Here is a 114,914-nt window from a genome sequence, read left to right on the forward strand (position 1 = left end):
GTGCGCAGCCCGGCAAGGCCATATTCGTCGATCGACGCCTGCCAGGACAGGAATTCCTCGGTGGTGAGCTTGTAGCGCTGGCATGCCTCTTCAAGGCTCAACAGCCCGCCGCGCACCGCCGCAACCACTTCCGCCTTGCGCCGGATAACCCAGCGACGTGTATTTGTCGGCGGCAGATCGGCAATCGTAAGAGGGCTGCCGTCAGGCCCGATAACATACTTGACTCTCGGTCTAACCAGATCGGTCATCGTACTCTCTACAAAAAACTCAAAGACCCAATCCCCGCCACGTTACCGCCACAGCTTTAAAAATTGCCTAAGCAGACCCTAATGACTAGGTAAGGATCATGAACGCCGCGTTAGTCTTTTCGCCGGCATTTGAAACATCGGCCTGGAAGCGCCGGCGACGCGCGGAAAAATCTCTCCATTCGCCGGATCGGTGCCTGCTTGCCGATCGGCCCTGCAAGCTGGCGCAGCCGGAAAGCTTGACCTATATTCCCGTCATTGGCATTCAGGCGCCGCGCAGAACGAAAGAACCATGAACAGCCTCGATCTTCCCGGACGTCCCGAAAACACCCGCATCGTCGTCGCCATGTCGGGCGGCGTCGATTCGTCCGTCGTCGCCGGCCTGTTGAAGCGCGAAGGCTATGATGTCGTCGGCGTCACCTTGCAGCTCTACGACCATGGCGCGGCAACGCACCGGGCCGGCTCATGCTGCGCCGGGCAGGACATCGACGATGCCCGCCGCGTCTCCGAGACGCTTGGCATTCCCCATTATGTGCTCGACTACGAGGAACGCTTCCGCAAGGCGGTCATCGATCCCTTCGCCGAAAGCTACGTTGCCGGCGAGACGCCGATCCCGTGCGTTTCCTGCAATCAGACGGTGAAGTTCGCCGATCTTCTGGCCACCGCCAAGGAGCTTGGCGCCGACGCGCTGGCCACCGGCCACTATATCCGCTCCGGCGCCAATGGCGCCCACCGCGCGCTCTACCGGCCGGTCGACGCCGACCGCGACCAGAGTTATTTCCTGTTCGCCACCACGCAGGCGCAGATCGACTATCTGCGCTTCCCGCTCGGCGGCCTGTCGAAGCCGCAGGTTCGCGGCATCGCCGAGGAGATGGGGCTGACGGTTGCCGCCAAGCAGGACAGTCAGGACATCTGCTTCGTGCCGCAGGGCAAGTATTCCGACATCATCGCCAAACTGAAGCCGACTGCTGCCAATCCGGGCGACATCGTCCACATCGATGGCCGCGTGCTCGGCCGCCACGAAGGCATCCTGCGTTACACGATCGGCCAGCGCCGCGGCATCGGCATCGCTTCCGGCGAACCGCTTTACGTGGTCCATCTCGACGCCGACCGCGCCCGCGTCGTGGTCGGGCCGCGCGAGGCGCTGGAGACGCACAAGATCTATCTGCGCAACATGAACTGGTTGGGTGACGGGCCGCTGGCCGATGTTCCCGCCGGTGGCCTGGAGCTGTTCGCCAAGGTCCGCTCGACGCGCCCGCCGCGTCCGGCCGTGCTGCATCACCGCGATGGCGTGACATGGGTGGAACTGGTCGACGGCGAGTCCGGCATCGCGCCCGGACAGGCCTGCGTCCTCTATTCCGACGACGGCAACGAGGCGCGCGTGTTCGGCGGCGGCTTCATCGAGCGTTCGGAGCGTGGCGCCGAAGCCGAGGCCATGCTGACCCGGCTTGCCGCCAGGCCGGCGCGGATTCCCGCCGAATAAAGGCTATCCTCTCGGAGACGGTTTCGAAATTCGCTCTGGCGGTGGCCGCCGGCGTAGAGTTCCAAACGGTCTTTCAGGAACTGGACGTGGTGTGCGTGACCGTACCGGCGGTCAGGATACGCAGCACCCTGATCGCTTCCTCGCCGCTGGTGCGCGGCTCGGCTCGCGTCTCGATGCTCTGGATGAAATGCTCCAGCTCACGCGTCAGCGGCATGCCTTGGGCAACCGCGACATAGGACGGCTCATTGGTGGTGAAGGCCCATTGGCCGCTGTCCTGCCACACCGCGTGGCGGTATACGGCAAGCTTGCGTTCCCATGGCTCGACATCGTCGAACACCGCCATCGCCTTGGTGCCGACCACGGTCAGCCGCCGCTCGCGATAGGGATTGAGCCGTGAGGTGAAGAGATGGCTGCGCAGGCCGTTGGGAAAGCGCATATGCAGATGCGCGAAGTCGCTGAGATTGTCGAGCAGGGCGGCGCCCTCCCCGCGCACCTCGATCGGCTCGGTGCCGGTGATCGCCAGGATCATCGACAGATCGTGCGGCGCAAGGTCCCACAGCGCGTCGTTCTCGGTGTGGAACTTGCCGAGGCCGAGCCGGTGCGAATGGATGTAGCGGACTTCGCCGAGTTCGCCCTTGTCGATCAACGCTTTCAGCGTCTCGAAGGCGGGATGGAAACGCAAGACATGGCCGACCATGAAGACGCGGCCATTGTCCTTGGCCGCCTTCACAGCGCGCTCGGCATCCTCCACCGTCAGCGCGATCGGCTTTTCCACCAGTATGTCCTTGCCGCCCTCGGCGGCGCGCACGGCAAGATCGGCATGGAATTGCGGCGGCAACGCCATGACGATGGCGTCGATATCGTCACGGACGAACAACTGGTCCGGCTCGATCGCCAGGCAGTCCTGCTCGCTGGCAAAGCCTTCGGCGCGGGCACGGTTGGCGTCGGAGACCGCGTGCAGCGCGCCGAGCGCCTTGAGGGTGCGGATGTGGTTGCTGCCCCAGTATCCGCAACCGAGGACTGCAATGCGCGGTTTCATCTGTTTCAACTCTAAAAACTCGTGGCCGAGACATAGCGACGTGCCCCCACGAACTCAACCCCGCCGGCTGCAACCAAATGTCCGCGCGGCAAAGCTTTTCGACAATGGCAATAAGCCGGCGCGCCGGTTGCTTCGAAGCTTGACAGGCTCACCCTCCCAACCTTATATCCGCGCGACCTTGGCGAACGCCCCGACATGCCTTTCGATTTAAGGCGGATTTCGGGCCTTTCGCCGCCCTGGCGGGGTAGCTCAGTTGGTTAGAGCACGGGAATCATAATCCTGGGGTCGGGGGTTCAAGTCCCTCTCCCGCTACCAAATTTCTCCAAGGATATCATAGGCTTAGGTGTCGATGTGACACCTAAGCCGCCCTCGCTATCGGTGTCTCCTATACATTTATACCGTTTCCATACCGTCGAGGAGTCGATTCAGGTATAGCTACGACGGTCAACAAAGTTGGCGGGAGTGCCACCCCGGAGGCGCGGCATGACCTTCCCCGCAAGCCGGAAAGCACACTAGCCTCGTGCTTCCGACAGGTCGTGCCGCCGTCCCCGTTCGGAGAACCTTCTCGCATATCCACGCGGCTAGGCCTGTGTGGTGCGGCATATCCGATGACAGCATGGACGGATGCAACATTCGATGCCGCACCGCGTGCGGCACACACATCATCTGACGGGACCGGGAGAGCGCCAGCCCTCCCGGCAACCCCTATTCCGGGATCTAGCCGCCTGCGGATTCCAACCGCCACCTCCGACGAAGCGGCGCTCTCTCTCGGCCCTCTCGGGTTGCCCAGGGTGCCATCCCGGTTGAGCTACGCGGCTAGGACTGGAATGCGGCGCCATGATCCGGACGTCAACTGGCCTGCGAAATCATGAACGAGGCAACAGGGCCGCACACTGTTTAAATGCATCTGTCGCGACAGCAGTCATCACTGGATCGTCTTGCATCGGCGTCGGCTCGCGAAACGTAATAAAGGCCGCGGCGACCGTCCGTGCGGTTGGCCATTTCATTTTGTCGGCGAGGCAAGTGCAGAACGACTGCTTGTCCTCAGCCCGCGCGAGCTGCGCGACCCATTGGTTGTTATCGCGAAGGCGGCATAGCGAGTAGCGAAGCTGCGGAGACCGCTGACCCTCCTGACGATGAAGTATCCGACTACGGTCGGCACGGTCACGAGTCCGAAAGCAGAGGCCCAGTCCTCGTGGAAAGCTGCTGTGACGACGTATGCCACAACGACGAGAGCGAAGAAGGCCAGCCAGTGGCCCCGTATCGCGCTGCTCGGCGGCACGACCACTCCGGCTCCATCGTTTCCATGATGACCTCTCCGTTCCCCGCAGGAACGTTACATGCACGCCGTCCCGACGGATAGGCCTTCACGCCCGTTTCCGGTGGAGACCATTGAACGGCATTGACCCGGAAGAGGAATTTGTTCTTATCTCGTTCCTATGGAGATCGAGACCCTCGGAGATGCTTTAACCATAACGTGAGGCTGACGGCGCGGTGCATCTGGGGCAATCGTGAAGGCCTGAAGACGATCCGCGAGTGCGGCAACCGATATCAGCTGGACGTGTCTTCGATGCTCTGGACGCGAGGCCGCGACTTCCCGTTGAGCCGTCTCTCGCAACGTCTTCGGTGCCCGAAGTGCGGCTCGCGTCTGGTCGCCGTAGGGATTAGCATGCCGAGCACCGCAGGAACTGCGGCTGCAAGGATTGCCCGCTGAGCGCGACAAAGCCGTTTCAAGTATAGCGAATGCGCGGTTTTCTTATATGTTCCGCTCGAATTGACAGCCGCAGGCACCCGTTTACGCGCCGACGTCAGCGTTCCAGCAGACCGTGGATTCGATCAGAATGCTCGTCCGCTCGGCCGTGCGTACAAGCCTCCGTCTGGACGCCTCGCACTCCGCCATCGAGGAGAACCTGACGTCTGTGACGACGTACGTCCCGCAGGACTAGCCGACGCAGAATCGGCGGCATGCAAAAACCTAATCCGCCCGGCGGATTCAATTCGATCGGCACCTTTAGATCTTTCCTAGATCCCTATAGCTACCATGCCTTCAACACAGGAGGCAGGCATGGCACGTCAGGGTATGGATATCGGAACATCGGTCGGCCTTCAGGCTACTGCGCTCGGCGCGGGCCTCGGAGCCATCATCTATACCGGGCACGCCCAAGCGATGGAACGCGCCCGTCAGGACCGCGAGGCGCGCGAGCAAGCAGCATACGACGCTGCCGTGTCCGCAGCATTCGGCAACGCCGAGGCACTCGGCCGGATCGCCAGGCAAGCCGTCCGCGATCTCGCCGCGGCGAACGCGGAGATCGCGAAGCTGCGCGCGGCGCTGGCACAGCGGCAGGCATATATCCACCGTCAGCGCCAGCGGGTGGCAGCATGAAGAAGGCGAAAGTCGACGCCCTGTTCGAAGAATTCAGAGACTTGCTGCACGAGTGTCCGGAAGCGGAGCGCGCGCTGCGCGACTATCGCGCGCTCCGCAATGGACAGTCGATGGCCGCAGCCCGCGCTCGGATGCGCGAGCATGAGCTGCGGAAACGGGAAGAAGCCTGGAACGCGCTACGCGAGCAACTGCGTGCGAGCGGCGTGAGCGTCTCGGATTCGAGTCATTAACATGTCGCGCGCCGGGTCCCTGACGGGCATCGGTTCTTCGATCTGAGAAGCCGCCGGCGGGATCGGTAGGCCGACGACGCCGCACTTTCGCCCGGTCACCGCCAGTTCGCACGCTTTCGGTCCTGCGGTGACGAGGCGCTGCAAGTCCTCCTCGTGCAATCCCAGCAGCCAGTCTGTCTGCTCGGCCGTCAGGCCGGAGATGTCGACCGCGCCGCGGATCGCCGGATCGAGGGCTGCCGCATACTGATGAACCGACATCCCGACATCTGATGCGAGCGCGTGATCGTTCGCGACCTCTCGCGTGTACCCGTCCCTGTATTCCTGGCGGACGTCCTCCGGGGTTGTCGACGGCTGGGGCAGCTGCGGCATTGAGGGCGGCCCGACGCCGAGCAATCTGCAGATCGAGGCGACCAGCGCGAGGACCGCGCGCAGGATCGCCCGGACGGCCTCCAGTGCCAGACGGATGACAGATTTCATATGAGGAACTCCTAAAATGATCGGCGTGTGGCAATCCTCCCAGATTTGTCGGCAAGAGACATGCAAATTTTTGAAGCTAAATTTATTTATGAAGGCCAGCAAAAGCCTGAAAGTTGCACTTTGCAACTTGTAAAATAAATTTGAAAACGGGCTTGTTATGAGCCTCATTACACACAATCCTTTTGTTGTTAGGGACGCACTGGGCGGCTCCGACATCGCAGGAAATAAAATGGCAAACTTCACGATGACGGACGTTGGCTTCTACGCCAGCGGGGGCAAGCCCGCGCTGCGGTTCAGGCTCGCGGGCGCCGGCCTTGACGGCGGCTTTCGCCACCTCGAGTTCAGCCCTGAATCCGGCAGGCTCTCCGGAACGGGTGACGGCTTCGCGGACCTAACCTTAGGGGAATCCCTCGACGTCGGGGGCCGCTTGGGAAAGTGGCTCGACGAAAACGACCCCTGGGATTTCATCAATGGCTGCAGGCCCGTGCAGGTGGACGTCGCTAACATCCGCTGGGGGCGCGACGAAGCGGACAACGGCCGCTGGGCGCTCCTGTTCGACCTGCCCGGCCGCCCTGGCGCGTACCTGGAGTGGCTCGACGACGACGGAGACTTGGTCAGCAAGCGCGAGGAGAACGTCCTCGTCACGCGCCTGGGCCTGCCTCTCGACGAAGCCGACGCGATACGCGGCAAGCTCCAGCAGTGGCTCAGGAACAACTGGGTCTGGACGTACATCAACTCGGACGAACGCGAGATGGCGAGAGTGGCCGCGGCCGAGGAATTGGCCGCTAACCAAGAACGGATGCTCTAATGAGAACCGCACACACTACGCCGCTGATATTGCGATGCAGACCCAACGGCAGCTCAACCCCGCGTCCAGCGCATGCGAGATGGCACGCTCCATCCCTCGAAGCACAGTCATCCGGGTGACCGCTCTTCAGGTATGCTGCCCTCGCCTTGTCGGCCTCCCGGACAGAGTTCATGGAAGCTGGGTCCAGCTCGCGGCATGCCGCGTCGATCATCTGCTACACGCGGACGCTGCCTGACTGGGATTGGGCAGCCTTCGCAGGCGGCGGTGCCCAATCGGAAGCGAGGGCATCATGAGAACCGCATCGCATCAGGAAATCCGGGATCACTACGTTGCAGTCCGCGACATCCTGAAACGCGCAGGTTGGGATTCGCATCGCATAGCCTGCGAGATCGGCGTCGCGAGGCAGACGTCTTATCAATACGGCTTCAAACCGGAGACGCGCGGTTCTCGAGTCATCCCGCCCGACAAACTCGACAGGCTGCGGGATTTCGCAACCGATATCGAGGCCGAACTCAGGGAGCTCGGCTTCCCCGCTTTCCTTCCGCGCGCCGAGCACATGTGGGTCGTCTTCGGGGCGGGACTAAAGCTGCTTTTGCAAACGACGTCGCCGTGGCGGGCAGCTTGGCATGCCGCCCGGCATTGCGGGGTCGCGATGCCCGGCAAGAACAACGTCATGCATCGGTCGAGGACGCTCTCGGATAACGACGAGCTGTGCGTCGAATGGTTGGGCTTCCGGCACGGCGGCCTCGTCACGAAAGAGGACGCGATGTTCATTTCTGATGTCGATGAATTCCTCGTCGAACGGGTCGGGCATGAGCACGCGGGTTGGCGCATCCAGCCCTCGGCGGATCAGGTCCAGCGCATGCGAGAGCTGCACGAAAGGAGATTTCTCGATGCTGCGTAAGCCCTCCCGCATGGTGCCTTGGTATGGCACACCGCCGTGCCGCGCCATCGACAGTGTCGGCGACACGGTCGAGTTCTTCTTCAGCGAGAACCGTGACTGTTGGCCGCAAGGCGCTTCATCCGCAAAGCGTTGGCAGCATCACGGCCGACCTGATCGTGTCGTCATAGACGGCAGCCAGACGAACCGGGGCAATCATTGCCTGCGATGGCGAAAGCAGGCTTTGACAATTGGTCCGCCCGCTTTTGGTAATCCAGGTAAGACGAGCTGGCGTTACCTGATAGGCAAGCAGTCCCGGACTGCCAATTATGCGACTTTTTCGGGCACAGACCGGAGCAGTCGTTACTGCGGCAACACCGTCGGTTACCTCTCGCTGTCAATAAGACTTGCAGAGAGAGGTAAGCACTTTGCAATATTGAGAAACATTAAATTTGACCGGCGAAAGTCACGTAATCTATCTTTGGAACAGATATTGTGCAACTTTACTTTACGTTACGTTGAGTCATGGTGCACCATACAAGTTATGATATGGGCTGTGAGGTGACGTCCTGGGCACAACTCACGCAGGGTTCGTTTGACGGAACGTGCCCTTCCACATATATTCTGGCCACATGGTCATTTTGGAGACGCCAATGAAAAACATCACCGTAGTGGAGGCGAAATCGCGCTTCTCGGCTTTGCTGGCGGAAGTCGAAGCTGGCGAAGAAATTGCCGTCACCAGGCATGGCAAGGTGATCGCGCGCCTTGTTCCCGATCATCCCCGCGTTGCAGCCGACGCCTTTCGTGATTTCTGGGCCGATGCCGATGAAATTGATCTGATCGCGCCAGAGGATGAGCCGGCTGAAGATGTAATCGCGTTGGACGATTAGATCGTGCCGTCGCTCTACCTTCTTGACACGAATATTCTGATCGCTGCCCTGAAAGGCCGACCCGAGGTACGAAGACGGCTGGAATCCGAACAACTGAGCGCCATGCGGCTATCGGCTATCGTGCTCGGCGAATTGCAATTCGGGGCGGAGAAAAGCGCTTATGGCGACCGCAACCGCGCTCGCCTGGCCGCTCTGGCTCAACGGCTCCCGTTAGTCGGGGTCGAGCACGACACAACGCGGCATTATGCAAAGATTCGAGCATTTCTGGAGCTTCAAGGAACGCCAATTGGGGCCAACGATACATGGATTGCCGCGCAAGCGTTGGCGATCGACGCCACGCCGGTCGCAGACAATGAGCGCGAGTTTTCCCTCGTGCCTGGACTGGCACTCGAAAACTGGTTGGAACATGGGCAACCGTGACCTTGTCTATCCTAGGAAACCCGACTGCAGTGACGGTTCGGGCCTCACTCACCTGCCAAGCCAATATCCGCCGGGTCGGGAACCGCCGCCTCGAAAATCTCAAGATAGCTCTTACGTCTCTGGGCTCTTGTGGAGGCGCGCTTGCGAACCTTCCCGCCGATAATTTCCTTTAGCTTCTCGGCCGTTGGCTAAGCGCCGTTCATTTTTGGCGAAACGCTTGGCGATGATCCGGGTAACCGTTGAATGGCCGAAACCGCTTCGCAATAGTTTCGCAATAGCGAGGTCGCTCGACCAATTCGGAATGATCCGGCATTGTTGGTGACGTAGCCGGTGAACTCTGAAATAGCCCGTGATGGGAACATGGACCAGCGAGGCGCTTCGAATGGGGCCGGAAACTGCGTACGCCACCGCCGGAAACATCCGTGCTATCGGGGTGGCAAGCTCACCCGCGCAGGGAGTCGAGGGTTTTGAGGCAGACTTGGATGCGTCAGAGACTTAAGCGGCTGCAGGTGAAGCAAACCTTTTGGAAGTGCTTTGCTTTGGCCGGACGCACACATTGTCAACGAGCCGGATGTCCCCCAGCCATGCGGCCACGAGGATGCGTGTCGATCTGTCCGCGGCGTCGAGCGGCGCGAGGTCATCGTCGGCCCGCAGTTCAAGATACTCGACTTCTTTGTAGCCGGCCGCCAGGATTGCCTGCCGCGCCTCAATGAGTACGTCGTCGGCTGTCGCCCCTGTCGCCAGCCGCTCGGCCAACGCGAACAGGATTTCCGCGAGGCTCGGCGCCGCCTGTCGCTGTACGGACGAGAGGCGAAGGTTGCGCGACGACATTGCCAGACCGTCGGCTTCGCGCACCGTCGGGCAAGCGACGATCTCGATCGGAATATCGAGATCGCGCGTCAGCCGGCGCACGACGTGCAACTGCTGGAAGTCCTTCTCTCCGAAGAAGGCCAGATCGGCGCCCGTCTGCAGAAAGAGCTTGGCTACGACAGTTGCCACGCCGTCGAAATGGCCGGGACGGTACGCACCGCACAACCCATCGCTCACCCCGCTCACCGAGACCGCGGTGGCGAAACCTTCCGGATACATTTCAGATGCGTCGGGTGCGTAGAGCATATGGGCACCCAGCGGCGCGAGCTTGGCAGCGTCCTCGTGCTCCGTTCGTGGATAGGCGGCAAGGTCAGCCTCATTGTTGAACTGTCTCGGGTTGATGAAGAGTGTCACGATCACCCGATCCACGCGCTCTAGCGCCGCCCGCACCAGGCTGAGATGGCCTTCATCCAGCGCGCCCATCGTCGGCACGACGGCAACCTTGAGGCCTTCGCGACGCCAGGCTGAAACAATGCTGCGCAATTCCGCAACGGTCCGGACGATCGGTATGCTCACGCTGCCTCTCTTCCTTTGACGGTCTTCGGCGCATCGCCGAAGACATGCTCGGCCGCAGGAAAATGGCGCTCGCGTATATCCTGCGCATAAGCCGCGATCGCCGCTTCGGCAATTTGTCCGAGCTCTGCGTAACGCTTGACGAATTTCGGGCGGAAGTCGCCGAACAGGCCAAGCATGTCGTCGACCACCAGGATCTGCGCGTCGCACGCCGGCGAGGCGCCGATTCCGATCGTCGGGACGGCCACCTCTTCGGTGATCCGCCGGGCGAGCGGCTCAGGCACCTTTTCCAGAACGACCGAAAAAGCACCGGCCTGCGCCACTGCCTTGGCATCGCGCCGGATGCGCTCACCGTCCTCGCCCCAGCCCTGCACAGGATAGCCGCCGAAAGTATTGACCGCCTGCGGGGTTAGGCCGACATGGGCCATGACCGGTACGCCACGCGCGGCGAGAAAATGGATCGTCTGCGCCATTGCCTCGCCACCCTCGATCTTGATGGCCGCACAACCGGTCTCGGCCATCACCCGGGCTGCGTTTCGGAAAGCCTGCCCGGGACCTTCCTCATACGAGCCGAACGGCATGTCGACGACCATGAGCGCACGCTTGAGGCCACGCCGCACCGCCTTGCCGTGTAGGATCATCATGTCGAGCGTCACGCCGAGAGTCGAAGGCAGGCCGTGGAGCACCATGCCGACGCTGTCGCCCACCAGCACAACATCGCAGTGCGGATCGATGAACCGGGCGACCGGGGTCGTGTAGGCTGTCAGGCAGACGAGCGGAGCCTGGCCTTTACAGCAAGCGAATGTCCGGCGGCGTGATCGCCTTGGTCTCAGCAGATGTGCTCAAGCGAAGCCTCCTTCCCTAGGGTTACCCATCGCCGGTGTCGCCTTTGGCATATTTTTGTGCAGCTGCGAAGAGCAAACGGCTACGTCTCGGGATAGGCGCCCACGGACCATCGGTGCAGTTCCAGCCCCCGCTGCACGCTTGCCAGGCGCATTCATTCAGCTCCACCGCAACGATCAAGTTGGATGATAGGCGATCCCGCACTATGGCGGTACTTTCGCCGACAACCGCAGTGCCGTAGAGTGCCGATCAGCTCCCCATCAACGTGATATGGGCGGGAAGCGCTGCTACCAACCGCGGTGCAGGACGAGCATCGCAATAGTCTTGCCTGGGCTTTATTGCTTTCCGCGGCACCCGCCACTATGTAGCGACACTTCGCCGACTGTCTTTCAAGCATCCGGAGTGTTTCATGACAGAAGAAGCCGAAAACAACATCGACGTCCTCATCGAGCTCACCGCCGATGTCGTCTCAGCCTATGTCTCCAACAATCCGGTCCCGGTAGGTGATCTCCCTGCCCTCATCGGCCAGGTGCACGCGGCACTCAAAGGCACTGCCGGCACCAGCGTTTCCGCAGAAGAAGCGGAGGCTCGCAAGCCTGCGGTATCGATCAGGAAGTCAGTAACACCGGACTACATCATCTGCCTTGAGGACGGGAAGAAATTCAAATCGCTGAAGCGCCATCTGTCGACCCATTATGGGCTGACGCCAGACGACTATCGCGCCAAATGGGGTCTGTCGGCGGATTATCCCATGGTCGCGCCGAATTACGCCGCTGCGCGTTCGGCGTTGGCCAAGACGATGGGGCTCGGCCGCAAACCGAAAGAGCCGGAAACGCCGGCGCCAACGAAGCAGACCCGCAAGAAGGTCGCAGCCTGATTTCAGAAATCGTGGTTTTTGTGGAGCGCGCAAGCTGCCATCGGCACCATCTGCATCTGCCCGGAATGTGAAAAGGCGGGGTCCAGCCCCGCCTTCCCTTTCAAACAGCTTTGGCTTCCCAGCCTGGATGCACCTTGTCCATCGGCTGTTGCCAGGACGCTGGAGAAGATTCAGCCAGCTTTGCTGAGGCTGCCAGCAGAGGACTTGCCAGTGCGGCGGTCCTGTTCGATTTCATAGTTGATCTTCTGGCCATCGGCGAGGGTCGAGAGCCCCGCTCGCTCAACGGCGGAAATGTGAACGAAAACATCCTGACCGCCATTGTCAGGCTGGATAAATCCAAATCCCTTACTGCTGTTGAACCACTTCACGGTTCCAGTCGCCATATGCGTGTTCCTTTGTAACAATTGCAACGTGGGCAGGCCGTCCGGCCAGTCCCGATTCATAACCGAACTTTGGAGTTGGGCGCAGCAAAAAACGAAAAATTGCAAGGCCCGGTAGATCGGCGGCCGGCAGCTCGCTCACTGCAATGACCCTATTGTCAGCAAGCACGTCCTGCGCTCTCGCTCTCGCGCATGGCCCAGAACGACCCGCGATCTGAAGCCCGGGCGGTCTCATCGCTCCGAGGAATTGCAAATCCAGGCCTAGCGCTGCCGGGCCGACGTAGCGAATGTGGCACCGACGGCCACCGGTCCACCAAAAAAATCCATCAGCACCACCAGGCCGCGGCGTGTTTTTCCATCGGCCTCTCTCCCAGACGGGGTTGGTTACGGTGTCACGACTCGCAACTTGGCTGCTTCATAATCGAACGAAACGCGGTTCCGCCCACGTTGTTTCGCTTCAAAAAGGCATCGTGCGGCAGTGCGGAGGACATCCTGAGTATCTGCACCATGAGGGATTTCCGCACCACCGATGCTGACGGTCACCTTCACGCCGTCTTGTTGCCCTTTCACGCCAGGAACCCGCTCGATATGACGACGGATCTTCTCCGCAATGGTCTTTGCCTGCTCTTTGCGGATGTGGCGTAGCAACACCCCAAACTCTTCCCCGCCAAGGCGACCGATCCCGTCTCCTGGGCGCGTTGTATAGATGAGCGCCTTCGCAATCCGAACCAGAGCTTCGTCACCCTTGGCATGGCCGTGCTTGTCGTTGATTGACGAGAAGTGATCGGGATCGATGAGGAGAAGGGTGTCGCATTCCCCTTCATCGCGGCTTCTATCCATCCTTGCGATGAATTCACCGCGACTAAGAAGTCCTGTCATCGGGTCATGACTGGTGACGAAGGTGAGCCTGCTATGCGTCTCTTTCAGGGCTGCATGAGACTTCTCCAACTTGTCGCATGTTTCCTGGATCGTTTCCGCCTGGGTGAAAATGTAGGCACTGACCGGCATCCCGATGAGGATGGGAATGAAGGTGCATTCCACCCAGCTCAGCCAGTCGATGGGCATCTGCAGCGCAAGCCGAGCCGTAAAAGACAAACCGAAGGTTGCGACGACTGCAATTATCGTCACGACTATTGATTTGCCCAGAATACGCCTGCGACGCGGTGTCATGCGGTTCCTTTAGATACTGGCGCTGAACAAGCTCTTACGAAGTCCATTAAGATTATTTCGGACGCGAAAGGCAAGGAAGCGCAACTGTCGCCGTTCAAGGTCGCGACAGCGAGCCGGTAGCTGACAGAGCGGCGAATTTTAGCAACGGTTAAAATTCGAGTTTTTCGAATCTGCCGGCGTTAGTTTTCGGATGCTACCCAGCCTGCGCAGATGGTGAGCGTGGAATATGCGTGGTCCAGGTTGGATTAGAGATATACGGCAGGCTGAGGCCCAGCACATGCGAGATCGAATAGCTTGGCTTGAATGCGAACTGATCAATGCGGCCGCGTCCAAAGGCAAATCCAAGTTGCAAAACGTTGGTCACGAGCTTCGTTCGCAGAAGGCTCGACTGGCACGCCTCGAACATTGCATAGCGTGGATGCCGAAGCGGCTCTAATGTCGCGCCCCACATGCGACGGGTAGATCCGAAGATCGCCGGTGTGGCGGGACCTCGGCTCGCGGTCCGATTGTTCACACGCCACAGCTCGCTCAACAGGGGCCAACGCCTATTGGGCTCACTTTACGAAACACTCTACGGCTCCGATGCGATACCCGAAACGGACGGCGCCGAGCAGGGCAAGAGCTATACGACGAATGATCTCCTGGGCGAATGGCTGTGGACCAAGCCCGCTGGCGAACGGTTCGTGAGGCGAAAGGCCGACCGCCGGCCTCCCCCACGGCAGGTCCACGGGTTCCAGCGACGCACGACTTTTCGTGAGTGGTCCTATGCAACAGCCACACGTGCGCAGTAGATGTCCACCCGGCCGGACAGGCCGAAAGCCTTTAAGGAACCGACATTGCCGCTGCTCCCGCCTTTGATCCCCCATCTCAAATCTCCCGACCTGTTTGGCAACCTTGACCGTCTCCCGGCCCTTGGCACGCCAGTTTGTGAGCGCACATTTGTGGTCCTCAACCCATCGACCGGCGAATTGCTGGCAGAGCTTCCCGACATGGGAGTCGAGGAAACACGCGCTGCGATTGACAAAGCGTACATGGCGCAGCCTGGGTGGGCGGCGCTGACCGCTCGAGAGCGCAGCGACATCCTCTGGCGCTGGCATCAACTGATCGTCGACCACACCGACGACCTCGGCGCGATTCTGACCGCCGAGATGGGCAAGCCACTGGCTGAGGCCAAGTCTGAGATATCGCATGCGGCGGCGTACCTGCAATGGTATGCCGAAGAGGCCAATCGCATCTATGGCGAGACGATCTCCGCCCCGTCGACCGACCGCCGCATGCTGGTGATCAAGCAGCCGATCGGCGTCGTCGGCACGATCACACCCTGGAATTTCCCTGCTTCCATGGTGGCGCGCAAGATCTCGCCGGCTCTGGCCGCCGGCTGCACGATCGTGCTCAAGCCGGCCGAACAGACACCGCTCGTGGCGGGCGCAATGTTCGCGCTCGCCCATCAGGCTGGCTTTCCCGAAGGCGTCGTCAATCTGGTCTATGCGTCCGAAGGTGATGCGGTTGGCCGTGAACTCTGCGGCAACCCCAAGGTCCGCAAGATCAGCTTCACCGGTTCAACCGAGGTCGGGCGGCTGCTGATGCGCCAATGCTCGGATCAGATCAAGAAGGTCAGCCTCGAGCTGGGAGGAAACGCGCCTTTCATCGTCTTCGACGATGCCGATGTCGATGCCGCGGTCGACGGTGCGATCCAGGCGAAATTCCGCAATGCCGGCCAGACCTGTGTTTCCGCAAATCGCCTTTATGTCCAATCGGGCGTTCACGATGAATTCGTCGACAAATTCGTGAAGCGGGTTCGCCAACTTCAGGTTGGTGACGGTTTCGATCCCGCGGTTGCCATCGGGCCGCTGATTGATCAGCATGCTCTGGCCAAGATCGAATCCCATATCGCCGACGCCGTCGAAAAAGGCGGTATTGTTCGATGCGGTGGCAAGCGTATCGGCACGAGGGGCACGTTTTTTCAACCAACCGTCCTCACCGGTATTTCCAGCGAGATGACAGTCGCGCAAGAAGAAACATTCGGACCGTTGGCTGCAATCATCAACTTCGACGACGCCGATCAGGTCGTACACGAGGCCAATGACACGATCTACGGCCTCGCCGCCTATTTTTATGCCTCCAACCTGAAGCGTGTCTGGCGCGTGGCCGAGGCCCTGGAATATGGCATGGTGGGTATCAACACCGGGCGCATGTCCTCCGAAGCCGCGCCCTTTGGCGGCGTGAAGCAGTCCGGCATAGGGCGCGAGGGTTCCCGCCATGGGCTCGAGGACTATCTTGAGATGAAGTACCTCTGCATGGGCGGAATCTGAAGCAGGGCACGATTTTGTTCGCGCTTTTCCTCGCTCAAGTTGTGACGAGGGTGCAAGCATCAACGCTGGCGGTATGATGATTGAGGCTCGGACGGCGGTCAGGCATCAGCCCCCCACTTGCCCGTGTGTCGCCTCTAACTCCCCTGCCTGCGAGCTCACTGCGCTTTCGCGTGCGACATAGCCAGCCGTCCAAAAGGGAAACGACGGACACTTCGCTTCAATCTTGCCAGCCGTCCCTCAAGGCCACTTTTCCGACGGGGGACAAGCCGGCCGGCCGGGCAGATAAACGGAACCCCGCTTCCGGCGGTTTGAACAGAGTGCTGCCAATGGATCGGCTGGTTGACTCGCTGCCGAGCAGGTGATCGGCGGCGTATATGCGGTGGCAAACAGCATGGTCCGCGATGGCGGTCTGCTTTTCACTTTCGCTTTCGCGCGATCTCCCCGTCAGCGCCTGAGGGAATTGGTGGATAGCGCTGACGACACGCCGACACGTCTGGCGGGGCCTTTTACGCCGGTCCGGTTCGATGCTCTGGCACATCATCGGACCGGGCGCCTCCGCTATTCGTCGATCTCGACGCACAGGGCCAATACACCTTCTCGATTCTTGACGAGTCGCAGAAGGCTTTGGCCATTCCTGCCCTGGTCTCCCGCGCGTGACTTGGCCCCGATCCACGAGCTTTCCATCCGCGCCCGCCGACTCCAGCGTGTCCGAAGGCGCTTGACAAAGCGGCGCCGTCCCGTTCAATTCGAGGCATTCACCAGGGGAGTCCCGGCAAGGGGCTGAGATACTGCTGGCTTTCGCGGCGCAGTGACCCGTTGAACCTGATCCAGTTCATACTGGCGTAGGGACGGTGCAAGCGCTTTGCGGGAGTTTATGCCCGAAGACCTGTCTCGAGCAGGTTGACCAAAGCGTCTTTTCATCCTTCCGGCACAGAACTGGGTCTCCAATGCAATTGAGCAAAGGAGCCTCAAATGAATGCCTTGACCCCAGCGGTTTCGACGGGACCGCTACCTGCCTCACGAAAAATCCACAAATCCGGCCTCCTCCATCCACAGATCAGGGTGCCGATGCGCGCGATCGACGTCCACCCGACAGCCGGCGAGCCGCCGGTGACGGTTTACGATCCGTCCGGCCCCTATACCGACCCCGCGGTCGAAACGAGCATCGAAAAAGGTCTTGCCCGAAGCAGGCACGCGTGGATCGCAGCGCGGGGCGATGTCGAAGCCTATGACGGTCGCCATGTCAGGCCGGAAGACAACGGATTTGCGGTGGGCGAGCGCCTGACGCCGGAATTCCCCGTTCGCAACCGCCCGCTCAGGGGCAAGGCCGGCAAGGCGGTGACGCAGCTTGCTTATGCCCGCGCCGGTATCATCACGCCCGAAATGGAATTCGTCGCCATCCGCGAAAATCTCGGCCGTGAGATTTTGCGCGACAAGCTGTCGCGAGACGGTGAAAGCTTCGGCGCGGACATTCCCGATTTTGTAACACCGGAATTCGTGCGCGACGAGGTGGCGCGGGGGCGCGCGATCATTCCCGCCAACATCAACCATCCCGAAAGCGAGCCGATGATTATCGGCCGCAATTTCCTGGTCAAGATCAATGCCAATATCGGCAATTCCGCCGTCACCTCCTCAATGGCCGAAGAGGTCGAAAAAATGGTCTGGGCGATCCGCTGGGGCGCCGACACGGTGATGGATCTGTCGACCGGCCGCAACATCCACAATATTCGCGACTGGATCGTGCGTAATTCGCCGGTGCCGATCGGCACGGTGCCGCTCTATCAGGCGCTTGAGAAGGTCGGCGGCATCGCCGAGGACCTGACCTGGGAGGTCTATCGCGACACGCTGATCGAGCAGGCCGAGCAGGGCGTCGACTATTTCACCATCCATGCCGGTGTGCGGCTGCATTACATTCCGCTCACGGTCGAGCGGGTTACCGGTATTGTCAGCCGAGGCGGCTCGATCATGGCGAAATGGTGCCTGCACCATCACCGGGAAAGCTTCCTCTACGAGCATTTCGCGGAAATCTGCGACATCTGCCGGGCCTACGATGTGTCCTTCTCGCTCGGCGACGGCCTTCGTCCGGGATCCATCGCCGACGCCAATGACGCGGCGCAGTTCGCCGAGCTGGAAACACTCGGCGAACTGACGAAGATCGCCTGGGCCAAGGACTGCCAGGTGATGATCGAAGGGCCTGGCCATGTCCCCATGCACAAGATCAAGCAGAACATGGACAAGCAGCTCGCGATCTGCGGCGAAGCGCCATTTTACACACTCGGGCCGCTGACGACTGACATTGCGCCAGGCTACGACCACATAACTTCCGGCATCGGCGCGGCCATGATCGGCTGGTTCGGCACGGCCATGCTCTGTTATGTGACGCCCAAGGAGCATCTCGGGCTGCCTGACCGCAACGACGTCAAGATTGGGGTGATCACCTACAAGATAGCAGCGCACGCCGCTGACCTCGCCAAGGGCCATCCGGCGGCGAAAGTCAGGGATGATGCCCTTTCCCGCGCGCGCTTCGAGTTCCGCTGGGAAGACCAGTTCAATCTGTCGCTCGACCCCGAAACGGCGCGCTCCTTCCACGACCAGACCTTGCCAAAGGAGGCGCACAAGGTGGCGCATTTCTGCTCGATGTGCGGGCCGAAATTCTGCTCGATGCGCATTTCCCACGACATCCGCGCCGAGGCCCAGAAAGAGGGCATGGCGGCGATGGCGGCGAAATACCGCGAAGGTGGGGATCTCTATGTGCCAGCGGACGAGACCGGTGCGCCCCTCATGCCCCAGGTGCCTGCGCGATCATGAAGGTGCTTGTCCAAGGGGCCGGCGTCGCCGGCCTCACCGCCGCCTTCGAGCTCGCCACACGCGGCGCGGCGGTGACCGTTGCCGAGATTGGGCATTGCCTTGGCGGCAATGCGTCGTGGTTCGCCGGCGGTATGCTGGCGCCCTGGTGCGAGCGTGAAAGCGCGGAGCAGCCCGTGTTGGATCTCGGACGCGATGCCGCCGACTGGTGGGATGTGGCAACGCCCGACGAGGTGACACGGGCTGGAACGCTGGTCGTGGCCTCGCCGCGCGATGCGGGCGAGCTCGAGCGGTTCGCCAGCCGCACGTCCGGCCATCGGCGTGTTGACGAAGACGAAATCGCGCAGCTGGAGCCGGACCTCGCCGGCCGCTTCCGCCGCGGACTGCTTTTCCCCGACGAAGCGCATCTCGACCCACGCCAGGCGATGACGGTGCTGCATGAGAGGCTCGCGGCGATGGGCGTCGAATTCCTCTTCGGCACGGACGCCAGGCAGGTTTCCGGGTTCGATCGCCGGATCGACTGCACGGGAATGGCGGCGGCCGACCACCGGTTGCGCGGCGTGCGCGGCGAGATGCTGATCCTGCACACGCCTGACATCTCGCTGTCGCGCCCGGTCCGGCTGCTTCATCCGCGCTTTCCGCTCTACGTGGTGCCGCGCGCCGATCACCATTTCATGATCGGCGCAACGATGATCGAAAGCCAATCCGGGGAACCAGTCACAGTCCGTTCGATGATGGAACTGATGGGCGCTGCCTGCACGCTCCATCCGGCCTTCGGCGAGGCTGGCATCGTTGAGACCGGCGTCGGCATTCGCCCTGCCTTTTCCGACAATCTGCCGCGTGTCGAGGCCCGTGGGAGCACGGTCGCGATCAATGGACTCTATCGCCATGGCTTTCTCCTCGCGCCGGCCATGGCGCGGCAGGCGGCCGAACTCGTCTTCACTCACGAACCCATGGAGCTTGCCTGATGAAACTGACCGTTAACGGCGAAGCGCTTGAGACCGCCGTCACAACGCTGGCGGCGCTGCTTGCCGCGCTCGACTATGAAGGCGATTGGCTGGCGACGGCCGTCAACAGCGACCTCGTGCACAGAGCCAGGCGGGCGGAGTTTCAGTTGAGCGACGGCGACCGGATCGAAATCCTCTCGCCCATGCAAGGAGGCTAGACCATGTTCGATCTTCTTGGAACGAACCTTCCTTCCCGGCTGCTGCTCGGCACGGCTCAATATCCTTCTCCTGCCATCCTTGCCGATGCGGTCAAGGCCTCGGGCACGTCGGTGGTAACCGTCTCTTTGCGCCGTGAGTTGGCGGGCGGCAGGGCCGGCCAGAAATTCTGGTCGCTGATCCGCTCGCTCGGCACAAGAATCCTGCCCAACACTGCCGGCTGCCACTCCGCCAAGGAAGCGGTCACGACCGCGAAAATGGCGCGCGAAGTCTTCGGTACGAGCTGGATCAAACTCGAAGTCATTGGCAACCACGACACGCTGCAACCGGATGTGTTCGGCCTGGTCGAAGCCGCCCGCATCCTGTGCGACGACGGGTTTGCGGTATTCCCCTACACCACCGACGATCTTGTTGTGGCCGAGCGGCTGCTGGAGGCGGGCTGCAACGTCTTGATGCCGTGGTGTGCACCGATCGGATCCGCCCTCGGGCCGATAAACATCACGGCGCTGCGCTCGATGCGCGGACATTTCCCTGGGGTCCCGCTGATCGTGGATGCGGGGCTGGGACGGCCGTCGCACGCGGCAACCGTCATGGAACTCGGCTTCGACGCCGTGCTCCTGAACACGGCGGTTGCCAAGGCAGCCGATCCGGTCGGCATGGCGCATGCGTTCGGCAAGGCGGTCGAAGCCGGCCGTGAAGCCTTTCTTTCCGGAATGCTCGAACCGCGCGAGGTCGCCATGCCGTCGACCCCGACATTCGGCAGGGCGGTTTTCTCATGAAGCTAGATCCCTTCTACCTGATCGTCGACAGCGCCGCCTGGATCGAACGGCTGGTGCCGCTCGGCGTCAGGTTGGTTCAGCTTCGCATCAAGACCATGGATGAGGTCGGGCTGCGCGCGGAGATCCGCAAGGCGAGGGCCTTGTGCACCCACCACCAATGCCAGCTCATCGTCAACGACCATTGGCGCCAGGCAATGGAGGAAGGCTGCGACTTCGTCCATCTCGGCCAGGAGGATCTGCAAACCGCCGACCTCTCGCAAATACGGGCAGCCGGCGTGAGGCTCGGGCTGAGCACCCATGATCACGCCGAACTGGAAACGGCCATGGCCGCCGAGCCCGACTATCTCGCGCTCGGCCCGATCTATCCCACCATCCTGAAGAAGATGAAATGGGCGCCGCAAGGGCTCGAACGGATCGCCGAGTGGAAGCGCCTGGTCGCACCGATTCCACTGGTTGCCATTGGCGGCCTCAACCCTGACCGGCTCGACGGTGTTTTCGAGGCTGGCGCGGACAGCGCGGCGGTGGTCACCGACATCACGCTGCATGCCGACCCCGAAGGGCGGACGCGAGAATGGATCGAAAAGACCAGGCCATGGCGCTGAGACGAGAACCGCATGTGCTTGTCGTCGGTGGTTCTGATTCCAGCGGCGGAGCCGGAATTGCACGCGATATCGAGACGATCTCTGCCGTGGGCGTGCGCACCTGCCTTGCCGTCACGGCGCTGACGGTGCAGACGCACGAGGCCGTCAAGAAGCTCCATCATTCGCCACCAAGCCTGGTGGCGGACCAGATGCGCGCGGCGCTTCAGGCCAATGAGGTGGCGGCCATCAAGATCGGCATGCTCGCAACCGCTGAAATCATCGCTGCCGTAGCCGCAGTGCTCCGCGAAAATCCGCAGGTGCCGGCAGTACTCGACCCGGTTCTCGCCTCCACGTCGGGCCGGGCGCTCCTCGAAGCAGGCGCCATCGCTGCCATGAAGCGTGATCTGGTGCCGCTTTGCTGTCTGGTCACACCCAATCTCATCGAGCTGGCGCTCCTTATCGGCGCGGAGCAAGCGGTCGATGAGGATGAAGCGGTCTGGCAAGGCCAGGAGCTCTTGGCCGCCGGCGCGCAGGCCATTCTGATCAAGGGCGGCCATGCAAAAGGACTTCGATCGACGGATATCCTGCTGCGCTCCGGTCAAGAACCCATTCGCTTCGATGCGCCGCGCCTTGCAGTATCGATGCGCGGGACTGGTTGCATGCTGGCCAGCGCGATTGCGGCACATCTGGCGAATGCGAGCCCGCTCGAAGAAAGCGTGCGCAGAGGCAAGCTGTTTGTTTTCGAGAAGCTGGAGACCGACCGCACCAACTGAAAGAAAAAACGAAGCCAAGCCGTAGCATCCTAGTAAGTCGCGGGAGCCGACTGGGCGCTTCAGGGGCGGCGCGAAACATCTTCGGCGCTTCGCGTTTTGCAAAATCACACGAAGCGGATCGGCAACCAAACCCAAACGCCGACCCCGCCACAGCGCGCCCAGATCACAACACGTAAACGACGGCGGGATGTCGGGCCATAGATCACAATGCCGGCGAGCATCGCAATGGTCCTGCCGCGGCCGTATTCGCTTTCAGCGGCAAGACTATGTTGGGGACACGTCGCTCACCGTCTTTGAATTGTTCGGACACTGTGGTCACGAGTGCCGGCACGGCAATTGCCTGACGTCTTGCGCGCAGCGATCGGACGACACGAAGCCCAGATGGCGGAATCGTTGTCAGATCGGCGGTAGCTGCCTCTGGTTGACAAGGCCCATACGATTTCGCACTGCCCTTGTTCCGCCCCCAGGTTCGACGGTTTGGCCGTCGAGTACCATGCCGACGCGTTCGTTGACGGGCGATCGGATCGCTTTTGTGTCACCGGCCACCTCGATCTTCCTTCCCCTGCGTTACCCCTCGCGGGTGTCGCGGTTGGCGCAAGCCTGTGCAGCTGCGAGAACTAAAATCCACGAGCCGTAATGTTGACGCGCGGACAGATAAGAGTTCATTAAATCGATTGAGATTGCAATACTGTAGCCGTGCCAACAAAATCCGGGAACATGAACGACAAGGCGAAAGATACCAGAAAAGGCCGCGCCGGACGCAAGGCCAGCGAGATCAAGGCGGATCTGATCGCTGTCGTGGTCGCCGTCACTGAAGGGGACCCTTGCGTTCTCACCATCGGGCAGGCCAATGCACTTCCGTCAGGCCCGTTCGAGTTCGATCACCGCTCGCTGCAATCGGGCCTTCGGGCATGGGTCGAACAGCAAACCGGTCAGCCGCTGGGTTACATCGAGCAACTCTACACTTTCGCCGACCGCGACAGAATCGCCGCCGAAGACCAGCAGCGTGTGATTTCGATCAGCTATCTCGCTCTCACCCGGAAAGAATATGCCATCGCCTCGGCCAAGCCGTGCTGGGGGAGCTGGTACGATTACTTCCCCTGGGAGGACCATCGCTCCGGCACGCCGCCGGTGGTGCTGGATGTTCTGCGCCCACGCCTGATCGAATGGGCGCAAGGCGCGCCAGAGGGCGAGGCGCGTCGCGAGCGCCGCCGGCGGGCAGCAGTCGCCTTCGGCTTCGACGATCGGGGCTGGAACGAGGAGCTGGTGCTCCAACGCTATGAGCTGCTCTATGAGTCGGAGCTGGTTGAAGAGGCGGCTCGCGGCGGACATGAGGGCGCCCTCGCCCCAATGCCGGGCAGATCGATGGTCGCCGATCATCGCAGGATCCTTGCAACCGGCATTGCGCGGCTGCGCTCCAAGATCAAATACAGGCCCGTCGTGTTCGAGCTGATGGCGCCGGTTTTCACGCTTCTACAGCTGCAGCGAACCGTGGAGGCGCTCGCCGGCAGGCTCGTTAACAAGCCGAACTTCCGACGCCTGATCGAACAGCAGGAGCTGGTCGAGGAGACCGGCGAGACCACCACCGAAACCGGCGGGAGGCCGGCGAAGCTTTATCGCTTCCGTCATGCCGTTCTCGATGAGACGGTCATAGCTGGGACAAAATTGCCGCAAACACGGGGTTGACATCCTTATAGTCGGCGTAGATATATCCCCCTTATAACCAGACTGACTATAATCGGAGGCGCCGATGACCCGGGCGTTACCTGCGGCCGCCTCCCTGTACGATCGCGTAAGCCGCGTAATTCCGTCGATCGAATGGCCGGCCTTCAGCGACGACATCGATGCCATCCTGGCGCTGAAGCGTGAGCGCAACGCGGTGATCCTGGCGCACAATTACCAGACGCCGGAGATCTTCCATTGCGTTGCCGACATCGTCGGCGACAGCCTGGCTCTCGCCCGCAAGGCAATGACGGTCGAGGCGCAAGTCATCGTGCTCGCAGGCGTGCATTTCATGGCTGAGACGGCCAAGCTGCTCAATCCCGACAAGACAGTACTCATCCCGGATCTCGGCGCCGGCTGCTCGCTGGCCGACTCGATCACGGCATGGGACGTGCGGTTGATGCGAGAGCGTTATCCCGGAGTTCCGGTCGTCACCTATGTCAATACGTCGGCCGCCGTGAAGGCTGAGTCCGACATCTGCTGCACTTCGGGGAATGCGCTGGCAGTGGTGAAGTCGCTCGGCGCGCCTCGCGTGATCATGCTGCCCGACGAATATCTGGCGAGAAACATCGCGGCGCAGACAAAAGTCGAGATCATCGCCTGGACGGGACGTTGCGAGGTGCATGAGCGCTTCACGGCGTCCGACATTCAGGAACTGCGCGAGGCCTATCCAGGCGTGACGGTGCTTGCTCACCCTGAATGTCCACCGGAGGTCGTGGCGGAGGCAGACTTCGCTGGCTCGACGGCGGCGATGTTGGACTACGTCGGCCAGCACAAGCCAGCGCGCGTGGCGCTCATGACGGAATGCTCGATGAGTGACAACATTGCCGTCGAACATCCGGAAATCGAGTTCGTACGCCCCTGCAACCTGTGCCCGCACATGAAGCGTATCACGCTTCGTAACATCCGCAGCGCGCTCGAAGAAAACCGTCACGTCGTCACGATCGATCCATGTGTTGCCGAGCGAGCCCGTTGGGCCGTCGAGCGCATGCTTTTCGTATGACACCGGATATCCATGACATTGGCGGGGCACCGATCATTATCGGCGCTGGCCTCGCCGGGCTCATGACGGCCATTCATATGGCACCACAGCCGGTCGTTCTTCTCTCCAGAGCCCCGCTCGGGACCGAAGCTTCGAGCACCCTGGCCCAAGGCGGCCTCGCAGCCAGCCTCGGCGAGGACGACGCCTCGGAACTCCACCTCGCCGATACGCTCGCTGCCGGCGACGGATATTGCGACGAACTAATGGCCAGGCGGGTGATTGAGGCTGCACCTCGAGCGATCGAGAACCTCATTCGTCTTGGCGTTGCTTTCGACCGCTCGACGGATGGGAAGTTGCGGCTCGGCCTGGAAGCGGCGCATTCGCGCCGCCGCATCGTGCACGCCGCCGGCGACGGCACCGGCCGCGAGTTGTTCCGCACGCTCCTCGCCGCGGTGCGGCGAACCCGTTCGATCACAATCCTGGAAGGGATGACGGCCCTTCGCCTGATCGTTGCAGAAGGCAGCATTGTGGGCCTGTTGGCTATCCTGCCCGGCGGCGCGTTCGCATTGCCTACGCGGCGTGTGGTGCTTGCGACCGGCGGCATCGGTGGCCTCTTTAGCGATACGACGAATCCGCTTGCCTCCTTCGGGCACGGGCTGGCGCTGGCCGCCTGCGCCGGCGCGGAGCTTGCCGATCTCGAATTCGTGCAGTTCCATCCGACCGCCCTCGACAGCCCACGCCGTCCAATGCCACTTGTGAGCGAAGCCGTGCGCGGCGAAGGTGCGGTGCTCGTCGACGAACACGGTCAGCGCTTCCTTGCCGATACGCCCGGCGCCGAGCTCGCATCGCGTGACGTGGTCGCGCGGGCCATCTCCTGTCAGCTCACCGCGGGCCATCGTGTCTATCTCGATGCCCGGCAATGCCTCGGCCCGAAATTCGCAAAACGCTTTCCAACGATCGACGCGGCTTGCCGGCAGGCCGGCATCGATCCGGCCGTCGAGCCGATCCCGGTGCGTCCCGCAGCCCATTACCACATGGGGGGCGTGGCCGTGGATGCCGAGGGCCGCAGTTCCGTTAGCGGCCTGTGGGCGTGCGGCGAGGTTGCATGTACCGGCCTGCACGGCGCCAACCGGCTGGCCAGCAACTCTCTGACCGAAGCCGTTGCGACCGCCGCGTGGGTAGCGGCAAGCGTCGGTGGCACTTGCGCCGGCTGGCAGTGGCCCAGGCTTCCAGCAATCGTTCCAGTGCGACCGGACCCTTCACCTATGCGCCAAATCGTCTCCAATGCGCTTGGCATCATCCGCAACGGCAAGGGGCTGCGCCAGGCCGTGACGGCTCTGCTGCCGATCGCCGTTGGCGAGACAGCGGCGGCCGACCCGGCACTGGTGGCGATGTTGATCGCGATTGCGGCGCTTCGGCGAGAGGAGAGCCGCGGCTCGCATTACCGATCCGATTTCCCCGGGCGCGATGCTGCCGCCGTCCCCTCGCGACTGACGCTCTGCACAGCCTTTGAGAATGCCGTCTCGCTCAGCTGGCAAGCATCCGAACGGAGCTGTTGATATGACTTCACTTGCACCGCTTCCCCAGATCATCATGGAACCCATCGTGCGCAGTGCCCTCCTGGAAGATCTGGGCAGAGCTGGCGACATTACGAGCGACGCGATCATCCCAGCCGACTGCAAGGCGACGTTTGCGTTGAATGCCAGGCAGGCTGGCGTCGTCGCCGGGCTTGATCTGGTCATGTTTGCCTTTCTGCTGGTCGATCCTGGCATCAGCATACAGTTGCGGTGTCCCGAGGGCGGCAAAGTGTCGGCCGGAGAAACCATCGCGAATGTCAGCGGGCCGGCGCGCAGCCTGCTGGCGGCCGAGCGGACGGCGCTCAATTTCCTCTCCAGGCTGAGCGGCATTGCCACCGCAACAGCTGCGCTCGTCGATGCGGTGCGCGGTCATAACACAAAGATCGTGTGCACACGAAAGACGACCCCCGGCCTGCGTGTCCTGGAAAAATATGCCGTCCGTGCCGGAGGCGGCGCCAATCACCGCTTTGCGCTCGACGACGCCGTGCTTATCAAGGACAACCACATCGCCATTGCGGGCGACATTCGTACCGCAATCGAGCGGGCGCGCAGCGCCATAGGCCACATGGTCAAGATCGAGGTCGAGGTCGACACGCTGGACCAGCTCGAGATGGCGCTGCAAGCGGGCGTCGACGCCGTGCTTCTCGACAACATGTCGGTCGAGGAGCTTGCTCAGGCTGTCGCGCTGGTCGGCGGCCGCGCGATCACGGAAGCCTCCGGTCGGGTAACGCTGGCGAGCGCCGCGGCAATAGCGACGACTGGCGTCGACCTTATCTCGGTTGGCTGGCTGACCCACAGCGCGCCGATCCTCGATATCGGAATGGATGTGCCGGTGGGTGCCAACTGCAGCAGGCGTCTGAACTGATGGGGCGGACATGATCCGCTCTTGCCGGGAATGGGCGAGTGGCAAGCGCGCCAGCACCACTCCTGCAGGTGCCTCCCAAAGCAAGGTTGCGGGCTGCCAGGCGATACGATCCAGATTGGCGAGGGGGAGAGATGACGGATAATGAACCAGCAAAGGCCCGCGGCGGAGCACTTGGCGTTATCGTCTGCCGGCTCGACGAACTGCGCCAGATGGCCGCCTCTCACGGGCTGGAATTTCTCGGTTATCTGCTGGACGTCGCCTTCACCGAATCCTGCGACGCAATCAGGAGGGAGCGTTCCTGCGCTCGAGGCGAAACAATGGATGCAGCGGCCCGCGCTGACGAGACGTGAGTTGCGCCATTGCCGGCAGCAGCCAGGGCCTTCTGTTTTGAATGAAACCGGCAATCGCGCCTCCATATGGGGCACTTCTCGCTGCACAGGCTTGTCGACCAGCAACCCTGCAAGGCTCACGGTCAAGGAGAGATGATTTTGGAGGACAAGGTGGATATGAAGCCCGAACTCAGCCCGGACCTGACCTCGGATCCAATCGGTTGGGCGCTTCCGCCCTGGACGCGAGAGGAAGCTAAGGCGGTCCACGACCTACCCTTCAACGACCTGCTCTTCCGGGCCCAGACCATTCACCGCGAGAATTTCGATCCCAACCGGGTGCAGCTGTCGCGCCTGCTCTCGATCAAGACCGGCGGCTGCCCCGAGGATTGCGGCTATTGCAGCCAGTCCTCGCATCATCAGTCCGGGCTCAAGGCGTCGAAACTGATGGAGGTTGAACGCGTCGTCGCCGAAGCCAGGAAGGCGCGTGACGCTGGCGCCACGCGCTACTGCATGGGCGCCGCCTGGCGCAGTCCCAAGGAGCGCGACATGGAGACGGTGGTTGCCATGGTCGAGGGCGTGAGGGCGCTCGGCATGGAGACCTGCATGACGCTCGGCATGCTCGACCCGGGCCAGGCCCAGCGGCTCAAGCAGGCCGGCCTCGACTACTACAACCACAACATCGACACCTCCGAGCGCTACTATAGCGAGGTCATCTCGACCCGGACTTTTGCCGACAGGCTGGACACACTTGCCAATGTCCGCGACAGCGGCATCAAGGTCTGCTGCGGCGGCATCGTCGGCATGGGCGAGGAGAAGGCCGACCGCGTCGACATGCTGTTGACGCTCGCCAACCTGCCCGAGCCGCCCAACAGCGTGCCGATCAACATGCTGATCCCGATCGAAGGCACGCCGCTCGGCGAGGCCGAGCCCATCGAACCGATCGAATTCGTGCGCACGATCGCGCTTGCCCGCATCATGATGCCGAAATCACATGTACGGCTCTCGGCCGGCCGCACGGCGATGAGCGACGAGATGCAGGCGCTGTGCTTTTTCGCGGGCGCCAACTCCATCTTCGTCGGCGATACCTTGCTGACCGCCGAGAACCCCGGTGAGGACAAGGACAGCGCGCTGTTGCGCCGACTGGGCATCAAGCCTTTTGCGCACGAAGCCCAGTGAACGGCAAGGCCTTGCTCGAGCGTTACGAGGCGATGTTGAGCGGTCTTGCCCGCAGGAATCGGTTGCGGATCCTGAGCAGCCGTTCGGGGCTCGATTTCGCCTCCAACGACTATCTCGGCCTCGCACGCTCGAAGCGCATGGCGGAGGCAGTCACTGCGGCACTCGCCGCGGGCACCCCTGTTGGGGCGACCGGCTCGCGGCTCCTGCGCGGCAACGCGCCTGAGCACGAGGCGCTGGAAGCCAAGGCAGCAAAATTCTTCGGCGCTGAGCGCGCGCTGTTCTTCGGCGGCGGCTATGTCGCCAATTTCGCGGTGCTCACGACGTTACCGCAGAAGGGCGACCTGATCGTGCTGGACAGGCTCGCCCATGCCAGCGCGCATGAGGGAGCCCGAGCCGGCCGCGCCGAAATGACGGAAGCCGCGCACAACGATGCGGCCGCCGTGGACGATGCAATCCAGGCCTGGCGCGCCAAAGGTGGCGCTGGTCACGCCTGGATCGTCGTCGAGAGCCTCTACAGCATGGATGGCGACCGGGCGCCGCTTGGTGAACTGATCGCGGTCGCGGACCGCCACGATGCCTTCCTGTTCGTCGACGAGGCGCACGCCACCGGGGTCTATGGCCCGGACGGGCGCGGGCTCGCGCACGACCTCGAAGGCCGCGACAATGTCGTGGTCTTGCACACCTGCGGCAAGGCGTTGGGCGCCTCAGGCGCGCTGGTCACCGCGCCACGCGTGCTGTGCGACTATCTCGTCAACCGCTGCCGTCCCTTCATCTACGCCACCGCGCCCTCGCCGCTGATGGCCGTGGCGGCGGCAACGGCGCTCGATATCATTGCCGACGAGCCAGAGCGCCGTGAGCGGCTGGCGAGGCTGGTTGCGCTTGCAGGCAAGAGGGCCGGGAACCTGGGCCTGCCCGCGAGCGGTTCGCAGATCCTGCCGATCATCGTCGGCGACAATGCCCGTGCCATGGTGCTGGCGCAGGCTTTGCAGGCGCGCGGCTTCGATGTGCGCGGCATCCGCCCGCCAACCGTGCCCGAAGGGACGGCGAGGCTGCGGGTGTCGCTGACGCTGAATGTCAGTGAAGACGATGTTTCGGCGCTGTTCGATGCGCTTGCCGAGGAATGGGAGCGTGCGCGATGACAATTAAAGTCGTCGTAACCGGTACCGACACCGGCATCGGCAAGACCGTGTTTTCGGCCGGTCTGGCTGGCCTGCTCGACGGCTTCTACTGGAAACCGGTTCAGTCAGGCCTCGACGAGGAGACCGACAGCGAGGTCGTTGCCCGGCTCTCCGGCTTGCCTTCAGGGCGCGTCCTGCCGGAAGTGTACCGTCTGAAGAGGCCTCTGTCGCCACATCGGTCGGCCGAACTCGATGGCGTTGCGATCGAAGCAGCAAAGCTTTCACTTCCGGAGCTGCCGGACCCGCTCGTCATCGAAGGCGCCGGCGGGCTGATGGTGCCGCTCAATCGGCAGACCAGGTTTATTGATGTTTTCCAGGAATGGCAGCTGCCGGTCATTCTTTGCGCGCGCACGGCGCTCGGGACCATCAACCACACCCTGCTTTCGCTCGAGGCCCTGCGCACCCGCTCCATACCACTGCTCGGCATCGCCTTCATCGGCGAGGAGATGGCCGATACGCAAAGGACGATCGCCGAGATGGGCAAGGTGCGCGTGCTTGGCCGCTTGCCGCGTCTCGATCCGCTGACGCCCGAGGCGCTTTGCGCGGCCATGCGCGCCGCGTTCACCGCCGCCGACTTCATGGAGATCCCACAGTGAGCCGCTCCGCCGTCTGGCACCCCTTCACCCAGCATGCCACCGAGCCGGTGCCGCCAACGATCGTGCGCACCGACGGCGCCTATGTCGAGACGCGCGACGGCAGACGTATCCTCGACGCGATCTCCTCCTGGTGGGTCATCACACACGGTCACCGCCATCCGAAAATCGTGGAGGCGATCCGGGACGCGACCGCGACACTCGATCAGGTGATCTTTGCCGGCCTCAGCCACGAGCCGGCCGAGCGCCTGGCCTCAGCGCTGGTCGACATGACGCCGCCGGGCCTCGACTGGGTCTTCTATTCCGACAGCGGCTCGACCAGCGTCGAGGTGGCGCTCAAGATGGCGCTGGGCTTTCACCGCAACAATGGCTTCCCGCGCGCCGGCATCGTCGTCATGGAGGACAGCTACCATGGCGACACTTTCGGCACGATGAGCGTCGGCGCGCGCGGCCTGTTCAACGCCGCATACGAACCCCTGCTGTTCGAAGTCGATACCATCCCGTTCCCCGCCGCGGGCCGGGAGCTGAACACGCTCGATGCCTTCGAACGGCTCACGCGCCACCGCAAGGCTGCCGCGTTGATTGTCGAGCCGCTGGTGCTTGGCGCCGGTGGCATGCGGATGTATCCGGCTTCAGTTCTTGCCGAACTCAAACGCATTGCCGAGCGCTCCGAAACGCTGTTCATCGCCGACGAGGTCATGACCGGCTGGGGGCGCACCGGCACAATGTTCGCCTGCGAACAGGCGGGAATTGTGCCCGACATATTGTGCACCTCCAAGGGGCTGACCGGCGGCTCGTTGCCGCTCGCGGCGACGCTCGCCACCGATGCGATTTTTCGCGCGCATTATTCCACAGATCGTACAAAGACCTTCTTCCATTCGAGCTCCTACACGGCGAACCCGATCGCCTGCGCGGCGGCGCTTGCGAATGTCGGTATCTGGAACGACGAGCCAGTGGCTGAACGCGTGGCTGCCTTGTCGCGGATGCAAGCGCAGAAGATTGCGCGGTTCAAGGAGGACGCGCGTTTCGAGAATGTGCGCACGACCGGCACCATCGCCGCGGTCGACCTCAGCGTCGGCAATGCCGGTTATCTGGCCAAGGTCGGCCCGAAGCTGCGCGCCTTCTTCCTCGAGCGCGCATTGCTGGTCCGCCCCCTCGGCAACGTCATCTACGTGCTGCCGCCATACTGTGTGACATCGGATGAACTCGACCGCCTCTACGCGACAATAGACGAGGCCGCCGCGTTTGTGAGCGACAAGAGATGAACCGCAGGGCGCGCATCATAGGCCTTGGCCATCACGTGCCGGCTCGAAAAGTCGGCAATGCCGAGATCGAGGAACAACTCGGTCTGGACCCAGGCTGGATCGAGGGACGAACCGGCATCCGCTCGCGTTTCTGGGCGGAGCCAGGCGACACACTATCCGGGCTGGCGGCCAAGGCAGGCGACATGGCGCTTGAGGCGGCCGGCATCGATCGCAAGGAGATCGGCCTGCTCCTGCTCGCGACGTCGACGCCTGACCACCTGCTGCCGCCGAGCGCGCCGCTGGTGGCGCACAGGCTTGGCCTCGAAAGGGCCGGCGGGGTCGACCTGGCGGGCGCCTGCGCGGGGTTCGTCTATGCGATGTCCTTCGCCGACGGCTTCGTGCGCCTTAACAACAAGCCGGCGATCGTCATCGCCGCCAACATCTTGAGCCGCCGGATCAATCCGGCCGAGCGGGCGAGCGCCGTGCTGTTCGCCGATGCCGCGGGCGCCGTGGTGCTTGCCCCGGCAATCGATCCCGGCCTCGGCATCCTCGGCTCCTCTTTTGCCGCGGACGGTTCCGCCTACGGCCTGATCCAAATCCCTGCCGGCGGCAGCAACCGTCCGTTCGCGCAAGCGATCGACATCGCCGAAACCCGCATGACGATCGCGAACGGCCGCGAAGTCTTCGCCAAGGCGGTCGAGATGATGAGCCGCTGCTCCCTGGAGGCGCTGGCGGCGGCTGGCATGGCCAGTTCAGACGTCGCCCGTTTCGTGCCGCACCAGGCCAATGCCCGCATTTTCAACGCGGTCGGCAAGTCGCTCGGCATCGAGGACGAACGCATCGTCAAGACCATCGCCGATTACGGAAACTCTTCGGCCGCAACCATCCCCCTGTCGCTGTCGATCACGCACCGTGACAAGCCTATCCGGCGGGGCGAGAAGCTGCTGCTGGCGGCTGCCGGTGCGGGCCTTACCGGCGGGGCGCTGGTGATTGGAATGTAGGCGGTGGTCATCAACTGCTCGAAAGGCAGTTGCCCGATCAAGCTCATCAAGAGGACCAGCAATCATGCGAAAGATAGTCGCCGGCAAGCTCCACGGACTTCATGTCACCGAGGCGAACCTTAACTACCACGGGTCGATAACGCTCGATCCAGCCCACTGCGAGGCGGCTGGAATCCTGCCGATGGAATTTGTCGAGATATGGAACAAGAATTCCGGCGCGCGGATTTCGACATATGTGATCCTTGGCGAGCGGGGCTCTCGGTGCTGTGTTCTAAACGGCGCCGCCGCGCGGACGTGCCAGCCCGGCGACCAGATCATCGTCTGCAATTCGATCTACCTCGACGAAACCGCACTCACCTCGCTGAAACCACGGATCGTCACCTTCGATCAGGACAATCACATTCGTGACCGCCTGAGCTATTCGGTCTATGTCGACGCAAACGGCCGCTACAGTTTCAGTATCCTCGACGAGACAAACGCGCCTGTGGCCATTCCTGCCCGAGCCGCCGGCGCATGACCTGATCAAGTTGTCCCAAACAAAAGCCCCGACGCTGGAACGGGCCGAGCCGGGGCTCCACCGATCCAGGCGGACACTTGATCGAAGTTGTTGCGATGAGGTCAATCGGCCGACCGCAAGATCGGGGGCGAGCGGGAAAGCTTGGCTCGTCCTCAACGCAACTGCCCCTCCCCGTTATTCCCGCATGAGATCACCGTCGGAAAAAGAAACTTGTCGACTGATCTCGCTTGCGGGCCGCTCCGGTCGGACGTTCAATCGCAAGCTTGGTGCGGGGTGGAAGCTTTCCCACATGCAATTCAAGGAGACGCTGGTCCAGCTCCTTGTCCGCCGCTGTGAGGCGATGGTTCAGGCGAAGGTAATCCATCCAGGTCGGCGTGCGGAATGTCTCTGTCCAATGCTGCGGCTCCTGCAGATCGCGCTGAAGGGTCCAGTGCCGGGCTCCGACGCGGCTTTGAACCCGGCGTCGTTCCCGCATCCGATCCAGGAAGGCTTCCAGATTGGTCTCCGGTATCGAGTACTCGATCTTGACGACGATCGGGCCGCTTCTCGACTTCAGGTCCAGGGCGAGTTCTGGTGTTTCGAAGCCGAGGGGATCCTGGTCAGAATCTTTCCATTGATGAATTGGCAGCAGGAACCCGGTGGCGGCAACCAACAGGAGAGCGCCAGCGGAGCATTCCAGCGCCAGGCTGAGCGAATAGTTCTCAGCCAGCACGCCCCAGAGCCAACTGCCGGCCGCGATGCCGCCCGAGGAAAGGGCAGAGTAGATCGAGAGCGTGCGACCAACGACCCACCGTGGGCTCGACAATTGCACGCTCACGTCAAGCCCGGTCCAGGTAACGACCCAGCCCGCACCGCCAAGCGTCAGCGCGATAGTTGCCACCAGCAGTGAAGGAGTAAACGCAAGAGCCAGACAGCACGCCGCGCAGGCGATGCACGCCAACGTCGTCAATCGCTCCTGCGACAGCGACCGTCTCAGCACGTTGTTGGAGATGCCGGCGCATAAGGCGCCCGCCCCAAATCCGGCCATCAGGGTGCCATAAGCGATCGGTCCTCCTCCAAGCTGATCGCGGGCGACCAGGGGCAGCAGCGCCAGTATCGAGATGCTTGTCAGGCCAAACAGAGTTCCGCGCGCGATTGCCGCCTTGATCTCTCCCGACAGCGCCGTAAAGCGCGCTCCATCATGAATGGCCGTGGTCATTGGCTCCCGGGGAAGAGGCGACGGGCGACCACTCCATTTACAGCGCCCTATGGCCCACAGCATCGTCAGATAGGTCAGCGTCGCGATGGCGAAAGCCGTCAGCGGTCCAAACGAGGCAACGACGACGCCGCCGAGCGCCGGACCAATGCTTCGCATGGCATTGTAGCCGACGGAGATCAGCGTGACGGCGGCCGGAACTTCTCGTTTTCGCAGGATGTCGCCAACCGAGGCGTGCCAGGCCGGATCCGTAAAGGCAGCGCCGCATCCGGCCAGGCAGCTGAAGGCGAGGATCATCCAAGGATTGTAAAATCCCAGCCCCACAAGAGCAGTCAGCGTTATCGACGACAACGCTATCACGCACCAGCCGAGCGCCATCACTTTGCGACGGCTGAAATTGTCGGCAATGGCTCCGGCAAAAATCGACAATAGGAATACGGGCAGCGTGGTGGAGGTCTGCACCAGGGCGACCATCACGTCCGAGGTCGAGATGGTCGCCATCAGCCAGCTGACCGCGACGGTCTGCAGCAGCCAGCCCAGGCTGGACACCTGTGCTCCAAGCCAAATTGCACGAAAGGTGGGGTTCTCCAGCGGAGCAAACGTGGCCGACGAAACTGCAGCCGCGTCCGCGCGCACCACCCTGCTCATTGGGCCGAGCCTCTCTGTTCGTGTCGAGGTTAAGTTGGAGATTTCCCTCAGTCCACTTGCCCATGGACAATGGCAGGATCAGGGCATCATAGGGGGATGGCACAACTTAATTTTCGATGGCTCCCAACGGCCGAAGCGAAAGCAGGCCGCAACGTATGGGAGCCTCCATTTCATAGCGATCCGCGACGCGAAAAATGCAGGATCGCGCTTGTCACCGTCGAAGGTCATCGCCGCAAAATTGCCTCGCGGATCGATGATGGGGATGTCACACAACAAAAATTCGGGAACCACGCCCCTTCGCAAAAAGGACCCTCTGCTTAGCTTCTAATGGCCCATACCCGTTCGTCCAAAGCCCCATCGCACAGGCATCCGCCGAAGGCGACGCGCACGATGATTGGATCGACGCTCTGGTGCTGGAGCTCAAGACTGCGCGCCGTCCAGGGCGCCGGACAATTCGAGATCAGCGTGGGCTTGTCACAAGGTGGACGCCTCCGGAAACTGGACGATTTGAGCGTTTTCTGATTCCCTGCCGGTGGTGGAAGAGGCGGGGATATTCGCATGCAAGGACAGAGCGGCTTCTGGGATGTCGAGGATCGTCTGAAGGAGCTTTCGGCGGAAGGTGACCCCTTGGAGAAGCTGTCGGCGACGGTCGACTTCGAGATGTTCCGGCCGCTGCTTGTGAAGGGCCTTCGCCGTAGCGATGCTTCGAAAGGTGGCCGCCCCGGCTTCGATCCGGTGCGTTCAAGATGCTGGTGTTGCAGGGCCTGCACGGGCTGTCGCTGCAGCAGACCGACTACCTGGTGCGAGATCGGCTGAGCTGGATGCGGTTTTGCGGTCTTGGTCCGGGCGACGCGGTTCCCGACGCCAACACGCTGTGGGACTTCCGCGAGGCGCTGATCGCGGGGAAGATGCTGGATCGTCTGTTCGAGCGGCTGGACAAGGCGATCAGCGATGCCGGCTACCTGCCGATGTCGGGCCAGATCCTGGATGCGACGCTGGTGGCGGCGCCAAGGCAGCGCAACACGGATGCCGAGAAAGTGGCGATCAAGGAAGGCCGCATTCCCGAGGAATGGCAGGACAAGCCCGCGAAGTTGCGCCAGAAGGATCGCGATGCGCGCTGGACGGTGAAGTATTCGAAGGCGAAGCCGAAGGAGGACGGCACGAAGCAGATCGACATCGCCATTCCGGTCTTCGGCTACAAGAGCCATATCTCCATCGACCGCAAGCATGGCGTCATCCGTCGGCAGAAGGTCACCAACGCGGCTGCTGCCGATGGCGCACGGCTGCGTGAGGGATTGATTGCCCCGGACAACACGGCCGGCGACGTGTGGGCCGACAGCGCCTATCGCTCGCAGGCCAATGAGGATTATCTCGTCGGGCAAGGCAAGGTCAGCCGCATCCACCGCAAGAAGCCGAAGGGCAAGCCGATGCCCGTTGCCATGCGCCGCGCCAATGCGACGAAATCGAAGATCCGCGCCCGCGTCGAGCATGTCTTCGCCGAGCAGAAGGACCGGATGGGCCTGTTTATCAGAACCATTGGCATCGCGCGGGCCGAAGCCGCGATCACGTTCGCCAACATGGCTTTCAATATGAAGCGCTGGTGCTGGCTGACCCGAAGACCGGCGTAAGCGTAAGCCGCATGGGCGAAAAAAGGCGCCGAGATCACGGGGAACGAGGCCCTATCCCCTATCCTGCCAATACCCCGTAAAAAGCGTCGACCCGTGCGGCCCATTGCTCAAATCCTCCAGTTTCCGGAGGCGTCCAGGTCGCGAAGGCAGAGAGAGTTAAGAGAAGGAATGCCCTGCCGGCGGGGAGGTGCATCCGGCAGGGCTCGCCGTCCGCGGTCAAATGGGAGGACCGGACAGCAGGGCAAAAAAGCAGGTTGGTGCTCGCAAAGATTATACTGCGCCGGGAATGTGAAACAGGTTGGCGATGGGATCGTGGATGAGACCAAGCGCTGAAGCTGTCGCGCTGACTTGAACCGCTTCATAGTCCTCTCCCGCCGTCGGACCGATTGGCGAGAATTCTCAGCGCGATTGTTCAGGCCCTTGTGTGAGCGATGCTCGACGCCCGCCGAGTGCATGCTCATGCTGCCGCGCTGCCAAGATCCCCGCAATCCTCTTTCTTTGTCAACATCGCCCACACTGAGCGAGCCATCTTGTCGGCCAACGCCATGGCAGCCAGCATCAATGGTTTCCGATCCAGCATTCGGGCAAGCCATGAGCCGGGCCGAGCAAGATAAGCCAGTCTGCGCCACTTCTTCTGGCCGGCCCATGCGCCTGAGCGCCGTAGAAGCAATTAATAGCCGGGAACGCTCAAGATCGTCTTGTCGATGTGACCCGCCACACGGTTTCCTTTAAAAGGCTTGCTTCGGGCGTCCCCAGTGTGGGCTTAGTAGAGCGTTCTTCCGCCATCGACTGTCAGCGTGGCCCCGGTCGTGTAAGAAGACGCATGGGAAATGAGGTATAAGATTGCTTCGGCGACCTCCGACGGCTGGGCGGCTCGACCCAGAAGATAGTTGGAGAAGTCGGCGGGGATCGAATTTTGACCCTGTTCAGGTGCAGTCATTGGGGTGTCAATAAAGCCTGGGCAGATAACGTTAGCGCGGATCTTTGGCGCTAGCTCGCTGGCGAGAGCTTTCGTGAAAGCAATGACTCCGCCTTTCGAAGCAGCGTAGGCAGTTTGGTCCGCGAATGGTTTCAGACCCTGACCCGAGGAAATATTGACGATGGCAGCACGTTCCTCCTTCCGAAGCCATGGCAAAGCCGCATGGCAAACCAGGTAGGTTCCCGTTAGATTGACCGCGAGGACACGCTCCCACACATCCAGGGTTGTCTCTTGGAGGCTTTTGATCGCCAAAATGCCAGCACAGTTCACAAGGCCATCAATGCCCCCCATAGCGTTCGCGGCGCGAGCGATAGCCAACTCTACTGAACTCTGATCTGATACGTCGACGAGATGAGTGCTACCAGAGCTGATGGAATAGGTCTCACGAAGACCGTCTTCCCTCAGATCGAGCAAGGCAAGGGTTGCTCCCTCTGCCGCCATTAAAACCGCAGTAGCGCGGCCAATCCCGGAGCCAGCCCCTGTCAGAACAACCCTTCGGCCGGACAAACGCCCTTCTCCGGCACCCGAAGCCGATCGTTTCGTATTCAGCATATTCCCCTCCTATCGAGCATCACAATAGAGGTCAGTGCCGTTAGGACGCTGCGATTGAGAACTGTTCGCTTCAATTAATCGCGTGCTGCGCTTTGTAATTAAACGGAAATGTTGTTTCGAGATCAATGGGATATATCGGCCGACGGATTCTTCGGTAATTATAGGAGTCAAGATTGCAAGTTGCGCTGCCGGGCGGATCGGTAGCCACGATTGCCTTGGCTCTAGGTTGAAAAAATGCTCGAAAATGGTTGAGGCCTTTTAGACAAACTATCTCATATTGAGTAACGTCGGCACCAGTAATCAAAAAAGGACGATCATCTATAGTGCCGCTGTCGGGAAACTCTGTAACGATAATTTCTACATTGCCAACGCGCAAACGAGCTGTTTTGCCGTAACACACCGGTAGCCCTTCCATCATGGGAGACACGAAAGTGGCATTTCCGTCTGATAGTGCGCACACTCTTGCGTTGTGCAATTCAATTGAGGCACCGGAGATCTTGTCGATTTTACCGCCTAGCAAGCCAGAAACTACTGCCCCAACACCGGCTTTGTGAGCAAGGAGGGCAATTTCAGGGTCGGAAATGAATCCGAAAATTGTCCTGGCAAGATTTCGGCTCAGAATCTCGCGCAGAAGATGGGTTCCATTGCCAGGCGCCCCGCTACCAGGATTGTCAGAAACTTCCACAATGACAACATAGCCTGTTCCGGGTTTTTTCAGCGCGTCTAGAGCTCGATCCACAGCCACATCCGGCATAGGGCACTCGCCTTTCAGTTGGTCCCTCTTTTCCCAGATGTGCATGGCAATTTCTTCGGCGGCCTCCTTTGCCCCTTTTTCAGCTACAACCACTACAGAGGCTCCAACGCAAGGCACATCTGTAAAGTTGTAACCATGGAAAAAAGCTGCATCTATCAGGTCGTGTTTAGCGGCATAGTCGGCCACGTAGTCCGTAATAGATTTCATGGGGTCGTTAAAGGTGTTACCAATTAGCGAATCGACCATTAAAGGTAGTTGAACAAGGGCTGTTTGAGGAGTTGCTGCGCCACGCAATTTGCGAACAAGGGTTTTCATTGCCAAATATCCCGCATCCGCCATATCGACGTGAGGATATTGCTTGCAGCCGAACAGGCCGTTCGACAGTTTGACCATTTCCGGAGTGATATTTCCATGAAGATCCAGGGAAACGGTGATAGGCGTGTCCGGCCCGACCACCTCCCGCACCTTTTCCAAGGTATAGGCCTCTAAGTCGTCCGTGTTCTCGGCACAGCCGGCGCCGTGAAGCGACAAACATATCCCCATGTATTCACCCTTTCGTTCTTTGGCAACCTTAGTTAATTCCCCTACGGCATATTCGACGGCCTCCTTAGTAAGTTTCGGCCCGGCATTCATCACTGCAACCGTCGGAATTAACTCCACCCCAGCTTCTTCCGCTGCTTTGATCATTCCGCCCAAATCGCTGGGCGTATTCCGGAATTTTCCAAAGAGTTCTTGACCTACCGACCATCCAGCGTCAGCCCAACGTTTAAAATCCCCAGCATCGGAGGCAAAGGTGCTGCTTTCATGGCCGAGCATACCGAATAATATTTTCATACTGCCGACATCCTAATTATGAGACGTTTTCCTGAGCGTTCGCTGGAGGCATCAACTGGCGATGTAGCGACCGCCGTTGATGTGGACAGTTTCGCCGGTGATGAAGCTGGCCCAATCCGAGCAAAGATACGCCACGGTCTGCGCCACTTCTTGTGGCCGGCCCATGCGCTTGAGCGGCGTCGAAGCGATTAGTTGCTGCCCCTGCTTTTCGAGCAGGGTCTTGACCATCGGCGTATCTATGAGGCCGGGGGACACAGCATTCACCCGAACATCGGGAGCAAGTTCCAAAGCCAGTGAGCGCGTGAAAGTCAACACGCCCCCCTTGGAAGTTGCATAGCTCGAGTGGTTGTAGCTTCCGCAATGACCAGCTACTGAGGCCACGTTCACAACCGCACCGCCTTTGGCAAGCAAGGGGATCGCAGCGCGGCAAGTGAAGAACACCCCGTCGAGGTTTACCGCAGTGCTGAGCTTCCACTGTTCGTCAGTCATGTCGTGAATCATCTGGTCGCGGTAAAGACCCGCGCTGGTCACCAGAAAGTCAAGCTTGCCGAAACGCCTGTTGATCTCGGCGGCCACCGCATCAGCATCCACGGACTTCCCGGCATCCTGCTTGATGCCGACTACCCTTTCCTCCGTCGAGTCTAGTTCCCTTGCGAAATCCTTGATGCCGGTTTCGTCCAGGTCCGTCAGGACGCAGAAAGCGCCTAGGCATAAGAAGATGCGCGCGATCTCGCGGGAAATCACGCCATTCGCTCCTGTCAGCCATAGGACTCGTCCACCAAAGTCGTGCATGTCACCTCCACCGCACCCTTTCAATGCGCCGCCAATGCGAACTGGTCACTCCCTCTGCTGGGACCGTCAGGGTGACGGTTCCCCCATGATCTCCACAGTTACACCGTCCCATGTTTGGATGTACATCAGGCGTTTGCCCTTGTTCGGCCCTGTGTCAACGGTCCCGATCTTTCCAAGAGGCCGACCACCATATCCTTCCGCTCGCTTCTGCACTTGCTCGAGATCAGGCACATTCAAGGCAAGATGCGCGAAACTCGCGTCACATGGGCGCATATCCATTCGCCGGCTCCTAAGCTGGCCTACATACTCGATGAACTCGATGACGAAGCCTGGTCCCTTCATGAAGGCCACAACGATGTCGGCCTCGTCCAACCCTGTCACGGCGCGTATCATCGCCGTGCCGCGGGGGCCTTTCGTAAGGATTTCAAAGTTGAAAACCTGCTCGAAGAACGAGACAGTCCTGTCGAGGTCTTCTACGGTGAAGCTGAAATGGTTAAGGCTTATCTCGTCAATATCGTTCATTGATGAACTCCCGGTCATCGCGTAAATTCTGACGAAGCCGTTACTTGGGCAACAAGTGATCGGGTATGGAGGTATTTTGATAAAGATCCTCGACGGTTTCCCGCCGCTTGATCATATGAACCGTGCCATTGCAGATCATCACCGTGGCAGGTCGAGGAACGCTATTAAACTGCGTCGATGCCGAATCGGCGTACATTCCAGCATCCAAGATTACGACAGGCTCGCCGGTGGCCAATTTGGGAATTGCCCAATTGTGAGCCATACGCGAGTCAATGCAGGTCGATCCGACTATTTGGGCTAGCTCGGCATAGGCCCTATCCATCCCGCTCGCAGGCAGGAAGTGGTAGGCGCTGCCGGCCGTATCAATACGCGGCAGATTGTTGGTGCTGAAGTCAACGTTGACCCACACCATCCCGCAGTCCCGCTTGATCTGACCTACTCGGCCCAGCAGCGCCACAGCGTTACCGACAATAAATCTCCCAGGCTCCATGCGAAGCTCTGGAATAGGCAACTGGTGCGACCTGAATGTGTCGAGAAGTGAGGCCACAACCGCTTCAGCAAAGTTTTCGACCGAAGAGCTGTTTAGCGTGTGCGTCCGCGATTCCGGGTCGCGGTCTCGAGGCCAGCCACCGCCGATATCGATAAGCTCTGGGACATAGCCCGTGGCTTCGCGGATCCGAATGATCGTTTCTGCAAAGTCGCGTGTGCACGCAGCGAACAGCTCGGGATCCTGCGTAAATCGAGGCGTGTGAAGACTGAAGCCGCGCAGCCGGAGGTTCCGACAGGTTAGGATTTGGGGAACCAGATCAAGGGCGGAGTCGACCGAAAATCCCCACTTCTCCCGCAGCAGGAACTGCCTGACGTCGCTGGTCAGCCCCAAGTAGTCACTTGACGAACCTGCCAGGCTTTCCGGAGCGCTCTTGATGCGCAAGGCGACGGACCCGACCGTTCCAAGCTCCGCGCATATCGCATCCAGCATGCGGATCTCATCCACCGCATCGATGTTGACGTTGACGCCCTTGTGAATGGCGGCGCGCAATTCGGCTTGCGTCTTGTTGCTGCCGTTCATGGCGACCCGCTCGGGATCGGCACCGCCCATGAACGTGGAGTGCAGTTCGCCCAGGCCGAAGCAGTCGCCACCACCGCCCTCCTGATGGATGACGGCCCGGATCGCCGGATTGTTGTTCGATTTGATGGCGTACATGACCACGACCTTGTTCGGCCAGAGCCTTTCGAAGACGCCTTTCATCCGGCGGAAGTTTTCGCGCAGCGTTTGCTCACTCACCACATAAAGCGGAGAGCCGAATTCTGAGAGCAGATCCTCGGCCCTGCAACCGTCGAAGATCAGATCGCCGTCCTGCGATACCTCGATGTGGTCAGTGCGCGTGATCACATTGGTCACATGCTCGCGGGGATTAGAGCCGAGAAATTCTCGTCCTGCAGGGATTTCAGTCATCATTAAGCCTTTGGAATCTGCGATCTCTACGTCTGCTGCAGTCACTGCTGTTCGACGCGGCGAATGTCCTCCCAGGCGGCAAGCGCGACAATTGCTTTGTTCACGAGGATATGTTGACTATAAGTGACCAATTGGCCGAGATAACCGAGGTTGAGGTCTGGGTAAATTTCGAGAGATGAGCCACCGTCTGCCACCACTTATCGCGCTTCGCGCGTTTGAAGCCGTTGCCCGGACCGGCAGTGTCCGCGCGGCCGGAGACGAGCTTTCTGTTAGCCATACGGCCGTCTCGCGCCACATCCAGAACCTTCAGAACCGTCTCGGAGTAGCGTTCTTTGAGCGTAACGGGAGGGGGTTGACGCTTACCGGGTCAGGTGAACGTTACTATCAGAAAATATGTCGGGCGTTTGAAGCAATTACACTAGCCACGTCCGAGTTGAAGCCCGATCTGCCAACGCAGCTGGATATCTGGTGTACGCCGGGCATCGCATCGATCAAGCTGCTTCCTCGGCTGCCTGATCTTGAGAGTTACCTTCCACGGTGTGATGTCGCCCTGCGGCCGACACGGCGGCGTCCCGATCTGACGACGAACGAGGCTGATGCGGAGATCGTGTTCCTGTTCGATGGCGAGGAGCGCGAGGGATGCCATGTGGAGGTGCTTAATCGTCCCCGCATGTTTCCCGTGGCTAGCCCAAGCTTCCTTGGCCGTCACGGGCCGGTGTCGTGCGTTGATGAACTTCTGAAACTGCCGCTCATCCATGAAGAGTCGACTGGCCAATGGGAACGGTGGTTCGACCGTCTTGGACGTTCCGGACCGCTGTCCCTACGCGGCCCCAAGCTGTGGAACGGTCAGCAGACGATCGAGTCGGCGCTACTTGGACAGGGCGTTGCGATGACAGGAAGCCTTCTTGTCGACCAGCATATCGAGACAGGTGAACTCGTAGAGGTCTTGTCGACGAATGTCCACCTGGGCTCATACTGCCTTGTGACCACGAAGTCGCGATCTGTGACCGCTCCGATACTAGCGCTGCGGCGCTGGCTGGCTGATATCCTGGAATGATGAAACTCGAAGCATTCAGTTGTCGGCCGCCAACGGTATTCGGCGCTACCTAAGCACAATTAATCGGCGTAACCGGATCATCTGCCGTTAGGTGGCAATGCTAATTTTCCGTAGTCCGGGGCAGTGATGGTGGCCAACGGCTCGGCCGCTGAAGGACAGCGGCCGAAGTTCAGTTCGAAGAGCTTTCTCAAGCAGCTGTCCGACTTTGAGAAAGGCGGATCGCACCCATGAGACGCTCACGATCAGCGTAGACACGACGGCAATGATGGGCATCAGGTTTTCATCGATGTCCTTGAACACTTTTCCGGTAATGGTCGTTCCATCGATTCGGGAATGAAGAAGACCCCGGTTTGCAATCTCCAGCAGAGGTCAAAGCGCTGCAGCGCACTTGACACGAAGATCATGACGTATGGAGCAGTCAGCGTGGTATGCGTCAGAGGAAACCCATGAAAGTCCCCGTCGGTCCGCCGCACATTGATCTGGCGGCTTGTAAGAGAGGCAACCGTTCGAAGCGTATCCCTCCAGACATCCAGACGTTCAATACGTCCGGGGGTTAAAGGCGCCCTTTGCGTTTTTTGAGCGGACGTGATCGACCGCATCTCGCAAATCGGACAGATAGTTGTTCACGAAAGGGTCCGTGAACGGCCGTGACGGCCTGCTGAATTGCATATTCGTGCAGTTTTTCATGCTGACTTTCCTTCATTCAAAGGATGAAAGCAGGCAAGAACTCGCCCCCCTTCTTCCTCGAACAGTTCCGGGGCGGAAGCGCGGCACGAGTCGGTCGCCCAACGGCAACGTGGTGCAAAAGCGCAGCCGGGAAGGCGGTTGAGAGGGCTTGGGACCTCGCCGTCGAGCGGTGGGGACTGGCGCCGTCGCCGAGGATCGATGACCGGCACGGCGTCGAGCAATGCCCGCGTGTACGGGTGGCGCGGATCGGCGAAGACCTCATCAACGGACCCGCTCTCAACGATCCGGCCAAGATACATGACCGCAACGCGGTGGGCGATGTAGTCGACGACACCAAGATCGTGCGTAATGAACAGGTAGCTGACGTTTGATCTGGCCTGGAGAGCTTTAAGAAGCTTCAGAATCTGGGCTTGCACGGAGACATCGAGCGCCGCGGTAGGCTCGTCGAGCACCAGCAGCCGTGGTTCGAGCGCCAACGCACGTGCAATGGCAACGCGCTGCATCTGCCCACCCGAGAGCTGATGGGGATAGCGGTTGAGGTAGTCCGCACCGAGTCCAACCTGGCTTAGCAATTCGCTGGCGCGCCGGGTGACGGCTTCGCCCCGCATGCCTAAAATACCGCTCAGCGGTTCGCCGACGATCGAGCGCACCTTCATCCTCGGATCGAGCGAGGAATGCGGGTTCTGGAACACCACGCCGACGTCGCGACGTGGGGGCATTGTGGTCCCGTGCAGGTGGGCGGTGACTATATTGCCGCCGATCTCGATTGTGCCTGCATCGAATTTCATAAGCCCCAAGAGTGCAGAGGCGAGCGTGCTCTTGCCGCAGCCCGACTCGCCCACGAGTGCTAGCGTCTGGCCCGGCGCGATCTGAAAGCTGATGTCGTCCAAGGCCTTTATGGCGCCGTGGCGCGTGGGATAGACTTTGCACAGGCCCTCCACGGAGACCAGGCGAACGGGGGGTGCGGCGTTCATGGTGCCTCCGTGACCTGCTGATGGCGAACGGCATGATGGCATAGCGCCAGGTGGTCCTCGCCTAAGGTCCGGGCCGGTGGGTCGGCCTCTGCGCAGATGCCAGTCGCCCGGTCGCACCGGTCGTGAAACGCGCAGCCCGTCGGTATTACCCCAGGATCGGGTACATGGCCGGGGATTGAGACGAGATCGCGGGTACCGCGGCCAACTACGGGAACCGTACCAAGCAGCTTTGCCGTGTAGGGATGGCGAGGCTGGTCGATCACCGCCTCCACGTTGCCCATCTCAACGATCCGGCCTGCATACATGACGGCCACGCGGTCGCAAAGTTGCGAAACGATGCCGAGATCGTGTGTGATGAACACGACGGCAAGGCCCTTCTCATCGGCCAGGCGCCGCAGGAGCCAGACGATTTGTGCCTGGATGGTCACGTCAAGCGCCGTCGTCGGCTCATCAGCGATCAAAAGACGCGGCTGGCAGGCAAGCGCGAGCGCAATCAGGGCACGCTGGATCTGTCCGCCTGACAGCTGGTGCGGGTACTTCTCAAGTGCAAGCTCCGGGTCAGGGATGCGCACGGCCTTGAGCTCGCTCAAGGCCACGGACCGCGCTTCGGCCCGGCCGACGGGTCGGTGGCAACAAATGACATCGATCATCTGCCGCCCGAGCGTGAAGAACGGGTTCATGGAACGCATCGGATTTTGGAAGATCATCGCAACGCGGCTGCCGCGCATGACACGCAGTTCGGACTCGGGTCGCCCAACGACCTCCTGCCCGTCGATCCTGATGCTGCCGGTGACGCAGCCGGGCGGCGGCACCATGCCAAGACAGGCACTCGCGGTCATGGACTTCCCGCAGCCCGACTCGCCCACCAAGCCGAGCACTTCGCCTGCGGCAACTTCGAAATCAACGCCGCGCAGGATCGAAGTCGATCGAAAAAGGCCGGGAAAAGTCACGCCGAGACCGTTCACCTGAAGAACCGCATCGCTCATTCCTGTCGCCCCTGCTTTGGGTCCAGAATATCACGGAGGCCATCGCCAACGAGATTGAGCGCAAGCACTGTCACGAAGATGGCCAGACCCGGAAACAGCGCAGTCCACCAGTGATCGAGGAAGTCGACCCGGGAATCCGCCGCCATCAGCCCCCATTCCACCGCAGGAGCCCTTGCGCCCAAGCCGATAAAGCTCAGCGATGCACCGGCCAGGATCGCGTAGCCAAAATCCGCCGAGGCCGCAACGATCACCGGCGTCAGCGAGTTTGGCAGGACGTGGCGAACCAGAATGCTCAGATGCCCGAAACCGATCGTTCGCGCGGCGCCGATGTAAAGTTCCTCGCGCACCCGCAGAACTGCGCCGCGCATAATGCGAGCCGTTCCTGGGAACCATGAGACACCGAGTGCGATCACAGCGCTCCAAATGCCAGGACCAAGTGCAGCAATGATTGCGATCGGCAACAGCAGGGGCGGAAAAGCCAAGAAGACATCTGCTACACGCATCAAAAGAAGGTCGGTCCTGCCACCGAAATACCCTGCCAAAAGTCCGATGGGAACGCCGATAACTAAGGATAGAAGGACAACACAAAGGCCGACGAGCAGCGATATCCTTCCTCCATGAAGCTCCCTGGCAAAGATGTCCCTGCCGAAGCGATCCGTACCCATCAGATGATCGGCGCCGGGTGGTAAAAGCCGCTCCGACATCATGATTTTGGTCGGCTCATAGGGCGCAATCCAGGTGGCCAGCACGGCACCTGAAACCACCACCAGGAGGATGGTCGCGCCAAAAACGAACAGCCGGTGCTTTCCGAAGAATGCTCTTGCACGGATTAGCCGGCCGGGCCACTCGATGACATCGGTTTGCATCATCATCTCCGTTACGCTGTTCTGAGCCGGGGATCGACGACCGCATACAGAAGGTCGACGATAAGATTGACCAAGAGGTATGTGCCGGCCAGAAAGAGTGTGGCGCCCAGCGAGGCGGGGTAGTCGTTCTGCGCGATCGACGAGACGACAAAGGCACCCAGCCCTGGCCAGTCGAAGACAGACTCGACCACAACGGCTCCGCCCAGAAGGTATCCATAGGTCAACCCAACGACCGTCAGGATCGGTATGAGGGTGGCCTTCAACGCATATCGATAATAGATCGCGGACTTCGGTAGACCATAGGCAAACGCCGTCCGAATATATTCCTCCTTTAGAACCTCGATCATCATGTTGCGCGTGATGCGTGTCACGGCAGCAAGCAGCAGGATCGTCAAGGTGAGGAGTGGTAGGGCGATGTGTGCTAGAGCGCTCGTGAAACCCTCCCAATTCCCGGTAAGAGGGGCATCGATAAGGAACAGGCCGGTGATCGGCCTGATCGGGTCACCCAAACCGACTGAAGTATCCACGCGACCCTGGAGCGGTAGCCATCCGAGCGCGCCGTAAAAGAGGAGCTGCAGTGACATCGCCAGGATGAAAGAGGGTATGGCGACCCCGGCAACCGAGACGGTCCGGACGACATTGTCCACGATCGAGTTCTGCCTTACAGCGGAAAGAATTCCGATCGGAATGCCAATGAGCAGAACGAGCACCATCGCCAAGGTGGTAAGTTCGAACGTCGCGCCAAATCGCTCGCGCACCTCCAACAGCACGGGCCGTTTGGTTAGCAGGCTATTGCCGAACTCTCCGCGGAGGACATTGCCGATAAAATCGAGATATTGAACCGCGAGTGGCCTATCGAGTCCGAGCTCGGCATTCACTTTGGCAATCATCTCTACGGGGGGGCGCCCCCCCAGCATCAATTCCGCCGGTGAGGGGGCGAGCACTCGGCTCAGGACGAACATTATAGTCGCGACGCCCAATACGACGCCAATGATCATCAATATTCGCTGAGCCAAGTACGTTGCCATAGGCATGATGCCCCCCGTTACTTTCCGCGTGCTCAAGGCCTATCTGCTCAGTCTATAGAGGGAGAGCCATTCGTAGGCGGGATTGTTGGCTTGGTCCATTCCCTTGATATCAGAGGAATAGGCAGCGACCCGGTTTACGTCGGCATAGAAGATGCCTACCGCGTTCTGCATCAGCCTGTCTTGCGCGGCGATATAAACCTTTTCCGCAGCGTCTCTGTCGGCGCCTTCCAATTTGAAGCCCTCGCCTATCAGACGGTCGTACTCTTCATCGTGGTAATAGGAGAGGTTCCAGACGGGTTTCTGTTCGGTCTTCCACACTCCTAACAGGTCCTGTGGGGACGGATAACCTGGCCAAGTTACCATCGCGTTCAGGTGACCTGTGGTTTCAGGTGACCGCGCCTTGCTAAGAAAGGTGGTAGTCACTTGTTCCAAGTCAAGCTCGACTTCAAGACCGACAGCCTCGGCGTTGGCCCTGAACAGCTCTATTGAATCGATCTGCTCTTGATTACCTGCGTAGTACAGCGCTTTTATCTTCCAATCCTTCTTAGGAACGCCCGATTCTTGAAGGAGTGATAGCGCCTTTTGTGGATCATATGTGCCCACGTCGTATGTTCCATGACCCCATAAGGATGATACGACGGGACCAACCGATTTTTTCGCGATGCCATGAAAGATGTCCTTTAGCACCGACTCGTGGTCCCAAAGATGCAACAAGGCCTGGCGGAATTTCAGGTTGTCGGTGGGATATTTTTGGGTGTTGATGTAGTAGAACTGTGAGCGCCAGCTCGGACTGTTCTCGATCGATACCTTTGGTAAGGCGCTCAGGCTCTCGATCTGCGAAGCCGGAATACGGGGGCAAATGTTCGCTTCGCCGGATCGGATCATCTGAATGCGCGTCGACGCTTCGGCCACATAGGGATGAAGGACGCGGTCGAACTGGCCACTTTCCCATCCGCCCCAGTAATCTTCGAATTTGTCAAGGACGGCTAGCTTCCCCTGCTGGAAATCTGTCAACTTGTAGGGGCCCGTGCCGATCGCATTGCCCTGGTTCAGCCATTCGTCGCCCTTGTCGATGCCTGCGGGGCCGATAACGAAACCAGCGTATTGTGCACTTGCCACTAAATCGAAGGCGATGACGTCCTTGAAACGGAAGATGACGGTGTGTTCGTCCGGCGTTTCAACATTTGCCAGGCCAGCATATAGGTAGCTCGCGCCCTTCCCAAGATCACGCGTATATTCGAATGACTTCTTGACCGCCGCCGAATTCAGCGGCGAGCCATCGTGAAATTTCACCCCTTCGCGCAATTTGACGGTCCAGGTCTTGCCACCCTCTGCGCGCTCCCAAGCGGTCGCGAGTTTCGGCATGACCTTGCCGTCCTTGTATTCCAATAGGGTCTCGTAGACGCTACCGAGGAGATAAATTTCGGCCGAATAGCTCGCGGCGGGATTCATGTTCTGGTACGCTATGTCCCAAATCCAGGTTAGCGTGTTCTGAGTTGCCTGCTTTGCGACTGCCTGTAGGCTGGACCAGCTCAGTCCAGCAATGGCAACGGACGAACCTAAGGCACTCTTGAGAATTTCACGTCGATTCATTGTCATTTCAGTCCCCTTTCTTGTTGGTCTTCAAGTATTTCCACCGAAACCGCCGATTTGCGCGATTCCAGACCGTTTAACGACGCAAAGGAATGCCGTGGCATGCTACTGACTACCCCCCCCCACAAGGTCGGCGCGAATTCACAACCACTACATTATTGCGCAGCGAGCTCCTCCATCATCTTCACCATAGGGGTGAAATGGTTCGTATCGGAGGCGCTCTTGTTCTCAAGCACGCTGAAGTAGACGACGACGGTGCCGGTGTCAGGATTTGCAAGCATGAATTGCCCGCCGTAACCACCGTGACCGAGCCAGGTGCCGTCGGTGAACGTTTGGCGACTATAACGCATCCAGTCACGCGGCTTCGCCCAGGAAGGGCCTGGATTCCGCCGCGTGTCTTCGATGAAAGCCGCGTCGCCGACACGGCGACCGTCGATACCCTCGCCCTTGCGCGCAAAGAGCAGTCCATAGCGTGCGAGATCGCGGGCGGTGAGACAAGCGCCACCGGAGACCAGCGGCACACCTTCGCGGTCGCAGGTGATGTGGAAGCATCCCTCGAGGCCCGCCGCCTCGACGATCTCGATCAGCCAGTCGCGTAACGTCCGGCCGCTGGCGCGCTCGATGATCCAGCCGATGACATCGCTGTTAGATGACTTATACAGCACCTCGCCGGTACGATTCGACAGGTCGTCTGCGGTTATGCCGCAGATGAAGGAGCGCGTAGTGCCTTCTCTCCGACCCTCCGCCGGCAGGCGCCAGCCGTTGGCGGCATCCATGTCGAACGCCGAAGTGTAGGGGTCGCTGTAGTCCTCGTTGAAGTCGTTCACAACGTTCATGTCGGCGACCGCCTTAACGGTCGCGTCGGCGTATCCCGTACCGATCTCCGGTAGATACGTGCTTACTCGTTCATCGAGATTGACGAGGCCGTCGGCCACCGCGCGGCCGAGCATCAGGTTGAGTGTCGTCTTGGTGATAGACATAATGGTATGTGGCCTGTCGGGCCCGAAATCCGGCGCATAGCGCTCGTAGAGGATGCGCTGGTCGCGCACCACGATGAAAGCGGAGAAATGCGGCATGGCGAGGAAACGCGCGATCTCCGGCCGCTCGCCAATGGTCCAGTCGATCTGTTTCTGGAGCGGCAATACGCCTGGGGCGCGTAGCGATATGGCATACCGCATCGTGGTGTGGAGGTTGTGGAAACCACTACGGCGGTGGTCAGGCAAGTTCCAGCGCGCCTTGTTGTCGAACAAGGTGACCAGGTCGGGATTGGCGGTCGACCGGAGCGTCATGAGGCTTACCTTTCAGAGTTGGTCTGGTCGCGGGACATATGACAGCGGCGGACCATGCGTGGTGTTCAGTAGCCTGTTGGTCAATAATGCTGGATAGACCAGTTCCAGCCGTTAATATCTGGAGATCGCGATCTAGATCGCTCCGAACTCTTTGGAAATGCAGCCCCATTATCGAGCGGACCACGCCAACACCCAAAATGCAGTAGCTTACCAGCCCATGGCCTCAGCGCACCATCCACGTCTGGATATACATCGGGCGCTTGCGCTTATTCGGCCCTGTGTTATCGGTCCCCATCTTTGAGCTTACTGTTCCTGATGACGAAGCCCGGCCCTTGGGATTCGTGCGCGTCAACATGCTCGCTGGGCTCCTTCCGTAAATTCTCGCACTGCAGGGATTTTGATCATTTTCGACCGTTAATCTTAGCGACTTTGCTTACGGGGCAGGCCGGATGCCGTTTGCTCTTCGGTAAATGTCCCTCGAACCTTCGACCGCTTCAATTGCTTTGTTCTGCACGGTATGTTGCCTTAAAGTGACCAATGGACCATGCGGTATCCGTGTAGAAGGAAGGGCAAGCACAGAAGGCGTGACACCGGTAATTTCTTTGGGGTCAGGCGGCGCGCAGAAGGGGAGGTTTAGGCTTGAAAAGAAAAGGCACGTTTGACTCTGGCCGTCGAAACGGTGCCCGCAACCTCTCGTGAAGTTCGCCATTGATCTCGGCCGTCCGGACCTGCATGAGCATATGCGCGTCGTGGAGCCACCAGCGCATCTGCTGCTTCTTGACCATACGTTTCTCGACGATTGAGTTCACCGCCGACTCGGCGAGGGACGTGGCAACGCGAAGGCCTGCCCAGGTGCGGCGCGAGCGCACTGACCGCACGATCTACCTCCAGACAGCCTATCGCGATGCTAAGGCCGCCACGGCGCGGCTCGACCAGATCATCGCACGCGACGGCGCCACGAGTGCTGCCCGGCGTCTCGCCTCAGATCCAGCCCAGCTCGGCGAATTGCGCGGCCGCGAGGGCTTCTTTGCCGGGGCCAAAGCCCGCGAGGAACGTAAGGGGCGGTCCGGGCCGCCGCGGCGATCGGGCCTAACATCACCCGCGGGGCGCAAGCCGAGGTCCGGGCCGCGCAGGATTATCGCGGGAGCGTTGAACAGCAGATGAAGGCGGACGCCACCCCGGTTGCGAACCTCTCTGCTGGCGCCAGGCAGGCACTTGGCAAGGTGGCTGCGGCGAAGGACGACAACGGGCGCGCCGAGGCCGTCAAGACGCTGTCTGGCGATCCCGACATCGCACGTGAGGTCGCGGGTTTTGCGGCGGAGGTCAAAGCCCGCTTCGGCGAGGACGGCGCCCGCGCCATGTTGCGCGCTTCCGCCGCACGCAAGCCGTTCGAGCACCCATCGGTGCCGAAATCGGCGCAGGCCTCGCTCGACCAGGCCACCAAGTTTTACGCCGCTGCTCGCAGCGGCGAGCGGGAGATGGCACGAATGGCCGAAAGCGAGCGTCTTGGGGCGCGTCAGATCCAGGGCGCCAAGCTGAAGCCGTGAACAACGCTTGTGGCGGTCATGCGGCGCGGGCCGTTTCTCTGTGCTCGTGATTGTCGTTGGCCATGCCGGGATACCATTGCCGGAAGGTCAAGCGGAGGGAGCCGTCGAGGGTCTGCGTGCGGGTTTGCAGCAAAAGATGCGCGCCCGTCCGGCTCCATTGCATCTGTTGCTTTTTGGCGAAGCGCTTGCTGATGACGGCGTTGACGGTGGCCTCGACGAAGGCCGAGGATATCCGCTCGCCGGACCGATATCGCTCGCCGTAATTGATCAGGCTCGCGCTGTTGGCGGCGATGTAGGCTTGGAAGTCGCCGATGGCAGTCAGGAACTTGCGCATGTTCGGATAGCCTGTTCCAGACCTTCCGCATCGAATTGCAGGTCGGCGATTTCGTCACGGGCACGATAGCTATTGCCATGCCACAGATGCCATTTGATCCTGCGCAGGGCTTCAAGCAGGTCCTGTCCGGCCTGCTCGTCATGGTTTTCGAGGCCTTGCGCGAACTGGCGAAGGACCGTGATCCGCATGGTAATGTGGAACCAGTCCAGCACATGCTCACTCGCCGGCGTGATCATCTCGGCGAGTGAACGGACCTCTTCGCCGCCATCCGTGATGAAGGTGATATCTTGGTTGTACGAGTCATCGACTACATGGGCGACGACGGCGCTGTCGTGCAGGCAGCCCGTGTCTCCTATGGCCGGGGCACCAAGAAAGTCTCTGAAGATCGGGGCCTAATCCACTATCTGCTCCGCCACTGGCACACGACACCGTTCGAAATGGCGGAAATCAAGTTCCACGTAAAGTTGCCGATCTTCGTCGCCCGCCAGTGGATCCGGCATCGGATGGCGAACGTTAATGAATATTCGGCGCGCTATTCTATTCTCGATCGCGAATTCTACATTCCCGCCCAGGAACATCTGTCAGCACAATCAGTACAAAATCGCCAAGGTCGCGGTGAAGTCGTGGGAGCTGCGACTCTCACAGACGATGCGCAACGCAACTACGATCACTATCTCGATCTGCTGAACCATGATGAAGGCGGCCAGCAGATTCGCGATGACCGACAAGGGCTAGCACGAGAGCTTGCTCGGATGAACCTATCGCTCAATTTCTATACCCAGTGGTACTGGAAAACCGACCTGCACAACCTCATGAACTTTGTCCGGCTTCGCGCCGATCCGCACGCGCAGTATGAGATCAGGGTGTACGCAGAGGTAATTTTGGACATTCTGGAAAAATGGGTCCCGCTGACCTACGAAGCTTTTCGCGAGCATCGACTGGAAGCAGCGACATTTTCCGGGGAGGCGCTCAAAGCACTGGGCCGCATGCTTGCGGGCGAACACGTCGAGCAACTCGACACCTCAATGTCTAAGCGCGAGTGGGACGAATTCTTAGCAAAGCTGGAACTGAGTTGATGCGCATCTCCACGTAGAATTTTTATCACGTTGGAGAACGTCGACATTGAGGTGACTACGCCCTGGGGGGCGTCCGATGATCAGTCGTTCCATTCACTGCGCCGTGCCGGCATGCGTGTGTCGGCAGTTCGCCAAGGTTTGGTGCCGCGCTCGCCTCTTCGCATTGGCTTGCCGTCGGCGCCCCAGGCGACGACGGACACGCAGTTGGCGTTTCTGTACTTGCCTGTTTCGTCCCAGTCCCACTCGAAGCTGACGGCCTCGCCCTTGTAGACGAACTTGCCCGACCAAGGGGCAAGGAAGGAATAGCGCTCGCCATCGATGGTGATCACGTGCTGGTGCCAGGCGCGTTTGTTGCCGCCGCGACTTGGGGGGCGCGACTTGTCCTTGAGATAGACGCCGTAGTCCTGAAGCTGCGCCTTTTCGATCTGCACGTTCGACCTCCCGATTTGCTCCGAAGTGTTTCGTGATAAGTGGATGGCATGAGGTGCGAATTGCAAGCAATACTGGCAATCTTCGCGGCTGCGGTCCGCACCCTTGTTGCGGACAAGGACGTGGCTTACGCCGACCCGGCCGAGCGCGCGCTCGTCGCCCGGATCCGGCATCTGCTGCATGGGCAGTATGAGGGCTGGTCGATTGACCTCGAATGGAACCGGCGCGAGGACGTCATTAAACGGCTCCGGTATGGGCTCAGCGATGACGAGCTGGTCGGCAAGGACGCCATCGTCCCCGACCTAATCGTGCATCGGGTGGGCAAGCGTGAGAATCTGCTGGTAGTCGAGGTGAAGAGGTCGACCAACAAGGACTTCGACGGCGACATCTGGAAGCTCAAGGGCATGACCGAACAGGCCGGACCCTATGGCTATGCGGTCGGCCTGCATCTGGTTCTCGACGTGAAGGCGGGCACGGCCCCGCGTTCCGATGTCTATGTCGATGCGAAACTAGACGAGGAACTGACGGAATGGCTGCGCCTGGAACTGGGAGGCGCGAATTGAGCGCGGACCCGGCGCAGGGTCGTCACGTGGTCCGCCGGTTTACAGCGCGGACCTGAGGCGGACCTTGTCGCGTATCCGACCTCGCTGACGAGGTCGGATAGCGGCCGGAGGAGAACCCAAACTAGGGGTGGCACGCGTGACGCTGGGGTATGCGCCTCATGTATGGGCCTTGTCTATGTTCGCTATTTGTTCTAACGAGGTGCCGGTCAAGCTCGATTCTGTCGCACTGGACCGACGATTGATCTTGCCTGGTTGCCGGGCGGTTTGCACAGCGCGCTAGCTTTTCTCGGGGTTCGCCGTAGCTGCAGCGGTTAGCAACCTCCAGATGAGTGCCCGGACAGGATCTTACTTTGGCAGTTTTTGGCGAGCGTTGGCGACCGACGATGGGTCATGCAGGGACGGACCTCCCGATCCAGAATTCCGTATTTCAGCCTTTCGGGGTAGGAGGATTTCTGGCTTTCGGGATTGCAAGAAAGGCAGAAATCTGTATCGTTGCTCGGTGTCGCGCGACCGGGGGTGGTAGTCGCCGCGCCAAAGGGGGCGGCTTTGGCCAGCAGGCGGACCGAAAGCAGCGCACTGGAGAGCGAAAAAGAGTCGCTCAACTTCAAGGTCAGCCCTGCGTTCAAGAAAGAGTTCAAAGGTTTCGCGGTGTCCGAGGGGATCAGTATGACTGATCTCCTCAAGGAAGGCTTCGCGCTCTCGAAAAAGAAGCGGCAGAAGTGATCGCGCGAGCTGCGCCGCGCAGCGGTCGTCGACGACCAACATCGCACTGGTGGCGGTCATGACTCTAGATGAGACGGACCGACCTCGTTCGGAGGCCGACTGGCTGTTCGTGATTGGCGAAGGTCGTGGCTTTCCGAGCGTCGATGGACTGCTGGCGGTCGATAGCTATCAGCCTTCGGGACGCGCGCCCGAGGAAGTTGCGGTTATGGAGAAAGCACGCGACTATGGCGCGCGTGCCGTGTTCTTCGAGGCTGCACGGCATGGGCGTGCTCCAGTCGCGCAAGCCTTTGTGTTCGACGAAAGCACCGCAGTCGATGACGGCGAATTTGCCGAGCTGCATAAGAGGCTTTGGAGCTGGGGCGGCGTGCCTCTTGTCTATCGCGCGGCTCCCGGGCGCATCCATCTCTTCCGCTGTGCGCACGAACCGGACTTTGTCGGTCCGGACAATATGCCGGTCTGCAGACCGATCCGAAGCTTGTCCGTCGGTGCTGAGATCGCCGCCCAGGACGTCTGGTGGAGCGCAGCGCGGATTCGCAATGGCACGATCTGGGATGACCCCATTGCATGTGACCTCATGCTCTCGGCCCAAAAGTCGGCGCATCGTATGCTCGTTGAGCAAGTGCGCGCGCTCGCCAAGCAGCTGACCGATAGCGAGTTGCTCGAGCCACGGCTTCGTCGTCGATTGCTGATCCTCGCACTCCTTATCGCTTATCTTGAAGAGCGATCGGTTCTCCTCCCCAAAGATTTCGCGCGCGCGCACAAGGGAGGACCGCCAGGGAGCTGTCGGACCGAACGATGTCTGGGCAATGGATTTTGTCCATGACCAGCTTGCGACGGGCAAGAAGCTGCGCATCCTGACCATCGTCGACACCCATTCGCGCTATTGTCCGGCGACCGACCCGCGCTTCACTTATCGCGGCGAGGATGTGGTGCAGACACTCGAACGCGTATGCGGCCAGATCGGCTATCCGAAGACGATCAGGGTCGACAATGGCAGTGAGTTCATCTCGCGGGACCTTGATCTGTGGGCTTACGCCAACGACGTCACGCTCGACTTCTCGCGGCCGGGAAAGCCTACCGACAACGGCTATATCGAGGCCTTCAATAGCAAACTCAGGGCCGAATGCTTAAACGCGCACTGGTTCCTGTCGCTTGCGGATTCCCGTGAAAAGTTGGAGGATTGGCGTCGATACAACAACTCGGCGACGGAACACCCACGGGACCGGCCCGGAGCGCGAGCTTCTCTATCCATTGCATCCTTGGGCGGGTCGCCAGGTCCATATTCATGAAGTGATCGACAAGAAAGAAGCAGAGGTTTTCCGCTGCAGTCTTTCTGGCCGGGTATCGGATCGCTGGCTGGAGGTTCCTGGGTGGATGTTCGATCGGAGCCTCAGCGCGAGCTGGCGCATCACGACTGCTCCGCACGTCTACCTTGCCGCGCTGGGCACCCTTGCGAAACTGCTCCACGACACGGGCGCCCCATCGCAATCGCCGGAGATGGGCGCAGCATTGGGCTGTCAGGCGAATCGGGGAGATGTCCATGCCGCGCCAGCCCACGACATACCAGTTCGATCTGTTCCCGAAGCCGAACGACGCCGACACGGTGCAGACGCCGCAATGGCAGGCGCTGCCGGCCGAGGCGCGCCGATCAGTGACGAAGCTGATGGTCAGCCTGATCCTCGGGCACGTCGACGGCGAGGGTGCCGCAAAACGGGAGGGCGCGGATCATGATGCATGAGAAGATTGGGCCGCATCATCTGGAGCGCAAAGCGATCCTGTATGTGCGGCAGTCGTCAGCCCATCAGGTCCTGCACAATCGTGAGAGCAGCATGCTTCAATATGCGATGCGCGACCGCCTGACGGCCCTTGGCTGGTCTCGCGTAGAGACGATCGATGACGATCTCGGCCGTTCCGCCGCCGGCGGCGTCGTACGCGCCGGCTTCGATCGGATGGTCGCTGAGGTCTGTCTCGGCAAGGTCGGGGCGGTTGCGGCACGGGAGGTGTCGCGGTTTGCCCGCAACAGCCGCGACTGGCAGCAGCTTATCGAGATGTGTCGTGTCGTCGATACCGTGCTGATCGACCAGGAGACGGTCTATGCGCCGCGTCAGGGCAATGATCGGCTGCTGCTGGGATTGAAGGGCAGTCTCAACGAGTATGAACTCGATCTTCTGCGCCAGCGTTCGCTGTCGGCCCGCTACGAGAAGGCCCGCCGCGGCGAACTCGTCGTCGCAGCCCCTGTCGGCTTCGTGAAGGTCGGCGATCGGCTTGAGAAGGAACCTGATCGGCGTGTGCAGGAATCCATTACCCTGGTGTTCGACAAGGTTGCTGAGCTCGGCAGCGCGCGTCAGGCCTTGATGTGGTTCCTCGAGCATGGGCTGGATTTGCCCGCCAAGCGCAACAATGGCGAAGTGGTCTGGCGCAGGCCGAGCTATGCGACCATCCACCGGATGATCGAGAACCCGATCTACGGCGGCGCCTACGCCTATGGTAAGACTCGTGCCGCGCCGGGATTTGGGCGATCCGCCGTTCGAGCAGGTATCCGACGCAGGACGCGCGAGGAATGGCTGGCGCTGATCCCGGACAGCCATGAGGGCTATGTCAGTTGGGAAAGGGCAGAGGCGATCCGCAAGATGGTGAGCGACAACGTGCCGACGAGCCGGCATCACGGGGCGCCCAAGCATGGCGACGCTCTGCTCGCCGGGCTTGTCCGCTGCCGGCGCTGCGGCCGCAAGCTCACGGTGCGGTACACGGGCATCAAGCACAACATTCCGCGCTATTCCTGCTGGCGGGGTCTGCTCGACAATGGCGAGCCGCGATGCATCGCTTTTGGCGGACTGCGCGTCGATGATGCGATTGAGGAAGCGCTCCTGCGAGTCGTGGAGCCGGGAGCGATTGCTGCCGCTGCCGAAGCTGAGGCGCAAGCTGCCAATCGTCGTGACCAGGTCCGGGACGCCCTCAGTCGGGATCTTGAGGCTGCCCGCTACGCTGCCGACCGGGCCTTCCGGCAATACGACGCGGCCGATCCCGAGAACCGGCTGGTCGCGGCGGAACTGGAAGCGCGTTGGAACCAGGCACTCATCCGTGTCGGTGAGATCGAGAGCAAGATCGCCGCGCATGATGCCGCGACGCCGAGGCCATCACCTGTGTTGGCAACGGGCATCACGGCGCTGGCCACAGACCTTCAGGCTGTCTGGTCGGCGCCAACGACGGACGCCAGGCTCAAGAAGCGCATCGTGCGCACCGTCATTCAGGAGGTGGTCGCCGATATCGACGATAAAGCCTCCGAGATCGTGCTGCTGATCCACTGGATTGGCGGCGCCCATACGGAGCTGCGCCTGCCGAAGCGCCGGCGTGGACAGCGCAACAGCACCTCTGGTGATATCATCGCAGCCATCCGGCAACTGGTGCTGATCGCCAGCGATGATCTGATCGCCGGCATTCTCAACCGCAACGGCCTGGTGACCGGGCATGGCAATCGCTGGACACGGGAGCGGGTCACCGCACACAGATCGCATCACAAGATCCCGGTCTTCCGGCCGGTACCGGATGGGACCGAGCCATGGCTCAACCTGAACAAGGCGGCGCGCCTCCTCGGCGTTGCACCGAAGGACCCTCAGACTCGCCGCCGAAGCAGGCGAGATCGAAGGCATTCATCCTCTACCGGATGGGCCGTGGATCTTCAGCCGATCAGAACTTGGAAAGCCGCGAGCCCAGCAGATTGTTCATCGTGCGCGACAGAACCCGAAGTACCCCGCGGGATCGCACCCCGATCAGCAAAACCTATTCCCTTCAACGACATAGACAGATGGGTGTTCTGAAACAGGATTCAACAACGAGGTTCGTCCTCACAGCGCGATCGGATATAATGTCCCGATCGCATTGCAAAATCTCGGTGGCGCTGCCAGCCCGTCACCATGATCGCAGCCGGAAAACTCCAGCCTCCGGCGCTCCAAACTTCGGTCTCAGAGCAATGAAACCCCGGACTCTCCATTGAACTGGAGCAAAGATGGGTCTCAGGTCATCCTCGATCTTCTTTTTGAATTTTTCTTAGCTTTGCCATGTCACTGAAAATTGTTACTTCGAGTGAATATGTGCTCTGTCATACGACAGTTTCACATAAACGACTGAATTATTCTCAAAAAATTCAAACCGTTTCCAAGAGAGGAGGGGTAACTTCTTCGCACAACTAAGCGGCAGGAGAAAGCAATGGGTTATGTTACGCGTCCGCTGTCGCATGGTCAGATGGGCCTTTGGATACATCATCAAAAACGAACGACCGGTAGCGAATACAATTTGCCAGTCGAGCTGCGCCTAAAGGCACCGTTCGAGATTGATGCCTTGCGGCGCGCGCTACAATCATTGATCGACCGGCATGAAATGCTGCGCACGACCTTTCACCAGGAAGGCGAGCAGGTCGTTCAGCGCATTCATGAGACAGCCTCTCTGAGCTTTCATGCCGTTCGGCTACAAGGTCTCGAAGAGGCGCACTACCATCACTCCATCGCAGCTGAAGCTCGCTCGCCTTTCGATCTGGAACATGGGCCGTTGTTTCGCGCTCACCTGTTCATCCGCAATGCCACGGAAGAGGTTCTCCTCCTCAATTTCCACCACATAATTTCCGACGGCTTCAGCATTCGCACCTTTTTGCACGAGTTCGGCAGGCACTACCAGGCGTGCTGCGGCGACACGGATATGCCAAGTCTGACCACGGCGTCTCCTTACGGCGACTTCGTAGCCTGGCAAGAGTGCCTCCTTGCCGGCGACGACGGAGAACGCATGTGGGCCTACTGGCGCAGTCAGCTTGTTGATCACGAACCTGACCTGCCCCTTCCGACCGACAGACCACGAGCTGCACTTGCCACGCACACCGGGTCAGTTTTCTCCGGGAATATTGAGATGCCGCTGGTCGCGCGCTTGGAGCGACTGGCGCATAAAGAAAAAGTGACGCTCGCCACCGTACTGCTTGCTGCCTATTACGTCCTGCTGCATCGCTATGGCGACCAGGACGACATCACCCTTTACGTGCCACGCCTCGGTCGTCCGGCAGAAAATTTTTCGGGCACCTTCGGCTACTTTGTGACCTTGGCGGCCCTACGCCAGGATCTTTCCGAAAATTCCATTTTCCTCGACCATTTGCAGCAGGTGCGCCAGCTCATGCGCTGCGCGCGCAGCCACGAGTATTTTCCCCTTCCCCTGCTACTGGAGAAGCTCAAGCTCCCCCCGGCACCTGATCGCAATCCTCTCGCGCAAGCAGTTTTCAACTTCATTCCAGAGGCGGTGAGTTCTCTTGGCTTCACGTCATGCGACGTCGACCTCTCCGGCTTGCCTGCGCAAATCCGACTTTGCGAGACCGATATCTGGATCGATCTTGATTTTCGTATCTTGGCCAGTAAAGAAAGTGTCCGTCTACATGTCGTATACAACGCGGATTTGTGGGATCCTAGCACCATCGAGCGGCTGGCGCAGCACTATCAGTTGTTGCTCGAGGCGATTGCAGATGCGCCAGCGCGACGGATAGGCGACTATTGTTTTCTAACTCCAGAGGAGGAGCATCAGCTCCTTCATGATTTTAACGACACCGCTGCACGTTTTCCGTCCGACATTTGCCTGCACACCCTGGTCGAAGCTCATGCTGCCGCTCGCCCAGACAATATCGCTGTCAGTTGCTCAATGGAGGCGCTCAGCTACGCCTTACTTGAGCAAAAGGCAAACAAGCTTGCCCGTCATCTAATTTCAAAAGGTGTCCGCCTTGGAGACGTGGTCGGCGTCCTCGTCGAGCGTTCGTGCGATCTCATTGTCGGCTTTCTAGCGGTGTTGAAGGCGGGGGCCGTCTATCTTCCTCTCGATCCGCGACTCCCACCCCAGCGTCTGCATTTCATGGTGCGGGACGCTGGCGCCACTGCAGTGATAAGCAAAGCGGAGCTTAAAAAACAGGCGTTCGGGACAGCCCTATCAAAGCTAGACATTGAAGGTGCGAAGGGATGTGCGGTAGTTCTCCTCGACAAGGACCGCGCCGAAATCGCTCTCCACGATGTCACGCCTCCGCACTGCCCCGCCGGCCCCTCAGATTTGGCCTACGTGATCTATACATCCGGTTCCACGGGGCAGCCGAAAGGCGTGATGGTTGAGCATCGCTGCGCCTGCAACATGGCGGAAGATCTAAGACGCACCTATCAATTGGGTGCGGATAGCAGGGTATTGCAGTTCGCTTCCTGCGGATTCGATGCATCGCTGTTCGATTTTATGCTGGCTTTATCCTCTGGTGGTCGATTGTGCCTGGCGCCTCCATCAGCATCGCTGCCCGGAGCAGAGCTTGTCGAGTTCATGCGCCGTGAATGCGTTACCGCCGCCGGTCTTACGCCGACAGCGTGGGCCTCCTTGCCGTCGAATGATCTTCCTGATCTCACTGTGGTAAAGTCAGGTGGAGAGCCGTTGCCGCCGAGCCTCATTGAGCGATGGGGCGAGAAACGCCGCATCTTCAATTCCTATGGGCCTACGGAGACGACCGTCTATTGCATAAGGACTGAGGTGAAAGCCGAGGAGCAAAAGCCAACAATTGGGCACCCCGCCATCAATACCAAGGCTTATATCCTGGATCGCTATGGTAATCCGACACCGGTTGGCGCTATCGGCGAGCTCTACATCGGGGGTGTCGGCGTAGCCCGCGGCTACATCAATCACGATGAACTCACGCGCGAGGTTTTCCTGCCAGACCCATTCGATGATGATCCGCAATCCAGGCTCTACCGAACTGGGGATCGGGCCCGCTACCGGACAGACGGCACGATTGAGTTCCTGGGCCGGAAAGACGGACAGATCAAGATCCGCGGCATGCGGGTCGAGCTTGCCGAGATCGAGCAGTGCCTGATGGAGCACGAAAACGTCAAAGCATGCTGCGTCACGCTGACAGCCGGTCCCGATGAAAATGCGAGCCTGGCAGCCTACGTGGTGAAGCGACGGGACAGTTCGGAGGATGCCGATGAACTTCAGTCTTTTCTGCGCGCCGCGCTGCCTGGCTACATGGTCCCCTCACAGTTCGTGTTCCTCCCGCAGCTACCAACCAATCGTAGCGGCAAGATCGACCGGCGCGCTCTTCCCGAGCCGAGAAACGTCTCGAAATTAAGGGCCGCAACTTTGCCGACCGGTGGGTTGCAGGCGGAAGTGGCTGAGATATGGAAGAACGTGCTGAACCTGGACTCCGTCGGCGTTGAAGACAATTTCTTCGATGTTGGCGGCCATTCCCTGGCCATCATCCAGGTTCAGGCGCGTATCCACGATCGTTTGGCCATTGATTGCAAGATTCTGGATCTGTTCGAGCACCCCACCATAAGAACGCTCGCTGCGCACCTGGCAGCAATTCCAGGCGCTCCTCACCCCGCGCAGGACTTAAAAAGACCGAGTGGTCCGGCGGCAATCGAACCCAACCAGGACCGCAATGCTGTTGCAATCATTGGATTGGCCGGCAGGTTCCCGGGGGCGGAGAATGTCGAACAATTCTGGAACAATCTGGTCGATGGCGTAGAGTCCATTGCAGACTTAGATGAACACACATTGTGCGAAGCCGGCGTTGATCCCAATACCTTTGGCAAGCCTGGTTATGTGAGGCGCGAAGCCGTTATCAGCGGAGTTGATTTGTTTGACGCAGCGTTTTTCGGTCTCTCGCCTAAGGAAGCAGCCTGGATGGACCCGCAACAGCGGATCCTGCTGGAAACGGCGTATCAGGCGCTCGACCAGGCGGGATACGGATCGCGCGAGAACGCAGGAGGCCGCGTCGGTGTCTTTGCTGGAGTGGGGGCCAACCACTATCTCCCTGAACGTGAAGCAGTCCGCGACCTGCTGGATTCAGAGAAGTTGCAGATCCGCCTTCTTAATGGCCACGATTTCACGACGACGCGCATTGCCTACAAGCTCAACTTGACCGGCCCCTGCGTGTCAGTTCAGACGGCCTGTTCCACTTCGCTGGTTGCGGTCCACCTCGCTTGCCGGAGCCTGCGCAGCAATGAGTGCGATATGGCGCTGGCAGGCGGTGCATCGATTTCCCTGCCCCATGGAAAAGGCTATCTCCATCAACAAGGCCATATCTTGTCCCCTGACGGCCACTGCCGTGCGTTCGATGCCAAAGCCCAGGGAACGGTGAGAGGCAGCGGAGCAGCGGTCGTTGTCCTCAAGCTGCTGAGCGACGCCTGTAGAGACGGCGACTATATCTGGGCAGTGATAAAGGGGACCGCCATCAACAATGATGGCGCCGCCAAGGTCGGGTTCACCGCCCCCAGCGCCGACGGACAGGCTGCGGTGATCCAAGCCGCCCTCACCGATGCTGAGGTCTCTGCGGACACCATTGGGTACGTCGAAGCGCATGGTACGGGAACCTATCTTGGAGACCCCGTCGAAATCTCCGGCCTGACCAAGGCCTTCGGTTCCCACACAGCACGGAAACAATTCTGCGCAATAGGTTCGGTGAAGACAAATGTCGGCCATCTCGACGCCGCAGCGGGCGTAACGGGGCTGATCAAGCTCGCCACGATGCTGAACAGGAACGTCATTCCCGCTAGCCTGCATTTTGATGAGCCCAACCCAAATATCGACTTCAAGGGGAGCCCGGTGTTCGTAAACAAGACCTGCACCGATTGGCCCAAAGGTGGTGAGCCACGGCGCGGTGGGGTCAGCTCATTTGGCATTGGTGGCACGAATGCGCACGCCATCCTCGAGGAGGCTCCGCCGCAGAGTGGTGAACAAAGCGGCCGCAGGCTACAAGTTTTTCCAGTGTCGGGTGCAAGCAGGTCTGCATTAACCGAAATGCTCCGGCAACTGGCAAGCTTTATTCGCCGAAGCGATGTTAGGCATAGCGCAGCAAATATCGCATATACCCTCCAAACGGGTCGAGCAGCTCTGAGACATCGCACAAGTTTCGTCGGATCCGATCCGGTGGAATTAGCCGACCAGCTCGATCAGGCGGCTCTGAATGCGGGCGCAGCAGGAGAGGCGTCAAGCAGTGAACACCGCATCGTGTTCATGTTCTCCGGCCAGGGCGGGCAGCGGATCGGAATTGGTCGGGAGCTTTATGAAGAAGAGCCGGTATTCCGCAACGCCATCGACGAATGCGCAAAGTGGCTTAACGAGCTCGCACATATTGATTTCCGCCCCCTGCTCTACTGCGAAGGCAAATCCAATGGCGAGCTTCAGCCTCAGCTGGAAGCCCTCATACAGCCTGTCATCTTCGCTACGCAATATGCAATGGCGAAGCTCTTCATCTCGTGGGGCATTTTCCCTGCAGCTGTGATCGGCCACAGCATCGGAGAATATGCAGCCGCTCATCTTGCAGGCATCATCTCGCTACCGGATGCCATTCGACTGACACTGATAAGGGGACAGTTAACGTCGCATGTGCCTGTCGGCGGGATCGTTGCAGTCAGCTTGTCGCCGGAAGAGCTCGAGCCTTATTGGAACGACAACCTTTCACTGGCGGCAATAAACGGGCCGCGTCAGTGCATCGTTTCGGGGGCAGCATCCGAGATCGCAGCGTTCCATGAGCAATTGCAGGCGAAATCCATTGCGAGCAAACAAGTGCGCGCAAGCCATGCCGTGCATTCGTCACTGCTCGATCCAATCCTGCCGGAGTTTAGGATTCATGCAGAACAAGTCGAGTTGCAAGCGCCTCAAATACCTTTCATGTCGACAGTGCTCGGTGACTGGCTTGAAGCGGACGTGCGGCTCAATGGCAGCTATTGGGTCCGCAATCTGCGAGAGACGGTGCAGTTCAATCAGGCCTTCGATCGGGTAGTGCAATCGGGCCACGAGTTGTTCATTGAGATGGGGCCTGGCGCAGCCCTGACCACACATTCCAGGCGGTTCAAGTCAAAGGGCCACAGGCGGAGCCCCGTCGCGTTTCCAGCCTTGCCAGGGGACGACCACGGGCAAGGCGATCGCGCGAGCCTTTTACAGACGCTGGGCAAGCTTTGGACCTGCGGCGTTCGCATCGATTGGTCTAGTCTGCACGACCACCAGCCCTTGCAGCGAACCCCCCTCCCCCCTTATCCTTTTGATCGCAAGCGTTACTGGCTCGATGCGGTAGTCACCAAGGACCAGGAACAAAATGCCGGTTTGAATCAGCCTAATATTACAGCCAGATCCGTCGATCGCCCGACTGGGAACGAGGGGGTGCGCAGTCCGACTGTAGTTGAGATGTCTGCTGAGACAGCTTTAGATCGCCAAATTGCGGCGGTCTATTGGGACATCTTGGGCTTGGATGACGTTGCCCTGACCGACAGCTTCTTTGATCTTGGTGGCGATTCGTTGAGCGCCTTAAGCGTCATCGATCGCATCGAGCAGCTCACGGGAGAGAGATTGGCTGTCTCCCTGCTGCTGGAACACCAGACTCCAAGAGGGCTCGCAATAGCCCTGTCGAAGACACATAGAAGCGTGCGCACGAACGCATTGGTGCCGATACAAACCGGCGGTTCGCGGACGCCTCTGTTTTGCCCCCACCCTTTTGGGGGACATGTACTCGTATATACGCCTCTTGCTAAGGCACTTGGCACGGAGCAGCCGCTCTTCGGCTTGCAGGCGCGCGGTCTGAATGGTGAAGCGAGCCCTCACCTGAGCATTCCGGAGATGGCGCGGGAATACGTAGAGGCTATCAAGAGCGTTCAACCCCGAGGCCCTTATCAGCTCGCTGGGCTGTCTATGGGCGGTAGCATTGCTTGGGAAATGGCCTGCCAATTGCACGATGCTGGTGACGAGGTAGCAATAGTTGGGCTGCTCGATGCCAAAGCGCTTCACAAAGATGAAGAGCACACAAGCGACCGGTATTACCGCCTGCTCGGCAACCGCCGTATTCCTCAATGGCTTAGCGAGCAAGCGGTTATCTTGAGCGTCCTTTTTCCTGCGCTGAAGAAACATTGGCGAAAGCTGAACTCCATCCAACGTGAGCGTCAGGTCACGGCATTGCTGGATTTCGGAATGCAAGCAGGCAATGTCCCCGACATAAGCGAAACGCAGCTCAATAATATTCTGGCAGTTGCCGAGGCAAATAAAATTGCGCTGCGTGAATATATGCCTCGGTTCAACGACAGCAAGTCCGTTCTTTTTGCAGCCAAGAAGGGGCTGCGCACATCCACTAATGAACCTGATGGCGATCTTGGGTGGAAGCAATTCGCGCGGGCGCCCCTGGAAATTCACGAGGTGCCAGGTGACCATTACACGATGGTCGCTCCGCCTCATGTACGCGTACTAGCAACGAAGCTCAAAGATTATCTCAATCGAACCACTAGCGACGGCACCGGCAGCGCATCACAAAAGCGGGACAGGCGTCAGTGACCAAACTGTTGTAACAGGTCCTTCAAGTAAATTCATAGAATCTTTGCGCACCGGATCGATGGCGATGGTACGTTCACCTCAAAGTCCGAGATCAGGCAAGGTTGTACGCTCGGATCGCCGCACAACACGCAATGTCGGAGTCAAGGCCAATGGCAAAAAGAGCGCTCATCCTGCTTGAAGGTTCAAGGTATAATGGTCCGCTATACGTGCAGGCGGCCCTGCGTCTTGGTCTTCATCCAATTACGCTGTCGGATGATCCAGCTCAATACGACTATGTCGCTGCGGAAGGAAGTGGAGCAATCCGTGTCGACACTAGCAATTTAGATGCGCTGATCCACGAATGTTCTCGGCTACAGCCCAGATATGACATTGCTGGTATTACATGCGCCGGGGATACGTTCTATGCGACAGTTGGCAAGGTCTGCCGCCATTTTAAGCTCCCGGGGCCGGACCCCTTCTCGATTGAACGATGCTGCGATAAATTCACTCAACGTCAACTCCTCGCGCAGGCCGGCGTTCCAGAACCTGCTTATCGCGTGGCAACGCACGCGACGGACGTTCAACGAGCTGCGGCGGAGATCGGCCTGCCGGTGATTGTTAAGCCAGCCGTAGGCAGCGGCAGCAGGGGCGTCCGGTTGTGTCGCAACGTCGAGGAGTTAGCTGAACACACGGCCTATCTGTTGGGCGGGCAGCACACATGGCGATCCTCGCCGAGGATACTGGTCGAAGAATTCGCACAAGGCCCCCTTTATTGGGCCGACATAATGGGAGATCAGATCATTGGAATTGGCATCGCTGACTGCGGCCCTCCACCGCATTTCGTCTGTCGTGAGTGCACCATTCCGGCCCCGCTGACTGATGACCAGCATGAGCGTGTCGCCGATGTTTCGCGGAGCTGTTTGCGAGCTCTCGGCCTTGGCTGGGGGCCAACGGGCATTGAATTCCGGTGGACGAAGCGTGGCCCAGTCGTCATTGAAGTCAATCCGCGGCTTCATGGAGCGCCCACTCCCCAACTGATTCAGCTAGCTTACGGTATCGATCTCGTCACCGAGCACATCAAGCTTGTCATCGGCGACGAATGTGATTTGCACAGCAGACATTCGCAGACTGCGGCCGCGCGGTTCCTCGTTCCGGATACCGATGGCACCCTCGATTGGATCGGCGGCGACAGTCAGGCGGCCGCCATACCAGGTGTAGCCGAGATCAAATTCTATGTTGAACCCAAGACGCCAATCGTCAGGAAAGGCGATCTCCGAGATTGGATCGGATATGTCATCGCCACTTCCCCCAGCCGTGCTCGGACGGAGGCGATACTTCAGCGTGCCGTCGACCTAATCGATTGGTCGATTACACCATTTTCGACCCCTGGCGAACAGGAGTGACATGCGGCCCCTTGAGAACTCAAGCACTTGTCCCCGGCGCACTATGTTGCGGTCGCCACCCGCCCAGCCCCATCGCACCGTGAAACGCATTCTTCGCCAAATCGAGCGCGATCATAATTCTTTGCATGGCGGTATAAAATCCAAAGGCTGGCATTCAAGAGGGAATATAAGATTATGAAGCGCATAGCAGTCGGACGCCTGTTTCATGAATCGCACGGATATGCGCCGGCGACAGCGGCGGCAGATATCACCGTCGTTCGCGGCGAGACTTTGATCGAGGCGGCCAAGGGAAATGGCACCACGCTCGGCGGGATTGTCGACGCCTTGATTGAACGCTCGAATATTCAGATTCTTCCCATTTCAGATTCGATGATCGCGCCGAGCGGCGCCATCGATCATAGTTTCTACATTGGGCAACGCCGGTTCTGGGGCGAGGAGGTCAACAAGCTCGCGCCCGATGCGATTGTACTCGACCTGCATGGGTCGATGTCCACGACTGAGTTCGAAGATGCGGAAGGTGACTTCCTCTCCTACATTCGTGGCGTCATCGGCGGAAACTCAGTCCTCGGAGCAGGTCTCGACCTTCATGCGAATATCACGCCGCAGATGTTGAAGGCAGCCGACATCTGCATCGCCTGCAAGAACAATCCGCATGACGATTACTACGAAAATGGCAAGAAGGTGGTCAGATTGGTTTTCGATGTCCTGGAAGGCCGTCTGCGTCCGGTCTATACCTTCGCGAAAACCCGAATGATTGCCCCAGGCAGGCTCGAAACTCATCTCAGCCCACTTAAGGAAATGCACGCACGTGCCCGTGCGCTCGAAAAGTCGGAAGCGCCAGTGGTGGACCTTAGCATCTACAACGCCTATCGCTTTGCGGATCTAACGGACATGGGTCAGGCCGCTGTGATACTGAGCAACGGGCCATATGCGCAAGCCAAGGTGATCGTGGAGGATTACGCGCAGAAGTTCTGGAATCTGCGCGAGAGCTTCAAGGATGAAACCGTGACCATCGCAGAGGCCCTGGATGCAACTGCGAAGGACAAGGGCGGCATTACCAAGGCGCTTGCCGATCTTGGTGACCGGACGCTGGCCGGCGCGCCGGGAGACAGCACCTTGATTCTGCAGGCCGCACTGAAGCATCCCGTGAAGCTCCTGGGCGCCATGACGGTCAACGATCCGGAAACCGTCGCACAGGCACATGCCGCCGGAGTCGGCGCGAAAATCAAGATGCGTCTCGGCGGCAAGATGACGCCGCTATATCTGCCCTTCGAGATCGAAGGCGTGGTCAAGATGCTCAACAATAGGGATATTAAACTCATCGGACCTAGTTTTGCCAACGAATCCGCTGCCATGGGAAAGACGGCCCTTATCGAGATTGATAGTCGTTTCCTTGTGATCGGCACGTCAAAGCCAGGATTCATCGTTGATCGAGCCATTTTCGATTCCCACGGCGTCAATATCAGGGCGCAGGACTTTATCGTGATGAAGTCGCAGTTCCACTTCAATCGCAATTTCGAGGGCGTTGCAGCGACTATCTATGTTGCAAGCGCGGGCCTCTCCTATTTCGTGCCAGGTGCTTTCCCCAAAAAACGCGCACGGGTCTGGCCGGATACCAATGTGGATAACGCGCCTGTTGTTGCCGCTCAAGTCGTGGAGCGATTAACCGTACGGGCAAGGTCTTGAGCGATCGCGGCGAATCCAAACCTGGCCGAGCATTTCCAAATCCTTGCTGCCTGATTGGCCTCGCTTTAGACTTTTCTGGACCCCCATTAGCCGTTGCAACAAACCGGCGCTCGAGCGTGGCAGCTTGGTTTTATCGGGGTGGCCATGTTTGACCGGTTTGCGAATTCTTGCCAGCAGTCGATCCCGAAAGTTCTCACAATGCCAAAGAGAATATCTCCGCTCGTTCCGTTCCAACACAAGACGTTCCGTTCTCTATGGTCAGCCGCACTTATTTCAAACCTTGGCACCCTGGTCGAGGGCGTGGCTGCAGCATGGCTGATGACGAGCATTGCCAAGTCGCCTGGCATGGTGGCACTCGTCCAGTCGTCGACCACGCTGCCATACATGCTCTTTTCGCTCGCGGCGGGAGCGCTCGCAGATAACTCTGATCGCCGCCGGATTATGTTGACGGCTCAACTGCCCCCGCGGGTCACTTCAAATTCCCCCGGGTAGGGTCAGTCAAACTCCCCCACCCGCAAGGCAGGACAGAGGGTGTATTTGTTAGTTTGACTTTGTTTCCCGAGCAAGGGCCTCAGCGGCTTCTTTGAGACGATAGCTGCGTCCATCGAACTCAAGCAGATGGCAATGATGCATCAGCCGATCGAGTATCGTCGTGCTCATGGTGTTGTCTCGCAGATATGTCCCCCAGTCCTGTACGACCCGATTGGAGGTGACGATGACGCTGCGACGCAGTTTGTAGCGCTGATGTATCAGGGTCTGCAGCCATGCGCCGGCTTCGTCGGGGATGGCCCGTGCGAGGAACAGATCGTCGAGCACGAGGAGATCGCAGTCGATGATTGTTCGCATCCGGGCCTCGCGTTGCGCGGGGGCGTTCAGAGCGGGTTTTGTTGCAACGGGTGAATAGAGGGTGCAGAGAGGCCTGATGCGAGGTCAATCAGGCGGCGAGGATTTCGAACTGCTCGGCCAGGGACGGATTCGGATTGAAGGCATACCTCGCCTGTCGCTTGCGCATCATGTGAATCATTTCGATACCGGAAAGGATGGCGGAGGCGGTGGCCGTCGATTTGAAGCCGAGCATCGGCCGGACTCGGCGCTTGATGCGCCGATGGTCCTGCTCGATCCGATTGTTCGAATACTGGCTCCGGCGGATGCGGATGGGCTTCAGCCGGCGCCGGGCGCGATCCTGCAAGCGATTTGTGGTGTCGCAGGAAACGATCGCCTCGTGGTTGGTCTGGCTCCCGTCGATGACGACGCGATCCGGTCGGCCATGACGCTCCAGCGCCTTTCTGAAGAAGCGCTTGGCCGCCGGCAGGTCGCGCTGCTCGCTGAACCAAAACTCGACTGTGTCACCGACATTGTCGATGGCGCGATAGAGATACATCCACTGGCCGCGCACCTTGAGGTAGGTCTCGTCGACATGCCATTTGCCGGTCACGCCACGCTTGCGCTGGTTGAAGCGTTCGAGCAACAAGGGCGAGAAACGAACGGTCCAGCGGTGGATGGTCGTGTGATCGACCCTGATGCCGCGCTCAGCCATCATCTCCTCAAGATCACGCAGGCTCAAATTGTAGGCCAGATACCAGCGCACGCAAAGCAGGATCACGGACTGGTCGAACTGACGGCCTTTAAACATTGCAACCCTCCGAAAATGATCGAAGGCTCCTTGCCACAGCGCTGGTAATCAAAAGGTTGCAACAGATCCGTTGCCCCGTGGGTCGGTCAAAATCCCCCGGGTGTGGTCACTTGAAACTCCCCCACCCGATGATCACCGGCAGCGCTACTGAACAGCGGTAGCCGGTAAGGCAGGACGTTTATTTTCATCCCCTTTCTATAGCGAGGGGACCGGGAGTTGAACGTCTTGAAGGCACATCTGCAAAGCACCGTACTAACATTACTTGATCGCAACACCAGCCAGCGCGAGATTCAAAGGCTGACGGGTGTCGATCGCAAGACGATTCGGCGTTACCGAGCGCAGCGGGCTGGTGCGGAGGCAAATTCCCCCGGGGAAGTGACCACCGGCTCGGCAAGCGCGGAGGACCAAATTCCTCCACCCCGACCAGCGGCTTTTGGGGTGTCGGGAGCGACGGTCACCAGCAGCCTGGCCCGCTCGGCCTGCGAAGTGCATCGGGCGTGGATCGAAGAACAGGTCCGCCTGAAGCGAAATGCGCAGGCGATTTACCAGGACTTGGTCGATCAGTTTGGCTTTCAGTCCAGCTACCAAAGCGTCAAGCGGTTTGTGCGCACGTTGCGACACAGCGATCCCAAGCAGTTTGATCGTCTAGAGTTCCTCCCCGGCGAGGAGGCTCAGGTCGACTATGGCGAGGGCGCGCTGACGATCGATCCCAAGAGCGGCCGGTACCGTCGTCCCCGCCTGTTCGTGATGACGCTGCGCTATTCGCGGCGCAGCTTCCGGCGGGTAGTCTGGCAATCCAGCCAGCAAGTCTGGGCGCAGCTTCACGAAGAGGCGTTTCGGTATTTTGGCGGGGTGGTCAGCTATGTGGTGCTCGACAACCTTAAGGAAGGCGTCCTCAAGCCCGATCTGTACGAGCCCGAGCTCAATCCGATCTACAGTGCGATGCTGGCTCATTACGGCGTCGTCGCCGATCCGGCCCGCGTGGCGGACCCCAATCGGAAGGGGAGCGTCGAGAATGCGATTCAACATACCCAGGGGACCGCGCTGGCCGGACGGCGCTTCGAGACGCTGGAAGCGCAGAACGAGTTCTTGAGGCACTGGGAGGAGAACTGGGCTTCCAAGCGCATCCACGGCAGCACTCGCCGTCAGGTCGAGGCCCTGTTCCAGGAGGAGAGGCCGCACCTGCGGCCGCTGCCTGTCGCACCCTTCCGCATCTTCACTGAAGTCGTTCGGACCGTCTGCGACGACACCACCGTACGCGTCGACAGCAGCTATTACGCCGCGCGGCCCGCGGCCATCGGCAGTCTGGTCGTCGTGCGCATCTACACTTCCACGATCGAGATCCGTGATCGCCACACCCATGCGCTGCTGCGGATTCATCCCCGGATGACGCACCCCGGTTCTGTCGTCCTGCCGACCAACGAACGGCCGTTCAATCCGTCACGGCAAACCGCCGTGCTGCTGGCGAACGCCGGCCGCATCGGCCCACAAACCAAGGCCCTGTGTCAACATATGTTCGATGCCGAGGGACGCCCCGGACAGCGCGCGATGTGGGGCATTGTCGGGCTGAGCCGGAAGTATCCGACACGGCTGGTCGAGCAGGCCTGTGCTCATGCCATCAGCAACCGCATCTACCGTTACAAGCACGTACGCGCGACTGTCGAGCGGCTGTTTGAGCAGGCGCTGCAACAGGTTGAAGAAGCCCCACAGCCGGTATCGCAGCTCACCCAGGATCATCCACTGATACGCGCGCCCGCCGAATATGGCGACCTCTTCAGCCGTGCTGTGCGGCACGATGCCGGCAACAATGGCCGGCAGGCTGGGGCTGACGACGACCGCGCCTCTCCACCCCGCGCTCGTGGCGCCTGCGCAACCCCGACCAGCTTCGCCGCCACGAGCGCTCCCGCTATCCCTTCTCACCTCAAACTGGAGACCCAACCCCATGATGACCATACCCGAAATTGAACGCTGCCTGCGACAGTTGCGCCTGTCGGGCGTCCGCGACACGCTGCAGACGCGCGTGCTGCAGGCGCAGGGCGCAAACCAACCCTTCCTCGAGACCTTCTCCCTGATCCTGCAGGACGAACTGGATCGTCGCCAATCTCGCCTTATCGAGCGGCGATATCAGCAATCCGGGCTCGATGAAAAACTGACGCTCGCCGAGTTCGACTGGGCCTTCAATCCCAAATTGCCGCGCCAAACTTGCTTCCAGCTCCACACCCTGGCGTTCGTCGCCGCCGGCGAGAACGCGATGCTGGTCGGCAAACCGGGCACCGGGAAATCCCACATCGCCAAGGCGATTGCCTATCAGGCGATCCTGCACAGCCACAAGGTCCAGTATCTCGAGACCGATGACTTCTTCCACCGCCACGCTCTGAGGATCTGTTGCAACCTTTTGATTACCAGCGCTGTGGCAAGGAGCCTTCGATCATTTTCGGAGGGTTGCAATGTTTAAAGGCCGTCAGTTCGACCAGTCCGTGATCCTGCTTTGCGTGCGCTGGTATCTGGCCTACAATTTGAGCCTGCGTGATCTTGAGGAGATGATGGCTGAGCGCGGCATCAGGGTCGATCACACGACCATCCACCGCTGGACCGTTCGTTTCTCGCCCTTGTTGCTCGAACGCTTCAACCAGCGCAAGCGTGGCGTGACCGGCAAATGGCATGTCGACGAGACCTACCTCAAGGTGCGCGGCCAGTGGATGTATCTCTATCGCGCCATCGACAATGTCGGTGACACAGTCGAGTTTTGGTTCAGCGAGCAGCGCGACCTGCCGGCGGCCAAGCGCTTCTTCAGAAAGGCGCTGGAGCGTCATGGCCGACCGGATCGCGTCGTCATCGACGGGAGCCAGACCAACCACGAGGCGATCGTTTCCTGCGACACCACAAATCGCTTGCAGGATCGCGCCCGGCGCCGGCTGAAGCCCATCCGCATCCGCCGGAGCCAGTATTCGAACAATCGGATCGAGCAGGACCATCGGCGCATCAAGCGCCGAGTCCGGCCGATGCTCGGCTTCAAATCGACGGCCACCGCCTCCGCCATCCTTTCCGGTATCGAAATGATTCACATGATGCGCAAGCGACAGGCGAGGTATGCCTTCAATCCGAATCCGTCCCTGGCCGAGCAGTTCGAAATCCTCGCCGCCTGATTGACCTCGCATCAGGCCTCTCTGCACCCTCTATTCACCCGTTGCAACAAAACCCGACGTTGTGGTGGCGAAGATATCGTCCAGACTTCGCTCCAGGGCGCGACGCTTGCCGGCGATGGTCGAGGCGGCGAAGGTTTCCATACCGTCGGCTAGGGCGAAGGCCCTTTGCAGCCAACGTTTGAGCCGTGAGGGCAGCATGTCCTCACTTGCCTCGTCCGCATAGGCGACGTCGCGGGCGAGATGCGCCAGGCAGGTCTGATGCGCATTTGCGTGACCTTGTTGTGCGGCATAGCGATCGGAACACCAGACGTCGGGCCGATGGCCGTCCATCAGGGTCCGGACCACGACAGCACCGCGCGTTGGCGCCGCTTGATGAACAACCGCTTCGGCGCAGCGAAACACCCAGTGGTAGGCGTTGCTTCCTTCGATCCGCACGCCGGTCTCATCGGAGGCGATGACCTTGGCCCGGCGCAACGCCGCGACGGCCTTGTCGCACTCGGCCGCGAATGCGCCCTGGGCACGGCGCAACATGTTCATCAGTCCGCCCTGGCTGATGGTGAGACCGAAAAGGTTCGCGAACGCGCCCTGCAGCCGCTCGTAGGACAGGGCCTGGAAAGAATTGAGATAGGTCGCTACGGCGTGCACGCGTGGCCCGAACGGCGTCCCCTTCGCCGCATCTGGCACAGCCGCGACGACCAGCGTGCCGCAGGACGGGCATCGGACTGCCAGACGCCGATGGCGCTCAATCAAAGGCCTGATCGCGGGAAGCTCAATCTTGTCGTGCTCGCTGACGGTTTCGGCAGCAAGATCGCTTGACAGGCTGGCGCGGCAGCAAAGGCATTGGTCGGGATGATGATCGATGATGCGATCGGCATCCTCACTCATGGCGCGGCTGTGACCTTCATGACCCGCCTTGGCGCCGCCAGGCTTTGCCCTGTCCCGACGCGCCTTGCGATCGCTCGAAGGTGGCTTGGACGACGTGCGTGATGTCTTCTCTGGCCGCTGCATCCGCAGCACCAGATCGATCAACTCTTCCTTCGTCAGACGCTGCAAATCAGTGCGATCCATATCCCCATAGATTCAGGGATTCTTGCCCCTGACAAGGGCGTGAGTAATTACGGAGCTCATGCGGCGAATACGGCATTACAAGATCAGTGACCAGGCCGGTGAAATCAACGTCGTCCTGCGCGGCCACTATGGCTATTACGGCGTCGCCGGAAATCTCCGGAGCCTCGTAAAAGTTTATCGAGCCGTGGAGCGTTACTGGCGCGGAATGCTGCGCAGCCGCAGCTGGGCAGGCCGACGCCTCACTTGGGACGCATTCAACCAAATCAAAGAACGGACACCGTTGCTGAAGCCTAAGCTGCGCCTCCCTTATCGGGAGATGCAGGCGCTTGCAGTGCTGTGAACCAACTGTCGAAGAGCGTCGGTGCGGGAAATCCGCACGCCACGTTCTGTGGGAACCGGGGGCGGGCGACCGCCTCCGGTGACCCGGTGCCGGCAGGTGAAATCCCTCCGGCCTACTCACCCGTCAACCAACACCAAGCTGACCAAACGCACCGGCTGGGCACCGAAGGGCGAGCGCTTCAGGACGCATGCGCCATTCGGCAAATGGCAGACGCAGACCTTCATTGCCGGGCTGCGATGCCATGGTCTGGTCGCGCCGTGGATCGTCAACGCACCGATGAATGCCGCCATCTTCGAACACTACGTCGAGACCCAACTCGCCCCCGAACTGTCGCCCGGTGATGTCGTCATCCTCGACAATGTCGGCTTCCACAAGAACGAACGCGCCGCGCAACGCCGGATATGAGGCCAATTAATCGCGACACGCTTTAGCGCAGTCCATGTTGCACATCGTACAGCAGGCTTCTCTCAAACCTCGCAAACTAAGGATGGTTCGGAACTGCTCCGCCTGTGACGCTCCTGAAAAACTGCTCCAGATCAGGAGATAATCGGTAATTGTTCATCTTGCTAAGAACGCTTTGCAATAATATCGACCTCGTACCCCAGGCCAGTTTCTGCAAGCTATAGCTGATCTCGGAGAACAACCAGTAGTCACGGGGGGCGTCGATGCTCGGCTTCCGGAAAACCAACCCATACTCGTCATATGAATATGTCCGATCTGAGAGCATTATATCATCACACTGCCGCGCGAACAGCAGTATCTCCCGATCGGCGATATAATACTTAACGTCGCCGTTACAGAATGCTCGCAATCCCGTCTCGTGGTCGCTATAGGTTTTGACAATTTCCACGTCAGGGCCACCACTAATGCCGTCAGCACACTTCGCCTTTCCCTCAAGAGAATTATCTTTTGCCTGCCTAACCACTTTCTCAAACTGACCGAACTCACCTGCCTGAAGCATAAGGTCTATTCCGTCGCTCTGAGCTGTGGTGTTACCAACCATCCCAACGACGGCGGGCCTCTTAGCTCCTGGCTCACAACCACGATTTTCCGAATCCTGTCGCCTTGAGGCGATGGAGATGCCGGTGACGTAGATCGGGAAAGAGAAGGCGTATTTATCCAACCGTTCCTCAGTGATGGTGTCGGCGCCGCACAAAAAATCGACTTGGTTGTTGTCAAGCGCCAACAAGCGATCGGCAGCAGTCACCTTCACGACGCTGACGCCCATACCTGGGTTTCTTACCCTCATGTCGTCAAGAATATTCTTGCATACAGCGATGGAGTAACCGTCATAGCCATCCAGGCTCGCAGTGCAGGAAGAATCCTTACAATACGAAAAGGGCTTTGTGTCCGGCCGCACACCGATCTTGATTTCCTCGGCGCGGCTCTGGCTATTTAAGCTAACGCAGATGATGCAAAAAACCCACAGCCTCATTACCAGGCCCCCTAGTCAAGGCACCGCTGCGACCTTGGCCTCTGTCTTTTTCTTCGACTTTCCGCCAGCCGACACATTGTCGTACTTTTCGAATTTCTCAACGAAATAGCAAAAGAACAGGCACAGTGAAGTCGATGCAAGGAAATGCTGCATGATGTCGTGCCTTGCATACCGCCCGCTCACGACTGATCCCAGATCCACCAAGATGGCATCGACGAACCCAACGATCGCTGCGTAGACGATTGCGCAAACGATTCCGATCGCCATCGTATACCGCATCCTCAGATTGTTATGCCAATCCGCCACGACAAAAAACAAGCCGCAAAAGGCGACGCCCGCAAGCGCTTGCATCGAGGGCATAAGACCGTAGCTGAACCAAAACGCCGAAAGTGCGCTTGCCGCCACCCAGCCGGTTACAAAGGAGATTTTGGCAATGTAGACCACATAGTAATACAGCTGGCAGGCAAACACAGCAAAAATCAATGGTGCGATGCTCGCTGTCGCGTACCGAGAAAATGGCAGAACCTGCCATGGGTCCCACCTGTCGGTCTCCATAAGTGTAACCCTTACCGACAGCGAATTGCCTAGAGTGATCGCAAAAATCAGAACCACTTGGAGAGTGGTGATGGCTGCATCGACGGTCGACGCGGGAAACACGCTCAGGAAGTAACCAACTGCTCCGCTCGCTTTGAGGAGCTGCGGGTCAGCCGGCTGGTCAATGGTCCGCAGGATCGCAAGCCCGGTCGCAGATAGCAACATTGCGACAGGCGTTCCCAAAACGATAGATCCTACAAAGCTATCCCATAAAGTATCCCTGACGTCCTCCCTCAAATGCGCGATCACGCGCCGCGCGGCGAATTGATGGTCAGGAATTTGTACGTCATATTGCGATATAAATAGCAGCGCAAACACGGAGAACAAGTTAGCCTTTAATACCGATGATTCCGCAACGATGACATCGATTGTGTCGATGCGATCTTCGGCGTCCTGGGCATTGTTCGTTTCGTGTTCGCCAGCGTCAATAGCCTTTAGAAGGGCCGACGTCTTATCAACTATACTTCTTTTGGCACCATCCATGCTGGCGACAAAATCATTGACGGTCTCAATGTTCAGTTGGTTCCACAGGGCATCGCCCGAATCGCCGGTGACCGAAGGTAACAGGACCCCGATAGCGTAGATATTATTTAGAAGTTCTTCCAGCTTTTCCCTTAGCTCGTCGTCCTGACAGACTTCGATCTGTTTGGCGATGGCTTTCGCGGTTCTCTTCAGCGATTCACTGACTGTTTTTGGGAAATGCTCGTCATATGGAAAGTTGCTCAATTTGGTAAGAACGCCATAAATTTCTCTCGGTATGCCAGCCAGACGGTGGGCGAGACCCCGAATGCGAGATTCAATCTCGGCAAACATTTCTATAGATAATACGACAGAGAATGCTGCAGATACCGCTAACGGTACAGCATATGAGTCGGCTCTGGTGGGCTTGGCAGGAAACCCTGTACCAATAAATGGCTCAAGGTCTTTTCCAACATCGACAATCTTGCCGTAGAATACGACACAAAAGGAAAAAATACCTAGAATTATTGCGAGATAGAACAAAAAACCGAGGGCATACTGCCGCTTCCCTCCGAGCGAGGCCAACTCTACACCTCTTAATAGAGGATACCGTGAGTATTTATATGCGTAGGCGGGTTTTGCATAGCTTTTCCAGGCCTGTATCGCCAAATTGATGACAGCAAGTAGCACGATCCCCCAATAAAAGAGGTCAAAGCGGAACATACTATTTGTTGCAGTTTTCGATGTTTGGATTGCAAGGACCCGCTTGCGAGCCCTGAACTGCTTCGAGGGAAGTCAGAACAATTATCGAAGCAAGGCAAATCCAAGAGAGAAATACTTTCCCGCGTTTAATCATACGCTTCACTCCTCGGAGGTCAAGTTCGAATTTCCTAATATAGTACAGGCTAACAAGAAAGTGAAGCACAATAGCATTTTTGCTTTTGCGACCCCGCGGACTGGCGTGCGCCAGTTGGTGGCTCTGGACAATTGTAACGGACTTGCATGTCGCCGGGCTTGTTCGTGACAGGGATGAGGACAGACCTGCGGGCATCCGGGCGTCAGGCCCCGCCTTCGCTTATTTGTTGGTTCTCGCCGGCAAAATAATCTGGTTGAACCTGGGCCGCTGTGACGCCACGGCCGCCTCGGACGGCGATCCGGCAAGATTGCATGACAGCAACAGCTTGACCCCAGATGCCGTAGCCAACTGAGAACGACGCAATCTCAACCATGTTGGCCTAATCGGCCCGAAGCTGAGATTTTGGCCAAGTTGGGAAACATTTGACGAACATCAGGGCTTGCTTCAAGTTTGTAGCAGCATGGCAACGTTTTCGGCGGTGAATTTGAAGCCCCGGCGGTCGGGAACCCGTTCGGCGGAGATGGGATATCTGGGTCGCTTGGGATCGATGCCGGTGATCCGGAACCGTTTGCTTCCGGCGCTGAATTCGCGCCCGAAGTCTGAGGGAGCCAGCCCGTACCGCTCGGCTAGAATCTCGAACATATCCTTTTCGAGATTGAATGCTGTGCCGTCGGAGGCGGGAATGCTGACGCTGAACACCGGTTCGAAGGCAAACCCGGAGTCTAGGCTTCGCCATCCGGCGCTTTCGATGGCCAGCCCGTGATCCGCGGCGATCTTTTGGCAGGCTTCGAGCATGCGGGCTTGGATCCGCTCGCAAGCTACAGGCGTCAGCCGGATGATGCGGTTTCCTTTGCTCAATCTGGTTCGCCTTTCCGTACCTGGTAGACGGTTCCGCGCGAGATGCCGAGAGCACGAGCGATCTGTGTCGGGCCGTGGCCCTGTTTCAGTCGGCGCATGATTTCGGCACGGTCGATCTTTGGCGGCCGGCCTTTGTAGATGCCGCGCTTCCTGGCGGCGGCAATGCCCTCGGCCTGCCGTTCGCGCCGTAGATTGGTCTCGAATTCGGCAAAAACGCCGAGCATGTCAAAGAAGGCTTTGCCGGTGGCGGTCGAGGTGTCGACAGGCTGCTCGGTCGCGGACAGATGCGCGCCCTTGGCTTTCAGCCGGTCCACGATCACTTGCAGATCGCGCAAGGAGCGCGCCAAGCGATCGATGCGGGTGACGACGAGCGTCTCGCCGGCATGGATGAAGTCGAGAATGATGGTGAGCTGCGGGCGACCTTCCAGCGAGGCGCCGCTCTTCTGTTCCTCGCGAATGACCTCGCAGCCGGCGGTCTTGAGTGCGGCGAGTTGCGCGGCAAGATTCTGGTCGGTAGTGGAGGTGCGCGCGTATCCGATACGAGTCATGCGAACCGTTCATTTTGGGTGTGCCAAGGCATGAATTCGTTCAATATCTCAAATCGGACCCAAAATAAACATGGCTGTGCGGCTGGAACGTGTTCACTTGCGTTGTGCTGGCTGGGTATACCCAAATTAGAACGCGCCCATCGGTTCCGGGCTGTCAGTTACGCCGCCGTCGTGGCTTCAGCTTTCTGGTAACCGCCGCCAGCCACGCGATTGCGCCGGGCGTGGCCTGCCAAGCCTGGCCGTTTTCCTCAACGTAGTCAGCTGCCTCATCCTCGCCGCCCAAGGTGATATAGCCGTTGATGGAAGCAACCAGTGGCTGCTTGCCGAACAGGACGCCAGGCACATGGCTGTTCGCGAGCCAAGCCTCCTCCGCAAGCTTCCCGGCACCCGGATCGCTTTCACGAAAGGCAAGAAGGGCGCGCGTGTAGAGCCATGCAGCAGCGCAATCGTCTTCGTACTGTTTGAGAAGCTTCCTCAGGGCCTTGATATCGTCGCGCGCCAGCAAATGCCCGGCCAGCGCATAGCGGATGCCCTGATTGTCATTCGGATTGAGCTCGAGCATCGCCTGACAATGGTCGATGGCCTCTTGATGCTGACCAAGCCGCCAGAGTAACGCGGCAAGACCTGCCCGTGCCCGCATGTAGGGGCGCGTCTCGAGAAAACCCCAGAAGTGACCGGCATATTCCTCAAACCCGTCCGGTCCGAGCGCCTCTTCACCCGCCGCGACGCCCTTCTGGTAGTAGACCAGCACTTCCTCGACAGACCCCGCCTCTTCTTCCGCCAACAGCACATAGGCGTCGGCGCACAACGGCGAGACTTTAAGCGCCTTCCTGGCCAGCGCGATACGCTTGCTGCGACTGGTCGCTTCCCAAGCTTCGTACATGATGTCTTGCGCGGCAGCCGTCGGGTCGCTCCCACGCTGTCCGCCGAAAAGACCTGCCATCAACCCCTCCATGCCGCGCCGGTCCGGCATCGGAGGCAGAGCATCGTCATTTTCCGGCTTCTTGGATTTCGCCATTGCCTTCTTTCGGGGCTTCTTCGATACAGGCATTTCAACATCCCCTTCGATGGGTCACGCCGCTTGTTTCTGCTCAAAATCGATCCGGCGATCCAGATCGAGGTCGAAGCGGCCATAAGGATTGACATGGCCGTAGATCAGCGGCGTCAGGCCCCGATAGTCCTCCGGCGTCAGCCGCGCTGACCACTTCGGCTCGCTCAACACCGACTGCATCATGCGCGTGTTCACATAGACCAGCGACGCCTGCAGCAGATGCAGGGCCAGCACCGATATCTCCTGCTCATCGGGCCGGTTGGAGGCGATTTCGCCACCCTTGCCGAAGAAGACGAAGCTGTTGGCGCTGTTCCAGTTCTCGACCACATTCAGGCCTTCGTGGATTTCCCGGCGGAATTTCTCGTGGCGCAAATACCGGCAAAGGAAGATCGTCTTGATCGCCCGGCCGAGTTCGGCGAGTGCCTTGTAGGTCGGGTGCATCACCTCGGCGCGGGCGAAGCGGCGCAGGATCGCTTCGGGATCGGCCAACCCGCTGTGCATGGCAGCCGCATATTTGACCATCTCGTCATACTGCTGCTCGATCTCCTCCCAGTTGATGACGTTGGAAAGAATGGGAAGCAGATTGGGCAATTCAGCGCGCAGGCCTGGATGCGGCAGCGCCAGCTTCTGCCGGGCGATCGCCTTCAGGCGTGGCGCCAGCTCGAACCCGAGCAGGCGGCAAAAAGCAAAGCCGACGACGCTCTGGCCATGGCTGTCGACATATTGGCGCTGGATCTCCATGTCGGTGCAGTGTCGCAGCACGCCCTTGATCATCGCGGCGACCTCCGAAGACGAACAGCGCTTGAGCTGCGAGAAGATGCAGGTCGAACCCTTCTCGACATGCCAGTAGATCATCACGCCGCGACCGCCATAGCGGACATGCCATTCCGTCATCAGGTTGCCGTCCCAAGCGCCGAACTTCTTGGAATCCGACGCGCAGGCCGTGCCGGCTTCGCCCCAGATGGCGGTGTTGCGGATCGCCAGCGTTGCATTGGCAACGCGCCCGCAAGCCGCTTCGAGCGCGCCCCGGTGGAGGAAGCGCCGGCCGACGTGAAGCAGTTCCTCGTAGCTGACATCCGGGCATCCGGCCGCGACGCGCTTCAGGCCGGCATTCGTGCCCAGCCCGTAGAGACACAGGATCAGGCGCCGGTCGAGCGCACCGCGCGAAAGCGCCACACGGGAAGCCGACGTTTCAAAGGCGTCCAGAAAGCCGGTGTCGAGCGCCGTCTCCTTCAACACATCCAGCAGTTCCGTCATTGGCCAACGCCGGCCGATCTCGGCCTTGACCGATCGCAGGCCTTGCGGTTCCGGCAGCGGCTGGAACGGCGTGATCGAGATGCGGTTCTCGCCGCGCCAGAGAATGCGTACCTTGTCGTTGCGGGGGAGTTCGGCATTCAGCAGCCGCAATTCCCGCTCAAGCTCGGCCTGGATTTTGCGGGTGAACGCTCGCGCATCCGACGTCAGGTTGAGCGCGTCGTAGTAGGCCGCCCGTCGGCTCTCGAAATCCTTGGGCAGATCGTCGTCCGGATTTCGATAGCGGTCCGCCCCAACCACCCAGATTTCCTTGGCCCGGATGCGGTCGCGCAGCTGGCTGAGGACGCAAAGCTCATAGCTGATCCGGTTGATGCGCCCGTCCTTTCCGATGATCGCGCTGCGCCATTTCGGCGGAATGACCCCTTCGATCGGCACCCCGTTCCGCGGCACAACTCGGCATCGGGTTTCGAAGGCCCGCCTGATCCAGTCTAACGCCCCAAGCACGGGCCGATGAACGGCATTGTTCGAACGAAACTCCAGAACCGAAAGAAGCTTCGGCAGGATTCTTCGATAGTGACCGGCATAGGACCCACGCATAACCTGGTAGATGCGGGGACCATGAGGAATTGTGTGGCAGCTATGCCGCCGCCCGATTGCCGGAGTTTCGGTGATTATCGTTTGCCATGCCCGGATACCACCTTTCGAAGGTCGCCCGCAAAGAGCCGTCGAGGGTCTGCGTTCGGGTTTGCAACAGGAGATGCGCGCCTGTCCGGCTCCATTGCATCTGCTGTTTCTTGGCGAAACGCTTGCTGACGACGGCGTTGACGGTCGCCTCGACGAAGGCGGAGGATATCCGCTCTCCGGACCGGTAGCGTTCGCCGTAGTTGATCAGGCTGGCGTGGTTTGATCCGATATAGGACCGGAACTCTCCGATCGCCGTCAGGAGCTTTCTCATGTTGGGATAGTCGGTTTGCGTGGCATCGGCATCGTCGAGCAACCAATCGATCTCCTCGCGAGCCCGGTGCGTGTTGCCGTGCCACAGATACCATTTGATCCGGGATAGCATGTCCAGCATGCCGTTGCCGGCTTCCTCGTCATGGTGGCGAAGGCCCTGGGCGAACTGGCGAAGCACAGTGATGCGCATCGTGATGTGGAACCAATCCAGCACATGCTCGCTGGCAGGGCCGATCATTTCGGCAAGTGAGCGGACTTCCTCGCCGCCGTCGGTGATGAAGGTAATATCCTGGTTGGCCTGCACACCCTGTTTCTTGAGGTGGTCGAGGATCCGGCGCCGCGGCTTGCGGTCATAACCATGAACGAAGCCGATATAGCGCGGCTCGCCATCCTCGGGCAGGGAGCGCCCGACGATCAGCTCGAAGTTCTTCTTTCGGTTGTCACGATCCCGGATGTATACGCCGTCAAGGCCGATGACGATGCGCCCGTCCGGAATGGGCAGGTCCATCCAGTCTTGAGGACACGCATCCTGCATGAAGGGAACCCGTTCCTCCGTCAGTTCGCGTTCGAGCCGGGTGGCCGTCCTCAGCGCATGCTGCCGCACCGTCGTGGCGTTGGTCCCACAGTCGATCGGCAACACGTCGGCCAGCAGCTCGGCAGCGGCCGCATAGGGCACGAGCGAAGCCCAGCGTGTTTCGAGATACAGCCGTTCGGGCGCCATGTGATCGGGGATCAGTAGCCGCAGCGGAGAAACCGTCGCCGATCCATTGCTCCCTTCGCTTTTCGGCACCTCGTATCTCGGGCTCCTGAGCCGGACATCGCCGAACAGGGTGTGGAAGGTGACGGGATAATATCCCTTGTGTCGCAACCGGCGACCGTCCGTCTCGCGGTTTTCCTTCAGCCATAACTCTACCTGCGTTTCCACCATCTTCTGCTGAAGTCTGGCAAGCACGGCCTTGCCTTCGGCGAGCGACAGGCCGAGATCTTCCGCACCAGTCGTGATCTTCGCCATGTCGGTGATGATCTCCCGGCCGATCTCCTCCCCATCGTCACCGGTGAGTTCCATGACGATCCGAACCTGCATGCTGCATCTCCTTGCCGGGTTTTTCAGAACGGTTGGAGTGGGAAGCTCGTCACGCCCGATCCGCGTATTTCCGCGCCCCGCTTTCGCCGGCAACGGTGATATCTCTCGACAGTTAGCAATCCGGAAATTCGATCAGATCACCGCTGCCGCGCGATCTTTGCTCTTCGGCATCCCGGCTGATCACTCAATGACGCTGCCCTTCTGGCCACCGAACTGCTCGCGAACGAGCGTAGTTCGGGCGGACACATCACATCTGCTGATGCATGAGCGTCAGATGTTCGCCCCGCCGCAGGCGCTCATTGACTTTCCGTTGCTCGAACGGCTTGCCTAGAAGGGCCGCGCGGCCCTTGATCGGGAAAAGCAGCTCCTGTAATACGGCCGCGCGATCCGGATCTTCCAGGATCGCCAAAGACCGGGTGTCTCCGATTTCCTGGATGAACTCCAACGCCGTGGCGAGATCCTTATCCATTTCCAGCCCAAGAGCCTCGTCCTTCTGCCGCGTCCAGCTTTCAGAGCCGCCGCTGTCCTCTGGCGGGCAATTGCCGTCACCGCCGATGCAGCAGGGATAATGCGTTTCTGGTTTGGCAGAGCGCCGCTCTTCCAGCCGCACCTCGTGCTCCCAGGGAACATTGAGATCGTATTCGTAATGAAGCCGGCTGCGCTTACGCAGTTTCAGGGTGTCGAAGCCGATGTCCGGCGATTCCGCGGTCAACTCCCATGAGCCGTAACGGACCGTATGCACGATAAACTGGTACAGGTGAACGCTTTCCCAGCCCATCGCCACCTGGAGAACGCCGTGAAACTCGCGCAGAGCCATGGTCGCCGGCACCTGCACTCGACGCCAGACCATTGGGCTGAGACCCTTCAGCCAGATGCGGAACTGCAGGATCGTCGCCGACCCATCCGACGTTGAGGCGATATCAGGATTCGATGGTGAACGGCGGCTCGATCGGCTCGGTGGTTTCAAAAGGGCTGGTCTCGACGAAAATCACTGCCCAGCCATATCGCATTCTCCCCAACTTCGGCACTGCCACACAATTCCTCATGGTCCCCATGTCGCGAACCCTTGCACGGACGGGGCGGACCATACATTTTTTGACAGAAGCTCGCGCAATGCCGAGGCTTCCAGCATCTGGTCGGCGAGCAGCTTCTTCAGCTTGGCGTTCTCGTCTTCCAGGGCCTTCAGGCGCTTGGCGTCAGAGATGTCCACCCCGCCATACTTGGCCTTCCAGTTATACAGCGTCGCCTCGCTGACCCGTGCTTGCGGGCCAGATCGCCCGCTTTCGCACCCGCCTCGTGCTCGCGCAGCACCGTGATGATTTGCTCTTCCGTGAACCGCTTCCGCTTCATCAGTCCGTCCTTCGATCAAGGCCCGGACTCTAATCTCAGATGGAGGAAAAACTCAGTGGCAGGTCACCGGTTGTGCGCCCCTCCACTAGACTTTAAATAAAAGTTGCCTGTGAATATTTCCGATCCCTTTGCACGCGCGTGCCAGAGCGTATTTTGGGTGGCCCGACGATGGAGAAAACATATTGTACAGTGATTTTCCGGCCGCTCGCCTGCACCTCGACAGAGCCTACCACTATCTGCGCGGGACTGACGAAACGAGCCGCAAGGCGTGTGCAGCCCTAGATTTGCTGATCGAGGCTATTGTCACTGCAGAGTATACCCGCCCCCATGGAAAAGTCGTGCAATTCCCCGGCCAAACGGAACGCAGCCGGCGTTAACGGCTTTTTCACCGCGCTATCTGATCATGGGCGAAGAGCGAACAGGTTGCGAGTATCGTTCGGACCAGATGAAGCACGCCCGTCTCCACTCACCCCGGAGGCGGGCGTTTTCATTTCAGGCGCCGCTCATATTGAACGGCAGAACTGCCATGGAGAGCTTGTCGGTCGTGGATCGAGCTTCTCGGGGCCGAGCGCGGTCCGGATGTTCTTTAGGGCTGCGCGGTTCGCAAGGCATGATCGCTTCCGGTGTGGTGGTTTACGTGTCGTGCCAGCCGGTCGACTTCCGCAAGGGCGCGGCATCGCATGATCCGAAGTAGCGCTTCAACATCGACATCGCGGTCCACGATCACACGGTGACCGTTGGCGCTGACAACCTCCATCCGGCCGGCGGTCGGCAATGCCCCTGCTGCCGGCTCTACCTCCGAGACAAGCAGCGCCGGGACAAAGCCACCGACAGGTGACCCAACATCCAGTTGCCAAGCTCGTGCGAGCCGGCGCCATTCATACAACTGCGAACGCGATATCCCATGTCGTCGCGCCGTCGTCGCACACAAGCCAGGTTCCGAATAGCTCTCGGCGACAATCTGCAGCTTCATCTCTTTGCTGAAGCGTCGCCGCCGGCCGCTATCGATAATCTCAAGTCGTTCCATTCCGCACTGTCCGTATTGACGTCAATAAGGACAGTCAGTGCCAAATCCGACAATTCTCACAAGGCGGCCCACCTCGGATGCGTACGCTGGAGCAGCTCCAGTTTTTGGTCCTCATCAATAAGTCTTGCCGTCCGGCCATGCCCCAGTGTCCTCTCCCTGCGGGGAAACTGTCCGCGATTTTCCTTGTCTCAGTCTGGGGGTGCACTCCATCGCTGTCCGCGACTTACCGGAATCGGTGTCCCGAAATTACTGAAACACGCACCACTGCGATGCCGGTGTCGAGATTGGCGAGCAGGTACTGCCCTCCATATCTCCCCTGGCCGATCCAGATGCCGTCCGTCGTCGTAAGCAGCTGTAGTGCATCCCCTCGCGCGGCTTTGGCCAAGTAGGTCCGGGGTTGTGTTTCTTCGATGAAGGCGGCGTCGGCAGCACAGCGTCCGTCAATGCCCACGCCGCCGGAGCCGCAGGGTGCCGAGCTCGGCCTACTCATTCAATCGGTCTTTGGCACCGTCTCCCGGGATGTGAGCATGAGCGAGTATGTGGCGGTGTGCAGGATGAGGCGAACTGATTGACCTTCGGTGAGCGGCATGAGGTCGGTCGGAGGCGCTCTGGCTCCGGTGCATCTTGACCAGGGCGTACATGAACGGGTCGCGCCACTTGGTGGCCATCTCGACCCGCCGCTCGTCGCGTCAACGCACCGAGGGGCGGCATCAATCGCCGTAACGGTCATTCGAAGAAGACGATGTTGTGCTGGAAACGTGTGGGGACAAACTGCCGTCGAAGATCTCATGGAGGTGCTTTGCGACATAGTCGGGAGCGCTGTTCTCGCCTCGGCGCAACTCGCCCCTATTGTTGAGGCCCGTGCTTACAAGAAGCGCGTCGAGGCCGACAGCCTTTGCGCCCTTGATGTCAGTATCAATCTGATCGCCGACCATCAAAAGGCGGTCGGTACCGGCCCGAGTGATGCACTCGTCGAAAATCGCTCTTCCTGGCTTGCCCATCAACTCAACTGAGATCGGAGGAGCTCCGAACGGCGCCAGTCCTGCCTGAAGCATTGCCCCTATTATGCTTGGTCCAAAGATGACTGAGCCATTCTTGGCGGGATAAATCATATCCGCGTTTGCCGTTATGATACGAGGCATTTCGCCCGTCTCGATCAGTCTGCGTTGAAAGGTTGACAGGATGTTGTCGGCAGCCCGTTTGAAGTCGAAACCTTCGTCATCGAGGACTACGAGCGTGTCGAACGTCTTGGCCGTGTCAGCGCACTGAAGATTTGGATACTTGCCAAAAATGTCATCCGCGCCGTGTGCACTGCCCACATACGAAACTAGCCGCCCGGCCGCCAGCTCTTCGAGCACGCGACGTCGTGCGACACCTCCTGCTGACACAATTCGGTCCACCGCCGGAATGGGAAGTCCGGCGCCGCGGAGACGTGCGAATATCGTTTCGTCCGATCCACTACTGATATTCGTTACGATGTAGTATGGCTGACTAGACATATTAAGTTGGGCCAAGATATCAGCAGCGCCAGACAGGGCATCATTTTCCTCGATCAAGACCCCCATCGCATCGAAAAGTATCGCGTCATAGCAATCTGCCAGCGTCTGGGGAGACGGGCTTTCAGGAGCGGCGGTTACAAGACAACTTGGCTGAACTGCCCGCGCCTTAGAGGACGGAAAACAGCCGCGACGCACGAGGCTCGCTTCGGGTGGTAGGCTCCCCTGGGACGCCTCGCTATAAGCCCAGGCCAGCCACTCGCACAAAATCGATAGGTCATCTGACTCGACGGTAGGCCCCGCCCATATCCGGAATCCCGGGGGCGCATCACCGTAACTCCAGATGTCAAGAGCCGCGCCCTCGGCTTCAAGCAGACGGGTCATCCGCCCGGCGATTTTGCCGTCGTCCTCTGAATCCCCGGCTGAGAGTTGCTCTGTTACAAGCCGAAGGGTAATTGAACAGGCCGAGCGTGCCGCCGGATCGGTGCAAACCCAATCAATCCAAGGAGTCGAGTCCACCCAGTCCGCCATGACAGCATAGTTATCGGCAACCCTGTTCAGAAGAGCGGGTAGTCCACCGCACGCTTCGGCCCAGTCGAGCGCAGAATGGATGTCCTCGACAGCGAACATGCTGGGGGTCGAGATCGTGCGACCGCCAAAGAATGCTTCGTTCACGAATCCATCGGCATTGTGGAGTCTCAGGAGCCTGGCTATGGGCTTAAGCCCGCCGGCTTTCAGCCGCGCTTGGGCCCGAGGCGAGAGCGCGATCATGCCATGGCCGCCTTCGCCGCCAAGCGCCTTCTGCCATGACCAGCACAGAACGTCGATCCGATCGTAGTCGATGCGTCTCGTGAAAGCTGCAGAGACGGCATCTGCGATCACAAGCCCGGCACGGCCAGGAAGAATCCAGTCAAGATCGGGTGGACAGACCCCGCTGCTGGTGCCGTTCAATACCACGACGATGTCATGATTGGGGTCGATACCGGTAGTGTTGGGAAAATCTCCGTAAGCACAAATGTGCCGCGTTTGAGGAGCAAGTGCCAACGTATCGATCTCATTTGCCCAATACTGTGCGAAGCTGTCTGATAAAAACGTCTCGACTGGAGACGGACCGAGTAGATTGTGTAAGGCCATGCTACAGGCCCCAGTGCCCGAACCGGGCACGATTCCGCAGAGCCAGCCATCAGGTAGCTCTAGCAAAGACGCCATGCGCCTGATTACCTCTCTCAGCCTTTCTACTCCCTCGGGGCTCCGGTGGCTGCGTCCAACATGTCGGAGCATAGTTGAGTGCACGCTCCAACCGGGATGTTTACGGCAAGGGCCTGATGAAAACCGTGGATCGGACGGGAGGACCGATGGTTTCACAGCGACATTTCGTAGAGCCATGGCTGCCTCCAAAAGGGCAAAAGACGTGCCTCAATCAATATCAGCGATCAGGCGATCTTCTGCGCCATCAGCTGCGAGAGGTTTTCCTCGGCAAAACTTACCCGTTCATCGGCGCGGAGGTTCGAAAGGCGGTCGACAATGGCGGCATCAGACAAGGACCCATCTTCGCGCAGCTTTTGAACATAGGAAGGATGGATGAAGGTCAAGCCCGCGAACTGATATGCCGCGCTACTGCCCCAGCCATATCGTTTTCGAAGCGGATCGAAGTGATGCAGAACGTGCCCCAGGAGCGCCTGTTCCTCGGATGTACCGAGGCGACCGAGAACTGGCAGGAGCTGCTCGCTAGCTGCATTTCCCGCTCCACGGCCCATGCCGCCCATGGTGCAGTCTATCCAGGTCGCTCCCGCCATCGCTGCCGCAACCGAATTGATCAGTGCGTATCCGCAGTTGTCATGGCCGTGAAATCCAATCTCGCTCTTAAGTCGACCGGCAAATCGGCCGATCAATTCCTGAACGCGGCTCGGCTTCATAGACCCGAACGAATCGGCGATATAAACCACGTCAAGGCTGTCGATCCGCTCTAACTCCTTCAGGCACGCCTCAACTTCTGCAGCATTTGCCGCATCGATCTGCATGAGGTTCAAGAACACACGGAAGCCCCGTTGAGACAACTCGGCGCAAATGTACCGGCAAGCCGCGAGTTTGCTGTAGTGCGCCGCGACGCGTATGGTCGTGAGCCGCCCTGGCAATATTCCTTCTGTCAGGTGGGCCACGGCAAGAGGTATAGGCAGTTCGCTCGCAAGCACATCCTTGGCATCGATCATCGCGCATGCTTCGACCAGGAGGTCAGCAGCTACCTGTTCGGCCTTAGAGCTCGTCATACTGGCGAAATATCCGCGGCTCCCAGGCTTTCCGGCGAGCCCCAGCTCGACCATGCGTACGGGGAGAACGTTGATGGTAGCGACATAGTCCGAGACCAGGCCTGGTGGAAAATCCCAACCCGTGTAGTAGCCACCGTCACGCAGGGTGCAGTCTAGGAAGTTTACCCCATCTGGTATCGTGTTTAGCATTGCCCAGCCTCCTAAAAATACCGCTACAACATCGAAGCAACCCGCATCAGCTCGCAGAGTAGCCCCCATCGACATAGAGAATTTCGCCTGTCACGAACGATGCAGCTGGGCTCGCGAGGAAGATGTAAGGTCCGAAATACTCGGGCAAATTGCCCCGGCGTCGCATCGGAGTGAGTTCTATTGCGCGGCGCTGATAAGGGGTATCGAGATCAGGATGCACCCCATCCATGAAGTTGTTGATGAATCCAGGCGCGACGGCGTTTACACGAATACCCTTATCGGCCCATTCTACCGCCATGGTGCGCGTCAGTTGATTGACGCCTCCCTTGCTCGCAGCATAGACAGCTAGGCCCGGTATGCCAAGCGAACTGGCGACCGAAGAAGTCATGATGATGCTGCCGCCGCCTTGATCCAGCATTGCTTGTGCGGCAAACTTCGCACAATAGTAGTAGCCACGCAGATTGGTATCGACGATTTCGTCCCATTCCTGCTCTTCATAGGAATGCGCTGGCTTGATGATGTCTGTGCCTGCGTTGCAGACCATCACATCGATCTGTCCAAACCGGTCGACCGTGCCACTGATCAGTGCCTTGCAATCCTCGTGCGACCGCACATCAGCGCAGATAGCCGTCACGTCGATTCCTTGGCCCGCAAGTTCGGCCTCTGCTCCGGCCAGCTCTTCGTTATTATGCGAGGAAAGGACTACCTTCGCCCCCAATCGTCCAAAGCAGGTGGCGAGTGACTTCCCCAGACCGCGGCTCGAGCCTGAAATGCAGACTACCTTGCTATCAATTCCGAAGATCTCCTGGTACCCTTCTGCTCCAATTGAAGAATCGCGAGTTATATCAGGCATAATAGATTACCTACTCCCAGCCATGATTTTTTGGTTTAGTCCAAGTCAAGCTCATCGTTCAGCGGGCAAGACAGCGTGATGCAAATCCCAAGAGGGGCGGGGTCTCGTATTGCAGAACATCGCCTCATGCGCTCCAATCCAGGCGTGTGTGGGATTGAGATCGACTGTTTCGGAATAATAAATGGCGCGTCGAAAGGAACTGCATCGCCTCGCTCAGCTGCATCAGCTAGCTCTTCCGGAGTCACTTCATACCAATAACCCAGATCGAGCTGTGAGAGATCGACCCCCACTGTCAGGCGGGGCGTCGGATGGCTTGCGTGCCTATTTCGAAGACTACAGGCGATAGTGAGCTCCTGCCCAGGACTGTCGCGAACAGCAGGTGTCATTGAAGGACCAAGATCAATAGCGACTCTGTTTGCGTTACCTTTGTTCATGCGACGGCTCCTAGCCCGACGTTTTGTTTCAGACGGTTGCACTGAGCCCGCCATCGATGACGATCAGTTGGCCGCTGACATAGGCCGCGCGAGCGCTGGCCAAGAATGCAGCAACCGATGCGAATTCAGAGGGATTGCCAAGGCGTCGGGCCGGAGTCCTGTCCTCGAGTGCGCGAATGGCTTCGGCGTGGCTACCGAGGCGATTGGCTTCGTGAATCGCTGTGCTATGTGCTCCAGGAGCGAGCACGTTTACCGTGATGCTCTCCCCCGACAATTCTTGTACGAGCGTGTGGCAGTATGGCACTAGCCCTGCTCGCGCGACACCCGACAGCGCGAAATGTGCTGGGGTCCGTACAATAGCCTCGGAGGCGAGCATCAATATTCGCCCCGCTTGCGAGAGCCGTAGATGCGGCAAGGCGGCCGTAACCAGATTTATCGAAGGTAGAAGCACTCGGTCAAATGCGTCGTCAAAATCCTTAGGCGTCATGGCCGAGGGAGGTCCGGCAGCGACGCCGCCGCAATTCGTCACCAAAATGTCGATACATCCAAAACGCTCTGCTGTTTCGTCAACCCAAGCTGCTGCATCGGCGCAGTCGGTTACGTCGGTCGGGCGGGCCAGCACTTCGGCGCCTCTGCTGCGCAACAGATCCACCGCTCCATCTAGTCGCTTCGGGTCCCGGCCACAGATGGACAGACGGCAGCCTTCGTTGACCAACTCCTCGGCTGTGGCTAGACCTAAACCGCTCGAGGCGGCCGCGACCATTGCCACCTTGCCATCAAGTCCCAAATCCATTTTTGGCCTCCAACTGACATCGCCACGCTTCTTGGCGCCGTTGTAGGCAGCTAAGCATGTGCCATGCCAAGCGAAAGAATACTGATAAAACAATATGATACCCCGACTTATATTACGTCGGTTGTGCTGTTATGTCGAATTCAGTACAAGTCTCTCATCGCCTTGTTCAGGTTGAGCCATGGCTGGGTGCCATCCAGTGCCGGCCTCACCAAGCGAGGCGGTCGCGCGAGAAAAGACGAAGGCGACCATTTGGATCGGGACCGCTGCCGCAAAGTCTGATTCGACGAGTGGTACAATCTTGTTATGATGGCGATGTCACGTTGTCTGGATAAGAACACGATAAGACCTGCGGCGCTTATTTCAGCTGACCCCAGCCACGGTTTTCCATCCGCCAGGGCCTGGAGGCGGTGGTGGTGAATTTCGAATGCGGAGCGTTGTGAGCGGGCTGGGACGAAGAGATTTCTGGGCGATGTCACGGTAACGGGTTGTGAGGAGACAATGCGATAGACGCAGGTGGATGAACACCTCGCCGATCAGCTACAAGCGCCATCGTTTCCCACCGCAGATCATCACCCATGCGGTTTGGCTCTACTTTCGGTTTCGGCTGAGCCTTGTCGAAGAAATGCTGCTGGAACGCGGCATTGTCGTCTCCTACGAAACGATCCGCCGGTGGGCAAAGAAGTCGGGCCCGGACTACGCCCGTCGCCTCCGACGCAAGCAGCCCAGCCGGGGCGACGTGCGGCAGCTGGACGAGCGTGTGCCGCGAGGCACCCACAGCAGTGTGGGAGCCGAGCTGCGCGAAAGATGAGGGTATGGCCCCTCGAAGCCGACCGTCAGGGGTAGGTTTCAAACCAATGCAAGCTGCGACGGTAAAGAGCCGTGGTGGTGAGCGTTGCAGAAAAGGCGGACGTTAGTCCGTCAGGTGAGGTTTAGAGAGACGAGCGCAAGCGAACCGCTGATGACGTGTCGAAAAGTGCAAGATGATGTCGAAACCGGGAGGAATTCGTTAGCCCGGGACGAGTCTGGGGGGCGACCTGATTTCTGCCCAGGCGGCATCCGGCATGAAGGCGGCGTGACTCTTAACCAGGCTTTCGTGTGGAACGCGGGAACCTGTCGCCCCGATGTTAAGGGAGAAACCCAAGCAGGCGGTCCCTGCGAGGGTGAGATTACCGAAGCGGGCACAGGGGCGGAGCAGCCCGTAGTAGTGCTGAAGGTCCTGTAATGGGGCTGGAGCGAAGGGGATGCGTTCAGCTCTGGAGGGAGGACAACCGGCGACGGGAGGATCCTCGTGGATAGAGCAAAGTCGTATACGATTCCGAAAAGGGAGGTGTGGGAAGCATATAAGAGGGTTAGAGCGGTTTTCCCTTAATCGGAGTCGTTTGTTTGCAGTGAACGGCTTGTTCTGATTCCCTGATCGAAGTGATTTGCGGAAGGAGCAGCGGCATGGCACGAGCTTACAGCCTGGATTTGCGGACGCGTGTTATCGAGGCGATAGAGGCAGGCCTGTCGACCCGAGAAGCGGCACGGCGGTTTGCCATCGGGATATCGACGTCTGGTGCATGGTATCGGGCCTGGCGTTCGAGCGGCAATCTGGAACCTGGGCGGCAGGGCAAGCCGAAGGTATCGAAGCTGGACGCGCACGAGACTTTCATTCTCGCCTTGGTCGAGACCGATGAGCGGGACATCACGCTTGCCGAGATCGTCGATCGCCTTGCGGCAGAGCGCGGGGTCAAAGCCAGCCTGACGACGGTCCATGCGTTCTTCGCAAAGCGTGGCATCACGTACAAAAAAAGACAGCGCACGCGGCCGAACAGCAGCGACCGGATGTTTTGGCAGCGCGGGAAGAGTGGTTCGAAGGCCAACTCGATCTCGATCCGAGCCGCCTGATCTTCATCGACGAAAGTGGCCTCAATACCAAGATGGCCCGGCTACGAGGCCGCTCTGCGCGTGGACAGCGTTGCCGGGCGGCTGTTCCTCATGGGCACTGGAAATCCACGACCTTCACGGCCGGCCTGCGCCTCGACGGGATCGTCGCGCCCTGGCTCCTGGACGGCGCCATGGATGGCGAAGCATTCCTGGTCTACTTGCGCCGCGTCCTCGTGCCGACGCTTCAACCCGACGATGTCGTCGTGATGGACAACCTGCCTGCTCATAAAGTGGTCGGTGTCCGCGAAATCATCGAGGCTGCGGGGGCTTCCCTTCGCTATCTTCCGCCCTACTCCCCGGACTTTAACCCCATTGAAAGCGCATAGTAAGGAAACCTCTGGAGGTGAGGTTCCGCTGATACCACGCATTGGCCACAAAGCGCTGATTCTGTTGACCCAATGGATGGCGAATCGTGATGAGCCAGAAGCGAATATACATCCGCTGGACGGATTTGCCGGCAGATCGCCGTCGTCGCCTCGTAGCGCTGATCAGCAGCCTGATACAACGGAATGTGTCGACGGATCGGGAGATCGGTCATGAATGCAGAACCGAGCCTGCTCACCTTCACGTTGCCGGAAAAGATCCACAGCCGTCACAATGATCGCCAGGCCATCGTGTACGTTCGGCAGTCGACGGTTCGACAGGTCGAACACAACCGCGAGTCAACGCGGCTTCAATACGCCTTGGCGGACCGGGCATTCCGGCTGGGGTGGCGTCGTGACCAGATAACGGTGATCGATGACGATCTGGGCCGCTCGGGCGCGTCGGCGCTTGATCGGCCCGGCTTCCAGCGTCTCGTCGCGGAGGTTGGGCTCGGTCATGTCGGAATGGTCATTGGCATCGAAGTCTCCCGCCTCGCACGATCATGCCGTGACTGGCATCAACTTCTGGAAATGTGCGCGTTGTTTGATACGCTGATTGGCGATGCCGACGGCATCTACGATCTATCATGTTGATACCCTCATTCGGTAGCAGATTGGGTAAAATCGAGATGTTGCCTGAGGCCTGATTTGAGCTGTTGTATTGCGGCAATCGTCTCAGCTGCATCCGGAAACAGAACGCGGTTAGGATAGGCGTTCTGTTGGATTTTGATCACGCCCCTGCGGATTCGATGCCGGATCCATGAGCGAGATACGTCCGCTGCCATCGCTAACTCAGACACCGTTAGCCACCCGGGGAGGTGGTAAGAGCGGATTGGCGTGGACTGCCTCAACACGCGATTGCGTTGACGGACGACCTGGACGGTGCGAACAGGAACGTAGCTGCAGCGCGATGAGCGGAAGCCTTCCTCCGTCAGCTTTGCCGCTATTTCTGTGTCGTTGAGCCCTTGATGAGCCAGCTCGATCAGCCGGACTTCCATCTCGGCCCCGCGCGACAGGGCGCTCAAGGCATGCACCCTCGGCTCGACCTCGCGTTCGGTGACTTCACCTCTTCGCCAAACAATGCGGATCGTAATCCGATCCCGGACGACCCGTTGCAGGATCACTTTGTCGATCAGGCTGCGCAGTAAAGCTTTCTTGCGTCCCCACTCTATGTCAGGCCTCAGCCAAAACGCAGGAAGCTGCGAACTGGCATCGATAAAATCATTCTGGTCGACCAGCGTCAGATCGTCAGATTGACTTTGCATCGCGCGACGGCGCTCAAATGCTTCCTCCGCGCGACGAAGCTCGCGAAGAGAACTTTCCCAGCGGCGTTCCAACTCGGCTGCGATCAGTCGATTGTCGGGGTCGACCCGATCATACTGCCTTTCTGCAAGCAGCGCTTGATAGCGCAGGCGTTTGATCTGCTGCTCTTCAGCGCGGTCAAAAGCATCATTTGCCTGCTGACGAGCATCTTTGGCGTGCATCAACTCGGCCAGTTCAGCCGGACTGGCCGCCGCAAAGAAGGCGTCAACGACGCACGCGTCGATGGGATCGGCTGGCAAATGCTGGCATAAGGCTCCGCTCTGGCTGCGTGCCAGGAAGTTGCAGACATACCGGTTGCCGTTCTTGTATTCCACGCCCATTTTGTGTAATTACTCACGCCCTTGTCAGGGGCAAGAATCCCTGAATCTATGTGGATATGGATCGCACTGATTTGCAGCGTCTGACGAAGGAAGAGTTGATCGATCTGGTGCTGCGGATACAGCGGCCAGAGAAGACATCGCGCACGTCGTCCAAGCCACCTTCGAGCGATCGCAAGGCGCGTCGGGACAGGGCAAAGCCTGGCGGCGCCAAGGCGGGTCATAAAGGTCACAGCCGCGCCATGAGTGAGGATGCCGATCGCATCATCGATCATCATCCCGACCAATGTCTTTGCTGCCGCGCCAGCCTGTCGAGCGATCTTGCTGCCGAAACCGTCAGCGAGCACGACAAGATTGAGCTTCCCGCGATCAGGCCTTTGATTGAGCGCCATCGGCGCCTGGCAGTCCGTTGCCCGTCCTGCGGCACGCTGGTCGTCGCGGCTGTGCCAGATGCGGCGAAGGGGACGCCGTTCGGGCCACGCGTGCACGCCGTAGCGACCTATCTCAAGACTTTCCAGGCCCTGTCCTACGAGCGGCTGCAGGGCGCGTTCGCGAACCTTTTCGGTCTCAACATTAGCCAGGGCGGACTGATGAACATGTTGCGCCGTGCGCAGGGCGCGTTCGCGGCCGAGTGCGACAAGGCCGTCGCGGCGTTGCGCCGGGCCAAGGTCATCGCCTCCGATGAGACCGGCGTGCGGATCGAAGGAAGCAACGCCTACCACTGGGTGTTTCGCTGCGCCGAAGCGGTTGTTCATCAAGCGGCGCCAACGCGCGGCGCTGTCGTGGTCCGGACCCTGATGGACGGCCATCGGCCCGACGTCTGGTGTTCCGATCGCTATGCCGCACAACAAGGTCACGCAAATGCGCATCAGACCTGCCTGGCGCATCTCGCCCGCGACGTCGCCTATGCGGACGAGGCAAGTGAGGACATGCTGCTGCCCTCACGGCTCAAACGTTGGCTGCAAAGGGCCTTCGCCCTAGCCGACGGTATGGAAACCTTCGCCGCCTCGACCATCGCCGGCAAGCGTCGCGCCCTGGAGCGAAGTCTGGACGATATCTTCGCCACCACAACGTCGTGCGATCTGGCCCGCGACATCCAAAACAAGTTCAGGCGAGCTCGCGATCAACTTTTGACCTTTGCCCAATGGCCAGGAATGGTCGACGCGACGAACAACGCCTGCGAACGGGCGCTGAGACCCGCCGTCGTTCAACGGAAGATCACCAACGGCTATCGCGCCATGTGGGCCGCCCAGGGCGAAGCCGACATTCGAACCGTCGTCGACACGGCTCGTCTCGCGCCAGGCACGAACCCCTTCAAAATCATCCTTCAAACCGTCAGCGCCTGAAATCCGCTATGACTGAGCCCGCGACCTTGATCTTCCGAGCCTCTCTTCGGGCACGGCTTTGTCGGGACATCGAGGTGTCGAGTTCGAGCACGCTGGCGGATCTGGCCGAAGCCATCGTAGCGGCATTTGGCTTCGACTTGGACCACGCCTACGGCTTCTATTCAAAGCTGACGGGAAAGCTGTTCGACTCGCCCCTGCGGTTCGAACTCTTCGCCGACATAGAGGGGAGCGGCTCTCGCAGCGTGAAGGGCACGCGCGTCAGCACAGCCTTCCAGAAGGTGGGCTCGGCAATGACCTTCTTGTACGACTACGGTGACGAGTGGCGCTTCCGCGTTGAAGTTATTGGAACAGGCCAGGCGCAGCCCGATGCCAATTACCCGAGGATCGTCAGCAAGATCGGCAAGGCTCCCCCGCAGTACCCGGACATCGACGACGAGTGACGACGCACCGTGCCGCATCGAAAGGGTGGGTAATTACCATTTTGTGGCCGCATCGCCCGCACCAGACAATGCCTTGCAACACCGCCGCGCCATCACGCGGCGCGCCGCGTGTCTGGTTTCTTCGGTATTCAGCGTGATTGTCACTCAGCATGGTCTGGATCCGCTCGTAACGCTCCCAGTCGAGATAAGCAGGATAACGGTCTTTCACTACGATTTTCCACTCCGCCATTGGCTGACGGCGCGAGATGATCTTACCACTCGCATATCTGGCGCGACAGGACTGGGTGCGGCCATAAACGAAGGCGCCAGCATAGGCCGGGTTCTTCAATATTCCCGCAAGCATTCCGGCAGTTGGCACGCGCCAGACAATGTCGCCAAATCGATTTCGTCGCGGTACGGTGAGGGCGCGATCCCTTAGGGAGCGGTTGACTTTCCCGACAGTGCCCAATTCCCAAAATGCCGAGAATATCAGGGCAATCCTGTCCCGCACCTCCTGGTTTGGATCCTTCATCACGATCCCATTGGCGTCCCGTTCCAATCCGGCTGGTAACAGCAATGCCAACTCGCCCCGCTCGGCCTTGCTGAGCAAGCCCGCTGTCAGACGGCCGCGAAGCGTGTGTAATTCTACTTCCGAGATGGTGCCCTTCAGGCCAAGCAACAGGCGCCCATTGGCCGAACCCGGGTCGTAGACACCATCGCGGTCGCCGATGAGGCATTGCCGATAGCCACATAAATCAAGGAGCGGATACCAATCGGAGCAATTCCGAGCAAGCCGTGTCACTTCGTACGACAGAACGATGCCAACTTCGCCCAGGGTGACGCGTGCAAGGAGATCTTTGAAGCCGGCACGGTGAGCTGCCGCCGCTCCACTCTGGCCAAGGTCCGCGTCGATCAATTCGATATCGTTGTCATCCCAGCCGAGATCCCCCGCACGCTGATGCAATGCATATTGCAGCCGCAGGCTCTCTTGGTTGTTGACCATCTGATGTGGCGTCGATTGCCGGATGTAAATCACGGCTTTCCGGCACAAATGCTGGGTCTTTATCAGATCCGACATCATGGCTCGCCCTCCAGAGAACCATGCGATTTCGATAGAGGTGATTCGGTTTCTGACGTCAGGCTATCATGTTCAGTCCTATCGACGGAACTTTGCCGCGCCTGCACCTTTGCAATGCTGGCCAAGCGAATAAAATCGCGAACGCTCGCAGTCGATAGCTTGGATGTCGGCGCATCGGGTGCTGGGGGGTACAAATCGGTGGCTGAGATCGGAATCTTCAGGAAAATATCATCGCGATAAACCACAAGAAGTTGCCGAAAGGGCCCGGCGCCGCTCTGTCCCGCCGCCAAAAGAAAATCGCGCCCATAAAGTGGATGCGTTGGATCAGTAACGGTTATCCGCTGATCAGCCCCAAATCCAATTGGGGCATTATGATGTGTGCTCGTAGACGCCGTCCTCATCGAGGATGAGGGTGCTGGTCAGGGCGCAAAGCTCAAGCAGCCGGTGCCAGTCCGCGGAGTTGCGGGCCAGGCGCGAGACCTCCAGCCCCATGACGACGCCGGCCTTGGCGAGCACTACTTCGCTGACCAGTTCCTGGAAGCCGTCGCGGGCAACGGCACTGGATCCCGATTTGCCCAGGTCGCAGTCGATCACGTGGACGCGTTCGGTCGGCCAACCGGCGGCAATGGCGCGATCACGCAGCCCATACTGTCGCTGCGTACTCTCGCCGTTCTCGGCGACTTGTCGCAGCGTAGACTGACGGATGTAGAGGTAGGCGTCGCGCCGGAGGTGATCGGCGGTGACTTTGAGGTCAGGCATGTGCTGGCTCCGCGGTTAGCGTGACAACAAGGCTGGCAAGGATGAGGGTGAGCTCGCTGGCGGCGATCGCGCCTGCCGACGGGGGGCGATGTACCAGGCAGGGCGGCGTAAAGTTGGGTGTTGTCGTTGCGGCCTTGATCCAGGCGACCATGCCTTGACGGCGCAGGGTTACGAGTCCTGATCCGGTGATCAGCCGGGCGCTGAGCACTGCGGCGCGCAGTTGTTCGTATGTGCCGACGAGGCTGGTCGCGCGGACGGTTAAGGCAGATCGAGTCGTTTTTTTTTGGGCGCCACGGCCCTCTCCAGACTTCGCCGGTGCACCCTGACGCCAAAGCGTGTGGCGATAGCGTCTACACATTGCGGCACGGTGAGGTCGGGCCTCGTCGTCCTGAGTTGGTCGATGTAGGCGAGGACCTCGGCAGAGATCTTGTGGCCGCCCTTTGGCCCCCGCTGCTGGGGCACCAGCCCGCCGAGGCCGTGCTCGGCCAAGGCGCTCTGAGCTTTGTAGAAGGTCGGCCGCGAGACCCCGAAGGCGCTGGCGACGTCGCTGATCGGCACGCGATCGGCCTGATGGCGGCGCACCATCTCGTAGCGGACCTGCACAAGGTCCCTGGCATCGAAGAAGGGATTGCCAGCAAACAGCGTGTCGCGCACGGCCTCGGGGTGAGGGTTGAGCGCGCCGTCGCGGGCCAAGGCCTCGGCCTTTGGGTCGCGTCGTCCTGGCTTTGGCTTCGCCATGACAATCATCCAAATTGATTCGTAAATATAAATACGCCTTACATGATGAGACGTCAAACAGGCTCGCTTCACGATGCCTGAGATGAATCCGGCAACTCTGGGCACATCTGCGGTATTCGAGCAGGCATTGCGGCGTAATTTGCCTTACATCAGCGGCGTATTTAACCTTACGCATCCTCCGCCTCCCCCGGCGCAGAGACCCGATCCAGCAGCGTGAGCAAATCCAATAGGTCGGCCGTCCGGAACGCCGCGCGCCCGGCCGCGACGCGCCGGAATGCGTCAGGCTGCTCCATGTCCGTCATTGCGGCGGCAATCGTGGGCAAGGTCCCGTCCGCCGCCCGGTAGATCACCCGGTCGTCGCCCCAATGCGGGCTGCGGCTGATCATGTCGAAGGCCTGGCCTTTAAGCGGGTGGAATGGGTGAGTAATGCGGACCGTGAGGCCAGTCGTCCCCATACGGGCCGCAGTTGACGGCTTTATCCAAAGCCAAGGTCGAAAGCGGCGGTGCGGATTGTCGAGCGCTGGCTTCTTGGTCGCCTGCGCCATCGTGTCTTTTACAGCCTGGCTGAGGTCAACGCGGCGATCGGCGAGTTGCTTGCCGATCTGAACGATCGCCGGGTGCTGCGTCGTGTCAATCGTACGCGACGGCAATTGTTCGAAGAGATCGACCGGCCCGTGCTCAAGCCGCTGCCGGTTGAGCGCTACGTCTTTTCTGAATGGCGCATTCGGCGCGCCGGCCTCGACTACCATGTCGAGATCGACCGGCACTATTACTCGGTGCCATACCGCTTTGCGCGGGAGCAGATGGAGGCGCGCATCACGGCGACCACCATCGAGCGTAATTACATGGGGTAATCGCGGGAGCCGCGTCCACGTGCCGCTTTGTAGCCCTTGCGCATAGGCGGCGGTTGTTCCCCGATATGATGAAAAACGGGCTCACGAGTCGGACCCGGGCCCAGCAGCAATCGGAGAACAACAACCATGGACCAATTTATCGGCCTTGATGTGTCATTGAAAGAGACCTCGATCTCGGTGCGGCAGAATGGCAAGCGGAGCTGGCGCGGCAAATGCCCATCTGATCCGAAGTGTAATTACCCACCCTTTCGATGCGGCACGGTGCGTCGTCACTCGTCGTCGATGTCCGGGTACTGCGGGGGAGCCTTGCCGATCTTGCTGACGATCCTCGGGTAATTGGCATCGGGCTGCGCCTGCCCTGTTCCAATAAGTTCAACGCGGAAGCGCCACTCGTCACCGTAGTCGTACAAGAAGGTCATTGCCGAGCCCACCTTCTGGAAGGCTGTGCTGACGCGCGTGCCCTTCACGCTGCGAGAGCCGCTCCCCTCTTGTCGAAGACGGTCGAAACCCGCTGATAAACGACGACAAGATCTGAAGCGCTGGAAGAGCAAAGGCGGCCGCCCGCGCGCTCTTCAACTAGCGCTGTAGCGGGCGGCCGCCTTTGCGGCGCGGTGCTGATCATGGGAGGTTGAAGGGATAGACGCGGGGCACGTCTCCAGCCGCCCTGAGGCGGCTTTCGACGTACCCCGCCATGCGCGTGCCTTGTGGTAGATCTGCGGGTAATCAGCGCCGCAGAAACAATCCGGCGTAACACCGATCTCAACTGGCAAGTCCGGGCTCGGTGTCACGCTCCACTGACGGTGCGCGACTGCATTATCGCATTGTCAGCGCATTCCGTCGACCTTTTCCCCGAACTCCCAGCGGCGCTCCGAAAGGATCGTCGCGGATGCTCACGGGCCGCTTCTTTCTGTGCGGCCGCTGCCGTTCGCAGGTAACGATCTGCCGCAGCTGCGACCGGGGACAGCGCTACTGCGGCCAGGACTGCGCCCGTGCTGCCCGCCGCGAGAGTGTGCGCGAGGCGGGGCGACGTTATCAGCGCAGCCGCCGGGGACGCCTGGCTCATGCGGTCCGGGCCCGACGATATCGGGCTCGGCACAATAAAGTGACGCATCATTCTCCACCTGCATCTCCTGCCGGTTCACTACTGGTCAGTCCCTCGAACGATGTCGTCGCTGCTTTTGCTGACGTCGCCAGGCGGGCGACGACATCGGTCATGCCCACGCCGTGCTGTCGGCGCTGCGACTGTCGACTGTCGCCGTTCGTTCGCACCGGCTTCGTGCGTCGCCGGGGGCCTCGTTATGCCCGTGAAGCTGACTACGCAGACGGAGAGCCCGTATCATGACCATCAGCCCCGAACTGGAAGCGCAGATCCTGCGCCTGTATCACGCCGAGAAGTGGCGCTGCGGCACCATCGCCAGGCAATTGCATGTCCATCACACGACGGTGCATCGCGTTCTGGCCCAGGCGGGATTGCCCCGGCACAAGCCGCTGCAGAGAGCCTCAATCATTGACCCGTATCTTCCATTCATTGAGCAGACGCTGGAAAAGTTCCCCTCGCTGACCGCCAGCCGCCTTTATGCGATGGTGCGCGAGCGCGGCTACCGGGGCTTGCCGACGCACTTTCGGCACCTGGTCGCCCTGCACCGTCCCCGCAAGCCGGCCGAGGCGTTCCTGCGGCTGCGCACATTGCCGGGCGAGCAGGGACAGGTCGACTGGGCCCACTTCGGTCACATCGAGATCGGCAACGCCCGCCGGCCGCTCATGGCGTTCGTGATGGTGCTTTCTTACTCACGCGACATCTACCTGCGCTTCTTCCTCGACGCGCGCATGGAAAACTTCCTGCGCGGTCACGTCGGCGCGTTCAACACATGGTGCGGGCTGCCCAGGGTCCTGCTCTACGACAATCTCAAGAGTGCGGTGCTCGAGCGCCAGGGCGATGCGATCCGCTTCCATCCGACGCTGCTTGCCTTCGCCGGCTTCTATCGGTTCGAGCCACGTCCTGTCGCGGTTGCCCGGGGCAACGAAAAAGGCCGCGTCGAGCGCGCCATACGGCATATAAGGGAAGCATTCTTCATCGCCCGCAAGTTCACCGATCTCGACGATCTGAACGCCCAGGCCGAACAGTGGTGCCGCAACCAGGCAGCCGACCGGCCATGCCCCGAGGACCGGACGATGACGGTCCGCCAGGCGTTTGCGCAAGAGCAGCCACTGCTTCTGCCGCTGCCCGCCAACCCATACCCCGTCGAGGAGCAGGTCGCCGCCAAGGTTGGCAAAACGCCCTATGTGCGCTTCGACCTCAACGATTACTCGGTACCGCATGCTCATGTCCGGCGCACGCTCAGCGTGCGCGCCGATCTCGGCCTGGTCCGCGTCTTCGACGGCGCAAAGATGATCGCCAGTCACCGTCGCAGCTATGATCGCGACCAGCAGATCGAGGACCCTCAGCACCTCAAGGCACTCGTCGCAATCAAGCGCGAGGCGCGCCAGCATCGCGGCCTCAACAGCCTGACCCGCGCCGTGCCGGCCTGCCAGACCCTGATGATCCGGGCCGCCGAGCGTGGCTCCAATATCGGTGCGATCACAAACGCGTTGCTGAAACTGCTTGACCTGTACGGCGCGCAGGAACTGCAGGCCGCCGTCGAGGAAGCTTTGCATGCCGGCGCCTCCCATTCGAGGTCGGTTCGCGACGCACTGGAACGCCGCCGGGTCGCCCGCGGTGCTCCGCCGCCGGTCGAAACGAGCCTGCCCGAACACGTGCGGCGCAAGGATACGACGGTACGGCCGCATCGCCTCGACAGCTACGACCAACTGACCCTTGGAGGCAAAGATGATGAATAATCCCGACATCCTGCTCAACCGGGCCAAGGCGTTGCGCCTCAATGGCCTGATCACCCATTGGGACGAAATCGCTGACGCGGACTGGCTGGCCGCCGTCCTTCAATGGGAAGAAGAGGAGCGCTCCGACCGTTCGATGCGGCGACGCACGCGTGCCGCCAGGCTCGGCCACTTCAAGCAACTGTCCGATTATGACTGGCACTGGCCTCGCCGCATCGACCGCGCCGCCGTCGAGGATCTGATGACCCTGTCCTTCATGAACGATGCCGCCAACATCGTCTTTATCGGCCCCAACGGCGTCGGGAAATCGACACTTGCTCGCAATGTCGCTCACCAGGCGCTCATCTGCGGTCACACCGTCGTCTTCCGAACCGCCAGCGAGATGCTCGGCGAACTCGCCGCCCTCGACAGCGACGCAGCCTTGCGCCGACGCCTTCACCACTACGCCGCCGCCGACGTTCTTGCGATCGACGAGGTCGGGTATCTGTCCTACTCGAACCGTCATGCGGACCTGCTGTTCGAACTCATCAGCCGGCGCTACGAAAAACGCTCAACCATCATCACCACCAACAGACCCTTCGCTGATTGGTCGGAGGTCTTTCCCAATGCCGCCTGCGTCGTCAGCCTCGTCGACCGCCTCATGCACCGATCCGAGGTGATCTCCATCGAAGGCGATTCCTACCGCTTCAAGGAAGCGGCCGAGCGATCAAAGGCACAGCGCGAAAAACGCACCAGCCGCTCCTCCGGCGAAAAGGTGCCCGCAGCATGAAACCAGATCCTCAACCGTCCGGCCTCAGTCGTGGTATCCACTTCCTCATCAATCCCGAATGGACACCCGAACAGGCGCTCGCTGTCTTCGAGCTCCTCAACGATCTCGCCGATAGCATCTGGTCTCACTACGGCGTCCAACTCCAGGAACTTATCCAGGAGCAGCAACGAACACCGACCGATCACAGCGATATCGAAAAAACCCCGTCCTCGCTCTAAAGCACACATCCTCCACACTCGGCGGCCTGCAAAGGCCGCCTTTTTGTTCCGTCCACAAGCACCAAACGCTTGTCGTCGTTTAGACGCGCTTTTGAAAAGCCATCAACACCTCTATGTCGGCGAAGAGTTCGAACCGCAGGGGCGAGTCGAACAGCTTTCCCGTCAGCTTTGAATAGTAGCCGTAGGCGTGGTCCAAGTCGAAGCCAAATGCCGCTACGATGGCTTCGGCCAGATCCGCCAGCGTGCTCGAACTCGACACCTCGATGTCCCGACAAAGCCGTGCCCGAAGAGAGGCTCGGAAGATCAAGGTCGCGGGCTCAGTCATCGCAGATTTCAGGCGCTGACGGTTTGAAGGATGATTTTGAAGGAGTTCGTGCCTGGCGCGAGACGAGCCGTGTCGACGACGGTTCGAATGTCGGCTTCGCCCTGGGCGGCCCACATGGCGCGATAGCCGTTGGTGATCTTCCGTTGAACGACGGCGGGTCTCAGCGCCCGTTCGCAGGCGTTGTTCGTCGCGTCGACCATTCCTGGCCATTGGGCAAAGGTCAAAAGTTGATCACGAGCTCGCCTGAACTTGTTTTGGATGTCGCGGGCCAGATCGCACGACGTTGTGGTGGCGAAGATATCGTCCAGACTTCGCTCCAGGGCGCGACGCTTGCCGGCGATGGTCGAGGCGGCGAAGGTTTCCATACCGTCGGCTAGGGCGAAGGCCCTTTGCAGCCAACGTTTGAGCCGTGAGGGCAGCATGTCCTCACTTGCCTCGTCCGCATAGGCGACGTCGCGGGCGAGATGCGCCAGGCAGGTCTGATGCGCATTTGCGTGACCTTGTTGCGCGGCATAGCGATCGGAACACCAGACGTCGGGCCGATGGCCGTCCATCAGGGTCCGGACCACGACAGCGCCGCGCGTTGGCGCCGCTTGATGAACAACCGCTTCGGCGCAGCGAAACACCCAGTGGTAGGCGTTGCTTCCTTCGATCCGCACGCCGGTCTCATCGGAGGCGATGACCTTGGCCCGGCGCAACGCCGCGACGGCCTTGTCGCACTCAGCCGCGAACGCGCCCTGCGCACGGCGCAACATGTTCATCAGTCCGCCCTGGCTAATGTTGAGACCGAAAAGGTTCGCGAACGCGCCCTGCAGCCGCTCGTAGGACAGGGCCTGGAAAGTCTTGAGATAGGTCGCTACGGCGTGCACGCGTGGCCCGAACGGCGTCCCCTTCGCCGCATCTGGCACAGCCGCGACGACCAGCGTGCCGCAGGACGGGCAACGGACTGCCAGGCGCCGATGGCGCTCAATCAAAGGCCTGATCGCGGGAAGCTCAATCTTGTCGTGCTCGCTGACGGTTTCGGCAGCAAGATCGCTCGACAGGCTGGCGCGGCAGCAAAGGCATTGGTCGGGATGATGATCGATGATGCGATCGGCATCCTCACTCATGGCGCGGCTGTGACCTTCATGACCCGCCTTGGCGCCGCCAGGCTTTGCCCTGTCCCGACGCGCCTTGCGATCGCTCGAAGGTGGCTTGGACGACGTGCGTGATGTCTTCTCTGGCCGCTGTATCCGCAGCACCAGATCGATCAACTCTTCCTTCGTCAGACGCTGCAAATCAGTGCGATCCATATCCCCATAGATTCAGGGATTCTTGCCCCTGACAAGGGCGTGAGTAATTACAACCGACGCAACCCGAACGAGATTGGAGACAAGCCCATATTATGGCTTGCTAGCCCCGAAAGTGGGGAAGAAGCCGGTCCGAAGTCGACGGGATGTTCGTATTCGGACAGACGAAGCAGACTGCGTCACATTCTGGACCAGAGCTTGCCACCGGTCGCCCAATTATTTGGTTCATACTCATCGAAGACGACATGGATCTGCTCTGGTTTCAAGTTCATCTGGTCGCAAAACAGCTTTGTGATCTCAGAGACTAAGTGTGCTTTCTTGTCATCGTCTGACTTGAACGTTTCGATATGGATAACGGGCATAGCTATCTCCCTGTTGCGCTGAGCGGGATCGGGTTGTTGATATCAGTTGGATGCGTAAAACGCCCTGCGCTCAGAACTCTGCGATGGGGGCGCCAAAAACCGCCTCATCAATCTCCAGACCAAGGCCTGGGCCCTTAGGAAGCGCGATGTGGCCGTCCGTGATGCGAATAGGGTTCTTTGGATCATAATGACTTTCGTCAGAGATCTTGTTGACCCAACTGCAGCCCTCGAACAAATTTGGCCTCACGGTAGCGCCAAGGTGGGTACATGCCGCCCCTATGATGTCGCCTCCCCAATTGTCGTCGCTCGTATGGGGCAGTGAGCAAGCTTCGCAGATGTCCCGGAAAGTCGCCATGGGCTTTAACCCGCCTATGCGCGTAATCTTCATTCCAAACCCGTCGCACAGACCGCTGCCAATGGCCTGTACAACCGTGCTCAGGTCAACGCCGCTCTCATCTATGTAGATCGGATGTCGCACTTTGGACCGCAAGGCGCCAATTTCCTCGAGCGTATTGCAGGGCTGTTCAAGCACGAACGGAAGGTCGCTGCACTGCTGGCTCAGTAAGATCGCGTCCCGCATGGTCAAGTTTCTGTTTCCGTCGACTGCCCATCGGACACTCCTCTTGAGAACCTCGCCAACCTTCCGGATAACCTCGATGTCCTGCTCGACTGGACGCCCGCCAATCTTCGTTTGAATCCGAACATATCCCCCGGCTTGTGCCTCTTTCACGGACCGGACGACTTCGTCAACACTCCCGACACCTATGAAATAGTAGAATGGAACAAGTTCCGTCGCAGCGCCTCCCAGCAGATCCGTTACCCGCATTCCGGTGCGCTTACCAATCAGATCGTGCGCCGCAATATCGAAGGCCGCCTTCGCATAAGAATGTCCATTCAACAGCGAATTCATCTTGCGGTGCAGCAGCACCGGGTTAAGGCACGCGCCGATCAGGCCTGGGCCCATTTCCATGATTGCCGCGCGAGCTCCAAGAGCGTGGCATGGCCCGTAGATCGGACCGATCGGACAGGTTTCACCCCAGCCAGTCACGCCGGAATCAGAAGTGACCTGCACGATCGTAGAGTCGAGCTCTGAAAGAGTCGCCTGGCCAACGGTAACCTTTCCTCCCGGAATCGGCAGCGTCTTCTTGAATACTCGGATGCGCTTAATATTCAAAGAACTCTCCCAATAAGTATCGGTCCAATCGGAACACACTGTCAGTTCTTGCTCGTTGTCCGTGTCGCTCTGGATTCCTTTGGAGAAAGGGCTAACCGTGAGATAACGCGCACAGCCACAGGACTTCAAATGAGTATTAGTCGCCTACCCGATAACCAGGAGTCATGACCGTGTTGAAGGTCGTACCCATCGAAGATCCTATGACGGGTGGTGGTGACCTGTGCTTGGGGGCTCCTGAATCCGCGGCGTCTAAATCCAATGTGGCCCAGGCATAGCTTGCGAGGTTGCAACTCCCCCGGACATTTTCAATCAGGAAGTCGAGTGGTGGCGTCGCCTTAACTTGGGTTGGGCACGGGATGCCCCCGATGTGGCCTCTTCACGCGGCTGTCGACAAAGCGATTTGCCTCCAGACCGCCATAGTGGCGGCTCGAATGTCGCGGTGATCGGCGGCTATCAGATGTTTCCGGTGAAGATTGAAGAGGTTGGCGATCGGGCCATGGATGGAAACGAAGCGCTGGCATTGTCGTGCCGACTTGAACCGGATCATACCTCGTTCTCGCCGTCGAACTGCCAGATGAGAATTCTCCGCTCGGTTATTCAGCCCCTAATGCGATCGATGCTCGACACCTGGCATGATTTCCCTTTTGGCCGCATCGTAGGATCTGAGCTTGTCGGTGATCATGACGCGCGGCGTGATGCCTTGCCCTTTCAGCAGCTTTCGCATCAGCTTCAAGGCCGCCTTCTTGTTCCGGCGGCTCTGGATCAAGGCATCGAGAACATAGCCATCGGCATCGACGGCCCGCCACAGCCAGAATTTCTTGCCCTTGATAGCAACGACCAGGCGAGTGGCGCGGGGGAGTTGCACCCCCGCGCTCTCTCAGAACCGGACGTGATACTCTCGCATCATCCGGCTCCCATTGTCCGGCCGTATCCATGCAGCAGAGGCCAATGGGCGAACAGCCGAGGTTGGCGTTGCGCGATGCGCAGAAGCCAATGTCGGGATCTCCGCTTGTGCCCCCGCAAGGACTTGTACTTTCCCGAAGCCCATCGAGCCAAGTATCGTTCGATGTTCCAAAGGGTGGGTTGGAGAGCCGAAGGACAGAACCGTCCATAATAGTTGATCCAGCCGCGAATGTACGAGTTGAACATCCGCGCCAGATCATCAAGAGCCTTGTCACTGCGCAGATGCAGGGACCAACTACGAATAGTGCCCCGGATCGCTTTGAGCGCCGTCGGACTGGCCGCAGGACCGAATGAAACACCCATGCCCCCGGCCCTCTTGCTCACCAGTCTCGGCCTGAACGTGTAGCCGAGAAAGTCGAACTTGTGGACCGTGTGAGTACCTCGCCGACTTTCATCCCTGCAGTAGACAATTTTAGTCTTGTCAGGATGAAGCGTCAGCCCGCAGTCAGTAAGACGCGCGTCCAAGGCTCGCCGAAGCGCCATCGCCTGGTCCTCGGTCCGGCAATGACAGATCGCGTCGTCAGCATAGCGTTCAAACGGAATGTCCGGGAAATTCCGACACATCCACATGTCAAACGCGTAGTGAAGAAAGAGGTTTGCCAAGAGGGGGCTGATCACCCCGCCCTGTGGCGTTCCTCGTTCTCTGGCGACGAGACTTCCGTCCGGCATCTGCACTGGCGCTTCCAGCCATCGCTCGATGTAGAGAAGCGCCCACGGGCAATCGGTGTGCTTGCGCACAGCCCGCATCAGCAGGTCCGGTTCGATGCTATCGAAGAAGGTCTTGATATCAAGATCAAGAACCCAGTCGTAACGCCAGCATCGCCGTCGCGCCACGCCGATCGCATCGAGCGCCGATTTGCCGGGCCGATATCCATAGGAATCCGGATGGAATTTAGGCTCCACCGTTGGTTCCAGACGGCGTTTGACCACCATCTGCGCAATGCGATCGGCGACCGTGGGTATGCCCAGCGGACGCGTCTTCCCATCGCTCTTGGGTATGTCGACCCGCCGCACCGGCGGCGGAAAGTAGCTGCCCGACGCCAGCCGATTCCAGAGCTTGTACAGGTTGTTCGTAAGATCAGCCTCAAAGTCCGCAATCGTCTGGCCGTCAATACCAGCCGCTCCTTGGTTGGCTCTAACCCTCTTATATGCTTCCCACACCTCTCTTTTCGGGATCGTATACGACTTTGCTCTATCCACGAGGATCCTCCCGTCGCCGGTTGTCCTCGCTCCAGAGCTGAACAACGCATCCCCTTCGCTCCAGCCCCATTACAGGACCTTCAGCACTACTACGGGCTGCTCCGCCCCTGTGCCCCGCTTCGGTAATCTCACCCTCGCAGGGGCCGCCTGCTTGGGTTTCTCCCTTGACATCGGGGCGACAGGTTCCCGCGTTCCACACGAAAGCCTGGTTAAGAGTCACGCCGCCTTCATGCCGGATGTCGCCTGGGCAGAAATCAGGTCGCCCCCCAGACTCGTCCCGGGCTAACGAATTCCTCCCGGTTTCGACATCATCTTGCACTTTTCGACACGTCATCAGCGGTTCGCTTGCGCTCGTCTCTCTAAACCTCACCTGACGGACTAAAGCCCGCCTTTTCTGCAACGCTCACCACCACGGCTCTTTACCGTCGCAGCTTGCAGTGGTTTGAAGCCTACCCCTGACGGTCGGCTTCGAGGGGCCTTACCCTCATCTTCCGTGCAGCTCGGCTCCCACATTACTGCGGGCGCCTCGCGGCACACTTTCGTCGAGATGCCACTTGTCGGCAAAACTACCCCTGGACCGCCGCCGGATGGAGCGGGCATATCCGCGGCCGAACTTGGCAGCCCATTCCGCGACAGTCTGGAACGAGACTTCGATGCCGCGCTCGGCCAGAATATCTTCCACATGACGCAGGCTCAGTGGAAATCGGAAGTAGAGCCACACCGCATGCGCTATGATCTCGGCAGGAAAACGATGACGCTTGTATCGGAGCGTCATAATATCGGTGGGCGGGTGCGGGCTCATGCCCGTAAAGTCCGCCGAAAATGTTAAGGCGACGCTACCCTTTGAAAGTCATGTTCGCGATGCAAGCTCGCGACCAATCCGCACAATTCGTTCTGATGACGCCCGAGCTGACAAATCGCGTCGGCAGACCGGCTGGGCGGTTGGCTCGAACCGCCTTAGAGCACTGCGATAACTTCAGCTTGTTCACCGCATGATTTTTTGGGCGCTTGCGAGAGGGAGGGCACCGGCGCTATGCCGACTCGATCGAAAAGCGGGCCTACGAAACATTCTTAGGCCCTTCGCTTGGCTGGGCATGCTCTGATGACACATTCAAACAAGGTGGTAATCATCACTGGCGCGACATCGGGGATTGGGGAGGCGATCGCCGAAGCCTTCGCCGCGACTGGTGCGTCGCTAATGCTGGTCGGCCGCGATCGAGCGCGGGGGCAAAAGGTGCTGGAATCGGTCCAGAAGAGCGATTGTCAGGCCGAATTGATGCTCGGCGATGTAACAGAATCTGGCTTCGCCAATCAGGTGATTGAATCCACCGTGACAAGGTTTGGAAAAGTTAGCGTTCTGGTCAACGGCGCGGGCATCATCCGGCGTGGAAACGCTGTTGAAACATCGGACGACGACTGGCGCCAGACTTTCGAGGCCAATGTCAACGGTGTGTTCTATTTCAGCCGCGCTGCCGTGAAGGCAATGAGGACGTCCGGCGGGGGCAGCATCGTCAACATAGCCTCGAATGTCGGGTTGGTTGGTTGTCCCGGGCTGGTCGCCTATTGCGCGTCGAAGGGGGCAGTCGTTTCCTTGACGCAAGCTATGGCGCTTGACCACGCCAAAGAGCAGATCAGCATCAATGCGGTATGCCCAGGCGCGGTAGACACGCCCATGCTTGTATCAGCTCATAGGGAACCAGTTACCGCGGCTGAGGTCCTGCAAAGGAATGTTGATTCCAGCCCCCAGGGCCGCGTGGCGACCCCGAAGGAAATCGCGAGCCTGACCTTGTTCCTCGCAAGCGAGGAGGCAAGGCACATCACGGGCGTTGCTGTGCCAATTGACGGCGGCTTCACGGCTGGATAGGAGGAATTCTTGGGTAATCGGTTGAACGGTAAGGTTGCCATCGTCACCGGCGGCAATCGGGGTATCGGACTTGCAATCGCAGAGAGGCTGGCTGACGAAGACGCGGTGGTTGCCGTGGGCGATCTGCTTGACCGGCGCTCTGCGGAAGCTGGCAAACCCGGAAAGGTCTCGTTCCTGCCTCTTGATGTTACGGACGAGGCCTCTATTCGCGCATTCGTTGACGAGGTTCTTGAGAGATTCGGCAGGATCGACATCCTCGTCAACAATGCTGGCATGGTCATTCATAAATCCATCGACGACCAGACCGCCGAGGATTGGGACAAGCTCATGGCGGTCAATCTTCGTGGGCCGTTTCTTATGGCAAAGTACGTCGTTCCTGAAATGAGGCGTGTCGGCTCGGGTACGATCGTCAATATCGGTTCGGTCGAAGGCTACATGGTCAACCCCTGGCATACCGCCTACGCGGCCACCAAGGCTGGCGTGCATGGTCTTACGTTGGGTTTGGCAGTCGACCTCGGGCCGGACGGCATACGCTGCAATACGGTTTGCCCCGGTTGGATCGATACCGATCTCAATCGTGCCTATGTCGAGATGCACCCGGATCGAAGCCTGATCGAGCGTGAGCTGAGTTATCTTCACCCGGCGGGGAGAATAGGCGCGCCAAAGGAAATTGCCAATGCCGTGCTCTGGTTGGTCAGCGACGAATCGAGTTTTGTCAGCGGCGAGATGATCTCCGTCGACGGCGCGCGAACCAAGAAGATCCCCCTACCCGCCGTTTTGGATGAGGAATATAGGTCCAAGCTTACAGAGAAGCAGGCGTAGGCGCGATGGCGTCTTGGATGCCGATGCGCAAGAATTCGTTTGAAACGAGCGGGCACGCAAGCTGTTGATCGACTTCAGTCCCGTAGGACAGGTCGCTCCGCATCGGCTAACGCATGCAGAGGCAATTGGCGACCCTCGTTCTCGATGACCGCCAAGCCAAAACCCCTCTTCCTCCGCATCGACACCGGCGGCACCTACACCGACGCCGTGCTGTGGTCGGAAGCCGGCGGGCCGCGCGGGCAGGTGCTGGCCAAGGCCAAGGCGCTGACGACGCGGCATGA

93 protein-coding genes, 1 tRNA gene, 22 pseudogenes and 1 riboswitch (2 of these 117 running past the window's edge) are annotated in these 114,914 nt (G+C 59.8%); of the genes and pseudogenes, 61 read left to right on the plus strand and 55 right to left on the minus strand.

Annotated features, from left to right (window positions below; translation table 11 throughout):
* Window positions 1-248: the 5' portion of a CtrA inhibitor SciP gene (sciP, locus tag ACFSQT_RS17060; RefSeq protein WP_006203587.1), read on the minus strand. Its footprint begins 28 nt before the window's first position; 248 of the gene's 276 nt are visible here — the first part of the coding sequence; the start codon lies at window positions 246-248; the stop codon falls past the left edge of the window.
* 289 nt (window positions 249-537) lie between these two features.
* Here sciP and mnmA point away from each other — a divergent pair, with 289 nt between their 5' ends.
* On the plus strand, window positions 538-1,728 hold the full coding sequence (gene mnmA, locus ACFSQT_RS17065; RefSeq protein ID WP_379020566.1) for a tRNA 2-thiouridine(34) synthase MnmA: 1,191 nt from the start codon (window positions 538-540) through the stop codon (window positions 1,726-1,728).
* 73 nt (window positions 1,729-1,801) lie between these two features.
* On the opposite strand, the gene ACFSQT_RS17070 is transcribed toward mnmA, so the two are convergent.
* Window positions 1,802-2,767 carry a Gfo/Idh/MocA family protein gene (locus ACFSQT_RS17070; RefSeq protein WP_379020568.1) on the minus strand — a complete coding sequence of 322 codons (966 nt, stop codon included), beginning with the start codon at window positions 2,765-2,767 and terminating at the stop codon, window positions 1,802-1,804.
* Window positions 2,768-3,005: 238 nt separating this feature from the next.
* On the opposite strand from ACFSQT_RS17070, the gene ACFSQT_RS17075 reads away from it, so the two are divergent.
* The 3 genes from ACFSQT_RS17075 to ACFSQT_RS17085 all read left to right on the plus strand — a co-directional run bounded on the left by ACFSQT_RS17075 (window position 3,006) and on the right by ACFSQT_RS17085 (window position 5,380).
* A tRNA-Met gene (locus ACFSQT_RS17075) sits at window positions 3,006-3,082 on the plus strand.
* Window positions 3,083-4,832: 1,750 nt separating this feature from the next.
* On the plus strand, window positions 4,833-5,150 hold the full coding sequence (locus ACFSQT_RS17080) for a hypothetical protein (protein ID WP_379020570.1): 318 nt from the start codon (window positions 4,833-4,835) through the stop codon (window positions 5,148-5,150).
* Window positions 5,147-5,380, plus strand: a complete 234-nt coding sequence (locus tag ACFSQT_RS17085; RefSeq protein WP_379020572.1) for a hypothetical protein — start codon at window positions 5,147-5,149, stop codon at window positions 5,378-5,380. The genes ACFSQT_RS17080 and ACFSQT_RS17085 overlap by 4 nt, the downstream gene beginning before the upstream one ends.
* Here ACFSQT_RS17085 and ACFSQT_RS17090 read toward each other — a convergent pair.
* Window positions 5,327-6,025, minus strand: coding sequence for a hypothetical protein (locus ACFSQT_RS17090; protein ID WP_379020574.1), 699 nt, complete (start codon window positions 6,023-6,025; stop codon window positions 5,327-5,329). The two genes, ACFSQT_RS17085 and ACFSQT_RS17090, sit on opposite strands and share 54 nt — an antisense overlap.
* Window positions 6,026-6,086: 61 nt before the next feature.
* Here ACFSQT_RS17090 and ACFSQT_RS17095 point away from each other — a divergent pair, with 61 nt between their 5' ends.
* The 5 genes and pseudogenes from ACFSQT_RS17095 to ACFSQT_RS17115 all read left to right on the plus strand — a co-directional run bounded on the left by ACFSQT_RS17095 (window position 6,087) and on the right by ACFSQT_RS17115 (window position 8,855).
* The gene (locus ACFSQT_RS17095) at window positions 6,087-6,665 is read left to right on the plus strand and encodes a hypothetical protein (protein WP_379020576.1); all 579 of its coding nucleotides are present in this window, start codon (window positions 6,087-6,089) and stop codon (window positions 6,663-6,665) included.
* A 289-nt stretch (window positions 6,666-6,954) separates the two neighbouring features.
* Window positions 6,955-7,569 (plus strand): hypothetical protein, encoded by a 615-nt coding sequence (locus ACFSQT_RS17100; protein WP_379020578.1) that lies wholly within the window; start codon window positions 6,955-6,957, stop codon window positions 7,567-7,569.
* A gap of 40 nt (window positions 7,570-7,609) precedes the next feature.
* A pseudogene (locus ACFSQT_RS17105) lies at window positions 7,610-7,790 on the plus strand (DDE-type integrase/transposase/recombinase); the annotation flags it as partial.
* A 408-nt stretch (window positions 7,791-8,198) separates the two neighbouring features.
* A complete protein-coding gene (locus tag ACFSQT_RS17110; RefSeq protein ID WP_172235090.1) occupies window positions 8,199-8,435 on the plus strand; it encodes a type II toxin-antitoxin system Phd/YefM family antitoxin in 237 nt (78 codons plus the stop codon).
* A gap of 3 nt (window positions 8,436-8,438) precedes the next feature.
* A complete protein-coding gene (locus ACFSQT_RS17115; RefSeq protein WP_379020580.1) occupies window positions 8,439-8,855 on the plus strand; it encodes a PIN domain-containing protein in 417 nt (138 codons plus the stop codon).
* 495 nt (window positions 8,856-9,350) lie between these two features.
* Here the strand turns inward: ACFSQT_RS17115 and panC are convergent, their stop codons facing one another.
* Together panC and panB are read right to left on the minus strand one after the other, a co-directional pair.
* On the minus strand, window positions 9,351-10,241 hold the full coding sequence (gene panC, locus ACFSQT_RS17120; RefSeq protein ID WP_379020582.1) for a pantoate--beta-alanine ligase: 891 nt from the start codon (window positions 10,239-10,241) through the stop codon (window positions 9,351-9,353).
* Window positions 10,238-11,084 (minus strand): annotated as a pseudogene (gene panB, locus ACFSQT_RS17125) (3-methyl-2-oxobutanoate hydroxymethyltransferase). The gene panC and the pseudogene panB overlap by 4 nt, the downstream one beginning before the upstream one ends.
* A gap of 406 nt (window positions 11,085-11,490) precedes the next feature.
* On the opposite strand from panB, the gene ACFSQT_RS17130 reads away from it, so the two are divergent.
* Window positions 11,491-11,958 carry a Ros/MucR family transcriptional regulator gene (locus ACFSQT_RS17130; protein WP_379020584.1) on the plus strand — a complete coding sequence of 156 codons (468 nt, stop codon included), beginning with the start codon at window positions 11,491-11,493 and terminating at the stop codon, window positions 11,956-11,958.
* 170 nt (window positions 11,959-12,128) lie between these two features.
* Here the strand turns inward: ACFSQT_RS17130 and ACFSQT_RS17135 are convergent, their stop codons facing one another.
* Both ACFSQT_RS17135 and ACFSQT_RS17140 read right to left on the minus strand, forming a co-directional pair.
* The gene (locus ACFSQT_RS17135; protein ID WP_095081581.1) at window positions 12,129-12,341 is read right to left on the minus strand and encodes a cold-shock protein; all 213 of its coding nucleotides are present in this window, start codon (window positions 12,339-12,341) and stop codon (window positions 12,129-12,131) included.
* A 381-nt stretch (window positions 12,342-12,722) separates the two neighbouring features.
* Entirely contained in the window at window positions 12,723-13,508 is a 786-nt protein-coding gene (locus ACFSQT_RS17140; protein ID WP_378924765.1) for a GGDEF domain-containing protein, read from the minus strand.
* Window positions 13,509-14,344: 836 nt separating this feature from the next.
* Between ACFSQT_RS17140 and ACFSQT_RS17145 the strand changes: the two genes are divergently transcribed.
* The 18 genes from ACFSQT_RS17145 (at window position 14,345) to panD (ending at window position 33,105) form a co-directional block, all read left to right on the plus strand.
* Window positions 14,345-15,820, plus strand: a complete 1,476-nt coding sequence (locus ACFSQT_RS17145) for an NAD-dependent succinate-semialdehyde dehydrogenase (protein ID WP_379020586.1) — start codon at window positions 14,345-14,347, stop codon at window positions 15,818-15,820.
* A gap of 750 nt (window positions 15,821-16,570) precedes the next feature.
* A riboswitch (TPP riboswitch) is annotated at window positions 16,571-16,687 on the plus strand.
* Window positions 16,688-16,792: 105 nt separating this feature from the next.
* Window positions 16,793-18,628 carry a phosphomethylpyrimidine synthase ThiC gene (gene thiC / locus ACFSQT_RS17150; protein WP_379020588.1) on the plus strand — a complete coding sequence of 612 codons (1,836 nt, stop codon included), beginning with the start codon at window positions 16,793-16,795 and terminating at the stop codon, window positions 18,626-18,628.
* A complete protein-coding gene (gene thiO, locus ACFSQT_RS17155) occupies window positions 18,625-19,593 on the plus strand; it encodes a glycine oxidase ThiO (RefSeq protein ID WP_379020590.1) in 969 nt (322 codons plus the stop codon). Before thiC ends, thiO begins: the two co-directional genes overlap by 4 nt.
* Entirely contained in the window at window positions 19,593-19,790 is a 198-nt protein-coding gene (gene thiS / locus ACFSQT_RS17160; protein ID WP_379020592.1) for a sulfur carrier protein ThiS, read from the plus strand. Before thiO ends, thiS begins: the two co-directional genes overlap by 1 nt.
* Window positions 19,791-19,793: 3 nt before the next feature.
* Complete coding sequence (locus ACFSQT_RS17165; RefSeq protein WP_379020594.1) at window positions 19,794-20,567, plus strand: thiazole synthase; 774 nt, start codon at window positions 19,794-19,796, stop codon at window positions 20,565-20,567.
* The gene (locus tag ACFSQT_RS17170) at window positions 20,564-21,169 is read left to right on the plus strand and encodes a thiamine phosphate synthase (protein WP_379020596.1); all 606 of its coding nucleotides are present in this window, start codon (window positions 20,564-20,566) and stop codon (window positions 21,167-21,169) included. Before ACFSQT_RS17165 ends, ACFSQT_RS17170 begins: the two co-directional genes overlap by 4 nt.
* Window positions 21,160-21,921, plus strand: coding sequence for a hydroxymethylpyrimidine/phosphomethylpyrimidine kinase (locus ACFSQT_RS17175; RefSeq protein ID WP_379020933.1), 762 nt, complete (start codon window positions 21,160-21,162; stop codon window positions 21,919-21,921). The genes ACFSQT_RS17170 and ACFSQT_RS17175 overlap by 10 nt, the downstream gene beginning before the upstream one ends.
* A 717-nt stretch (window positions 21,922-22,638) precedes the next feature.
* On the plus strand, window positions 22,639-23,607 hold the full coding sequence (locus ACFSQT_RS17180) for an NUDIX hydrolase (protein WP_379020598.1): 969 nt from the start codon (window positions 22,639-22,641) through the stop codon (window positions 23,605-23,607).
* 64 nt (window positions 23,608-23,671) lie between these two features.
* Window positions 23,672-24,646, plus strand: coding sequence for a quinolinate synthase NadA (gene nadA, locus ACFSQT_RS17185; RefSeq protein ID WP_379020600.1), 975 nt, complete (start codon window positions 23,672-23,674; stop codon window positions 24,644-24,646).
* Window positions 24,643-26,184, plus strand: coding sequence for an L-aspartate oxidase (locus ACFSQT_RS17190; RefSeq protein ID WP_379020602.1), 1,542 nt, complete (start codon window positions 24,643-24,645; stop codon window positions 26,182-26,184). Before nadA ends, ACFSQT_RS17190 begins: the two co-directional genes overlap by 4 nt.
* 1 nt (window position 26,185) lies before the next feature.
* Entirely contained in the window at window positions 26,186-27,067 is an 882-nt protein-coding gene (gene nadC, locus ACFSQT_RS17195; RefSeq protein WP_379020604.1) for a carboxylating nicotinate-nucleotide diphosphorylase, read from the plus strand.
* A 131-nt stretch (window positions 27,068-27,198) separates the two neighbouring features.
* On the plus strand, window positions 27,199-27,417 hold the full coding sequence (locus ACFSQT_RS17200) for a hypothetical protein (protein ID WP_379020606.1): 219 nt from the start codon (window positions 27,199-27,201) through the stop codon (window positions 27,415-27,417).
* A gap of 156 nt (window positions 27,418-27,573) precedes the next feature.
* Window positions 27,574-28,572 carry a biotin synthase BioB gene (bioB, locus tag ACFSQT_RS17205; protein ID WP_379020935.1) on the plus strand — a complete coding sequence of 333 codons (999 nt, stop codon included), beginning with the start codon at window positions 27,574-27,576 and terminating at the stop codon, window positions 28,570-28,572.
* Entirely contained in the window at window positions 28,569-29,711 is a 1,143-nt protein-coding gene (locus tag ACFSQT_RS17210) for an 8-amino-7-oxononanoate synthase (RefSeq protein WP_379020608.1), read from the plus strand. Before bioB ends, ACFSQT_RS17210 begins: the two co-directional genes overlap by 4 nt.
* On the plus strand, window positions 29,708-30,346 hold the full coding sequence (bioD, locus tag ACFSQT_RS17215; protein ID WP_379020610.1) for a dethiobiotin synthase: 639 nt from the start codon (window positions 29,708-29,710) through the stop codon (window positions 30,344-30,346). The genes ACFSQT_RS17210 and bioD overlap by 4 nt, the downstream gene beginning before the upstream one ends.
* Window positions 30,343-31,608, plus strand: a complete 1,266-nt coding sequence (locus tag ACFSQT_RS17220; RefSeq protein ID WP_379020612.1) for an adenosylmethionine--8-amino-7-oxononanoate transaminase — start codon at window positions 30,343-30,345, stop codon at window positions 31,606-31,608. The genes bioD and ACFSQT_RS17220 overlap by 4 nt, the downstream gene beginning before the upstream one ends.
* Window positions 31,605-32,588 (plus strand): beta-ketoacyl-ACP synthase III, encoded by a 984-nt coding sequence (locus tag ACFSQT_RS17225; protein WP_379020614.1) that lies wholly within the window; start codon window positions 31,605-31,607, stop codon window positions 32,586-32,588. Before ACFSQT_RS17220 ends, ACFSQT_RS17225 begins: the two co-directional genes overlap by 4 nt.
* A 64-nt stretch (window positions 32,589-32,652) precedes the next feature.
* The gene (gene panD, locus ACFSQT_RS17230) at window positions 32,653-33,105 is read left to right on the plus strand and encodes an aspartate 1-decarboxylase (protein ID WP_379020616.1); all 453 of its coding nucleotides are present in this window, start codon (window positions 32,653-32,655) and stop codon (window positions 33,103-33,105) included.
* 190 nt (window positions 33,106-33,295) lie between these two features.
* On the opposite strand, the gene ACFSQT_RS17235 is transcribed toward panD, so the two are convergent.
* Complete coding sequence (locus ACFSQT_RS17235) at window positions 33,296-34,948, minus strand: MFS transporter (protein ID WP_379020618.1); 1,653 nt, start codon at window positions 34,946-34,948, stop codon at window positions 33,296-33,298.
* Between the two features lie 558 nt (window positions 34,949-35,506).
* On the opposite strand from ACFSQT_RS17235, the pseudogene ACFSQT_RS17240 reads away from it, so the two are divergent.
* Window positions 35,507-36,576 (plus strand): annotated as a pseudogene (locus ACFSQT_RS17240) (IS5 family transposase).
* A gap of 285 nt (window positions 36,577-36,861) precedes the next feature.
* Here the strand turns inward: ACFSQT_RS17240 and ACFSQT_RS17245 are convergent.
* The 7 genes and pseudogenes from ACFSQT_RS17245 to ACFSQT_RS17275 form a co-directional block, all read right to left on the minus strand.
* Window positions 36,862-37,019 (minus strand): annotated as a pseudogene (locus ACFSQT_RS17245) (DDE-type integrase/transposase/recombinase); the annotation flags it as partial.
* Window positions 37,020-37,033: 14 nt separating this feature from the next.
* Window positions 37,034-37,183 (minus strand): annotated as a pseudogene (locus ACFSQT_RS17250) (IS110 family RNA-guided transposase); the annotation flags it as partial.
* A gap of 156 nt (window positions 37,184-37,339) precedes the next feature.
* On the minus strand, window positions 37,340-38,107 hold the full coding sequence (locus ACFSQT_RS17255; RefSeq protein ID WP_379020620.1) for an SDR family NAD(P)-dependent oxidoreductase: 768 nt from the start codon (window positions 38,105-38,107) through the stop codon (window positions 37,340-37,342).
* Between the two features lie 70 nt (window positions 38,108-38,177).
* Window positions 38,178-39,695: a M81 family metallopeptidase gene (locus ACFSQT_RS17260; protein WP_379020622.1), complete on the minus strand. Its 1,518-nt coding sequence runs from the start codon at window positions 39,693-39,695 to the stop codon at window positions 38,178-38,180.
* 51 nt (window positions 39,696-39,746) lie between these two features.
* A complete protein-coding gene (locus ACFSQT_RS17265; RefSeq protein WP_379020624.1) occupies window positions 39,747-40,487 on the minus strand; it encodes an SDR family NAD(P)-dependent oxidoreductase in 741 nt (246 codons plus the stop codon).
* A gap of 66 nt (window positions 40,488-40,553) precedes the next feature.
* Entirely contained in the window at window positions 40,554-41,009 is a 456-nt protein-coding gene (locus ACFSQT_RS17270; protein WP_379020626.1) for a VOC family protein, read from the minus strand.
* Window positions 41,010-41,049: 40 nt separating this feature from the next.
* Window positions 41,050-42,465 (minus strand): diaminopimelate decarboxylase family protein, encoded by a 1,416-nt coding sequence (locus tag ACFSQT_RS17275; RefSeq protein ID WP_379020628.1) that lies wholly within the window; start codon window positions 42,463-42,465, stop codon window positions 41,050-41,052.
* Between the two features lie 175 nt (window positions 42,466-42,640).
* On the opposite strand from ACFSQT_RS17275, the gene ACFSQT_RS17280 reads away from it, so the two are divergent.
* A complete protein-coding gene (locus tag ACFSQT_RS17280; protein ID WP_379020630.1) occupies window positions 42,641-43,522 on the plus strand; it encodes a LysR family transcriptional regulator in 882 nt (293 codons plus the stop codon).
* A gap of 683 nt (window positions 43,523-44,205) precedes the next feature.
* Here ACFSQT_RS17280 and ACFSQT_RS17285 read toward each other — a convergent pair.
* From ACFSQT_RS17285 to ACFSQT_RS17315, 7 genes and pseudogenes are all read right to left on the minus strand, one after another.
* Window positions 44,206-45,183 carry an ABC transporter ATP-binding protein gene (locus ACFSQT_RS17285; RefSeq protein ID WP_379020632.1) on the minus strand — a complete coding sequence of 326 codons (978 nt, stop codon included), beginning with the start codon at window positions 45,181-45,183 and terminating at the stop codon, window positions 44,206-44,208.
* Complete coding sequence (locus tag ACFSQT_RS17290; protein ID WP_379020634.1) at window positions 45,180-46,169, minus strand: ABC transporter ATP-binding protein; 990 nt, start codon at window positions 46,167-46,169, stop codon at window positions 45,180-45,182. The genes ACFSQT_RS17285 and ACFSQT_RS17290 overlap by 4 nt, the downstream gene beginning before the upstream one ends.
* Window positions 46,166-47,035 carry an ABC transporter permease gene (locus ACFSQT_RS17295; protein WP_379020636.1) on the minus strand — a complete coding sequence of 290 codons (870 nt, stop codon included), beginning with the start codon at window positions 47,033-47,035 and terminating at the stop codon, window positions 46,166-46,168. Before ACFSQT_RS17295 ends, ACFSQT_RS17290 begins: the two co-directional genes overlap by 4 nt.
* A gap of 11 nt (window positions 47,036-47,046) precedes the next feature.
* On the minus strand, window positions 47,047-48,069 hold the full coding sequence (locus ACFSQT_RS17300; RefSeq protein WP_379020638.1) for an ABC transporter permease: 1,023 nt from the start codon (window positions 48,067-48,069) through the stop codon (window positions 47,047-47,049).
* Between the two features lie 33 nt (window positions 48,070-48,102).
* Complete coding sequence (locus tag ACFSQT_RS17305) at window positions 48,103-49,656, minus strand: ABC transporter substrate-binding protein (RefSeq protein ID WP_379020640.1); 1,554 nt, start codon at window positions 49,654-49,656, stop codon at window positions 48,103-48,105.
* Window positions 49,657-49,811: 155 nt separating this feature from the next.
* Complete coding sequence (locus ACFSQT_RS17310) at window positions 49,812-50,945, minus strand: serine hydrolase domain-containing protein (protein WP_379020642.1); 1,134 nt, start codon at window positions 50,943-50,945, stop codon at window positions 49,812-49,814.
* Window positions 50,946-51,553: 608 nt separating this feature from the next.
* Window positions 51,554-51,793, minus strand: a pseudogene (locus tag ACFSQT_RS17315) (hypothetical protein); the annotation flags it as partial.
* On the opposite strand from ACFSQT_RS17315, the gene ACFSQT_RS17320 reads away from it, so the two are divergent.
* On the plus strand, window positions 51,678-52,109 hold the full coding sequence (locus ACFSQT_RS17320; protein WP_379020644.1) for a BID domain-containing protein: 432 nt from the start codon (window positions 51,678-51,680) through the stop codon (window positions 52,107-52,109). The pseudogene ACFSQT_RS17315 and the gene ACFSQT_RS17320 sit on opposite strands and share 116 nt — an antisense overlap.
* Window positions 52,106-52,492, plus strand: a complete 387-nt coding sequence (locus tag ACFSQT_RS17325) for a hypothetical protein (RefSeq protein WP_379020646.1) — start codon at window positions 52,106-52,108, stop codon at window positions 52,490-52,492. The genes ACFSQT_RS17320 and ACFSQT_RS17325 overlap by 4 nt, the downstream gene beginning before the upstream one ends.
* A gap of 16 nt (window positions 52,493-52,508) precedes the next feature.
* Here the strand turns inward: ACFSQT_RS17325 and ACFSQT_RS17330 are convergent.
* Window positions 52,509-53,119, minus strand: a pseudogene (locus tag ACFSQT_RS17330) (ISKra4 family transposase); the annotation flags it as partial.
* Between ACFSQT_RS17330 and thyX the strand changes: the two are divergent.
* The gene (gene thyX, locus ACFSQT_RS17335) at window positions 53,093-53,902 is read left to right on the plus strand and encodes an FAD-dependent thymidylate synthase (protein ID WP_379020937.1); all 810 of its coding nucleotides are present in this window, start codon (window positions 53,093-53,095) and stop codon (window positions 53,900-53,902) included. The pseudogene ACFSQT_RS17330 and the gene thyX overlap by 27 nt on opposite strands.
* 80 nt (window positions 53,903-53,982) lie before the next feature.
* Here thyX and ACFSQT_RS17340 read toward each other — a convergent pair whose 3' ends face one another.
* Window positions 53,983-54,333 carry a hypothetical protein gene (locus ACFSQT_RS17340; protein ID WP_379020648.1) on the minus strand — a complete coding sequence of 117 codons (351 nt, stop codon included), beginning with the start codon at window positions 54,331-54,333 and terminating at the stop codon, window positions 53,983-53,985.
* A gap of 120 nt (window positions 54,334-54,453) precedes the next feature.
* On the opposite strand from ACFSQT_RS17340, the gene ACFSQT_RS17345 reads away from it, so the two are divergent.
* The 10 genes and pseudogenes from ACFSQT_RS17345 to ACFSQT_RS17390 form a co-directional block, all read left to right on the plus strand.
* Window positions 54,454-54,894 carry a hypothetical protein gene (locus tag ACFSQT_RS17345; protein WP_379020650.1) on the plus strand — a complete coding sequence of 147 codons (441 nt, stop codon included), beginning with the start codon at window positions 54,454-54,456 and terminating at the stop codon, window positions 54,892-54,894.
* A gap of 492 nt (window positions 54,895-55,386) precedes the next feature.
* The gene (locus ACFSQT_RS17350; RefSeq protein ID WP_379020652.1) at window positions 55,387-55,617 is read left to right on the plus strand and encodes a hypothetical protein; all 231 of its coding nucleotides are present in this window, start codon (window positions 55,387-55,389) and stop codon (window positions 55,615-55,617) included.
* A gap of 58 nt (window positions 55,618-55,675) precedes the next feature.
* Entirely contained in the window at window positions 55,676-56,440 is a 765-nt protein-coding gene (locus ACFSQT_RS17355; RefSeq protein ID WP_379020654.1) for a hypothetical protein, read from the plus strand.
* Window positions 56,367-56,906: pseudogene (locus tag ACFSQT_RS17360) on the plus strand (DDE-type integrase/transposase/recombinase); the annotation flags it as partial. The gene ACFSQT_RS17355 and the pseudogene ACFSQT_RS17360, both read left to right, overlap by 74 nt.
* Before the next feature lie 251 nt (window positions 56,907-57,157).
* Window positions 57,158-57,355, plus strand: a complete 198-nt coding sequence (locus tag ACFSQT_RS17365) for a hypothetical protein (RefSeq protein ID WP_379020656.1) — start codon at window positions 57,158-57,160, stop codon at window positions 57,353-57,355.
* 91 nt (window positions 57,356-57,446) lie between these two features.
* Complete coding sequence (locus ACFSQT_RS17370; RefSeq protein ID WP_379020939.1) at window positions 57,447-59,435, plus strand: recombinase family protein; 1,989 nt, start codon at window positions 57,447-57,449, stop codon at window positions 59,433-59,435.
* A gap of 388 nt (window positions 59,436-59,823) precedes the next feature.
* Window positions 59,824-66,933: a hybrid non-ribosomal peptide synthetase/type I polyketide synthase gene (locus tag ACFSQT_RS17375; RefSeq protein WP_379020658.1), complete on the plus strand. Its 7,110-nt coding sequence runs from the start codon at window positions 59,824-59,826 to the stop codon at window positions 66,931-66,933.
* Between the two features lie 149 nt (window positions 66,934-67,082).
* Window positions 67,083-68,315: an ATP-grasp domain-containing protein gene (locus tag ACFSQT_RS17380; protein WP_379020660.1), complete on the plus strand. Its 1,233-nt coding sequence runs from the start codon at window positions 67,083-67,085 to the stop codon at window positions 68,313-68,315.
* A 174-nt stretch (window positions 68,316-68,489) separates the two neighbouring features.
* Window positions 68,490-70,001, plus strand: coding sequence for a M81 family metallopeptidase (locus ACFSQT_RS17385; RefSeq protein WP_379020662.1), 1,512 nt, complete (start codon window positions 68,490-68,492; stop codon window positions 69,999-70,001).
* 198 nt (window positions 70,002-70,199) lie between these two features.
* Window positions 70,200-70,460: pseudogene (locus tag ACFSQT_RS17390) on the plus strand (MFS transporter); the annotation flags it as partial.
* Between the two features lie 81 nt (window positions 70,461-70,541).
* Here ACFSQT_RS17390 and ACFSQT_RS17395 read toward each other — a convergent pair.
* Window positions 70,542-70,880, minus strand: a pseudogene (locus tag ACFSQT_RS17395) (ATP-binding protein); the annotation flags it as partial.
* 55 nt (window positions 70,881-70,935) lie between these two features.
* Window positions 70,936-71,634, minus strand: a complete 699-nt coding sequence (locus tag ACFSQT_RS17400) for an IS6 family transposase (protein WP_379020664.1) — start codon at window positions 71,632-71,634, stop codon at window positions 70,936-70,938.
* 216 nt (window positions 71,635-71,850) lie between these two features.
* Between ACFSQT_RS17400 and istA (ACFSQT_RS17405) the strand changes: the two genes are divergently transcribed.
* The 3 genes and pseudogenes from istA (ACFSQT_RS17405) to ACFSQT_RS17415 all read left to right on the plus strand — a co-directional run bounded on the left by istA (ACFSQT_RS17405) (window position 71,851) and on the right by ACFSQT_RS17415 (window position 74,780).
* Window positions 71,851-73,599 carry an IS21 family transposase gene (istA, locus tag ACFSQT_RS17405; protein WP_379020666.1) on the plus strand — a complete coding sequence of 583 codons (1,749 nt, stop codon included), beginning with the start codon at window positions 71,851-71,853 and terminating at the stop codon, window positions 73,597-73,599.
* A pseudogene (locus ACFSQT_RS17410) lies at window positions 73,577-74,011 on the plus strand (ATP-binding protein); the annotation flags it as partial. The gene istA (ACFSQT_RS17405) and the pseudogene ACFSQT_RS17410, both read left to right, overlap by 23 nt.
* 70 nt (window positions 74,012-74,081) lie before the next feature.
* The gene (locus ACFSQT_RS17415; protein ID WP_379020664.1) at window positions 74,082-74,780 is read left to right on the plus strand and encodes an IS6 family transposase; all 699 of its coding nucleotides are present in this window, start codon (window positions 74,082-74,084) and stop codon (window positions 74,778-74,780) included.
* 66 nt (window positions 74,781-74,846) lie between these two features.
* On the opposite strand, the pseudogene tnpC (ACFSQT_RS17420) reads toward ACFSQT_RS17415, so the two are convergent.
* Window positions 74,847-75,848 (minus strand): annotated as a pseudogene (tnpC, locus tag ACFSQT_RS17420) (IS66 family transposase); the annotation flags it as partial.
* 58 nt (window positions 75,849-75,906) lie between these two features.
* On the opposite strand from tnpC (ACFSQT_RS17420), the gene ACFSQT_RS17425 reads away from it, so the two are divergent.
* Together ACFSQT_RS17425 and ACFSQT_RS17430 are read left to right on the plus strand one after the other, a co-directional pair.
* A complete protein-coding gene (locus ACFSQT_RS17425) occupies window positions 75,907-76,188 on the plus strand; it encodes a hypothetical protein (RefSeq protein ID WP_379020668.1) in 282 nt (93 codons plus the stop codon).
* Between the two features lie 96 nt (window positions 76,189-76,284).
* Complete coding sequence (locus ACFSQT_RS17430) at window positions 76,285-76,593, plus strand: transposase (RefSeq protein ID WP_379020670.1); 309 nt, start codon at window positions 76,285-76,287, stop codon at window positions 76,591-76,593.
* A gap of 76 nt (window positions 76,594-76,669) precedes the next feature.
* On the opposite strand, the gene ACFSQT_RS17435 is transcribed toward ACFSQT_RS17430, so the two are convergent.
* The 15 genes and pseudogenes from ACFSQT_RS17435 to ACFSQT_RS17505 form a co-directional block, all read right to left on the minus strand.
* Complete coding sequence (locus ACFSQT_RS17435) at window positions 76,670-77,623, minus strand: transporter substrate-binding domain-containing protein (protein WP_379020672.1); 954 nt, start codon at window positions 77,621-77,623, stop codon at window positions 76,670-76,672.
* A gap of 15 nt (window positions 77,624-77,638) precedes the next feature.
* A complete protein-coding gene (locus ACFSQT_RS17440) occupies window positions 77,639-79,399 on the minus strand; it encodes a hypothetical protein (protein WP_379020674.1) in 1,761 nt (586 codons plus the stop codon).
* A 577-nt stretch (window positions 79,400-79,976) separates the two neighbouring features.
* The gene (locus ACFSQT_RS17445; protein WP_379020676.1) at window positions 79,977-80,327 is read right to left on the minus strand and encodes a hypothetical protein; all 351 of its coding nucleotides are present in this window, start codon (window positions 80,325-80,327) and stop codon (window positions 79,977-79,979) included.
* Between the two features lie 59 nt (window positions 80,328-80,386).
* Window positions 80,387-80,938, minus strand: coding sequence for a recombinase family protein (locus ACFSQT_RS17450; protein ID WP_120018632.1), 552 nt, complete (start codon window positions 80,936-80,938; stop codon window positions 80,387-80,389).
* Window positions 80,939-81,092: 154 nt separating this feature from the next.
* Window positions 81,093-81,989 carry a hypothetical protein gene (locus tag ACFSQT_RS17455; protein ID WP_379020678.1) on the minus strand — a complete coding sequence of 299 codons (897 nt, stop codon included), beginning with the start codon at window positions 81,987-81,989 and terminating at the stop codon, window positions 81,093-81,095.
* 21 nt (window positions 81,990-82,010) lie between these two features.
* Window positions 82,011-83,855 (minus strand): annotated as a pseudogene (locus tag ACFSQT_RS17460) (Tn3 family transposase); the annotation flags it as partial.
* Window positions 83,856-83,880: 25 nt separating this feature from the next.
* Window positions 83,881-85,281, minus strand: a complete 1,401-nt coding sequence (locus ACFSQT_RS17465) for an ISKra4 family transposase (RefSeq protein ID WP_379020680.1) — start codon at window positions 85,279-85,281, stop codon at window positions 83,881-83,883.
* Window positions 85,282-85,528: 247 nt separating this feature from the next.
* Window positions 85,529-86,248, minus strand: a complete 720-nt coding sequence (locus ACFSQT_RS17470) for a plasmid pRiA4b ORF-3 family protein (RefSeq protein ID WP_379020682.1) — start codon at window positions 86,246-86,248, stop codon at window positions 85,529-85,531.
* Between the two features lie 120 nt (window positions 86,249-86,368).
* Window positions 86,369-86,631 (minus strand): annotated as a pseudogene (locus ACFSQT_RS17475) (transposase); the annotation flags it as partial.
* A gap of 676 nt (window positions 86,632-87,307) precedes the next feature.
* Window positions 87,308-87,658: pseudogene (gene tnpA / locus ACFSQT_RS17480) on the minus strand (IS66-like element accessory protein TnpA); the annotation flags it as partial.
* A 710-nt stretch (window positions 87,659-88,368) separates the two neighbouring features.
* Entirely contained in the window at window positions 88,369-90,288 is a 1,920-nt protein-coding gene (locus ACFSQT_RS17485; protein ID WP_379020684.1) for an HAD-IA family hydrolase, read from the minus strand.
* Window positions 90,289-90,587: 299 nt separating this feature from the next.
* Complete coding sequence (locus ACFSQT_RS17490; protein ID WP_379020686.1) at window positions 90,588-91,610, minus strand: beta/alpha barrel domain-containing protein; 1,023 nt, start codon at window positions 91,608-91,610, stop codon at window positions 90,588-90,590.
* A gap of 46 nt (window positions 91,611-91,656) precedes the next feature.
* The gene (locus ACFSQT_RS17495) at window positions 91,657-92,463 is read right to left on the minus strand and encodes an SDR family NAD(P)-dependent oxidoreductase (RefSeq protein WP_379020688.1); all 807 of its coding nucleotides are present in this window, start codon (window positions 92,461-92,463) and stop codon (window positions 91,657-91,659) included.
* 35 nt (window positions 92,464-92,498) lie between these two features.
* Window positions 92,499-92,897: a hypothetical protein gene (locus tag ACFSQT_RS17500; protein WP_379020690.1), complete on the minus strand. Its 399-nt coding sequence runs from the start codon at window positions 92,895-92,897 to the stop codon at window positions 92,499-92,501.
* 28 nt (window positions 92,898-92,925) lie between these two features.
* The gene (locus ACFSQT_RS17505) at window positions 92,926-93,690 is read right to left on the minus strand and encodes an SDR family oxidoreductase (protein WP_379020692.1); all 765 of its coding nucleotides are present in this window, start codon (window positions 93,688-93,690) and stop codon (window positions 92,926-92,928) included.
* Window positions 93,691-94,207: 517 nt separating this feature from the next.
* On the opposite strand from ACFSQT_RS17505, the pseudogene ACFSQT_RS17510 reads away from it, so the two are divergent.
* The 3 genes and pseudogenes from ACFSQT_RS17510 to ACFSQT_RS17520 form a co-directional block, all read left to right on the plus strand.
* A pseudogene (locus tag ACFSQT_RS17510) lies at window positions 94,208-94,450 on the plus strand (IS6 family transposase); the annotation flags it as partial.
* Window positions 94,451-95,133: 683 nt separating this feature from the next.
* Window positions 95,134-95,939, plus strand: a pseudogene (locus tag ACFSQT_RS17515) (IS630 family transposase); the annotation flags it as partial.
* A 213-nt stretch (window positions 95,940-96,152) separates the two neighbouring features.
* Complete coding sequence (locus tag ACFSQT_RS17520; RefSeq protein WP_379020694.1) at window positions 96,153-96,572, plus strand: recombinase family protein; 420 nt, start codon at window positions 96,153-96,155, stop codon at window positions 96,570-96,572.
* 5 nt (window positions 96,573-96,577) lie between these two features.
* On the opposite strand, the gene ACFSQT_RS17525 is transcribed toward ACFSQT_RS17520, so the two are convergent.
* Window positions 96,578-97,615 (minus strand): hypothetical protein, encoded by a 1,038-nt coding sequence (locus tag ACFSQT_RS17525; RefSeq protein ID WP_379020696.1) that lies wholly within the window; start codon window positions 97,613-97,615, stop codon window positions 96,578-96,580.
* 62 nt (window positions 97,616-97,677) lie between these two features.
* Between ACFSQT_RS17525 and tnpC (ACFSQT_RS17530) the strand changes: the two genes are divergently transcribed.
* Entirely contained in the window at window positions 97,678-98,964 is a 1,287-nt protein-coding gene (tnpC, locus tag ACFSQT_RS17530; protein WP_379020698.1) for an IS66 family transposase, read from the plus strand.
* Window positions 98,965-98,972: 8 nt separating this feature from the next.
* Complete coding sequence (locus tag ACFSQT_RS17535; protein ID WP_379018619.1) at window positions 98,973-99,404, plus strand: IS1096 element passenger TnpR family protein; 432 nt, start codon at window positions 98,973-98,975, stop codon at window positions 99,402-99,404.
* On the opposite strand, the gene ACFSQT_RS17540 is transcribed toward ACFSQT_RS17535, so the two are convergent.
* The 4 genes and pseudogenes from ACFSQT_RS17540 to ACFSQT_RS17555 form a co-directional block, all read right to left on the minus strand.
* Complete coding sequence (locus tag ACFSQT_RS17540) at window positions 99,352-100,464, minus strand: recombinase family protein (RefSeq protein ID WP_379020700.1); 1,113 nt, start codon at window positions 100,462-100,464, stop codon at window positions 99,352-99,354. The two genes, ACFSQT_RS17535 and ACFSQT_RS17540, sit on opposite strands and share 53 nt — an antisense overlap.
* A 369-nt stretch (window positions 100,465-100,833) precedes the next feature.
* Window positions 100,834-101,220 (minus strand): annotated as a pseudogene (locus ACFSQT_RS17545) (recombinase family protein); the annotation flags it as partial.
* Between the two features lie 258 nt (window positions 101,221-101,478).
* The gene (locus tag ACFSQT_RS17550; protein ID WP_379020702.1) at window positions 101,479-101,958 is read right to left on the minus strand and encodes a helix-turn-helix domain-containing protein; all 480 of its coding nucleotides are present in this window, start codon (window positions 101,956-101,958) and stop codon (window positions 101,479-101,481) included.
* A gap of 167 nt (window positions 101,959-102,125) precedes the next feature.
* Window positions 102,126-102,503: a DUF5372 family protein gene (locus tag ACFSQT_RS17555; protein WP_379020943.1), complete on the minus strand. Its 378-nt coding sequence runs from the start codon at window positions 102,501-102,503 to the stop codon at window positions 102,126-102,128.
* On the opposite strand from ACFSQT_RS17555, the pseudogene ACFSQT_RS17560 reads away from it, so the two are divergent.
* A pseudogene (locus tag ACFSQT_RS17560) lies at window positions 102,441-102,809 on the plus strand (Mu transposase domain-containing protein); the annotation flags it as partial. The gene ACFSQT_RS17555 and the pseudogene ACFSQT_RS17560 sit on opposite strands and share 63 nt — an antisense overlap.
* Before the next feature lie 129 nt (window positions 102,810-102,938).
* Window positions 102,939-103,040: pseudogene (locus tag ACFSQT_RS17565) on the plus strand (IS110 family transposase); the annotation flags it as partial.
* A 41-nt stretch (window positions 103,041-103,081) separates the two neighbouring features.
* On the opposite strand, the gene ACFSQT_RS17570 reads toward ACFSQT_RS17565, so the two are convergent.
* Window positions 103,082-103,363 (minus strand): IS1096 element passenger TnpR family protein, encoded by a 282-nt coding sequence (locus ACFSQT_RS17570; RefSeq protein ID WP_379020704.1) that lies wholly within the window; start codon window positions 103,361-103,363, stop codon window positions 103,082-103,084.
* Between the two features lie 787 nt (window positions 103,364-104,150).
* Between ACFSQT_RS17570 and istA (ACFSQT_RS17575) the strand changes: the two genes are divergently transcribed.
* From istA (ACFSQT_RS17575) to ACFSQT_RS17585, 3 genes are read left to right on the plus strand one after another with little or no spacing between them, the layout of a single operon-like run.
* Window positions 104,151-105,650: an IS21 family transposase gene (gene istA, locus ACFSQT_RS17575; RefSeq protein ID WP_095090781.1), complete on the plus strand. Its 1,500-nt coding sequence runs from the start codon at window positions 104,151-104,153 to the stop codon at window positions 105,648-105,650.
* On the plus strand, window positions 105,640-106,416 hold the full coding sequence (gene istB, locus ACFSQT_RS17580; protein WP_206073656.1) for an IS21-like element helper ATPase IstB: 777 nt from the start codon (window positions 105,640-105,642) through the stop codon (window positions 106,414-106,416). Before istA (ACFSQT_RS17575) ends, istB begins: the two co-directional genes overlap by 11 nt.
* Window positions 106,413-106,634, plus strand: a complete 222-nt coding sequence (locus ACFSQT_RS17585; RefSeq protein WP_379016657.1) for a hypothetical protein — start codon at window positions 106,413-106,415, stop codon at window positions 106,632-106,634. The genes istB and ACFSQT_RS17585 overlap by 4 nt, the downstream gene beginning before the upstream one ends.
* Window positions 106,635-106,713: 79 nt before the next feature.
* On the opposite strand, the gene ACFSQT_RS17590 is transcribed toward ACFSQT_RS17585, so the two are convergent.
* From ACFSQT_RS17590 to ACFSQT_RS17620, 7 genes and pseudogenes are all read right to left on the minus strand, one after another.
* Window positions 106,714-106,959 carry a plasmid pRiA4b ORF-3 family protein gene (locus tag ACFSQT_RS17590; RefSeq protein ID WP_379020706.1) on the minus strand — a complete coding sequence of 82 codons (246 nt, stop codon included), beginning with the start codon at window positions 106,957-106,959 and terminating at the stop codon, window positions 106,714-106,716.
* Between the two features lie 8 nt (window positions 106,960-106,967).
* Window positions 106,968-108,251, minus strand: coding sequence for an IS66 family transposase (gene tnpC / locus ACFSQT_RS17595; protein ID WP_379016677.1), 1,284 nt, complete (start codon window positions 108,249-108,251; stop codon window positions 106,968-106,970).
* A 176-nt stretch (window positions 108,252-108,427) separates the two neighbouring features.
* The gene (locus ACFSQT_RS17600; protein ID WP_379020708.1) at window positions 108,428-108,610 is read right to left on the minus strand and encodes a tautomerase family protein; all 183 of its coding nucleotides are present in this window, start codon (window positions 108,608-108,610) and stop codon (window positions 108,428-108,430) included.
* A 70-nt stretch (window positions 108,611-108,680) separates the two neighbouring features.
* A complete protein-coding gene (locus ACFSQT_RS17605; RefSeq protein WP_379020710.1) occupies window positions 108,681-109,784 on the minus strand; it encodes a mandelate racemase/muconate lactonizing enzyme family protein in 1,104 nt (367 codons plus the stop codon).
* 376 nt (window positions 109,785-110,160) lie between these two features.
* A pseudogene (locus tag ACFSQT_RS17610) lies at window positions 110,161-110,625 on the minus strand (IS6 family transposase); the annotation flags it as partial.
* A 62-nt stretch (window positions 110,626-110,687) separates the two neighbouring features.
* On the minus strand, window positions 110,688-111,947 hold the full coding sequence (gene ltrA, locus ACFSQT_RS17615) for a group II intron reverse transcriptase/maturase (RefSeq protein ID WP_379016682.1): 1,260 nt from the start codon (window positions 111,945-111,947) through the stop codon (window positions 110,688-110,690).
* Window positions 111,948-112,479: 532 nt separating this feature from the next.
* Window positions 112,480-112,749: pseudogene (locus tag ACFSQT_RS17620) on the minus strand (IS6 family transposase); the annotation flags it as partial.
* Window positions 112,750-113,049: 300 nt separating this feature from the next.
* Here ACFSQT_RS17620 and ACFSQT_RS17625 point away from each other — a divergent pair.
* From ACFSQT_RS17625 to ACFSQT_RS17635, 3 genes are all read left to right on the plus strand, one after another.
* On the plus strand, window positions 113,050-113,811 hold the full coding sequence (locus ACFSQT_RS17625; RefSeq protein WP_379020712.1) for an SDR family NAD(P)-dependent oxidoreductase: 762 nt from the start codon (window positions 113,050-113,052) through the stop codon (window positions 113,809-113,811).
* A gap of 9 nt (window positions 113,812-113,820) precedes the next feature.
* A complete protein-coding gene (locus tag ACFSQT_RS17630; RefSeq protein WP_379020714.1) occupies window positions 113,821-114,633 on the plus strand; it encodes an SDR family NAD(P)-dependent oxidoreductase in 813 nt (270 codons plus the stop codon).
* Window positions 114,634-114,777: 144 nt separating this feature from the next.
* Window positions 114,778-114,914, plus strand: partial view of a hydantoinase/oxoprolinase N-terminal domain-containing protein gene (locus ACFSQT_RS17635; RefSeq protein ID WP_379020716.1) — the beginning only. The gene runs 1,876 nt beyond the window's last position; 137 of the gene's 2,013 nt are visible here — the first part of the coding sequence; it begins with the start codon at window positions 114,778-114,780; its stop codon lies off the right edge, out of view.

Source organism: Mesorhizobium calcicola (assembly GCF_042682105.1).
Taxonomy (GTDB): domain Bacteria; phylum Pseudomonadota; class Alphaproteobacteria; order Rhizobiales; family Rhizobiaceae; genus Mesorhizobium; species Mesorhizobium calcicola.

Excerpts from the sequence above, each read along its gene's own strand:
- ACFSQT_RS17130 (WP_379020584.1), top strand. The coding sequence starts at position 11,491 with ATGACAGAAGAAGCCGAAAACAACATCGACGTCCTCATCGAGCTCACC.
- ACFSQT_RS17200 (WP_379020606.1), top strand. The coding sequence starts at position 27,199 with ATGACGGATAATGAACCAGCAAAGGCCCGCGGCGGAGCACTTGGCGTT.
- bioD (WP_379020610.1), top strand. The coding sequence starts at position 29,708 with ATGACAATTAAAGTCGTCGTAACCGGTACCGACACCGGCATCGGCAAG.
- ACFSQT_RS17190 (WP_379020602.1), top strand. The coding sequence starts at position 24,643 with ATGACACCGGATATCCATGACATTGGCGGGGCACCGATCATTATCGGC.
- ACFSQT_RS17285 (WP_379020632.1), bottom strand. The coding sequence starts at position 45,183 with ATGAACGCCGCACCCCCCGTTCGCCTGGTCTCCGTGGAGGGCCTGTGC.
- ACFSQT_RS17540 (WP_379020700.1), bottom strand. The coding sequence starts at position 100,464 with ATGATGTCGGATCTGATAAAGACCCAGCATTTGTGCCGGAAAGCCGTG.
- nadA (WP_379020600.1), top strand. The coding sequence starts at position 23,672 with ATGACCCGGGCGTTACCTGCGGCCGCCTCCCTGTACGATCGCGTAAGC.
- ACFSQT_RS17070 (WP_379020568.1), bottom strand. The coding sequence starts at position 2,767 with ATGAAACCGCGCATTGCAGTCCTCGGTTGCGGATACTGGGGCAGCAAC.
- ACFSQT_RS17445 (WP_379020676.1), bottom strand. The coding sequence starts at position 80,327 with ATGCTCGAAGCCTGCCAAAAGATCGCCGCGGATCACGGGCTGGCCATC.
- ACFSQT_RS17140 (WP_378924765.1), bottom strand. The coding sequence starts at position 13,508 with ATGACACCGCGTCGCAGGCGTATTCTGGGCAAATCAATAGTCGTGACG.
- ACFSQT_RS17535 (WP_379018619.1), top strand. The coding sequence starts at position 98,973 with ATGACTGAGCCCGCGACCTTGATCTTCCGAGCCTCTCTTCGGGCACGG.
- ACFSQT_RS17255 (WP_379020620.1), bottom strand. The coding sequence starts at position 38,107 with ATGCTGAATACGAAACGATCGGCTTCGGGTGCCGGAGAAGGGCGTTTG.
- ACFSQT_RS17400 (WP_379020664.1), bottom strand. The coding sequence starts at position 71,634 with ATGTTTAAAGGCCGTCAGTTCGACCAGTCCGTGATCCTGCTTTGCGTG.
- ACFSQT_RS17235 (WP_379020618.1), bottom strand. The coding sequence starts at position 34,948 with ATGAGCAGGGTGGTGCGCGCGGACGCGGCTGCAGTTTCGTCGGCCACG.
- ACFSQT_RS17485 (WP_379020684.1), bottom strand. The coding sequence starts at position 90,288 with ATGGCCTTACACAATCTACTCGGTCCGTCTCCAGTCGAGACGTTTTTA.
- ACFSQT_RS17495 (WP_379020688.1), bottom strand. The coding sequence starts at position 92,463 with ATGCCTGATATAACTCGCGATTCTTCAATTGGAGCAGAAGGGTACCAG.
- ACFSQT_RS17300 (WP_379020638.1), bottom strand. The coding sequence starts at position 48,069 with ATGCCTATGGCAACGTACTTGGCTCAGCGAATATTGATGATCATTGGC.
- panD (WP_379020616.1), top strand. The coding sequence starts at position 32,653 with ATGCGAAAGATAGTCGCCGGCAAGCTCCACGGACTTCATGTCACCGAG.
- ACFSQT_RS17455 (WP_379020678.1), bottom strand. The coding sequence starts at position 81,989 with ATGCCTGTATCGAAGAAGCCCCGAAAGAAGGCAATGGCGAAATCCAAG.
- ACFSQT_RS17310 (WP_379020642.1), bottom strand. The coding sequence starts at position 50,945 with ATGACGCTCCGGTCGACCGCCAATCCCGACCTGGTCACCTTGTTCGAC.
- ACFSQT_RS17435 (WP_379020672.1), bottom strand. The coding sequence starts at position 77,623 with ATGAGGCTGTGGGTTTTTTGCATCATCTGCGTTAGCTTAAATAGCCAG.
- ACFSQT_RS17265 (WP_379020624.1), bottom strand. The coding sequence starts at position 40,487 with ATGCACGACTTTGGTGGACGAGTCCTATGGCTGACAGGAGCGAATGGC.
- ACFSQT_RS17375 (WP_379020658.1), top strand. The coding sequence starts at position 59,824 with ATGGGTTATGTTACGCGTCCGCTGTCGCATGGTCAGATGGGCCTTTGG.
- nadC (WP_379020604.1), top strand. The coding sequence starts at position 26,186 with ATGACTTCACTTGCACCGCTTCCCCAGATCATCATGGAACCCATCGTG.
- ACFSQT_RS17365 (WP_379020656.1), top strand. The coding sequence starts at position 57,158 with ATGCCGCGCCAGCCCACGACATACCAGTTCGATCTGTTCCCGAAGCCG.
- ACFSQT_RS17625 (WP_379020712.1), top strand. The coding sequence starts at position 113,050 with ATGACACATTCAAACAAGGTGGTAATCATCACTGGCGCGACATCGGGG.
- ACFSQT_RS17600 (WP_379020708.1), bottom strand. The coding sequence starts at position 108,610 with ATGCCCGTTATCCATATCGAAACGTTCAAGTCAGACGATGACAAGAAA.
- ACFSQT_RS17415 (WP_379020664.1), top strand. The coding sequence starts at position 74,082 with ATGTTTAAAGGCCGTCAGTTCGACCAGTCCGTGATCCTGCTTTGCGTG.
- ACFSQT_RS17450 (WP_120018632.1), bottom strand. The coding sequence starts at position 80,938 with ATGACTCGTATCGGATACGCGCGCACCTCCACTACCGACCAGAATCTT.
- thiS (WP_379020592.1), top strand. The coding sequence starts at position 19,593 with ATGAAACTGACCGTTAACGGCGAAGCGCTTGAGACCGCCGTCACAACG.
- ACFSQT_RS17110 (WP_172235090.1), top strand. The coding sequence starts at position 8,199 with ATGAAAAACATCACCGTAGTGGAGGCGAAATCGCGCTTCTCGGCTTTG.
- istA (WP_095090781.1), top strand. The coding sequence starts at position 104,151 with ATGACCATCAGCCCCGAACTGGAAGCGCAGATCCTGCGCCTGTATCAC.
- ACFSQT_RS17170 (WP_379020596.1), top strand. The coding sequence starts at position 20,564 with ATGAAGCTAGATCCCTTCTACCTGATCGTCGACAGCGCCGCCTGGATC.
- ACFSQT_RS17585 (WP_379016657.1), top strand. The coding sequence starts at position 106,413 with ATGAAACCAGATCCTCAACCGTCCGGCCTCAGTCGTGGTATCCACTTC.
- thiO (WP_379020590.1), top strand. The coding sequence starts at position 18,625 with ATGAAGGTGCTTGTCCAAGGGGCCGGCGTCGCCGGCCTCACCGCCGCC.
- ACFSQT_RS17550 (WP_379020702.1), bottom strand. The coding sequence starts at position 101,958 with ATGGCGAAGCCAAAGCCAGGACGACGCGACCCAAAGGCCGAGGCCTTG.
- ACFSQT_RS17555 (WP_379020943.1), bottom strand. The coding sequence starts at position 102,503 with ATGGCGCAGGCGACCAAGAAGCCAGCGCTCGACAATCCGCACCGCCGC.
- ACFSQT_RS17095 (WP_379020576.1), top strand. The coding sequence starts at position 6,087 with ATGGCAAACTTCACGATGACGGACGTTGGCTTCTACGCCAGCGGGGGC.
- ACFSQT_RS17385 (WP_379020662.1), top strand. The coding sequence starts at position 68,490 with ATGAAGCGCATAGCAGTCGGACGCCTGTTTCATGAATCGCACGGATAT.
- ACFSQT_RS17325 (WP_379020646.1), top strand. The coding sequence starts at position 52,106 with ATGAAGGCGGACGCCACCCCGGTTGCGAACCTCTCTGCTGGCGCCAGG.
- tnpC (WP_379016677.1), bottom strand. The coding sequence starts at position 108,251 with ATGGATCGCACTGATTTGCAGCGTCTGACGAAGGAAGAGTTGATCGAT.
- ACFSQT_RS17085 (WP_379020572.1), top strand. The coding sequence starts at position 5,147 with ATGAAGAAGGCGAAAGTCGACGCCCTGTTCGAAGAATTCAGAGACTTG.
- ACFSQT_RS17175 (WP_379020933.1), top strand. The coding sequence starts at position 21,160 with ATGGCGCTGAGACGAGAACCGCATGTGCTTGTCGTCGGTGGTTCTGAT.
- ACFSQT_RS17380 (WP_379020660.1), top strand. The coding sequence starts at position 67,083 with ATGGCAAAAAGAGCGCTCATCCTGCTTGAAGGTTCAAGGTATAATGGT.
- ACFSQT_RS17490 (WP_379020686.1), bottom strand. The coding sequence starts at position 91,610 with ATGCTAAACACGATACCAGATGGGGTAAACTTCCTAGACTGCACCCTG.
- ACFSQT_RS17355 (WP_379020654.1), top strand. The coding sequence starts at position 55,676 with ATGACTCTAGATGAGACGGACCGACCTCGTTCGGAGGCCGACTGGCTG.
- ACFSQT_RS17465 (WP_379020680.1), bottom strand. The coding sequence starts at position 85,281 with ATGCAGGTTCGGATCGTCATGGAACTCACCGGTGACGATGGGGAGGAG.
- ACFSQT_RS17290 (WP_379020634.1), bottom strand. The coding sequence starts at position 46,169 with ATGAGCGATGCGGTTCTTCAGGTGAACGGTCTCGGCGTGACTTTTCCC.
- tnpC (WP_379020698.1), top strand. The coding sequence starts at position 97,678 with ATGGATCGCACTGATTTGCAGCGTCTGACGAAGGAAGAGTTGATCGAT.
- ACFSQT_RS17135 (WP_095081581.1), bottom strand. The coding sequence starts at position 12,341 with ATGGCGACTGGAACCGTGAAGTGGTTCAACAGCAGTAAGGGATTTGGA.
- ACFSQT_RS17090 (WP_379020574.1), bottom strand. The coding sequence starts at position 6,025 with ATGAGGCTCATAACAAGCCCGTTTTCAAATTTATTTTACAAGTTGCAA.
- ACFSQT_RS17225 (WP_379020614.1), top strand. The coding sequence starts at position 31,605 with ATGAACCGCAGGGCGCGCATCATAGGCCTTGGCCATCACGTGCCGGCT.
- ACFSQT_RS17425 (WP_379020668.1), top strand. The coding sequence starts at position 75,907 with ATGCGGCGAATACGGCATTACAAGATCAGTGACCAGGCCGGTGAAATC.
- ACFSQT_RS17370 (WP_379020939.1), top strand. The coding sequence starts at position 57,447 with ATGCTTCAATATGCGATGCGCGACCGCCTGACGGCCCTTGGCTGGTCT.
- ACFSQT_RS17260 (WP_379020622.1), bottom strand. The coding sequence starts at position 39,695 with ATGAAAATATTATTCGGTATGCTCGGCCATGAAAGCAGCACCTTTGCC.
- istB (WP_206073656.1), top strand. The coding sequence starts at position 105,640 with ATGATGAATAATCCCGACATCCTGCTCAACCGGGCCAAGGCGTTGCGC.
- ACFSQT_RS17080 (WP_379020570.1), top strand. The coding sequence starts at position 4,833 with ATGGCACGTCAGGGTATGGATATCGGAACATCGGTCGGCCTTCAGGCT.
- ACFSQT_RS17275 (WP_379020628.1), bottom strand. The coding sequence starts at position 42,465 with ATGACTGAAATCCCTGCAGGACGAGAATTTCTCGGCTCTAATCCCCGC.
- ACFSQT_RS17320 (WP_379020644.1), top strand. The coding sequence starts at position 51,678 with ATGAGCATATGCGCGTCGTGGAGCCACCAGCGCATCTGCTGCTTCTTG.
- ACFSQT_RS17180 (WP_379020598.1), top strand. The coding sequence starts at position 22,639 with ATGAACGACAAGGCGAAAGATACCAGAAAAGGCCGCGCCGGACGCAAG.
- mnmA (WP_379020566.1), top strand. The coding sequence starts at position 538 with ATGAACAGCCTCGATCTTCCCGGACGTCCCGAAAACACCCGCATCGTC.
- ACFSQT_RS17165 (WP_379020594.1), top strand. The coding sequence starts at position 19,794 with ATGTTCGATCTTCTTGGAACGAACCTTCCTTCCCGGCTGCTGCTCGGC.
- ACFSQT_RS17305 (WP_379020640.1), bottom strand. The coding sequence starts at position 49,656 with ATGAATCGACGTGAAATTCTCAAGAGTGCCTTAGGTTCGTCCGTTGCC.
- thiC (WP_379020588.1), top strand. The coding sequence starts at position 16,793 with ATGAATGCCTTGACCCCAGCGGTTTCGACGGGACCGCTACCTGCCTCA.
- bioB (WP_379020935.1), top strand. The coding sequence starts at position 27,574 with ATGAAGCCCGAACTCAGCCCGGACCTGACCTCGGATCCAATCGGTTGG.
- ACFSQT_RS17500 (WP_379020690.1), bottom strand. The coding sequence starts at position 92,897 with ATGAACAAAGGTAACGCAAACAGAGTCGCTATTGATCTTGGTCCTTCA.
- ACFSQT_RS17520 (WP_379020694.1), top strand. The coding sequence starts at position 96,153 with ATGAATGCAGAACCGAGCCTGCTCACCTTCACGTTGCCGGAAAAGATC.
- ACFSQT_RS17295 (WP_379020636.1), bottom strand. The coding sequence starts at position 47,035 with ATGCAAACCGATGTCATCGAGTGGCCCGGCCGGCTAATCCGTGCAAGA.
- ACFSQT_RS17270 (WP_379020626.1), bottom strand. The coding sequence starts at position 41,009 with ATGAACGATATTGACGAGATAAGCCTTAACCATTTCAGCTTCACCGTA.
- ACFSQT_RS17505 (WP_379020692.1), bottom strand. The coding sequence starts at position 93,690 with ATGGATTTGGGACTTGATGGCAAGGTGGCAATGGTCGCGGCCGCCTCG.
- ACFSQT_RS17440 (WP_379020674.1), bottom strand. The coding sequence starts at position 79,399 with ATGTTCCGCTTTGACCTCTTTTATTGGGGGATCGTGCTACTTGCTGTC.
- ACFSQT_RS17590 (WP_379020706.1), bottom strand. The coding sequence starts at position 106,959 with ATGACTGAGCCCGCGACCTTGATCTTCCGAGCCTCTCTTCGGGCACGG.
- ACFSQT_RS17100 (WP_379020578.1), top strand. The coding sequence starts at position 6,955 with ATGAGAACCGCATCGCATCAGGAAATCCGGGATCACTACGTTGCAGTC.
- ACFSQT_RS17280 (WP_379020630.1), top strand. The coding sequence starts at position 42,641 with ATGAGCCACCGTCTGCCACCACTTATCGCGCTTCGCGCGTTTGAAGCC.